This window comes from Pseudomonas sp. Pseusp10 (assembly GCF_059492225.1).
This window is the reverse complement of the sequence record NZ_CP168528.1, coordinates 3,460,745-3,576,087: the sequence shown is the minus strand read 5'-3', so window position 1 is coordinate 3,576,087 and position 115,343 is coordinate 3,460,745. Positions and strand designations below refer to the sequence as shown.

94 protein-coding genes, 3 tRNA genes and 4 pseudogenes (2 of these 101 running past the window's edge) are annotated in these 115,343 nt (G+C 59.8%); 54 read left to right on the top strand and 47 right to left on the bottom strand.

Going from position 1 to position 115,343, the window contains the following annotated elements:
* Nucleotides 1–250 carry the start of a helix-turn-helix domain-containing protein gene (locus ACEN8Z_RS16100; protein WP_495594837.1) on the bottom strand. The gene continues 614 nt to the left of window position 1, outside the view, so only the first 250 of its 864 coding nucleotides appear in the window; its start codon is at nucleotides 248–250; the stop codon falls past the left edge of the window.
* Between the two features lie 148 nt (nucleotides 251–398).
* Here ACEN8Z_RS16100 and ACEN8Z_RS16095 point away from each other — a divergent pair, with 148 nt between their 5' ends.
* The 10 genes from ACEN8Z_RS16095 (at nucleotide 399) to ACEN8Z_RS16050 (ending at nucleotide 12,201) form a co-directional block, all read left to right on the top strand.
* Entirely contained in the window at nucleotides 399–1,682 is a 1,284-nt protein-coding gene (locus tag ACEN8Z_RS16095; RefSeq protein ID WP_495594836.1) for an acyl-CoA dehydrogenase family protein, read from the top strand.
* Between the two features lie 48 nt (nucleotides 1,683–1,730).
* The gene (locus ACEN8Z_RS16090) at nucleotides 1,731–2,864 is read left to right on the top strand and encodes a saccharopine dehydrogenase family protein (RefSeq protein WP_495594835.1); all 1,134 of its coding nucleotides are present in this window, start codon (nucleotides 1,731–1,733) and stop codon (nucleotides 2,862–2,864) included.
* Between the two features lie 21 nt (nucleotides 2,865–2,885).
* Nucleotides 2,886–4,442, top strand: coding sequence for a class I adenylate-forming enzyme family protein (locus tag ACEN8Z_RS16085; protein ID WP_495594834.1), 1,557 nt, complete (start codon nucleotides 2,886–2,888; stop codon nucleotides 4,440–4,442).
* Between the two features lie 95 nt (nucleotides 4,443–4,537).
* Nucleotides 4,538–5,776: a thiolase family protein gene (locus ACEN8Z_RS16080; RefSeq protein ID WP_495594833.1), complete on the top strand. Its 1,239-nt coding sequence runs from the start codon at nucleotides 4,538–4,540 to the stop codon at nucleotides 5,774–5,776.
* Nucleotides 5,777–5,808: 32 nt separating this feature from the next.
* A complete protein-coding gene (locus tag ACEN8Z_RS16075) occupies nucleotides 5,809–6,603 on the top strand; it encodes an SDR family NAD(P)-dependent oxidoreductase (protein ID WP_495594832.1) in 795 nt (264 codons plus the stop codon).
* 30 nt (nucleotides 6,604–6,633) lie between these two features.
* On the top strand, nucleotides 6,634–7,035 hold the full coding sequence (locus ACEN8Z_RS16070; protein ID WP_495594831.1) for a hypothetical protein: 402 nt from the start codon (nucleotides 6,634–6,636) through the stop codon (nucleotides 7,033–7,035).
* A 120-nt stretch (nucleotides 7,036–7,155) separates the two neighbouring features.
* On the top strand, nucleotides 7,156–7,632 hold the full coding sequence (locus ACEN8Z_RS16065; protein ID WP_007998330.1) for a 2,4'-dihydroxyacetophenone dioxygenase family protein: 477 nt from the start codon (nucleotides 7,156–7,158) through the stop codon (nucleotides 7,630–7,632).
* A gap of 71 nt (nucleotides 7,633–7,703) precedes the next feature.
* A complete protein-coding gene (locus ACEN8Z_RS16060) occupies nucleotides 7,704–10,067 on the top strand; it encodes an arylsulfatase (RefSeq protein ID WP_495594830.1) in 2,364 nt (787 codons plus the stop codon).
* Nucleotides 10,068–10,093: 26 nt separating this feature from the next.
* Nucleotides 10,094–10,927 (top strand): SDR family NAD(P)-dependent oxidoreductase, encoded by an 834-nt coding sequence (locus tag ACEN8Z_RS16055; protein ID WP_495594829.1) that lies wholly within the window; start codon nucleotides 10,094–10,096, stop codon nucleotides 10,925–10,927.
* Entirely contained in the window at nucleotides 10,927–12,201 is a 1,275-nt protein-coding gene (locus tag ACEN8Z_RS16050; protein ID WP_495594828.1) for an anaerobic sulfatase maturase, read from the top strand. Before ACEN8Z_RS16055 ends, ACEN8Z_RS16050 begins: the two co-directional genes overlap by 1 nt.
* A 926-nt stretch (nucleotides 12,202–13,127) precedes the next feature.
* Here the strand turns inward: ACEN8Z_RS16050 and ACEN8Z_RS16045 are convergent.
* From ACEN8Z_RS16045 to ACEN8Z_RS16015, 7 genes are all read right to left on the bottom strand, one after another.
* Nucleotides 13,128–15,560 carry an efflux RND transporter permease subunit gene (locus ACEN8Z_RS16045; protein ID WP_495594827.1) on the bottom strand — a complete coding sequence of 811 codons (2,433 nt, stop codon included), beginning with the start codon at nucleotides 15,558–15,560 and terminating at the stop codon, nucleotides 13,128–13,130.
* Between the two features lie 36 nt (nucleotides 15,561–15,596).
* Nucleotides 15,597–16,673: a WD40/YVTN/BNR-like repeat-containing protein gene (locus ACEN8Z_RS16040; RefSeq protein WP_495594826.1), complete on the bottom strand. Its 1,077-nt coding sequence runs from the start codon at nucleotides 16,671–16,673 to the stop codon at nucleotides 15,597–15,599.
* 76 nt (nucleotides 16,674–16,749) lie between these two features.
* On the bottom strand, nucleotides 16,750–18,111 hold the full coding sequence (locus tag ACEN8Z_RS16035) for a DUF1329 domain-containing protein (protein WP_495594825.1): 1,362 nt from the start codon (nucleotides 18,109–18,111) through the stop codon (nucleotides 16,750–16,752).
* A 31-nt stretch (nucleotides 18,112–18,142) separates the two neighbouring features.
* Nucleotides 18,143–19,972 (bottom strand): DUF1302 domain-containing protein, encoded by a 1,830-nt coding sequence (locus ACEN8Z_RS16030; RefSeq protein ID WP_495594824.1) that lies wholly within the window; start codon nucleotides 19,970–19,972, stop codon nucleotides 18,143–18,145.
* A gap of 63 nt (nucleotides 19,973–20,035) precedes the next feature.
* Entirely contained in the window at nucleotides 20,036–21,199 is a 1,164-nt protein-coding gene (locus tag ACEN8Z_RS16025) for a thiolase C-terminal domain-containing protein (protein WP_495594823.1), read from the bottom strand.
* Between the two features lie 1,913 nt (nucleotides 21,200–23,112).
* On the bottom strand, nucleotides 23,113–25,773 hold the full coding sequence (locus ACEN8Z_RS16020) for a winged helix-turn-helix domain-containing protein (protein ID WP_495594822.1): 2,661 nt from the start codon (nucleotides 25,771–25,773) through the stop codon (nucleotides 23,113–23,115).
* 37 nt (nucleotides 25,774–25,810) lie between these two features.
* Nucleotides 25,811–27,439 carry a 3-(methylthio)propionyl-CoA ligase gene (locus tag ACEN8Z_RS16015; protein ID WP_495594821.1) on the bottom strand — a complete coding sequence of 543 codons (1,629 nt, stop codon included), beginning with the start codon at nucleotides 27,437–27,439 and terminating at the stop codon, nucleotides 25,811–25,813.
* A 126-nt stretch (nucleotides 27,440–27,565) separates the two neighbouring features.
* Between ACEN8Z_RS16015 and ACEN8Z_RS16010 the strand changes: the two genes are divergently transcribed.
* Together ACEN8Z_RS16010 and ACEN8Z_RS16005 are read left to right on the top strand one after the other, a co-directional pair.
* Nucleotides 27,566–28,579, top strand: a complete 1,014-nt coding sequence (locus ACEN8Z_RS16010) for an AraC family transcriptional regulator (RefSeq protein ID WP_495594820.1) — start codon at nucleotides 27,566–27,568, stop codon at nucleotides 28,577–28,579.
* 122 nt (nucleotides 28,580–28,701) lie between these two features.
* Complete coding sequence (locus tag ACEN8Z_RS16005; protein ID WP_008002543.1) at nucleotides 28,702–29,523, top strand: DeoR/GlpR family DNA-binding transcription regulator; 822 nt, start codon at nucleotides 28,702–28,704, stop codon at nucleotides 29,521–29,523.
* 143 nt (nucleotides 29,524–29,666) lie between these two features.
* Here the strand turns inward: ACEN8Z_RS16005 and otnI are convergent, their stop codons facing one another.
* The 6 genes from otnI to ACEN8Z_RS15975 all read right to left on the bottom strand — a co-directional run bounded on the left by otnI (nucleotide 29,667) and on the right by ACEN8Z_RS15975 (nucleotide 35,130).
* The gene (gene otnI, locus ACEN8Z_RS16000; protein ID WP_495594819.1) at nucleotides 29,667–30,449 is read right to left on the bottom strand and encodes a 2-oxo-tetronate isomerase; all 783 of its coding nucleotides are present in this window, start codon (nucleotides 30,447–30,449) and stop codon (nucleotides 29,667–29,669) included.
* A gap of 21 nt (nucleotides 30,450–30,470) precedes the next feature.
* Complete coding sequence (locus tag ACEN8Z_RS15995; protein WP_008002547.1) at nucleotides 30,471–31,931, bottom strand: GntP family transporter; 1,461 nt, start codon at nucleotides 31,929–31,931, stop codon at nucleotides 30,471–30,473.
* Between the two features lie 189 nt (nucleotides 31,932–32,120).
* Nucleotides 32,121–32,759: a 3-oxo-tetronate 4-phosphate decarboxylase gene (gene otnC / locus ACEN8Z_RS15990; RefSeq protein ID WP_495594818.1), complete on the bottom strand. Its 639-nt coding sequence runs from the start codon at nucleotides 32,757–32,759 to the stop codon at nucleotides 32,121–32,123.
* Nucleotides 32,756–34,054 carry a 3-oxo-tetronate kinase gene (otnK, locus tag ACEN8Z_RS15985; RefSeq protein ID WP_495594817.1) on the bottom strand — a complete coding sequence of 433 codons (1,299 nt, stop codon included), beginning with the start codon at nucleotides 34,052–34,054 and terminating at the stop codon, nucleotides 32,756–32,758. The genes otnC and otnK overlap by 4 nt, the downstream gene beginning before the upstream one ends.
* A 10-nt stretch (nucleotides 34,055–34,064) precedes the next feature.
* The gene (gene ltnD / locus ACEN8Z_RS15980) at nucleotides 34,065–34,970 is read right to left on the bottom strand and encodes an L-threonate dehydrogenase (protein WP_495594816.1); all 906 of its coding nucleotides are present in this window, start codon (nucleotides 34,968–34,970) and stop codon (nucleotides 34,065–34,067) included.
* Nucleotides 34,963–35,130, bottom strand: coding sequence for a hypothetical protein (locus ACEN8Z_RS15975; protein ID WP_178087132.1), 168 nt, complete (start codon nucleotides 35,128–35,130; stop codon nucleotides 34,963–34,965). Before ACEN8Z_RS15975 ends, ltnD begins: the two co-directional genes overlap by 8 nt.
* A 403-nt stretch (nucleotides 35,131–35,533) precedes the next feature.
* Here ACEN8Z_RS15975 and ACEN8Z_RS15970 point away from each other — a divergent pair, with 403 nt between their 5' ends.
* The 3 genes from ACEN8Z_RS15970 to ACEN8Z_RS15960 are packed head-to-tail and all read left to right on the top strand — an operon-like array spanning nucleotide 35,534 to nucleotide 38,569.
* Nucleotides 35,534–36,853 carry an MFS transporter gene (locus tag ACEN8Z_RS15970; protein WP_495594815.1) on the top strand — a complete coding sequence of 440 codons (1,320 nt, stop codon included), beginning with the start codon at nucleotides 35,534–35,536 and terminating at the stop codon, nucleotides 36,851–36,853.
* Between the two features lie 24 nt (nucleotides 36,854–36,877).
* Nucleotides 36,878–37,630 carry a maleate cis-trans isomerase family protein gene (locus ACEN8Z_RS15965; RefSeq protein WP_495594814.1) on the top strand — a complete coding sequence of 251 codons (753 nt, stop codon included), beginning with the start codon at nucleotides 36,878–36,880 and terminating at the stop codon, nucleotides 37,628–37,630.
* 21 nt (nucleotides 37,631–37,651) lie between these two features.
* A complete protein-coding gene (locus ACEN8Z_RS15960) occupies nucleotides 37,652–38,569 on the top strand; it encodes a LysR family transcriptional regulator (RefSeq protein ID WP_007994726.1) in 918 nt (305 codons plus the stop codon).
* 4 nt (nucleotides 38,570–38,573) lie between these two features.
* Here the strand turns inward: ACEN8Z_RS15960 and ACEN8Z_RS15955 are convergent, their stop codons facing one another.
* Nucleotides 38,574–39,458: a LysR family transcriptional regulator gene (locus tag ACEN8Z_RS15955; RefSeq protein WP_495594813.1), complete on the bottom strand. Its 885-nt coding sequence runs from the start codon at nucleotides 39,456–39,458 to the stop codon at nucleotides 38,574–38,576.
* Nucleotides 39,459–39,605: 147 nt separating this feature from the next.
* Between ACEN8Z_RS15955 and ACEN8Z_RS15950 the strand changes: the two genes are divergently transcribed.
* The 5 genes from ACEN8Z_RS15950 (at nucleotide 39,606) to ACEN8Z_RS15930 (ending at nucleotide 44,505) form a co-directional block, all read left to right on the top strand.
* On the top strand, nucleotides 39,606–40,706 hold the full coding sequence (locus ACEN8Z_RS15950) for an alkene reductase (RefSeq protein WP_495594812.1): 1,101 nt from the start codon (nucleotides 39,606–39,608) through the stop codon (nucleotides 40,704–40,706).
* A 140-nt stretch (nucleotides 40,707–40,846) separates the two neighbouring features.
* Nucleotides 40,847–41,758 (top strand): LysR family transcriptional regulator, encoded by a 912-nt coding sequence (locus ACEN8Z_RS15945; protein WP_495594811.1) that lies wholly within the window; start codon nucleotides 40,847–40,849, stop codon nucleotides 41,756–41,758.
* Nucleotides 41,759–41,895: 137 nt separating this feature from the next.
* Nucleotides 41,896–42,654 (top strand): SDR family oxidoreductase, encoded by a 759-nt coding sequence (locus ACEN8Z_RS15940; RefSeq protein WP_495594810.1) that lies wholly within the window; start codon nucleotides 41,896–41,898, stop codon nucleotides 42,652–42,654.
* Between the two features lie 68 nt (nucleotides 42,655–42,722).
* Entirely contained in the window at nucleotides 42,723–43,124 is a 402-nt protein-coding gene (locus ACEN8Z_RS15935) for a nuclear transport factor 2 family protein (RefSeq protein WP_495594809.1), read from the top strand.
* 208 nt (nucleotides 43,125–43,332) lie between these two features.
* Entirely contained in the window at nucleotides 43,333–44,505 is a 1,173-nt protein-coding gene (locus ACEN8Z_RS15930; RefSeq protein ID WP_495594808.1) for an acetyltransferase domain-containing protein, read from the top strand.
* A gap of 737 nt (nucleotides 44,506–45,242) precedes the next feature.
* Here the strand turns inward: ACEN8Z_RS15930 and ACEN8Z_RS15925 are convergent.
* The 7 genes from ACEN8Z_RS15925 to ACEN8Z_RS15895 all read right to left on the bottom strand — a co-directional run bounded on the left by ACEN8Z_RS15925 (nucleotide 45,243) and on the right by ACEN8Z_RS15895 (nucleotide 52,593).
* A complete protein-coding gene (locus ACEN8Z_RS15925) occupies nucleotides 45,243–46,625 on the bottom strand; it encodes an LLM class flavin-dependent oxidoreductase (RefSeq protein WP_495594807.1) in 1,383 nt (460 codons plus the stop codon).
* Nucleotides 46,626–46,659: 34 nt separating this feature from the next.
* Nucleotides 46,660–47,505: an amino acid ABC transporter permease gene (locus tag ACEN8Z_RS15920; protein ID WP_495594806.1), complete on the bottom strand. Its 846-nt coding sequence runs from the start codon at nucleotides 47,503–47,505 to the stop codon at nucleotides 46,660–46,662.
* Nucleotides 47,502–48,323: an ABC transporter substrate-binding protein gene (locus ACEN8Z_RS15915; protein WP_495598139.1), complete on the bottom strand. Its 822-nt coding sequence runs from the start codon at nucleotides 48,321–48,323 to the stop codon at nucleotides 47,502–47,504. The genes ACEN8Z_RS15920 and ACEN8Z_RS15915 overlap by 4 nt, the downstream gene beginning before the upstream one ends.
* Before the next feature lie 189 nt (nucleotides 48,324–48,512).
* A complete protein-coding gene (locus tag ACEN8Z_RS15910; RefSeq protein ID WP_495594805.1) occupies nucleotides 48,513–49,481 on the bottom strand; it encodes a DHH family phosphoesterase in 969 nt (322 codons plus the stop codon).
* 9 nt (nucleotides 49,482–49,490) lie between these two features.
* A complete protein-coding gene (locus ACEN8Z_RS15905; RefSeq protein WP_495594804.1) occupies nucleotides 49,491–50,279 on the bottom strand; it encodes an SDR family oxidoreductase in 789 nt (262 codons plus the stop codon).
* Between the two features lie 32 nt (nucleotides 50,280–50,311).
* Nucleotides 50,312–51,481, bottom strand: a complete 1,170-nt coding sequence (locus ACEN8Z_RS15900; RefSeq protein ID WP_495594803.1) for a sulfotransferase family protein — start codon at nucleotides 51,479–51,481, stop codon at nucleotides 50,312–50,314.
* A complete protein-coding gene (locus ACEN8Z_RS15895; RefSeq protein ID WP_442100735.1) occupies nucleotides 51,478–52,593 on the bottom strand; it encodes a DUF1214 domain-containing protein in 1,116 nt (371 codons plus the stop codon). The genes ACEN8Z_RS15900 and ACEN8Z_RS15895 overlap by 4 nt, the downstream gene beginning before the upstream one ends.
* A 209-nt stretch (nucleotides 52,594–52,802) precedes the next feature.
* On the opposite strand from ACEN8Z_RS15895, the gene ACEN8Z_RS15890 reads away from it, so the two are divergent.
* From ACEN8Z_RS15890 to ACEN8Z_RS15860, 7 genes are all read left to right on the top strand, one after another.
* Nucleotides 52,803–53,273 carry an SRPBCC domain-containing protein gene (locus tag ACEN8Z_RS15890; RefSeq protein ID WP_495594802.1) on the top strand — a complete coding sequence of 157 codons (471 nt, stop codon included), beginning with the start codon at nucleotides 52,803–52,805 and terminating at the stop codon, nucleotides 53,271–53,273.
* A complete protein-coding gene (gene cysD / locus ACEN8Z_RS15885; protein WP_495594801.1) occupies nucleotides 53,188–54,282 on the top strand; it encodes a sulfate adenylyltransferase subunit CysD in 1,095 nt (364 codons plus the stop codon). Before ACEN8Z_RS15890 ends, cysD begins: the two co-directional genes overlap by 86 nt.
* The gene (gene cysN, locus ACEN8Z_RS15880) at nucleotides 54,282–56,174 is read left to right on the top strand and encodes a sulfate adenylyltransferase subunit CysN (protein WP_495594800.1); all 1,893 of its coding nucleotides are present in this window, start codon (nucleotides 54,282–54,284) and stop codon (nucleotides 56,172–56,174) included. Before cysD ends, cysN begins: the two co-directional genes overlap by 1 nt.
* 155 nt (nucleotides 56,175–56,329) lie before the next feature.
* A complete protein-coding gene (locus ACEN8Z_RS15875; protein ID WP_495594799.1) occupies nucleotides 56,330–57,502 on the top strand; it encodes a helix-turn-helix transcriptional regulator in 1,173 nt (390 codons plus the stop codon).
* A 117-nt stretch (nucleotides 57,503–57,619) separates the two neighbouring features.
* Entirely contained in the window at nucleotides 57,620–58,075 is a 456-nt protein-coding gene (locus tag ACEN8Z_RS15870) for a glycine zipper 2TM domain-containing protein (RefSeq protein WP_442100726.1), read from the top strand.
* A 330-nt stretch (nucleotides 58,076–58,405) separates the two neighbouring features.
* Entirely contained in the window at nucleotides 58,406–59,323 is a 918-nt protein-coding gene (locus ACEN8Z_RS15865) for a LysR family transcriptional regulator (RefSeq protein WP_495594798.1), read from the top strand.
* A gap of 52 nt (nucleotides 59,324–59,375) precedes the next feature.
* Nucleotides 59,376–59,834: a metallophosphoesterase family protein gene (locus tag ACEN8Z_RS15860; RefSeq protein WP_495598138.1), complete on the top strand. Its 459-nt coding sequence runs from the start codon at nucleotides 59,376–59,378 to the stop codon at nucleotides 59,832–59,834.
* 20 nt (nucleotides 59,835–59,854) lie between these two features.
* Here ACEN8Z_RS15860 and ACEN8Z_RS15855 read toward each other — a convergent pair whose 3' ends face one another.
* Nucleotides 59,855–60,313: a winged helix-turn-helix transcriptional regulator gene (locus tag ACEN8Z_RS15855; protein ID WP_442100722.1), complete on the bottom strand. Its 459-nt coding sequence runs from the start codon at nucleotides 60,311–60,313 to the stop codon at nucleotides 59,855–59,857.
* Nucleotides 60,314–60,448: 135 nt separating this feature from the next.
* Between ACEN8Z_RS15855 and ACEN8Z_RS15850 the strand changes: the two genes are divergently transcribed.
* Complete coding sequence (locus tag ACEN8Z_RS15850; RefSeq protein ID WP_495594797.1) at nucleotides 60,449–61,681, top strand: MFS transporter; 1,233 nt, start codon at nucleotides 60,449–60,451, stop codon at nucleotides 61,679–61,681.
* 87 nt (nucleotides 61,682–61,768) lie between these two features.
* Here ACEN8Z_RS15850 and ACEN8Z_RS15845 read toward each other — a convergent pair whose 3' ends face one another.
* The 3 genes from ACEN8Z_RS15845 to ACEN8Z_RS15835 all read right to left on the bottom strand — a co-directional run bounded on the left by ACEN8Z_RS15845 (nucleotide 61,769) and on the right by ACEN8Z_RS15835 (nucleotide 66,185).
* On the bottom strand, nucleotides 61,769–62,347 hold the full coding sequence (locus ACEN8Z_RS15845) for an eCIS core domain-containing protein (RefSeq protein ID WP_495594796.1): 579 nt from the start codon (nucleotides 62,345–62,347) through the stop codon (nucleotides 61,769–61,771).
* A 34-nt stretch (nucleotides 62,348–62,381) separates the two neighbouring features.
* The gene (locus ACEN8Z_RS15840) at nucleotides 62,382–65,279 is read right to left on the bottom strand and encodes a sensor domain-containing phosphodiesterase (RefSeq protein WP_495594795.1); all 2,898 of its coding nucleotides are present in this window, start codon (nucleotides 65,277–65,279) and stop codon (nucleotides 62,382–62,384) included.
* Nucleotides 65,280–65,948: 669 nt separating this feature from the next.
* A complete protein-coding gene (locus ACEN8Z_RS15835) occupies nucleotides 65,949–66,185 on the bottom strand; it encodes a hypothetical protein (RefSeq protein WP_442101103.1) in 237 nt (78 codons plus the stop codon).
* A gap of 383 nt (nucleotides 66,186–66,568) precedes the next feature.
* Between ACEN8Z_RS15835 and ACEN8Z_RS15830 the strand changes: the two genes are divergently transcribed.
* On the top strand, nucleotides 66,569–67,891 hold the full coding sequence (locus ACEN8Z_RS15830; RefSeq protein ID WP_495594794.1) for a DUF1329 domain-containing protein: 1,323 nt from the start codon (nucleotides 66,569–66,571) through the stop codon (nucleotides 67,889–67,891).
* Nucleotides 67,892–68,206: 315 nt separating this feature from the next.
* Nucleotides 68,207–71,209: a multicopper oxidase domain-containing protein gene (locus ACEN8Z_RS15825; RefSeq protein WP_495594793.1), complete on the top strand. Its 3,003-nt coding sequence runs from the start codon at nucleotides 68,207–68,209 to the stop codon at nucleotides 71,207–71,209.
* 210 nt (nucleotides 71,210–71,419) lie between these two features.
* On the opposite strand, the gene ACEN8Z_RS15820 is transcribed toward ACEN8Z_RS15825, so the two are convergent.
* Together ACEN8Z_RS15820 and ACEN8Z_RS15815 are read right to left on the bottom strand one after the other, a co-directional pair.
* Entirely contained in the window at nucleotides 71,420–72,199 is a 780-nt protein-coding gene (locus ACEN8Z_RS15820) for an SDR family oxidoreductase (RefSeq protein ID WP_495594792.1), read from the bottom strand.
* On the bottom strand, nucleotides 72,199–72,525 hold the full coding sequence (locus tag ACEN8Z_RS15815) for a nuclear transport factor 2 family protein (protein ID WP_495594791.1): 327 nt from the start codon (nucleotides 72,523–72,525) through the stop codon (nucleotides 72,199–72,201). The genes ACEN8Z_RS15820 and ACEN8Z_RS15815 overlap by 1 nt, the downstream gene beginning before the upstream one ends.
* 222 nt (nucleotides 72,526–72,747) lie before the next feature.
* On the opposite strand from ACEN8Z_RS15815, the gene ACEN8Z_RS15810 reads away from it, so the two are divergent.
* From ACEN8Z_RS15810 to ACEN8Z_RS15795, 4 genes are all read left to right on the top strand, one after another.
* Nucleotides 72,748–72,927 (top strand): hypothetical protein, encoded by a 180-nt coding sequence (locus ACEN8Z_RS15810; protein WP_495594790.1) that lies wholly within the window; start codon nucleotides 72,748–72,750, stop codon nucleotides 72,925–72,927.
* A 339-nt stretch (nucleotides 72,928–73,266) separates the two neighbouring features.
* Nucleotides 73,267–73,794 (top strand): GNAT family N-acetyltransferase, encoded by a 528-nt coding sequence (locus ACEN8Z_RS15805; protein ID WP_495594789.1) that lies wholly within the window; start codon nucleotides 73,267–73,269, stop codon nucleotides 73,792–73,794.
* 694 nt (nucleotides 73,795–74,488) lie between these two features.
* Nucleotides 74,489–75,142, top strand: coding sequence for a hypothetical protein (locus ACEN8Z_RS15800; protein WP_495594788.1), 654 nt, complete (start codon nucleotides 74,489–74,491; stop codon nucleotides 75,140–75,142).
* Nucleotides 75,143–75,223: 81 nt separating this feature from the next.
* On the top strand, nucleotides 75,224–75,430 hold the full coding sequence (locus ACEN8Z_RS15795; protein ID WP_007996679.1) for a co-regulatory protein PtrA N-terminal domain-containing protein: 207 nt from the start codon (nucleotides 75,224–75,226) through the stop codon (nucleotides 75,428–75,430).
* 241 nt (nucleotides 75,431–75,671) lie between these two features.
* Here the strand turns inward: ACEN8Z_RS15795 and ACEN8Z_RS15790 are convergent, their stop codons facing one another.
* A complete protein-coding gene (locus tag ACEN8Z_RS15790; protein ID WP_495594787.1) occupies nucleotides 75,672–76,238 on the bottom strand; it encodes a nucleotidyltransferase family protein in 567 nt (188 codons plus the stop codon).
* A 259-nt stretch (nucleotides 76,239–76,497) separates the two neighbouring features.
* Between ACEN8Z_RS15790 and ACEN8Z_RS15785 the strand changes: the two genes are divergently transcribed.
* The 3 genes and pseudogenes from ACEN8Z_RS15785 to ACEN8Z_RS15775 all read left to right on the top strand — a co-directional run bounded on the left by ACEN8Z_RS15785 (nucleotide 76,498) and on the right by ACEN8Z_RS15775 (nucleotide 79,733).
* The gene (locus tag ACEN8Z_RS15785; protein ID WP_495594786.1) at nucleotides 76,498–77,835 is read left to right on the top strand and encodes an MFS transporter; all 1,338 of its coding nucleotides are present in this window, start codon (nucleotides 76,498–76,500) and stop codon (nucleotides 77,833–77,835) included.
* 332 nt (nucleotides 77,836–78,167) lie between these two features.
* Nucleotides 78,168–78,446: pseudogene (locus ACEN8Z_RS15780) on the top strand (PAS domain-containing protein); the annotation flags it as partial.
* 255 nt (nucleotides 78,447–78,701) lie between these two features.
* Complete coding sequence (locus ACEN8Z_RS15775) at nucleotides 78,702–79,733, top strand: methyl-accepting chemotaxis protein (protein ID WP_495598137.1); 1,032 nt, start codon at nucleotides 78,702–78,704, stop codon at nucleotides 79,731–79,733.
* A 217-nt stretch (nucleotides 79,734–79,950) separates the two neighbouring features.
* Here ACEN8Z_RS15775 and ACEN8Z_RS15770 read toward each other — a convergent pair whose 3' ends face one another.
* The 5 genes from ACEN8Z_RS15770 to ACEN8Z_RS15750 form a co-directional block, all read right to left on the bottom strand.
* Complete coding sequence (locus ACEN8Z_RS15770; RefSeq protein ID WP_495594785.1) at nucleotides 79,951–80,856, bottom strand: amino acid ABC transporter substrate-binding protein; 906 nt, start codon at nucleotides 80,854–80,856, stop codon at nucleotides 79,951–79,953.
* A 48-nt stretch (nucleotides 80,857–80,904) separates the two neighbouring features.
* Entirely contained in the window at nucleotides 80,905–82,245 is a 1,341-nt protein-coding gene (potE, locus tag ACEN8Z_RS15765; protein WP_442100570.1) for a putrescine-ornithine antiporter, read from the bottom strand.
* 132 nt (nucleotides 82,246–82,377) lie between these two features.
* On the bottom strand, nucleotides 82,378–84,561 hold the full coding sequence (gene speF, locus ACEN8Z_RS15760) for an ornithine decarboxylase SpeF (protein WP_495594784.1): 2,184 nt from the start codon (nucleotides 84,559–84,561) through the stop codon (nucleotides 82,378–82,380).
* Nucleotides 84,562–84,811: 250 nt separating this feature from the next.
* Nucleotides 84,812–85,684 carry a DNA/RNA non-specific endonuclease gene (locus ACEN8Z_RS15755; protein WP_495594783.1) on the bottom strand — a complete coding sequence of 291 codons (873 nt, stop codon included), beginning with the start codon at nucleotides 85,682–85,684 and terminating at the stop codon, nucleotides 84,812–84,814.
* 224 nt (nucleotides 85,685–85,908) lie between these two features.
* Nucleotides 85,909–86,346: a GFA family protein gene (locus tag ACEN8Z_RS15750; RefSeq protein ID WP_495598136.1), complete on the bottom strand. Its 438-nt coding sequence runs from the start codon at nucleotides 86,344–86,346 to the stop codon at nucleotides 85,909–85,911.
* A 300-nt stretch (nucleotides 86,347–86,646) separates the two neighbouring features.
* Between ACEN8Z_RS15750 and pdxR the strand changes: the two genes are divergently transcribed.
* The 4 genes from pdxR to ACEN8Z_RS15730 all read left to right on the top strand — a co-directional run bounded on the left by pdxR (nucleotide 86,647) and on the right by ACEN8Z_RS15730 (nucleotide 92,399).
* On the top strand, nucleotides 86,647–88,155 hold the full coding sequence (pdxR, locus tag ACEN8Z_RS15745; protein WP_495594782.1) for a MocR-like pyridoxine biosynthesis transcription factor PdxR: 1,509 nt from the start codon (nucleotides 86,647–86,649) through the stop codon (nucleotides 88,153–88,155).
* A gap of 112 nt (nucleotides 88,156–88,267) precedes the next feature.
* Nucleotides 88,268–89,338, top strand: coding sequence for a sugar phosphate isomerase/epimerase family protein (locus ACEN8Z_RS15740; protein WP_495594781.1), 1,071 nt, complete (start codon nucleotides 88,268–88,270; stop codon nucleotides 89,336–89,338).
* 51 nt (nucleotides 89,339–89,389) lie between these two features.
* Complete coding sequence (locus ACEN8Z_RS15735) at nucleotides 89,390–90,655, top strand: MFS transporter (RefSeq protein ID WP_495594780.1); 1,266 nt, start codon at nucleotides 89,390–89,392, stop codon at nucleotides 90,653–90,655.
* A gap of 256 nt (nucleotides 90,656–90,911) precedes the next feature.
* Nucleotides 90,912–92,399, top strand: a complete 1,488-nt coding sequence (locus ACEN8Z_RS15730) for a sensor histidine kinase (protein ID WP_495598135.1) — start codon at nucleotides 90,912–90,914, stop codon at nucleotides 92,397–92,399.
* A gap of 233 nt (nucleotides 92,400–92,632) precedes the next feature.
* Here ACEN8Z_RS15730 and ACEN8Z_RS15725 read toward each other — a convergent pair whose 3' ends face one another.
* Nucleotides 92,633–93,328 carry a response regulator gene (locus ACEN8Z_RS15725; protein ID WP_442100557.1) on the bottom strand — a complete coding sequence of 232 codons (696 nt, stop codon included), beginning with the start codon at nucleotides 93,326–93,328 and terminating at the stop codon, nucleotides 92,633–92,635.
* Nucleotides 93,329–93,906: 578 nt separating this feature from the next.
* Between ACEN8Z_RS15725 and ACEN8Z_RS15720 the strand changes: the two genes are divergently transcribed.
* Nucleotides 93,907–94,185 carry a DUF2790 domain-containing protein gene (locus ACEN8Z_RS15720; RefSeq protein WP_008001371.1) on the top strand — a complete coding sequence of 93 codons (279 nt, stop codon included), beginning with the start codon at nucleotides 93,907–93,909 and terminating at the stop codon, nucleotides 94,183–94,185.
* A 195-nt stretch (nucleotides 94,186–94,380) separates the two neighbouring features.
* Here ACEN8Z_RS15720 and ACEN8Z_RS15715 read toward each other — a convergent pair whose 3' ends face one another.
* From ACEN8Z_RS15715 to ACEN8Z_RS15705, 3 genes are all read right to left on the bottom strand, one after another.
* The gene (locus ACEN8Z_RS15715) at nucleotides 94,381–95,832 is read right to left on the bottom strand and encodes a multiheme c-type cytochrome (RefSeq protein ID WP_495594779.1); all 1,452 of its coding nucleotides are present in this window, start codon (nucleotides 95,830–95,832) and stop codon (nucleotides 94,381–94,383) included.
* 400 nt (nucleotides 95,833–96,232) lie between these two features.
* Complete coding sequence (locus tag ACEN8Z_RS15710) at nucleotides 96,233–96,691, bottom strand: MarR family winged helix-turn-helix transcriptional regulator (RefSeq protein WP_007997888.1); 459 nt, start codon at nucleotides 96,689–96,691, stop codon at nucleotides 96,233–96,235.
* A 127-nt stretch (nucleotides 96,692–96,818) separates the two neighbouring features.
* Entirely contained in the window at nucleotides 96,819–97,259 is a 441-nt protein-coding gene (locus tag ACEN8Z_RS15705; RefSeq protein ID WP_495594778.1) for an Ohr family peroxiredoxin, read from the bottom strand.
* 536 nt (nucleotides 97,260–97,795) lie between these two features.
* Here ACEN8Z_RS15705 and ACEN8Z_RS15700 point away from each other — a divergent pair.
* The 5 genes and pseudogenes from ACEN8Z_RS15700 to ACEN8Z_RS15680 form a co-directional block, all read left to right on the top strand.
* A pseudogene (locus tag ACEN8Z_RS15700) lies at nucleotides 97,796–98,184 on the top strand (IS3 family transposase); the annotation flags it as partial.
* Nucleotides 98,185–98,263: 79 nt separating this feature from the next.
* Nucleotides 98,264–98,359, top strand: a pseudogene (locus ACEN8Z_RS15695) (DUF4406 domain-containing protein); the annotation flags it as partial.
* Nucleotides 98,360–98,454: 95 nt separating this feature from the next.
* Nucleotides 98,455–98,811, top strand: a complete 357-nt coding sequence (locus ACEN8Z_RS15690) for a hypothetical protein (RefSeq protein WP_495594777.1) — start codon at nucleotides 98,455–98,457, stop codon at nucleotides 98,809–98,811.
* Between the two features lie 763 nt (nucleotides 98,812–99,574).
* The gene (locus ACEN8Z_RS15685; RefSeq protein WP_495594776.1) at nucleotides 99,575–99,781 is read left to right on the top strand and encodes a DUF4224 domain-containing protein; all 207 of its coding nucleotides are present in this window, start codon (nucleotides 99,575–99,577) and stop codon (nucleotides 99,779–99,781) included.
* A gap of 1 nt (nucleotide 99,782) precedes the next feature.
* Nucleotides 99,783–100,809, top strand: a pseudogene (locus tag ACEN8Z_RS15680) (tyrosine-type recombinase/integrase); the annotation flags it as partial.
* Between the two features lie 83 nt (nucleotides 100,810–100,892).
* Here the strand turns inward: ACEN8Z_RS15680 and ACEN8Z_RS15675 are convergent.
* From ACEN8Z_RS15675 to ACEN8Z_RS15640, 8 genes are all read right to left on the bottom strand, one after another.
* A tRNA-Leu gene (locus ACEN8Z_RS15675) sits at nucleotides 100,893–100,979 on the bottom strand.
* 194 nt (nucleotides 100,980–101,173) lie between these two features.
* Nucleotides 101,174–101,247 (bottom strand) — tRNA-Cys (locus ACEN8Z_RS15670).
* Between the two features lie 47 nt (nucleotides 101,248–101,294).
* A tRNA-Gly gene (locus ACEN8Z_RS15665) sits at nucleotides 101,295–101,370 on the bottom strand.
* Between the two features lie 63 nt (nucleotides 101,371–101,433).
* Complete coding sequence (gene pgsA, locus ACEN8Z_RS15660) at nucleotides 101,434–101,994, bottom strand: CDP-diacylglycerol--glycerol-3-phosphate 3-phosphatidyltransferase (RefSeq protein ID WP_007992985.1); 561 nt, start codon at nucleotides 101,992–101,994, stop codon at nucleotides 101,434–101,436.
* Nucleotides 101,995–102,026: 32 nt separating this feature from the next.
* Entirely contained in the window at nucleotides 102,027–103,850 is a 1,824-nt protein-coding gene (gene uvrC, locus ACEN8Z_RS15655; RefSeq protein ID WP_495594775.1) for an excinuclease ABC subunit UvrC, read from the bottom strand.
* A 2-nt stretch (nucleotides 103,851–103,852) separates the two neighbouring features.
* Nucleotides 103,853–104,494 (bottom strand): response regulator transcription factor GacA, encoded by a 642-nt coding sequence (gacA, locus tag ACEN8Z_RS15650; RefSeq protein WP_008015884.1) that lies wholly within the window; start codon nucleotides 104,492–104,494, stop codon nucleotides 103,853–103,855.
* 97 nt (nucleotides 104,495–104,591) lie between these two features.
* Nucleotides 104,592–105,065, bottom strand: coding sequence for a GNAT family N-acetyltransferase (locus ACEN8Z_RS15645; RefSeq protein WP_495594774.1), 474 nt, complete (start codon nucleotides 105,063–105,065; stop codon nucleotides 104,592–104,594).
* The gene (locus tag ACEN8Z_RS15640) at nucleotides 105,065–105,823 is read right to left on the bottom strand and encodes a carbon-nitrogen hydrolase family protein (protein ID WP_495594773.1); all 759 of its coding nucleotides are present in this window, start codon (nucleotides 105,821–105,823) and stop codon (nucleotides 105,065–105,067) included. The genes ACEN8Z_RS15645 and ACEN8Z_RS15640 overlap by 1 nt, the downstream gene beginning before the upstream one ends.
* Nucleotides 105,824–106,451: 628 nt before the next feature.
* Here ACEN8Z_RS15640 and ACEN8Z_RS15635 point away from each other — a divergent pair.
* Nucleotides 106,452–107,531, top strand: coding sequence for a 3-deoxy-7-phosphoheptulonate synthase (locus ACEN8Z_RS15635; protein ID WP_495594772.1), 1,080 nt, complete (start codon nucleotides 106,452–106,454; stop codon nucleotides 107,529–107,531).
* A gap of 57 nt (nucleotides 107,532–107,588) precedes the next feature.
* On the opposite strand, the gene ACEN8Z_RS15630 is transcribed toward ACEN8Z_RS15635, so the two are convergent.
* Nucleotides 107,589–108,653, bottom strand: a complete 1,065-nt coding sequence (locus ACEN8Z_RS15630; protein ID WP_495594771.1) for a hypothetical protein — start codon at nucleotides 108,651–108,653, stop codon at nucleotides 107,589–107,591.
* 334 nt (nucleotides 108,654–108,987) lie between these two features.
* Here ACEN8Z_RS15630 and ACEN8Z_RS15625 point away from each other — a divergent pair, with 334 nt between their 5' ends.
* The 6 genes from ACEN8Z_RS15625 to ACEN8Z_RS15600 form a co-directional block, all read left to right on the top strand.
* The gene (locus ACEN8Z_RS15625) at nucleotides 108,988–109,869 is read left to right on the top strand and encodes an esterase/lipase family protein (RefSeq protein ID WP_007997918.1); all 882 of its coding nucleotides are present in this window, start codon (nucleotides 108,988–108,990) and stop codon (nucleotides 109,867–109,869) included.
* Between the two features lie 107 nt (nucleotides 109,870–109,976).
* Nucleotides 109,977–110,258, top strand: a complete 282-nt coding sequence (locus tag ACEN8Z_RS15620) for a peptidylprolyl isomerase (RefSeq protein WP_007984657.1) — start codon at nucleotides 109,977–109,979, stop codon at nucleotides 110,256–110,258.
* A 135-nt stretch (nucleotides 110,259–110,393) separates the two neighbouring features.
* Nucleotides 110,394–112,262 carry an extracellular solute-binding protein gene (locus tag ACEN8Z_RS15615; protein ID WP_495594770.1) on the top strand — a complete coding sequence of 623 codons (1,869 nt, stop codon included), beginning with the start codon at nucleotides 110,394–110,396 and terminating at the stop codon, nucleotides 112,260–112,262.
* Nucleotides 112,262–113,323 carry a microcin C ABC transporter permease YejB gene (locus ACEN8Z_RS15610; RefSeq protein ID WP_108228194.1) on the top strand — a complete coding sequence of 354 codons (1,062 nt, stop codon included), beginning with the start codon at nucleotides 112,262–112,264 and terminating at the stop codon, nucleotides 113,321–113,323. The genes ACEN8Z_RS15615 and ACEN8Z_RS15610 overlap by 1 nt, the downstream gene beginning before the upstream one ends.
* Complete coding sequence (locus tag ACEN8Z_RS15605; RefSeq protein ID WP_008000138.1) at nucleotides 113,323–114,345, top strand: ABC transporter permease; 1,023 nt, start codon at nucleotides 113,323–113,325, stop codon at nucleotides 114,343–114,345. Before ACEN8Z_RS15610 ends, ACEN8Z_RS15605 begins: the two co-directional genes overlap by 1 nt.
* 14 nt (nucleotides 114,346–114,359) lie before the next feature.
* Nucleotides 114,360–115,343 carry the 5' portion of an ABC transporter ATP-binding protein gene (locus tag ACEN8Z_RS15600; protein WP_495594769.1) on the top strand. Its footprint extends 594 nt past the window's final position, so 984 of the gene's 1,578 nt are visible here — the first part of the coding sequence; the start codon lies at nucleotides 114,360–114,362; its stop codon lies beyond the right edge, outside the window.

Genomic DNA, 115,343 nt, shown 5'->3' with positions numbered 1-115,343 from the left:
GGGTTGCGCAGTGGGCCGGCATCAGCATCGACATGCTAGGCAATGTGCTCAGGCGCGACGTCTCGTCCGTGCCCTCTTCCACCCGCGAACCACCGAATTGAGTGAGCAAGGTCATGACCCCCACCGGGGCCATGTCGAGGTCTGTCTCGTGCAGAAAATAGCGCTCGGCATACAGCGGCATCTGGTTGCACACCGGGCCACCGACCATGGGCAGTCCCAACACTTCATGGACTTTCTGTTGTGGCGTCACTGGTGCTCCTCGATGAGCATATTTTGACAAATATGCCCCCTTTTCCAGTGAGTTGTCGATCCCGGGAAGAACAATCATGGCGTCCATGTTCCAGCCCCCACGCGGTCGATTGCGTGGGTTCGTTCCTTCCCCGGATGAGCAAGCGCCAATGATCACATTACATGACACCTTGCAGTTGCCCGCCGTTGGCCTGACTGGTTTTGAAACGCCATTGAGCGAAGACGAAGCGGCCATCCAGCAATCGGTGCATCAGTTCGCCAGGAATGTGTTGCGCCCGGTCGGCCAGGCCCTCGACAAGATGGAAGCGGCCGATGTCTGCGCGCCCGGCTCGCCCTTCTGGTCGGTGTTTGCCCAAGCGTCACAGTTGGGTCTGGACCCTGAACTGCTGACGCAGTTTCCCGCCGAAACCGCCGTGCGCCTGGAGTCGCTGATTGGCGAGGAAATGGGCTGGGGCGATGCCGGCCTGGCCGTTTCCCTGGCGGTAGCCGGCTTCCCGCTGCGCATGGCAAAGGCCGTGGGCAATCAGGAGCTGGTGGAACTTTGCCAGGGCAAGATCGGCTGCTGGATGATCACTCATCCGGACAAGGGCAGCGACATCATGGTCTATGACATGAAGCGCGAATGGCCCCACGGCCAGTCCGGCAACAAGGGCACCCTCACGGCCAGAGTCGGCAAGGACGAGATCGTCCTCAACGGCCAGTGCTCGGCCTGGGTCTCCAACGGGGCCGTGGCGCAGGTGGCGCTGGCCTACATCACCGCCGACTATGGCGACGGCTTTTTCGACGCCGACGGCCGCCCCAACGGCGTCGCCGTGATCGTGCCCCTGGACCTGCCCGGCGTATCGCGCGGCAAGCCGCTGGACAAGATCGGCCAGCGCTCGCTGCCCCAGGGCGAAGTCTATTTCGACAACGTGAAAATACCGGCGCGCTTCGCCATCGCCGGCAAGGATCAATACTACGGCAACCAGTCCTCGGCCTGGTCCTACGCCGGTACGCACATGTCCCAGGTGTTCACCGGTGTGGCGCGCGCGGCGTTCGAAATGGCCCTGCAGTACTGCCATGAACGCAAACAGGGCGGTCAGTTGCTGATCGACCATCAGCTCACGCGCTATCGACTGGGTGACATGCTGCGTCAGGTCGAACTGGCACGCGCGGTGGCCCGACGCTCCCTGGCGTTCGCCCGCCTGTCGCCGCATAGCCATCCCTACGCCACGGCGTCGGCCAAGGTGACCGTCACTGAAGCCTGCATGAAGGTCGCCAATGAAGCGCTGCAGCTGTTCGGCGGTGCCGGTACTTCCCGTGAATACCCGATCGAAAAGATTTTCCGCGATTCCCGCGCCGCCCTGATCGAAGACGGCGAGAACTCCATCATCACGATGCGTGTTGGCCTGCTGTGCCAACAGCTTTATGCCGAAGGCTGGTCGCAGTACTGACCCCGGCTATCACCCCCCCAACCTTTCAAAAACAAGAGAGACACGAAAATGGCTAAATATCCCGTCGTCGTTTATGGCGCCAGCGGCTACACCGGCATGCTCACCATGGACTGGCTGATCGACCAGAACATCCCTTTCACCGCCGTGGCACGCAATGCCGGACGCGTGCACGAGATGATGGCCCAGCGCGTGGTGCGCCTGGAGTCGGCCACCTATGAAGTCATCGAAGCCGAACACACGGTCGAGGCGCTGACCGAGGCGTTCCGTGGCGCCAAGGTGGTCTGCAACACCGTCGGCCCGTTCGTCAAATTCGGCCTGACCACCGTCGAAGCCGCGCTCAAGGCCGGCTGCCATCACCTGGATACCACCGGTGAGCAAAGCTACATGCGCGAAGTGCGGGAGAAGTTCGGCCATCTCTATGCCCAGGCCGGCCTGCTGGTCTCGCCGTCGCTGTCCTACATGTTCACCTACGCGGAAATTGCCGCCGAACTGGCCCTGGAAACACCGGGCATCGACGCCCTGGAAACCTCGACCCTGTGCCGTGGCCCGCGTGGAGTCGGTGCCGGTGTGACCGTGGGCTCGACCGCCTCCATCTTCGAGATGTATCGCGCCGAGCAATGCTACCTGTGGGAGAAGAAACTGGTCCCGCACGCCGTCGGCACCTCCTTCAGCATTCCTTCGCCCGAGTTCCTGCAGCCGGTCTTCGCCCTGCCATGGGGCGGCACCTCATTGCCGGTGTATTTCGAGAACGACCCGCGCGTGCGCTCCTGTGTTTCCTGCGTCGGCTTCTACGACAACGACGTGATGAAGATGGTGCATGGCCTGGGGCAGAAGTGGGACGCCGAATACAAACACCTGCCGGCAGAGCATCAGGATGAAGTTCTCAAGCAGATCGTTCAGTCGACCACGCCGAGCATGCCACCGCGCGAGCGCACCACCACCGTGCGCATGGTCGACACCGCCATCGGCCGGGGCCAGCTGTCGGCCGTGCGTGCCACCGTGCATGGCACCACCGCCTACATCGCCACCGGAGCCTTGCAGGTTGCCGCCGCGATCAAGTTGATCGATGGCGAAACCGACAAGGTCGGCTTCGCTTCCGGCTCCAAGGCGTTTGGGCATCGCTACCTGCTGGGCTTCCTGGAAGAGCGCGGCCTGGCACGAGCCACGGTCACCAAGCTCTGATCGACGGCACGGGAGCCCTTCATGGCCATCATTGATTTCTACGACCGCGGCTGGGGTTTGAACCCGGACGGCATCGCCTATATCCAGGGCGCGCGGTCCTACACCTTCGACGAAGTCGGTGCGTTGTCCTGTCGCATCGCCAACACCCTGCTGGCCCTGGGCTTGCCCAAGGAAACCAAGGGCGCGGTTTGGTCGGCCAACGACGTCACCGCCTGGGCCTGCACCCTGGGCCTGTGGCGCGCCAACATGACCTGGATACCGGTCAATGCGCGCAACTCGGCACAAGAGAACCACTACATCCTCGATGCCTTCGATTGCGAGGTGATGTTCTACCAGGACGAGTTCGCCGCGATCATCGACGACTTGCGTCCGTCGCTGCCTAAGGTCCGGCACTGGGTCTGCATCGATGCCGAAGGTCGCGATGCGCCGTCGCTGCAACGCTGGAGCGCGGAGCAACCCTCGACTCGTCCTGAAGTCGGCTACGACATGGACGACGTGATCATGCTCTCGCCCACGGGCGGCACCACTGGCATGCCCAAGGGGGTGATGAATACGCACCGCAGTACGCAAACCTTCATCGCCCACTTCATGCTGGCTTGCGCCTACCGCAATGGCGAGACACCGGTGAACCTGGCCGCCGCGCCCATGACCCACACCGCAGGACTGCTGGCCGTGCCGTGCACCGCTCAGGGCGGCACCGTGGTGGTGGTGACCAGGCCCGACCCGGCGGTGATGCTCGGCGCCATCGCGCAGCACAAGGTCACCGAGTTTTTCCTGCCGCCGACGGTGATCTACAAGCTGCTGGAAATGCCCGGCATCGAGACGATCGATCTGTCCTCGGTCAAGTACCTGATGTACGGCGCTGCCCCCATGTCGGTGCAGAAACTGAAAAAGGCCATCGAGGTGTTCGGCCCGATCATGGCCGGCGGTTACGGCCAGACCGAAGCGCCGGCCAGCATCGCCTTCCTGCGCCCCGACGAGCACCTTGTCGACGGCAAACTGGCCGGCGACGAGCGCCTGTCATCGGTCGGCCGTCCCTACCCGCTGATCCGCGTGGAGGTGATGGACGATGAGCACCGGATCCTGTCACGCGGTGCCACCGGCGAGATCTGCGTGCGCGGCGACCTGGTCATGAAGGGCTACTACAAGCAGCCGGACAAGACCGCCGAAACCCTCATCGACGGCTGGCTGCACACCGGCGACATCGGCCACATCGACACCGAAGGCTACCTGCACCTGACCGACCGCAAGAAGGACATGATCATTTCCGGCGGCTTCAACGTGTACCCCAGCGAAGTCGAGCAAGTGCTGTGGAGCCATCCGGCGGTACAGGACTGCGCGGTGATCGGCGTTCCGGACGAGAAATGGGGTGAAGCGGTCAAGGCTGTGATCGAGCTTAATCCCGGTCAGAGCGTCAGCGCCCAGGCACTGATCGATTTGTGCAAGGAACGGCTGGGCCACGTCATGGCGCCCAAGTCGGTCGACTTCGTCGACAGCCTGCCGCGCAGCCCGGTAGGCAAGGTGTTGAAGAAAGACCTGCGCCAGCCTTATTGGCAAAACCTGGATCGAAAGATCTAACGCCTGTAACCGGCCCTGGCCTGCGTTGGCGACTTCGTCCGGCGCAGGGCCCGGGTCCCCCGATTGCTTCGCCTGACTAATCACAAGGAATTTTCATGAGCACCGTCTATATCGCCGGCATCGCCATGACCGTCTTCGGCCGACACCTCGAACGCAGCCTCGATGACCTGGCGCGCGAAGCGCTCAATGGCGCATTGCAGGATGCCGGGTGCCGCACCGAAGACCTGGGCATCGCCTTTTATGCCGGCATGACCAATGGCCCGCTGCAAGGCCAGATCGCCATTCCCGGCCAGGTCGTACTGAGCAAGGTCGGCATCGAAGGCATCCCCATCTACAACATCGAAAACGCCTGTGCCTCGGGCAGTGCCGCCTTCAATCTGGCCGTGCAGAGCCTCAAGGCCGGCACCACCGACGTGGCGCTGGCGATCGGTGCCGAGAAGATGAACATCGCCGACAAGCTCAAGGCCCTCTCGATTTTCGAGGCCGGCTGGGACATCTCCCGCGCCGAGCAGAACTACCAGACCCTGGTGCAAATGGGCGAAGGGGTCGAAGTGCCCGAAGGCAGTGAGTCGGACAAACCCTACAGCAAGTTCATGGCCATCTACGCTGCGATGTGTCGACACCACATGAGTACCTATGGCACCACGCAACGGCAGATTGCCGCAGTGTCGGCGAAGAACCATACGCACTCGGTGCACAACCCTTACTCGCAGTTCCGGCGGCCTTTCAGCATCGAAGAGATCCTGGCGGCGCCACCCATCACCTATCCGATCACCCTGCCGATGTGCGCCCCACTGTCCGACGGCGCTGCCGCCGCCATTCTCTGTACCGAGGAAGGCCTCAAGCGCATCGGCGCCGACAAGACCCGTTGCATCAAGGTCGCGGCCAGCGTCATCCGCAGCTTCAGCAACCGCCGCCTCGACCAGCCCGAACTCCACGTCGGGCGCCTGGCCGCCAACCTGGCCTATGAACAGGCCGGCCTCGGCCCCCGGGACATGCACGTGGCCGAAGTGCACGACGCCTCGGCCATGGGTGAAATCATCCAGGTGGAGAACCTCGGCTTCGTCGCCCCCGGCGAAGGCGGCCCGGCCGCCGAACGTGGCGAGTTCACCCTGGGCGGGCGGCTTGCGGTCAACACCTCCGGCGGTCTCGAATCCAAGGGCCATCCGCTGGGCGCCACCGGCATCGGTCAGCTCTATGAACTGGTGACCCAGTTGCGCGGCGAAGCCGGCAAGCGCCAGGTCGAAGGTGCGCGGCATGCCATTCAGGAAAACGGCGGCGGCCTGCAGGGCGTCGAAGAAGCGGCGGTGGCGATTCACATCCTGAGCAAGTAGCCGCCCCCCCTGCCAAGAAAGAGGTAGCCAAGATGTTCAATAACAAAGTGGTGGTGATCAGCGGCGCCGGCTCCGGTATCGGCCGCGAACTGGCTGTGCAACTGGCCCGGGAGGGAGCGCTGCTGGCGCTCTCGGACATCGACCGTTCGAGCCTCGATGCCACCCTGGGCCTGCTCCCTGAAGCGAGCCAGGCCCGGGGCTACACGCTGGATGTTTCGTCCTGGTCGGCATTCCAGAACCACGCCGAAGACGTCATGCGCGATTTCGGCACGGTTCACTACGTCATCAACAATGCCGGCGCCACGGTGATCGGCACCGTGGCCAACACCAGCATCGAAGAATTCGAGTGGCAACTGGGCATCAACCTGTGGGGCGTGCTGTACGGCACCAAGGCCTTCCTGCCGAAGATGCTGGCCCAGCGTGAAGGTTGCATCGTCAACATTTCCAGCGTGTTCGGCCTGCTCAGCTTCCCCACGCAAAGCGCCTACAACATGTCGAAGTTCGCCGTGCGCGGCCTGACCGAATGCCTCTGGGCGGAACTCAGGGGCAGCGGTGTGCGCGCCATCTGCGTCCACCCTGGCGGCATCAAGACCAACATCGAACGGGCCGGCCGGCGCTGCAAGGCCGCAGGCGCGGAGGAAGCGAAGTTCGCCCGCCTGGCCGACAAGATGCTGCAGACCCCGCCCGCCGACTGCGCCGCCGACATCATCCATGGCATGCGCAACGGCAGCCGCCGGGTCATCACCGGCAACAAATCCAGCACCCTGTTCTGGCTGAGCCGATTGTTCCCCAACAGCTACCCCGCCCTGCTCAGGCTGCTGGGCTGATCCTTGTCTGACCCTATTGAGGAGTACTCCATGTCCAACGCTTACGCCCGCAACCTGTTCAGTATCGCCGCCGGCTTCAACATCCTGGCGGGCCTGCCCTTGCTGGTGGCCACGCAGCCGGTGGCCCAACTGATGGGCTTGCAGATGACCCCGACCGCAGGCCTGTTCATCCAGATCACCATGATCGTGGTGCTGATGTTCGGCTGGGCCTACTGGATGATCAGCCGCGACCCGGTGCGCTATCGCCCCTACATCGTGCTGGGGATCGCGCTGAAGATCCTCGTGGTCGCGGTCATCTCCAGCCACTGGCTGGCGGGTACCATTGCCTGGCCGCTGCCGGCACTGGCGGCGAGCGACATCATCTTTGCCCTGCTGTTCTGGCGCTACCTGAGCAGCACCCGTTCGGCGCAAGCCCTCACGCAATTGCACTGATTCAACACCACGCGCATCGCCCACCCCCCTCGTCGCCGGGGGGGTAATTTCTGCCCGCTCCCGCACGATGCCACTCAGAACATCCACCTGCCGCCAACGGCCCATCCGAGGAGCACCACCATGCTGTATGAAAGCATCGATACCGCCGCCATCAACGCCGACGACCTGCCCTGGGTGCCTTTCGCGCCTTACAACGACGAGGTGTTCATCAAGTACATCAAGTGCGATCCGGTGCGCGGCGAGGTCATTACCCTGCTCAAGGCACCCGCCAGCATGACCCTGCCCAAGCACCACCACTCCGGCACCGTGATCGTCTACACCATCAAGGGTGGCTGGAAGTACCTCGAGCACGACTGGATCTCCACCGAAGGTGGCGTGGTGTTCGAGACGGCCGCCACCAGCCATACGCCCATCGGCCTGCCCGAGCACGGCGACGAGGTGATCACGTTCAACGTCACCCTGGGCGATCTCATGTACATGGACGAAAACGACAACATCGTTGCCATCGAGAACTGGAAGACCAGCGTGCAGCGCTACCTGGCCTACTGCGAGGCCAACGATATCCAGCCCAAGGACATCACCAGTTTCTCGGTCTGACCGACGCCCGGCGCCCCTCCCCGAGAGGGGCGCCCCACTCACTCCGCCAACAACAAGAACAGGAGTCTTCCATGATTCAGAAGTTTGCGCGCTCCGGGCATTTCACGCTGAAGGTGAGCATGCTGCTGGCAAGCTCCGTCGCCTGCGCCCAGGACACCCTGCCCTTCACGCCGACGCCTTCGGCCAGTACCGCCGGGCCGACCTTGCAGGATTCCCATCATCAGAAACGCCAGGCTCAGTCCCACGTGCCGGCCGATGCCCCGAATATCCTGGTGATCATGCTCGATGACGCCGGCTTCGCCCAGGCCGACACCGTTGGCGGCGCTATCCACACCCCGACCCTGAGCCGGGTGGCCGACAGCGGCGTGCGCTACAACGCCTTCCATACCACCGCCATCAGCTCGGCCACCCGCGCCGCCCTGTTGACCGGACGCAATCACCACCGGGTCGGCAATGGCGTGATCGCCGAACTGGCCACCGATTGGGATGGCTACACCGGCAAGATTCCCAAGAGTTCGGCGACCATGGCCGAAGTGCTCAAGCAATACGGCTACAGCACCGCTGCCTTCGGCAAATGGCACAACACGCCAACCTCGGAAACCACCGCCACCGGACCTTTCGACAGCTGGCCGACCGGCTATGGCTTTGAACACTTCTATGGCTTCATGGCCGGGGAAACCTCCCAGTACGAGCCGCGCCTGTACCGCAACACCACACCGATCGAACCGCCTCGCGACCCCAAGTACCACCTCAGCGAAGACCTGGCCAACCGCGCGGTGAACTGGCTGCAGGACCACAAGACTTACGCCCCGGACAAACCCTTTTTCATGTACTGGGCTCCGGGTGCCGTGCACGGCCCGCACCAGGTCAACGCCCAATGGGCCGACAAGTACAAGGGCAAGTTCGACGGTGGCTGGGATGCGTATCGCGAGCAGACCTTCGCCCGCCAGAAAGCCATGGGCTTCATTCCCAAGGATGCCAAGCTGACCCCGCGTCCCGCCGAACTGCCGGCCTGGGACAGCCTCGACGCCGGGCAAAAGCAATATCAGGCGCGTCTGATGGAGGTTTACGCAGGCTTCCTCGAGCATGCCGATACCCAGGCCGGGAAGATCCTCGACGAACTGGAACTCGAAGGTAAACGCGACAACACCCTGATCTTCTACGTCCTCGGTGACAACGGTGCCTCGGCCGAAGGCATGGAGGGCACCATCAACGAACTGCTGGCGCAGAACGGCATTCCGGTGCCCAAGGAGCAGCAGCTCAAGGTGCTCAATGGCAGCTACGGCGGCCTGTCGGCCCTCGGCGGCCCGAAACTCGAGAGCATGTACAACGCCGCCTGGGCCTGGGCGGGTTCAGGACCCTTTATCGGGACCAAACTGGTGGCGGGCTACTTCGGCGGCACGCGCACGCCGATGGCGGTCTCCTGGCCCAAACAGATCAAGGCCGATGCCAAGGTCCGCGGACAGTTTCACCACGTCAACGACATTGTCCCGACGGTCTACGACATCCTCGATATCAACGCCCCCAAGGTGGTCAACGGCGTCGAGCAGGACCCGATGGACGGTGTCAGCCTGCGCTACACCTTTGCCGATGCCGATGCGAAATCGCGCAAGCCCCCACAGTACTTCGAAGTGCTCGGCAGCCGGGGCATCTACAAGGACGGCTGGATCGCCTCGGTATTCGGCCCGCGCAAACCTTGGGTGCAAGGGTTTGCCCAGTTCATGGGCTGGAACCCGGACAACGACCAGTGGGCGCTGTATGACCTTGGCAACGACTACTCGCAAGCCACGGACGTGGCTGCCAGCCACCCGGAAAAACTCGCTGAGCTGAAGGCCGAGTTCGATACCCAGGCCAAGGCCAACCATGTCTACCCGATCGGCGCCGGTCTGTTTCCCTTCATGAACCCGGATGTACGCCCGGGTACCGACAAACGTGAATGGAATTTCAGCGATCGCACCCAACGCTTCCCGGAGTTCACCGCACCCAACCTGCGCAACCGCAACAACCGGGTACTGGTGACGGCCGAAGTGCCGGCCAATGCCAGTGGCGTGCTGTATGCAATGGGCGGGATCGGTGGCGGTGTCAGCCTGTACCTGGACGATGGTTTTCTGGTCTACGAGTACAACGCACTGGCTATTGCCCGGGTCAAGCTGCGCTCGAGCGAACGCGTACCGGCCGGTAAAGCCAGCATCGAAGTGTTGACCCAAATGAGTACGACCAAACTGGGCGCGCCGGCCAACCTCAGCCTGCGCCTGGGGGGGCAAGAAGTCGCCAGCGGAGTGACGCCGTTCACCCCGGCGTTCACCTTCACCGCCAGCGAAACCTTTGACGTGGCCCAGGACCTCGGCTCGCCGGTTGCCCTGGATTACTTCGACCGCGCGCCGTTCGCTTTCAACGGCAAGGTCGACGACGTGCATGTCGCTTACTTGCCCTGAACCATTGCCCTGCCCAGGAGATACCCATGGCCACCACCGAACTTAAAAACAAGAAAGTCCTGATCACTGGCGCCGCTTCCGGCATCGGTCGCGCGGCGGCCCTGGCATTCGCCCGCCGAGGCGCCCGGATCATTGCCACCGACATCAATCTCGTTGCGCTCAGGCAGGTGCAAATGGACGTCGAAGCCCTCGGTTCCCGCTGCACCATCCATCAGCTCGATGTCTCCAGCAGCGAAGCCGTGAGGGAACTGGCCGAGAAGCTCCATGCCTCGTTCGGGGCGCTCGACGTGCTGATCAACAACGCCGGCATCGGTTACCTGGGCCAGTTCCTGCAAAGCGACCTGGCCCACTGGCAGCGGGTGCTGGACATCAACGTGATGGGGGTGGTGCATGGCTGCTATCACTTCATCCCGCAGATGCTCAAGGCCGGCGGAGCGCGGCATGTGCTCAACGTCGCGTCGGCGGCCGGCCTCTATCCGTCGCCGACGATGGCGGCCTATGCCGCCTCCAAGCATGCGGTGTTCGGGTTCAATGAAGTGCTGAAGATGGAATTGGCCGACAGCGATATCTGCGTGACCACGGTCTGTCCCGGCATCATCAATACGCCGATCACCCATGCACGCAACAACGTCTCTCCCTCGGTCGACGAAGCCCAGCTCACGCGACTGCATAAGTACTATCAGACCAAGGGCTGCGGGCCTGAGGTGGTCGCCGAAGGCATGGTCCGCGCCGTGCAAAAGAGCCAGGACCTGTTGCTGGTCGGCCCCTTTGCGAAGGTACTGTTCCACCTCCGTCGCCTGTCCCTGGGCATGTTGCGCCGCTTCGTGCTGAACGATGCGCGCAAGGTCGGGTTTCTCTGATGGCGAGCGCTTCTCCCGTCGTGCAAGGGTTGCACTTGATGGCCAAGCCGGTCGGCCCTATCTGCAACCTAGATTGCAGCTACTGCTTCTACCTGGAAAAGGAGCAGTTGTACCCGCCCAGAGAACGCTTTCGCATGTCCGACGAGGTGTTGCGCGCGTACATCCAGGGTTACATCGCCGCGCAACCCAGCCCCGAAGTGGAGTTCACCTGGCAAGGCGGCGAGCCGACCTTGCTGGGCCTGGATTTTTTCCAGCGGGCGGTGACCTGCCAACACGAGTTTGGCGCTGGCAAGGTCATCCGCAATACCCTGCAAACCAACGGCACCCTGCTCGATGACGAGTGGTGTGCCTTTCTCGCCCGCGAGGGTTTCATGGTCGGCCTGAGCCTCGACGGGCCGCGTGAGGTCCACGACCTCTACCGGCCGGACAAGCGTGGTCGCTCCAGTTTCGATGCGGTCATGGCTGGCCTGAACCTGATGAAGAAACACGGGGTGCAGTTCAACGTGCTGGTCACCGTGGCCCGCGACGTGGCGAACCACCCGCTCGAAATCTATGGTTTTCTCAAGGCCCAGGGTGTGCGGCATATCCAGTTCAACCCGGTGGTCGAACGCCTTCCGGGTGCGGCGGACGTCAAGCAGGGCCTGAGTTTCGCCACGCCGCCGGAGCTGCGCCTGCATGCCGTGGACGAACCCGGGGTGGTCACGGCGCAAAGTGTCGAACCCGAGCGCTATGGCGATTTTCTCATCGCCATCTTCAACGAATGGGTACGCCATGACGTCGGCGACATCCATGTGATGAACTTCGAATGGGCCCTGGCGGCCTGGTGTCAGCTGGCACCTTCGGTCTGCCTGTTCAGCCCGCGCTGCGGCAAGGCAGCGATCGTCGAACATGACGGCAGCGTCTATTCCTGCGACCACTTCATGTACCCGGAATATCGGTTGGGCAATCTCAATGAAGATGACCCGGCCACCCTGCTCGCCTCCCCGGCCCAGCAGGCGTTCGGCGCGGCCAAGGAAACGACGTTGCCGACCTTGTGCCGACAATGCGACTACCGTTTCGCCTGCCACGGCGAATGCCCGAAAAACCGGTTCATGACCGCGCCCAACGGCGAGCCCGGGCTGAACTACCTGTGCCCCGCCTACAAGAAATACTTTCGCCACCTGACGCCCTACATGAACGCCATGGCCCAGCTGATCAGCCATGGCCAGCCCGCTTCGCTGATCATGCAGGCCTTCGACGGGCCGCTGATCGTGCCGCTCAAGCCCGCGCGATAATGGGTTGGTGTTCTGTGGGAGCGGGCTTGCCCGCGAAGGCGACCTGACAGGCGACCCGGGAATTATTGACTGAGTACATATCCATTTCTACGGTAATAGCCACCGGCGGTTACCGCAGGAATGGATATGTACACCCTCAAAATTTACATCGCCTGACACTCAACCTTCGCAGGCAAGCCAGCTCCCACAGGGGCCAGGTACATGCGCCAAAATCAGGTCGACTGGCGGGCCGCCTTCGCGAGCAAGCCCGCTCCCACAGGGGATCAGGGGCACCCGCGAAATAACCTCAACAGTTCAATCGCATTCGCGAGCAGGCTCGCTCCTACATTGGGTTCGCAGACAGTCCCCGCAATCAGGTCGGCTATCAGGCCGCCTCGTTTTGGCTTTGGCTTTTGATCTTCTTGCCCCCTCGAGAGGCCATCCATGGCCGGCGGCGGGCTCTGTAGGAGCGAGCTTGCTCGCGAAAAACCTGAGAGCACCGCGGGGTGTCAGGCTCCCCGCATCATCGTTGACCTCCATCACGACACTCAACCTTCGCAGGCAAGCCAGCTCCCACAGGGGCCTGGTACATCCGCCAAAATCAGGTCGACTGGCAGGCCGCCTTCGCGGGCAAGCCCGCTCCCACAGGGGCTCAGGGGCACCCGCGAAATCACCTCAACCGTTAAATCGCCTTCGCGAGCAGGCTCGCTCCTACATTGCGATCGCAGACAGGCTCCGCAATCAGGTCGGCTATCAGGCCGCCTCGTTTTGGCTTTGGCTTCTGATCTTCTTGCCCCCTCGTGAGGCCATCCATGGCCGGCGGCGGGCTCTGTAGGAGCGAGCTTGCTCGCGAAAAACCTGAGAACACCGCGGGGTGTCAGGCTCCCCGCATCATCGTTGACCTCCATCGCGAGCAAGCCCGCTCCCACAGTGGGTACGCAGACAGGTCAGCGAGCCTTCCTGAGCAAGAAGTGCGACAACGCCGGTATCAGCACCAGCGCACCGATCATGTTCCAGATGAACATGAAGGTCAGCAAGATGCCCATATCCGCCTGGAACTTGATCGGCGACCAGGCCCAGGTGATGACGCCCGCCGCCAGGGTGATGCCCACCAGAGCGACCACCTTGCCGGTGAACGCCACCGAGTTCTTGTAAGCCTCGGTCAACGACAGGCCGGCACGCTGCTGAGCCAACTGCACGCTGAGCAGGTACAGCGCGTAATCCACGCCGATCCCCACGCCCAGGGCGATCACCGGCAAGGTGGCCACTTTCACGCCCATGCCAAGAAAAACCATCAATGCCTCGCAGAGCACTGAAGTCAGCATCAACGGCACCACCGCCACCACGACCGCACGCCAGCTACGGAAGGTAATGAAACACAGCACGATCACCGCGCCATACACGTACAACAGCATGGTGCGATTGGCCTCGCGGACCACGATGTTGGTCGCAGCTTCGATCCCCGCGCTACCGGCCGCGAGCATGAACTGGCGTTCATCGTTGCTGTGCTTGCGAGCGAAGGCCTCGGCGATACTGACCACATGTTCGAGGGTTTGCGCCTTGTGGTCGGCGAGGTAGGCCACCACCGGCATCATCGAGCAGTCGCTGTTGAACAGTTCAGGGTTGTTCACCGAGGCCTGCTGCGCGCCATAGTTGAGTACGTCCTGATTGCGCGCGATGGTCAGCATCTTCGGGTTGCCTTCATAGGAACCCGCGGTGATTTGCCGTACGGCGTTGACCAGCGACACGGTGGTCTGCACCCCCGGCTGCTGTTGCAGCAACCAGCCGAGACGGTCGGCCTCGACCAGGGTCTCGTACTTCAGGCAACCCTCGCTCGCGGTCTTGACCATCACGGCGAACTGGTCGCTGGACAGCGAGTAGTTGTCGGTGATGTAGGCGTTGTCGCGATTGTAGCGGGAGTCTGCGCGCAGCTCGGGCGCACCCGGGTCAAGGTCGCCGATCTGCAGCTGGGTACTGACCATGAAACCGCCCGCCGCCAGCAACCCGGCGACGATCAACGCGACGGTGGCCCAGCGGCGCTCGGTGAAGCGGTCGAGCAGGCTCCACAGATTGCCCAACCCCTTGCCGCGCAATTCCTTGTGCTCCTGACGCAGGCTGCGCGCCGCCTTGCGGCTGACACCGCAATACGACAGCAGCACCGGCAACAGCACCAGATTGGTAAAAATCAACACCGCCACACCGATGCTGGCGGTGACGGCCAGGTCCTGGATCACCGGGATGTCGATCAGCATCAGCACGGCAAAGCCGACCGCATCGGCGAGCAAGGCCGTGAGCCCCGCCAGGAACAGGCGGCGAAAGGTGTAGCGCGCCGCGACCAGTTGGTGTGTGCCGCGCCCCACATCCTGCATGATGCCGTTCATCTTCTGCGCGCCATGGGACACGCCGATGGCGAACACCAGGAACGGCACCAGGATCGAGAATGGGTCGAGCGCATAGCCCAACAGCGCGACCAGTCCCAACTGCCAGGCCACGGCGATCACCGAGCAGAGAATCACCAGTGTCGTGCTACGCACGCAGCGGGTGAAGACATAGATGATCGACGTGGCGATCAGCGCAGCAGCGCCGAAGTACATCATCACCAACACCAGGCCGTCGATCAGGTCGCCAACCAGCTTGGCGAAACCGATCACGCGGACTTTGATCGGGCCCTTGCCCTCTTCGCCCCGGGCATGGGCATCGCTGGCGCCTGCGAACTCGTACTTGTTACGCAATTGCTCTTCGAGCACCCGCGAGAAAGCGTGGTAGTCGATGGCCTGGCCGGTGACCGGATCGTTCTCCAGCAGGGGCACGAAAATCATGCTCGATTTGAAGTTGTTGCCCACCAGGCTACCGACGATGCCGGATCGGGCAATGTTCAAGCGCAGCTGTTCGACGCCCTTCGCCGAGCCGTCGTAGGCATCGGGCATCACCGGCCCGCCGCGAAACCCCTCTTCGGTCACTTCGGTCCAGCGCACCGCCGGGGTCCACAGCGACTTGACCCAGGCGCGGTCCACGCCCGGGGTCACGAACAGGGTGTCGTTGATCTGCTTGAGCACATCGAGGTATTGCGGGTCGAAGATATCGCCTTCGGTGTTTTCCACCACCACCCGCACCGCATTGCCGAGCCCGCGCAAGGACTGGCGGTTTTCCAGGTAGTTCTGAATGAACGGCTGGCTTTGCGGCAGCATTTTTTCGAAGCTGGCAGTCAGGCTCAGGCGAGTGGCCGCGAAGTAGCCGAGCAGCACGGTGATCACCAGGCAACTCAGTACCACCAGCAGGCGGTTGTTGAAGATCAAGCGTTCGAGCAGGTTGCCGGAGCGGGCGTCGAAGCCCTTGAGCTCCCGCACCACCGGCATCGTATCGAGTTCGTAGGTACCCATATCGTGTCTTGTCTCTTTTGTTGTACGCAGGTGGGCTTATTCGAGGGGGAGCTGGCGAAGACCGCGGGTGCCGGCCAGTACCAGTGCACCGGCCGTTGACACTTGCGCCGCGGCCACCGGCGCCAGGCCGTTATTCACTTGCAGGTTGAAGCTTGCGCCATCGTCGTTGCTGACCAGTACATGGCCGGCCTGGCTCAACAGGATGATCCGGCCGTCAGTAGTGACCGTACCGGCGGTGATGCTCAGGGGCAGCCCAAGCTCGACCTTGTTCCAGTTGGCACCGCCATCGACGCTGCGATAGGCGTTGCCGCGCAGGCCGAACACCAGCACCGCGCCTGGCTTGCCGACAATGCCGAAAAAACTGCCGTTGTAGGGCGTGGGGGTGGCCTTGAAACGCTCGCTGGCCGGGTCGAACTTGAGCACCAGGCCCTGCTCGCCGACAACGAACAGTTCGTTGCCGGCCGGGCGCAAGGCGTACAGGTTCAAGGCACCGGGGTTGTCGGTCCGGTCCAGCCATGGCGTCCAGCTGCGGCCACCATTGTCGGTACGGAAAATCAGGTTGAAGGCGCCGACGATGTAACCGACCTGGTCATTCTCGAACCACACATCGAGGAATGGCTTGTCGGCGCCCTCTTCGAACATGCGCTGGGCATCGGCCAACGAGGTGACGACCGCCTCGTCGTCCGGCCGAGCCGCGGCCTGCTTGCGGTAATACGCGAGCAGGGTCGAGCCGACGTCGCGGCCGTCGAATTGACGGCTCCAGCTTTCGCCCGCGTCGCTGCTGTGCAACACCACGCCGTCATGGCCGACGGCCCAGCCCTGGGACGGACTGGGGAAATGCACGGCCACCAGGTCAGAGCTGACTGGTACCTTGGCTTGATGCCATTGCAGGCCTGCATCGTCCGAATAGAAAATGTGGCCACGCTGGCCGACCGCAACCAGGCGTCGGCCGGCGCTGGCCAGTCCCGTGAAAGTGCCATGCAGCGCCTTGTCGGTCTGCAACGCCGGCCGGTCGAGAGTATCGGCGAAATCCGCCGCCACCACGGCACGGGTAAAAGGCAAGGCCAGCACTGCACCCAGTGCAATGAGCACTATCCATCTGAATTTGTTCATCGCTGTTTTCCGGATAAAAAAAGCCACCGGAAGGCGTGTGGCCTCCTCCCGATGGCAAATACCACATGGAGTTCTGTCAGCGGATCCCGGCACCGGCCAGCGATTCCGGAGCCCACTGGGCCTTGGAGAGTGGCTCGATGTACTTCACACCACCGTACGGCCCGTACATCCCGGTAATGTTGTAGCTACCGGTGACGAAGTCGTAGAACAGGTGGTTGTCCGAGTTCGGTGCCTGCACGTCATAGCTGTAGGCCATGTGGGCGAAGGCGCCGCGGTACAGCTTGCCGCTGGCGTCGTATTCGTCCGAAGCCAGGGCAATCCAGCTGTCCTCATCGAGGTAGAAGGTGCGCTTGCTATAGATGTGGCGCTTGCCCGGCTTCAGGGTCGCTTCCACGACCCACACGCGGTGCAGTTCCCAGCGCATCAGGTCAGGGTTGACGTGGTTGGGGGTGGTCACGTCCGCCGCCACCTTGTGGTAGTTCAACTTGTAGGTGTTGTACGGAACGTACATTTCCTTCTTGCCCACCAGCTTGAAGTCGTAGCGGTCCAGGGCGCCGTTGAACACCCAGGAATCGTCATAGGTCGAGCTGCCGGCCGACCCCGGGTTCGGCGTGTCGTAGGCGATATCCGGCGCCAGTTTCACCCGGCGTTGTCCCGGCAGGTACTGCCAGCCACGGCGGCCTTGCTTGAGCGGGTTGACTGCATCGACCACCAGAATGGCTTCACCGGCGCGGCGGGCCGGGCCCTGGTAATACAGCTTGGTCTTGAAGAACACGTCGCTCTCGTTGGCCGCGCTGGTACGGGCCGGGTCGTACAGCGGGTACTCGATGTAGGCGTTGCCGGTGGTGGCCAGGGTCGCCCTGCCCGAGGAGTCGACGTTCCAGGAATCGTACTTGGAGTTCAGCGCAAAGCCCTGATAGCGCAGCAAGTGGTTCCACATGGCTTCATAGCCATCGGCGGGGATCGGGAACGGCACGCCGGGCAGCGCATTGTCCAGGGCTACCCCACCCTCGGTGGTTTTGGTCCCGACGGCGTTTTTCGCCGTGTTGTCCAGCAGTCGCTGAGGCAAGGCAACGGTACGGTGGGTCGGGTAGACATCGACGCGAAACGACGGGAAGCGCTTGAGCAGTTCCTGGGTCGAGGCGGTCATCTTGCCGGCGTACTGGGCAGCATTGCCGGCGTTGATCACCGTCACCGGTTTTTCGTTTTCGAAGGGGTCGGGGCGAAACGAGCTGCCCGCCTGGTAGCTGGCCGGAGCCTGGGTCAGGCCACCGGTATAGGCCGGGATGCTGCCGTCGGCATTGCCGGCTTTTTCGGCGCCGACGCCGGTCAATGTGCTGCCAAGCCGGGCGGCCTGGTCGGATGATACGGCCGCGTGGGCGGCACCGGTCACCGCCAGTGCAAGGGCCGCGGCCAATACAGATTGGGCAAATTTCATGGGGTCTCTCCTGTTGCCTGGCAACGTTCGATCAGATAGTCGTTTTGAAGGTGAAGGTGACCATGCCGCGATCCTTGAGCTGGGCCGATGTACCGCCAAAGGCTGTGGCCTGCCCCGGGGTGCAGTTGTACTGGCCGTTGGCGCCGGGTGCGGCACCGTCTCCCTGGCTGCCGGCGTTGCCGGCGCGATCACAGGTATCGAACGGACCGAAGTTGTCCACGTACTTCAGGTCGAAGCGATACTGGTTGTGCACGTCCATGCCAACGCCGATCGAATAGCTTCCGGAGTCTTCGTTGCCCCCCATCTGGACGGCGGAGTTGCCATTGAGGCCGACGTTGTAGGTGGCCGGCATGTAGAAATCGATGCCGGGAAAAACCTGATACCAGGTCGGGTTGAAGTTGACGCCGATGACGTAGTTGTCCTTGCTGACCTTGTCCACGCCGCGGTACCAGTCCCCGCCCTTGAACAGCTGCTTGTTATCGGTGACGTCCAGCCAGCGACTGTAGCCAAGCTCCACCAGCAGCGAGGCGCTGTCCCACACCGGCGTGTCGGCGAAGGTGGTCAGGCCGTTGAGCACCGCATGCACGGTGTTGCCTCGGGCCACGCCGTTGTTGCCATCGAAACTGCCGATGAATCCGGGCAGACCGGCTGCAGCCGCGGCCGGGCTGACGGTGGCGGCGACACTGGCCAGCGGCATGTTCTCGCGGTAGTTGAGATCGAAACCGACGCTGACCCCGGCGATGCTCTTGGACAGGCTGATGCCGTAGATATCGATATCGTCGACGTAGAACTGGTTGTAGCTGCCGATGTTGCCCGAGATCAGTTGCGCCGGGCCGACAGCCGTCGGCTGCAGGACCAGGTTGGGCAGGATGTCCGAGGTGTTGCGGTAGTAGAAGCCCAGGGTCCCGTCCAGCCATTCCGGGCTCCACTTGGCCATCAGGCCGAAGTCGCCGTGATTGTCCGGGGTGAAGGTGTGGCCGTTTTTCAGGCGCAGGAACTCATTGGCGCCGATGGGGCCCGGGGCACCGAAGAGTGGGTTGCGTCCACCGATCAGCGACAGGTTGTGCCCGCCACTCTGGATACCGTCGTTGAACCCCAGGTAAGTACCCGATTCAGGCAGTCGCGAGGCATCCCAACCGAGGAAGTATTGGGCGCCCAGTGTCAGCTCCGGGCCCAGGGTCAAGCTGGTGGACAACTGGTTGCGCGGGATGAACAGTTCCTTGGCCTCGGTGCCCGGCACTGTCAGCCCCTTGGTGATGTCCAGGCCCGACTGGCCATAGCTGTTGCCATGGGCGAAGGCCAGGATGCTTTCGCCCCAGTACTGGGTATGGCTGCCCAGCTTGGCGCTGAGCAGGGTTTCGTCACCGATCTCGGTGCTGCCAAACACGAAGGCATCGAGGATTTCCGAAGACGGCCCGTTGTAATAACGGTCGGCATAACCACTGATATGGCGCGAGTCCGGTACGCCACTGTTTAGCTGGTTGGTCGAGGCATTGGCACTGCCGACATTGTCATAGGCATGGTCGTACCAGCTATTGGCACTGACGCGAAAGCCGGCCTTCTGCTTGTAGACCACGTCCAGTTCCGAGAGCACGTCCAGGCGCTGGGACACCGCACTGCCCGACGAGAAATTGCGGTCACCATCATTGTTGTTCCAGCTGTTGGCCAGCTTGTTGTTGGCGGTTTCCACGCGCTGGCCGTAGTTGAGTTTGAACGTGTTGTCGAAACGCACTGACAGGTCTTCGTTGCCCGTATCGATTTCCAGGGCTTGCGCGGGCGCGATGCCCATCCCGACCAGGATTGCTGTAGCCAAAAGCCCTCGACGCAGGTTTGCATGGCAGATCTTATTGTTGTTGTTCATCTAACGGGCTCACCTTCTCTGTGGTTCATGAAAACGCATTGAAACGGCACTGCGACGCTGTCCTTAGGTGCGCTGCAGGATGGTTACCGATACCGAACGACCCAGCGCCGCATTGTGCGCAAGTGCCGTCCGGACACCGTTGTCGTGCCTGGACGGCGCCGTGCCGCGCAGTTGCCAGACCAGTTCAGTGATTTGCGCCAGCCCCGTTGCTCCCGGGGCATGGCCGCGACCGAGCAGTCCGCCGGAGGCGCAGACATCGACCGGGGCGCCGCGACTGTTGCGCCGTTCTCGCACGAAGCCGTCTATACCTTCCTCCCGGCACAAACCCAGGGCGGCGCTGTACACCATGAAGTCGCCGACGCTCTGGTCATGCAGCTCCACGGCCTCAATCTCGTCGGCACCAATGCCGGCGTGCTCATACGCCAGTTGCGCAACGCGCCGGGTCGTGGCGCGCCCCAGCACATCGAGCACACAGCCGGCCTCCTGCTCGGAGGCCAGGTCGCTACCGCGCACACAGGCCCTTACTGCCACACCACCGCGGGCGCCGTAACGGGCCAGAAAACCCGGGGTACACAGCAGCACCGCCGCTGCTCCGCACGCGGGCGGGCAAAGGTAGCGAGCCCGCCAGCCATCGAGTGCCGTGCAGCGGTTCAGTACGGCCATGGGGTTGGCCATGGCTTGGGCCCGGGCCTGGCTGAGTACCTGCTCGAAACTGGTTTGGGCCACACCCATGCGGGTCAGCAACCAACTGGTCTGGGCCGCGAACAGCGCGGCCGGATGCTCGCGCCGGGCAAAATGAGCCTGGCAGGCATCGGGCTGGCCGAGGCCGTCCCAGGCCTGCGGCGCGCTATCGTCCAGACCAAAGAAGGCGCGGTGGGTAACGTTCGCCGGCATACACTCGAAGCCCAGTGCCAGTGCGCATTCGGCCTGGCCGGACAACACGCTGTGGCGCGCCAGCTGCAAGGCACTGCTGGCTGCCGTGCAGCCGTCCGCGAGGGAAAACACCGGGACACCGGTAAGGCCGATCTGGGCCAGGACCTGCTCACTGCAGCCGACCGCGCCGCTGACGCTGGCGCTGAACACCTGGTCGACCAGGTCATAGTCAATGCGCGCATCGTCAAGCGCCTGGCGGATCGCCCGGCCCGCCAACGCAGCAACACTGTCGCCAGCGCCCAGCGGGACGAACGGAGACATGCCCACCCCCGCAATCAGCACGCTTTGACTCATACGCCTTACCTCGATAGTCGGCTGGTGCCGATCCTCTCTTGTCTTCGAGCAACGCTCGGCAAGCGGCAAATCCGCCCGGCCGGGTTGGTTCAAGTGAGGTCCAGACTATCGGTCAGGCGCGATCCAGCCCCCCCAGCGTCAGGGGGGGTGGAAGAACAAGGGGGGTAAAAAAGGGTTCTTCACGCATTTCCGGAGAACTGTAGGAGCCAGCCTGCTGGCGATGGACTCCAGTGCGCCGCGTTAATCCAGTTCACACGCGTAATCGTTAACGACCATCGCTGGCAAGCCAGCTCCCACAAAGGACCGAGCCCACGCTGAAACTGTAGGAGCCAGCCTGCTGGCGATGGACTCAAGTGCGCCGCGTTCATCCAGTTCACACGCGTAATCGTTAACGACCATCGCTGGCAAGCCAGCTCCTACAAGTGACCATGCCCACGCTGAAACTGTAGGAGCCAGCTTGCTGGCGATGGACTCCAGTGCGCCGCGTTCATCCAGTTCACACGCGTAATCGTTAACGACCATCGCTGGCAAGCCAGCTCCCACAAGTGACCATGCCCACGCTGAAACTGTAGGAGCCAGCTTGCTGGCGATAGACTCAAGTGCGCCGCGTTTATCCAGTCCACACGCGTTATCGTTAACGACCATCGCTGGCAAGCCAGCTCCTACAAGTGACCATGCCCACGCTGAAACTGTAGGAGCCAGCTTGCTGGCGATAGACTCCAGTGCGCCGCGTTTATCCAGTTCACACTGCGTTATCGTTAACGACCATCGCCGGCAAGCCAGCTCCTACACGGGAGCGTGCCCACGCTGAAACTGTAGGAGCCAGCTTGCTGGCGATAGACTCAAGTGCGCCGCGTTTATCCAGTCCACACGCGTTATCGTTGACGACCATCGCTGGCAAGCCAGCTCCTACAAGTGACCATGCCCACGCTGAAACTGTAGGAGCCAGCCTGCTGGCGATGGACTCCAGTGCGCCGCGTTTATCCAGTTCACACGCGTAATCGTTAACGACCATCGCTGGCAAGCCAGCTCCCACAAAGGACCGAGCCCACGCTGAAACTGTAGGAGCCAGCCTGCTGGCGATGGACTCCAGTGCGCCGCGTTTATCCAGTTCACACGCGTTATCGTTGACGACCATCGCTGGCAAGCCAGCTCCCACAGGGGACCGCGTCCACGCTGGAAAACTGTAGGAGCCAGCCTGCTGGCGATGGACTCCAGTGCGCCGCGCTCATCCAGTTCACACGCGTTATCGTTAACGACCATCGCTGGCAAGCCAGCTCCTACAAGGGACCGCGTCCACGCTGAAACTGTAGGAGCCAGCTTGCTGGCGATGGACTCCAGTGCGCCGCGTTTATCCAGTTCACACGCGTTATCGTTGACGACCATCGCTGGCAAGCCAGCTCCTACAGGGGACCGCGTCCACGCTGAAACTGTAGGAGCCAGCTTGCTGGCGATGGACTCCAGTGCGCCGCGTTTATCCAGTTCACACGCGTTATCGTTGACGACCATCGCTGGCAAGCCAGCTCCTACAGGGGGGACCGCGTCCACGCTGAAACTGTAGGAGCCAGCTTGCTGGCGATGGACTCCAGTGCGCCGCGTTTATCCAGTTCACACGCGTTATCGTTGACGACCATCGCTGGCAAGCCAGCTCCCACAGGGGAACGTGCCCACGCTGAAAAACTGTAGGAGCCAGCCTGCTGGCGATGGACTCCAGTGCGCCGCGTTTATCCAGTTCACACGCGTTATCGTTGACGATCATCGCTGGCAAGCCAGCTCCTACAGGGGACCGCGTCCGGGTCCAAACCAGTGAAAGCCAAAAAAAGCGGCCTCGCCACAGGTTGCTTTCTGTTCGATCTATCTCTTAAGTGAGGCGCCGCGGCTCGGAAATAATGCGCGAGTAGAAGGACCAGGTTTCAGTTGGCAGGATCGAGGATGCCAAGCATGTAAGCACGATCCACCACATGCTTGCGGGTACCGGCCTGGAACTTGCCGAACAGGTTCTTCAGGTGCCATTTCACGGTTTCTTCGCCGACATTCAGCGCCAGGGCGATCTGTTTGTTCGACAGGTTACGTGCGAGCAATTGCAAGACTTCACGCTCCTTGGGTGTCAGCAATCGGCTGGGCGACACCGTGCTGGTCGCCAATGGCACCGGCGCGGGTGGTGGCGTGCCTTGCGCAGCGGTCCTGGGTGCCTCGTGCTGGAGTTTGCGCATCCATTTGAGCAATTCCGGATGGGTGTCTTCGACAATCCGCCGCAGGCCGTTTTCCTCGGCCAGGCTGATCGCTTCACGCAGGCAGGCCAGGCCGTTGCCGCCCGACTCCTGGAGCGCCAATGCCTTGAGCAGTTTGATCTGCACAATTTCACGGCCGCGACGAATGCGCTCGGCTATTTCGTTGGCACGCTCCAACAGCTCCAGCATCCCTTGCCAGTCACGTTGCACATGGGCGATATAGGCCTTGGCCAGCATCACCATCAAGGCCAGTTCTGGCCCGAGCAAGCCCGTTTGTTCGCGTGCGACTTGCGGCACCTGGGCATCGAGCCGGCGCCCCAATGCAAGACAGGTATCGGCCCGGCCTTGCAGCGCGTGCAGGCGAATCTGCTCGGCCAGGGCGGCAATGCAGAAACGCGCAATGCCGCGCTCTTCGCCGAGTACAAACAGCGCCTCGAGCAGGTCGTAACCACGATGGCCCTGGCCCTGCAGCACCGCCAGGCGAGCGGCGGTGAGAAAGCCCAATACAATCGCATCCGGAGAAGCCAGACGCTCGACCACGTCCAGGCGGTTGGCCAGGACCGTGGCGGCTTCTTGCAACTGATCGCGCTCGAGCAACACTGTAGCCAGTCCGCTGGCCAACATCACCGCCACTGGACTGCGTCGGCCAATGTCCTGTTCGGCGCGAGCCAGGCTGTCGCGCAGCGCTCTTTCGGCCGGCACGAGGCGACCTTCGCTGACATAGCTGAGGCCCACCACCCATTCGCCAAAACCGCGGATGGCGTCCAGGCCTGAGCTCCAGGCATACAACGGTGCCCGCTGAAAGATCCGCCGAGCTTTTTCCGGTTGGCCCTGAAACAGGGTCAGGCGCGCGATCTGGTTGGCAAAGACCGCCTGCAACTTGATCTCGCCGGTCGGCAAGGCGTTCATCCAAGGCGTCACCAGCGTCAGCGATTCGTCCGGCCGGTCGGCAAAATAGGCGGCGGTGGCTACAATCATCGCCGCCTCGCAGCGCGTGCTGTCATCGGTCGCCGGGTCCTGTCGGAGACCGGCGACCAGCCGTACCGCTTCCTCGTGCCGATCGCTCATGGCCAGGGACCAGGCGGCCGCCAGGCACATGCGCGACCGCGATTCGACCTCCTGCGCCGGCAGTTCCTCGACCCACTCCAGGACGCGGCTGAACTGCCCGCGCAACATGATTTCGTACAGGCATTGCTCGATCATCTGATACGCCTGGCGGGGGCGCCCGGCCAACAGATAATGACGAGCCGCCTGCTCGGAGAATTCATGGGCTTCAAGCCAGCTTGCCGCCCGCTCATGCAGGTCCAGGCGTCGTGTCTCGGGCAGACTGGCAAAGCGCCCCAGCAGGAACTCCCGGGCCAGCGGGTGGATACGCACCCACTCACTGTCCACGCTTTCGACAAAGATCGGCGTCGCCACGCATAGCTCCTGCAAGCGCAAACCGGCCTGCTCGTCGCCGGTCAAGGCGATGCACAGGGACGGATGCAACATCTCCAGCAGTGCAATGCTGATCAGAAATTCAATCTGTCCGGCGGGCAGGTGGGCAATCAGGGTGTCGACGAAGTAGCGCCGTATATCACCGGTCCCTGTCGACAGCTCTTCGACCGCCGCGACCACGCTCGGGCTTTTTTCGATGGAAGCGATCGCCAGTTGCAGGCCCAGTGACCAACCCTCGGTGGCTTCGTGCAAGCGCACGCACAGGTCCGGATCGATACGATGACCGAAGCGGCTGCCGAGGATCGCCACGGTTTCCTCCACCCGCAGGCGCAAGGCGTCCGCACCGATGGCGACATAAAAGCCGCGGGCTTGCAGGTCGGCCACCTGCAGGTTCAAGCGCCCACGGGAGGCCATGATGATGCGCAGGTTGGCCGGGGCATTGTGCAGCAGGTAGGCCAGGCAATGCCGCGCGGTGGCTTCGGGCAGTCTTTCGGCTTCGTCGAGCATCAGCACGATTTCGCCACCAAGGTCCGCGACCTCGGCCAGCCAGTCGGTCAGCCCTTCCAGTTCGTCGCGCCCGCGCCCGGGCATGCGCTCCAGGAATCCGGCAAACGTTGCCCGGCCGCTGCCAACGGCCATGGCGGCGGCCAGCCCCTGGGCGAATCGAACGCCATCGTCATGTTCATCGAGCATCAACCAGGCCACCACCGCCCCACGGGAAAGAAGCTCCCGGCGCCATTGGGCCAGCAGAAACGTCTTGCCGAACCCCGCCGGGCCTTGCACGGCAATGGCCATCTTGTCCGCCAGGGCCGCGGAGTCGATGCTCAGCCGCTCACGCATGTGAGCGGTTTTCTGACTTCGCGGTGGCGTGGTCTTGAGGACCAGTTCCGGTGCAATGCGATCCATGGGGGGCCCTTTGGACTTGGGTACAAAGTATCGCTGGTTATAAACCATAGTCCCGGAACTGTTCGCGCAATTTCATTTTTTGCACTTTACCCGTTGCGGTATAGGGCAGTGCCTCGACGAAAGCGACCGCGTCGGGCAGCCACCACTTGGCCACGCGGCTCTGTAAAAAACCGAGCAACTCGTCCCGCGTCGCCAACATGCCCTGTTTGAGCACCACCACCAGCAACGGCCGTTCCTGCCATTTGGGGTGGGGTACGCCGATGACCGCTGCTTCTGCCACCGCCGGGTGACCGCAGGCGGCGTTCTCCAGGTCAATGGAGGAAATCCATTCGCCGCCGGACTTGATCACATCCTTGGCCCGATCGGTGATCTGCATGTAGCCATCCGGGTCGATGGTTGCGATATCGCCAGTCATCAGCCAGCCCTGTTCATCGAGCAGGTCCCCGCCCTCGCCCCGGTAATACTGACTGGCGATCCACGGTCCCTTGACCCGCAAATGGCCGGACGCCTTGCCGTCACGGGGCAGTTCGGCACCGTCTGCATCGACGATTTTGATCCTTACTCCGAACAACACCCGGCCTTGCTTGGCCTGCAGGTCGATACGCTCGTCGAGCGAGGCGTCACGGTGCTTGGGCAAGACATTGCAAACCGTGCCCAATGGCGACATCTCGGTCATACCCCAGGCTTGTAGCACCCGGGCGTCAAAGCGAGTCTCGAAAGTTTCCACCAGGCTGCGCGGTGCCGCTGCCCCGCCCATCACGACCCGGTTCAGGCACAGGTCCGCGGTCGGCATCAGCCCGGCGTTCTGCACATACTGTTGCAGGGTCATCCACACCGTGGGCACACCCAGGGCCAGGGTTACTCTTTCGCGTTGCATCAAGTCATACAGGCTGGCCCCGTCGAGGTCCGCACCGGGCAGGACCAGGCGCGCGCCGCACATCGCTGCCGCATAGGGCATGCCCCAGGCGTTGACGTGGAACATGGGCACCACCAGCAGCGCCGTATCGGCCGAGGACAGGTTGAACCCGTCCGGGGTGCAGGTGGCCATCGAATGCAGCAAGGTCGAGCGATGGGAGTACAACACCCCTTTCGGATTTCCGGTGGTGCCCGAGGTGTAGCACAGGGAGGCCGCCACGCGTTCATCCAGGCAGGGCCAGGCGAAGGTCTCGGGTTCATCGCCGATCAGGTCTTCGTAGCACAGCAGATTGGGCACAACGATGGGCGGCATCTGGCTGCGCTCGGCCAGGGCGATGAACGCCTTGACCGTGGTCAGTCGTGGAGCAAGCTGCTCGATCAGGGCAGCGAACGACAGGTCGAAAAACAGGTACTGGTCTTCGGCATGGTTGGCGATGAACTCGATCTGCTCGGCAAACAGCCGTGGGTTGATGGTGTGCAGCACCGCGCCCATGCCCGAGACGCCATAGAACATTTCCATGTGCCGGTAGCCATTCCAGGCCAGGGTGCCGATCCGCTCGCCGGGCTGCACGCCGAGGTTTGTGAGGGCATTGGCCAATTGTTTGGCACGCTGGCCGATGTCGGCATACGTGCAGTGATGCACCGTGCCGTCCTGCAAGCGCGAGGCGATCTCGACCTGGGGGTGCGAGCACAGCGCGTGCTCCAGTACCGAAGAAATGAGTAAGGGGTGATCCTGCATCAGACCCAGCATGGCAACCGCTCCGTTGTGATTTTTGTAAGGTTCGGGCGGTCGTATTTTGCGCAGACGCCGGGCATTTATTTGATAAAACATGCCAATTATTTGATACTTCGCGCCATTAATCGCCAAAGGCGCGCCATGGATACTCATCTCATTCGCAGCATGTGCCTGTACGGCGCCCGGGAGCTGATCGCCGATCTGCACGGCGATCCCTGGCGAGTGGCCCATGGGGCATCGATTGCCTCGCAGTCGCTGGATCAGTTGGACGTCCTTCTGCCGGTGCCAAAGGTGGTGCATTTTCTCGAACTGGCCGCCCGGGAAACCGGTCGCGAGGACTTCGGGTTGCTGCTGGCACAAAAGCAAGGGATGGGCGTATTGGGCAGTGCGCTGCTCGACATCGTCAGCGAAGCGACCACAGTGGGCGATTGGCTCGAACGCCTGTCACGTTACTTCCACGTGCTGATGTCCGGTGCCCTGGTGCACCTGGAGCAACACGAACTGGGAATGACCGTGCACTACGAGGTGACCGCGACGGCCGGAATCGACGAAACCCAGTCCGTCCACCTGGGCCTGGCCCTGCTCGCGCGCAAACTGCGCAGCGCGCTGTACCCGCAGTGGTCGCCCGAACGCGTGATGCTGCGCTGCCGGGAACCGCATAGTCGCGCCAGCTACACACGGATGTTCGGCCAGAACGTGTTTTTCAATCAGGAGTGCAATGGCATGCTGCTCAGCCACCACGTGCTGACGCATCCACTGAACGAGAAACAGCCCTTCTCCCGCCCCGCCCTGCTTGACTACATGCGGGAAAACCAACAGCGACGCAACCGAAGCCCGGCCTCGGCAACCGAGGACTCGGTGCGCAAACTGCTTTCCAGCAGCGGTGCGCCCCTGGACGCCGTCGCCCTCAATCAACTGCAGAGCCGCCGAACCCTGCAACGCAGGCTGGCCGGCAGCGGCACCACCTTCCAGGCCATCAAGCAGCAGACCAAGCTGGACCTGGCCCGAAAATACCTGAGCCAGACCGACTTGAAGCTTTCACAGATCGCCGAGGCGCTGGGTTTTTCCAGCCTGAGTGCCTTCAGCCGCTTTTTCCACAAAGCCCAGGGCTGTGCGCCCAAGGCCTATCGGGCGCAGGCTGCAGTGAACAGGTAGAAACAAGCGTTTTACGCAGGGACATGGGCTCGACGCCTCATCACGCTACTGATCCGGCTGCAGATTCGCTACTATGTTTGCCCGCCCTCCTTGTCTGCGGATTTCTTCATTTTGGAGCCCGAATGCCTAGTCAAAAGGACATCGCCGCCGACAGCGGCGCACCGATGATTCCTGAACAGCGCCGTGAATTGATGCTGCGACAGTTGCGCAAGCATCAGGTGCTGAGCGTTCATCAGTTGATGGAAATGTTCGACTGTTCGCACATGACCATACGCCGCGACATTGCGTTGCTGGAGCAGGAAGGTCGTGCTTACTCGGTAACGGGTGGGGTGCGGATCGCCAGCCAGCTGCACAGTGAGCCCAGCCATCAGATCAAGGCGGTGGTCGAGTTGCCGCAGAAGCAGGCCATGGCCAGGCTCGCCGCCCGGCTACTGCATGCCGACATGACGATTTACCTGGACGCGGGAACCAGCACGCTGGAAATCGTCCCCTACATCAAGGCACTGTCCGGCATGACCGTGGTGACCAACGACTTTGGTATTGTCCAGGCACTGATCGAAGCCCCCCATGTCACGGTGATTCACACCGGTGGGCAGCTGGATCACTCCAATCAATCGTGCGTGGGCGGTCTGGCGGTTGCCACCTTGCGTCAGGTGGTCACCGATATCGCGTTCATATCGACCAGTTCATGGGATTTGCGTCGCGGCCTCACCACGCCTTCGGCGCTGAAGGTTGAGGTCAAGCAAGCCGCGATGCAATCGGCTTCGCAGGTGGTGCTGGTGGCCAGCAGTTCGAAATACGGCACCTTCAGTATGTACAAGATTGCCGGGCTCGAGCAGTTCGACATTATCCTCAGCGATGACGCTTTGACCCCTGCGGCGGCCGATGGCATCCGCAAGCAAGGTGTCGAACTGTTGCTGCCGGCTGACAATACACCGGCCTGAAACGACGCGCTCCTGGCCTGACTTGTAGGAGCGAGCTTGCTCCGGGCGGCGTTCCGACGATGGAGCTGAGGGCGACGTGTTTATTCAGCAAACACGCGGTATCGTTAACGTCCATCGCGAGCAAGCTCGCTCCTACAAGTTTCTTAACGCGCTTTCCAGTCGCGCAGCCACTGCAAGCCGGCAGACGTGTTGCCTCGTGGCCGGTATTCGCACCCTACCCAGCCGTCATAACCCAACTGGTCGATCAGCTCGAACAGATAGGGATAGTTGACTTCCCCCAGGTCCGGTTCATGTCGGTCTGGCACACCAGCGATCTGGATATGGCCAATTCCGTCGAAGTCCCGACGCAGTTTGGTCGCCAGGTCGCCCTCGACGATTTGGCAGTGGTAGCAGTCGAACTGCACCTTCAGGTTACTGGCGCCCACTTCCTTGCAGATGGCCTGGGCCTGATCCTGGCGGTTGAGGAAAAAGCCTGGCATGTCTCGCGTATTGATCGGTTCGAGCAATACTGTGACGCCTGCCTTGGCCGCCCGGGTAGCGGCGTAGGCCAGGTTCTCCAGGTACACGCCGTGATGCCGTGGGCGATCGCTTTCCGACGGCAGCAGCCCGGCCATGACATGGATGCGTGAATTGCCCAATACGCAGGCGTATTCCAGGGCACGATCAAACCCGCTACGAAATTCACTCTCCCGACCCGGCAACGACACGGCGCCCCGCTCGCCCTTCGCCCAATCGCCGGGCGGCGCGTTGAACAGTGCCTGCACCAGGCCATTGTCGCTCAAGCGTTGCTTGAGTTCTTCAGCGCTGTAGTCGTAGGGGAACAGATACTCCACCGCTTCGAAACCGTCGGCAGCCGCGGCGGCGAAGCGATCCAGAAACTCATGTTCCGGGTAAAGCATGCTGAGATTGGCAGCGAAACGAGGCATGGTAGCTCCTGAGATAAAGGGTTAGACAAAGGGCCAGATCAGCAGGGTAATACAGAAACCCAGGGTGCCGAGCAATGTGGTCAGCACCGTCCAGGTGCGCAAGCCGTCGGCCACGTTCAGCCCGGACAGTTTGGTGAAGATCCAGTAACCGGCATCATTGATGTGGGACATGGCCAACCCGCCACCGCCCATGGCCAGACACAACAGTGCCATGTGGTTCGGGGTGAGATTGAGGGTCGCAATCAACGGGCTGATGATGCCGGCAGTGGTCACCAGCGCCACCGTGGTCGAACCCTGCACCGCGCGCAACAGCATGGTCAGCAGAAAGCCCAGGGCCAGCACCGGCAGACCGGTGGTGCGCAGCATGTCGGAGACCACGGCACCGATTCCGGTGTCCACCAGCACCTTGCCGAACACACCGCCGGCACCGGCAATCAGGATCACCATGGCCACACCGGGCAAGGCCGAGCCGATCACGTCGGACACTTGAGTGCGGCTCCAGCCCCGACGCGACCCCAGCAGCCAGGCGCACAGCAAGGTATCGATCAGCAACGCCACCAGCGGCGCGCCGAGTACGGTCATGATACCGCGCAGGACCGATTCGGCAGGCAGCAACGAGGTGGACAGCGTCCCTAGCAGAATCAGAATGATCGGCAACACAATCAGGCCGACGATCAGACCAAAACCCGGTGGTGGAGCCGGCGGCAACTTCGAGACGATGCTGCTGGTGGCCTCTTCCAGGCCCATGTGCGACACGGCCACAGCCGCTCGCTCAGGGCTCTTGTCGTTACCATTGGACCAGGCGGCCAGATCCTCGTTGGTGACATGCGGGCCATAGACCTCGGCACGAATATCGTCAGTCATCGGATACGCCCGACGGGTCATGCGCCCCGCCACGCGGTAGCCGACATAGCAAAGCAGCGCGGTAATCGGCAAACCGAACATCAGCACACGGCCCAGGTCCGCGCCCAATTGACTGGCAGCAGCCACCGCACCCGGGTGTGGCGGCAGGAAGGCGTGTACGGTCAACAACGCTGCGCACATTGGCAACGCGAACACCAACAGCGGCTTACGTGCACTGCGGGCAACACCATAGGCCAGCGGCATCAGGATGATCACGCCGACCTCGAAGAACACCGGTACCCCGACCATGAAGCCGGCAATCGTCAACGCCAGGGGTGTACGCCGATTGCCGAAACGGGTAATCAACGTCTTGGCCAGCGCCTCGGCACCGCCTGAGAGTTCGATGATCCGCCCGATCATCGCGCCCAGGGCAATGATGATCGCGATATGGCCCAAGGTCTTGCCCATGCCGCCTTCGATGGTGGCGACCAGATCGGCCGGCTTCACGCCGGCCACCAGCGCCACCAGAATGCTCACCAGCATCAAGGCCACGAAGGGCTGGAATTTGTACTTGAGCACCAGGAACAACAACAGCGCGATGCCCACCCCGGCGGTCATCATCAGGATTAACGGGCTCATTTCACAAACCCTCCACGCCGGGTAAATGAAACGGTACTGCCACTGGATCTGAACATGCCGCAGTGAAAGTGAGTCATGCTTGGGTTTCCTGTTGTTATTGTTTTTTCAGGCAAGCCGGGGCCGTCGAAAGTCGCTGGGCTTCTCCCGGGCAGGGCCTGCGTTATCGAGCTGTCGTGTCAAGCCTGTGCGTTACCAGTGCGCACCGAAGGTGTCTCGCAATTCATCCAGCGCCGTCTGATCGAGCGGTTCAGGCTTGGGATTGCTCATCAGCCAGAGCCGTGCGGTTTCCTCGAGCTCTTCCAGGGCGTAGCTGGCCCTGGATACCGAACTCTCCCAGACCACCGGGCCCAGCCGTTCGAGCATCACGCCGCGAACACTGTTGGCCAGCCGGGCGACTTGCTCGGCAACCTTTGGCGAACCGGGCCGCTGGTAGCCGATCAACGGGATATGCCCGACTTTCATGACCTGATACGGCGTCAGCGGCGGCAGGATGTCGTCCGCCTGCCAGACACCGGCCAGCGTCAACGCCACCAGATGGGTGGAGTGCGTGTGCACCACGCCGCCGACATTCGGATTACGGTCGTAGACCTGGCGGTGCAGCGCCAGGGTCTTTGAAGGCTTGCCACCGGACACCCATTCGCCGGCCAGGTTGACCTTGGCGATGGTCGCCGGATCAAGACGCCCGAGGCACACATCCGTCGGCGTGATCAACCAGCCGTCGTCCAGTCGCGCGCTGATATTGCCGGCGCTGCCGACGGTGTATCCGCGCTGGTAAAGGCTGCGGCCAACTTCACAGATTTCTTCGCGCTGGGCGTTCTCGTTGCTCATTGCACATCTCCGGCCTGGGCGAGTTGGTTCAAGGCTTTACTGAAGAAATCCCGGCCACCGAAGTTGCCCGATTTGAGTGCCAGCGCCAAAGGCTTGTCAGTACTGCTGACGGTCGCCGGTACACCCGGATCAATCTGCGCGCCAATCTGTAGCAATTGCACCCCCAATGCCTGGACCACAGCACCCGAGGTTTCTCCGCCGGCGATCACGAAGCGGCGCACACCACTCTGGAGCAAGCCTTGGGCAATTTCGCCAAAGGCGTTTTCCACCAGGCTACCGGCCTGCTCGACGCCCAGTTGCTGTTGCACCGACTTGACCTCATCCGGTGAGCTGGTGGCGTAGATCAATACGGTTTGTGGGTTATCACGGGCGAAGGCCAAGGCTTGCGCCACCACCGGCTCCCCTGCCGCCAAGGCCAACGGATCAATCCGCAAGGCTGGCCGACCGGCTTCTAGCCAGGCGGCTACTTGTCCATTGGTGGCGATCGAAGCACTGCCAGCCAACACCACTTCCCCGCCGGACACCGCTGGAAGTTTCGAGGCATCGAGGTCGCGCAGTTTGCCGGCGCGACGGAAGTTTTCCGGAAGCCCCAGCGCCAGCCCCGAACCACCCGTCAACAACGGCAAATCAGCACAGGCCGTACCGAGTGTGTACAGATCGCTGTCCGACAAGGCATCAGCGATGGCCATGCCGACACCCTGAGCCCTCAGCTCGGCAATTCGCGCCCGCACCTGCTCAGCGCCACGGGCAATCGTGTCGTAGCGCAACAGGCCGACATTCAGGTGGGTCTGTGACTGCAGCACTCGAACCAGGTTGGCATCGGTCATCGGCGTTAACGGGTGGTTCTGCATGCCCGACTCACTGAGCAACTGATCCTGCACAAACAGGTGGCCGCGAAAGATCGTCCGGCCATTCTCCGGGAATGCCGGGCAGGCAAGGGTAAAGTCGCTACCCAGTGCCGCCAGCAGTGCTTCGCTGACCTGGCCGATATTGCCGGCCGCGGTGGAGTCGAAGGTCGAGCAATACTTGAAAAAAATCTGCTCGCAGCCTTGCTCGCGCAGCCAGGCCAGCGCGGCGAGAGACTGCTCGACTGCTTCGGCGGCCGGGGTGGTACGCGATTTCAGCGCAATGACGATCGCATCGGCATCAAGCCCGGCGGCAACTTCCGCGCTCGGGATGCCAATGCTTTGCACGGTGCGCATACCGCCGCGCACCAGCATGTTGGCCAGGTCCGTGGCACCGGTGAAATCGTCGGCGATGCAGCCCAGCAGCGGACGTGCGGTGGAAGTAGTCATGGGGTGTTCCTCAAACAGGCTCAGGCTTGGCAGTCGGCAATTCGATGCCCGGGAAAATCTTGATCACCGCCGAGTCGTCCTCACGGCCGAATCCGGCACTGGAGGCCTGCATGAACATCTGGTGGGCGGTGGCCGACAGCGGCAGCGGGAATTTGCTGGCCCGGGCGGTATCCAGCACCAGGCCCAGGTCCTTGACGAAAATATCCACCGCGGACAACGGCGTGTAGTCAGCCTTGAGAATGTGCGGCACACGGTTTTCGAACATCCAGGAGTTACCGGCGCTGTGGGTGATCACCTCATACAGCGCATCGGCATCGACCCCTTCACGCAGGCCCAGCGCCATGGCTTCGGCAGAAGCGGCAATATGTACACCAGCCAGAAGCTGGTTGATGATCTTGACCTTCGACCCCAGGCCATGGACGTCACCCAGGCGATACACCTTGCCGGCCATGCCAGCCAGGATCGACTCGGCCTTGACATAGGCGTCGGCCGGGCCCGAGGTCATCATGGTCATCTCGCCAGCGGCAGCCTTGGCGGCGCCACCGGAAATCGGTGCATCCAGATACAGCAGGCCCAACGCGGCCAGGCGCTGGCCCAGGTCCACCGCGTAGGTCGGAGCGACTGTGGCGCAGCCGATCACCAGGCTGCCCGGCCGCAGAGAGGCCACGGCCCCACCCTCACCAAACAATACGGTCTCGGTCTGCTCGGCGTTGACCACCACGGTAATGATCACGTCACACTCAGCGGCCATGTGCGACGGTGACAGGCAAGCCACACCGCCCTCCCCGGCGAACTGTTCTGTCACGGCGGAACGCACATCACAGGCATGCACATTAAAACCGCTGCGCAACAACGAGCGGGCAATGCCCAGCCCCATCGCGCCCAAACCGACCACACCGACATTCTTGTTATTCATGGGGTACTCCAGAGGAAAGCAGCGACGGCTTCCACGCCTGCAAGGTGCAGACGTTGGCCGCGTTGTAGATAAGGCCACGGCAGACAGGATCAGCACCGAGCGGATTAACCCGCTGAGGGGCGCTGTCATTCAGGACGGGGGTCGGGTTCTCATTGAACATCAAGACCATCCTGTTTTTGTCGTGTTATCAGGTTGTCATACCGGCTGGCGTAAATCATCTACCAATGATCAGATTATGTGAAGTATTTTCTGCGCATAACATTTTTTAACACCGCTTTCGCCACGCGAAAAGAAGAAGTAGTGAAATGCCCACAAAAGCACTGCCGGTGCGAAGGCAAAGCAGGTCTTTGATAAGGAAAGAGATCAACCAGCCCTCCTCTACTGACTGCAAATCGTTCCTGCCCCCCCACTGCCATCGTCACCCGCGATGGCAGGCTCGTGAATGGCTGATATACGAACTGCTTTTACCTCTCCTAACATCGGGCTCACAGACCACTCGGGTGCCGATCACCTTTCGGCACACGGGCTCCAAGAATAAAAACGCAAACCCGCGAGGTTGAACCATGAAAACCCTAACCGCCAGTTCCACGGCGCAAGCTGCTGTCGTCGACGGAGTCGGTCAACTGACCGCCAACCAGCGTTACGTGACGCTGGGGGGCTCCTGGGCCGCCTGGCTGTTTGATGCCCTGGATGCCACTGTCTTTGGCTTTGTGCTTTTGGCGGTCGCCAAGACCTTCGCCGTCGGCCTGGGCGATGTGGTCTCCACGGTTGCCTGGTTTCTGCTGGCCACCGGTATCGGTGGTTTCTTCCTCGGCAATATTTCCGACAAGATCGGCCGCAAGAAAACCATGATGCTGTCGGTGTTCGTCTATGGCACCGGCACCTTGCTCTGTGCTTTTGCCGACAGCCTGTGGCAGCTCAACGTGTTCCGCTTCTGCGTGGGGATCGCCGTGGGTGGCTTGTGGTCCGCCGCGGCGGCACTGGTGTCGGAGATCTGGCCTGCGGCCGGTCGCGCCAAGGCCTTTGCGGTGATGCAGACTGGCTGGTCGGGTGGTGGTCTGCTGGCAGCGATTTTCGCCTGGAGTTTCCTCGATGGCGGGAATCCTGAATCCTGGAGGAACCTGTTCATCTATGCCTCGATCCCGGCCTATTTCACCCTGGTGTTCATCTGGTTGTTCGTCAAGGAATCGCCGGTCTGGCTGGCCAACCGCGAGTTCATGCGTCGTAACGCGGACAAGGGCCGACTGATGGAAATCTTCCGTCCGCAATATCTGAAAGTGACCTTGCTGGGCCTGAGCATTTCGGTACTGGGCATGTACGGCTACTGGATCATCACCACCTTCATGCCGGCTTACCTGCAGAGCATTCTCAACGTGCGTATCGATCAGGCTCCGGTGTTTGTCATCTGGATCGGCATCGGCGCCACCATCGGTTACCTGGCCTACGGCTACCTGGCTGAAAGCATCGGTCGTCGCTTGTCGTTCGCGGTGTTTTTTGGCGGTATGGCAATCATGGTGCCGGTGTTTGCCTACTCGGCGACCCTGATGCCATTGACGGACGGCAAGCTGCTGTTCACCACCCAGAACGTCATCGCCCTCGGTTCGCTGGCCGCACTGCTGGGCTTCTTCACCGGTTATTTCAGCGGGTTCGGCGCCTGGTACTCGGAGTTGTTCCCGACCAGCATCCGTTCTACCGCATCGGGTTTCTGTTTCAACTTCGGCCGGGTCGGCGCCATCGCCGGCATCAAGCTGGTCCCGGTGCTGATCCCGCTCATCGGCTTCACCGCCACCATTTCCCTTGCCTCCGTTTCCTACGTCATCGCCGCTGTCATGGTGTTCACGCTGCAGGAAACCAAAGGCGTTCAACTCACCAGCGGCAACTGACCCGACCGTTCAAAGGAAAAACCCATGAAAAATTTTCGCATCGGCCAAATCGTACCTAGCTCCAACACCACGATGGAAACCGAAATCCCGGCCATGCTGACTTCGCGCTACGAACTGTTCCCCGAAGAGCATTTCACCTTTCACTCCTCGCGCATGCGCATGATGCACGTCAGCCCTGAAGAGCTGAAAAAGATGGACATCGACAGTGACCGCTGCGCGCTGGAACTGAGCGATGCACGGGTTGATGTCATGGCCTATGCCTGCCTGGTGGCGATCATGTGCCAAGGGCCTGGCTATCACACAGTCTCGCAAGAGCGCCTGAGCAAAACCGTGATTTCCAACCGGTCGAACGCTCCGGTACTCAGCTCCGCCGGTGCGCTGATCGACAGCCTGCACATGCTCGACTACAAGAAAATCTCGATCATTACGCCGTACATGAAACCGCTGACCCGGCAGGTCATCGACTATGTCGAGGCGGCGGGCATCGAAGTGGTCGATTCCATCAGCCTGGAGGTTTCCGACAACCTCGAAGTCGGTCGTCTGGACCCGATGAACCTGGTGGCCCACGCCGACCGACTGAACATCGGACAGGCTGACGGGGTGGTGCTGTCGTGCTGCGTGCAAATGCCGTCGTTGCCAGCGATCCAGACCGTGCAGGATCGCCTCGACAAACCGGTGCTGTCGGCGTCGGTCGCCACCGTGTACCAAATGCTGAAAACCCTCGGCCTCGAGGCCAAAGTACCGAACGCAGGCCACCTGTTGTCCGGGGCGTTCTGAGCCAATGCCCAAGGAGGTACTATGCTGGCCATTCAGGCCAAACCGGTACTTCCCATGAAACTCGATCCGGTCTCGTTGCGACTCTTTGTCAGCGTCGTTGAAGAAGGCACCATTGCTGCCGCCGCCAAACGCGAACACATCGCCGCGGCGGCGGTCAGCAAACGGCTGAGCGAACTGGAAGAGCTGCTCGACTCGAAACTGCTCAACCGCACCAACAAAGGCATCACCCCGACCGACGCGGGTCTGTCGCTGCTGTTCATGGCTCGCAGTGCATTGAACAACCTCAATGAAATCGTCGTGCAGATGCGTGACTACTCCCACGGTCGCCGTGGCTCGGTGCATGTCCTGGCCAATATTTCCGCCATCACCCAATTCCTCCCGGGCATGATCAAGTCGTTCACGGAACTGTACCCACTGATCAACATCAGCCTCGAAGAAAAGCAAAGCCTGGCCATCACCAAGGCGGTGTCCGAAAATCGCACCGACATTGGCATCTTCACCCGTCTTCCGCACGGTGCCGATATCGAGGTCTTCCCGTTTCGTACCGATCGCCTGGTGTTACTGGTTCCCCTTGGGCATCCGCTGGCGACACGCCGCTCCGTCAAATTCAGCGACACCCTGGATCACGAATACATCGCCTTGCGCAGCGGTACTCATCTCAATTTTCAGTTGATCAAGGCGGCCAACGACCTGGGGCGTTCGCTGAAAATCCGCATGGAAGTCTCCAGCTACGACGCCCTGTGCCTGATGGTTCAGGCCGGCCTGGGCATTGGCATCATGCCCGAGGGGAGCGCGGCGATTTACAAAATGGACGGTGCGAAGGCGATCAGGCTGGATGAGCCATGGGCCTCCCGCGAACTCAGCGTGTGCGTGAGGTCGCGAGCGGCGTTGTCGGTCGCCGCGGGATTGTTCCTGGAACACTTGCTAGAAAGGGCGTAAGCGATCAGATGCGCAAGTGTGCACTCATGTAGTCAATGAAAACGCGCAACTTGGGCGAGGCATAACGGCTGGCTGGCCACAGCATCCAGAAGACGACCTGGCGGTCAATGTAATCGTCCAGCACTGTGACCAGCCGGCCGCTTTCCAGCGCGTTGCGCACCAGGAAAGTCGGCAGAAAGGCAATCCCCCTGCCCTGGATTGCGGCGTAGGCAAGAGGCTCGATTGTGTTCGACGTCATTGTGGCGGGCAGCACCAGTTCAGCCTCGGAGGGTTCGAGCCGCAGCGGCCAACGTTCCAGCTTTCCCGTTGCGGGGAATTTGTGCTGCAGGCATGAATGGCGTTCCAGTTCACGCGGATACGTGGGTACACCATGCCGCTTGAGATACGTCGGCGATGCCACCAGCACATGTGCGCAGGAACCCAGGCGGCGCGCGGCCAAGCGAGAATCGGTTTGCTCGCCGGTCCGAATCACCGCGTCGAACCCCTCCTCGATCACATCGACCATGCGGTCGCAAAAATCGATGTCCAGTTCGACTTCCGGATACCGCTCCATGAACCCGTCAAAGGCCGGCATCATCAGGTCGCCCAGTAGTGGAGAGCCCACGCGAAGTCGCCCGCGTGGACTGCCAGCCAGGCCTGACAACTCGGACTCGGCAGCGGTGACCTCGCTGAGGATGCGGCGGCAGCGCTCAAGGAACAGGGTCCCCTCGGCCGTCAGCGTGATGCTGCGTGTGCTGCGATGAAACAGCCGCACATGCAAGCGCTCCTCCATCCGGGCAATGGTTTTGCCCACGGTCGAGGACGATACCCCCAACTGGCGGGCGGCCTCGGTAAAGCTGCGCGTTTCGGCAACCTGCACGAACATCGAGATGCCATTCAGACTTTCCATCACTTTTCCTGCTTGCTCCGGCAGAACTCCACCAACCAGGCGGGATTACGGAAAAAACATCCGAAATGTTCGGCATCGCGGGATATTTTTCTCCGCGAATTTTACGCCTACATTGCGCCCATCCCACCACTGATAGGTATCGATGTCATGTCCAAACTGCATACGAGCATCCAGATAGGCCCATACCAGATTTCCCATCGCGTCGTTCTGGCGCCACTGACCCGTATGCGTGCCGAGCCGGGCGCCATCCCTGGCCAGTTGATGGCCGAGTACTACGCCCAGCGTACCACCGCCGGTGGCTTGCTGATCGGCGAAGCCACTATCGCCGCAGCCAATGGTAATGGCTACCTCGGTGCTCCCGGTCTGTATGACGACAGCCAGATCGCCGGCTGGAAGCTCGTGACCGACGCCGTTCATGCCAAGGGCGGCAAAATCTTTCTGCAGCTCTATCATGCGGGGCGCCAGTCCAACAGCCTCCTGCAGCCGGACGGCGCCCAGCCGGTGGCCCCTTCCGTCGTTGACCACGGCGGCCTCGCCTTCACCGAGACTGGCTGGACCCCCGCCAGCCCGGCGCGAGAATTGACCATCGCGGGAATCCACGGGCTGGTGGAAAGCTTCCGCGCCGCCGCCGTACGCGGTATCGCAGCCGGGTTCGATGGCGTGGAGTTGCACTCGGCCAACGGCTACCTGTTCGATCAATTCCTGCAGGACGGCAGCAACAAACGTACGGATATCTACGGTGGCTCGTTCGAGAACCGCAGCCGGTTCCTGCTGGAAGCGGTAGAGGCAGTGATCTCCGTCTGGGGCAGCAATCGGGTGGCGGTACGCCTGGGGCCGAGCGGCAACTTCGGCGATATGTCCGACAGCGACCCCATTGGCCTGTTCACCTATGTCGCGCGCGCGCTGAACAAGCTGGACCTCGCCTATCTGCACCTGATCGAGCCACGCATCCTGGGTCTCATCGAAGACGAGCGCCGCGACCAGAATCCGGTGGCGTCCCAACTCATCCGCCAGCACTACAAGGGCACCCTTATCGCGGCGGGCGGCTTCTCCGGTGAATCGGCCAACGCGATCCTCGAGGCCGGCGATGCAGATCTGGTCGCGTTCGGCCGCCACTTCATCGCCAACCCTGACTTGCCGGAGCGCCTGCGCAACGGCTGGCCACTGAACCCGTACGACCGCGAGTCGTTCTTCGGTGGCACGGAAGCGGGTTACACGGACTATCCTTTCCACACTGAAGTTGCGTGATAATTTGCACCACTGGTAACTGGGGCCATAGTGCCCCAGCTGCCTCCCCGCAAAAAATCACTCACCCAAACTGCCGCGTTTCACCGTAGCTTCTGCCAGCGGCCTCAAGGTGCATGCTGGCTGTTGGATGGAGCTAACGCATGAAAGACCTTTTCTCCTACAGGCTTTTCACAAGGGTGGCGCGACTGGGCAGCTTTTCGGCCGCGGCACGCGAAGTGGGCCTTTCTCAATCCCAGGTCTCCAGGATTGTGGCCGAGCTCGAAGCCGATCTCGGCACCCTGCTGCTGGCTAGATCGACACGTGCCGTCGTACCGACTGAGGCAGGGGCGGATTTTCTCTCGCGCATGGAACCCATCCTCGCTGCGGTGGAAGAAGCCGAGCAAAGCGTTCGCGGTGGCCTGGAATTGCGTGGGGTCGTGCGGATCAGCATGCCAACGAGCATCGGCGTACGGGAAATCATTCCGCGTATAGCGCCGTTCGCAGCGATACACCCCAACCTGCATATCCAGGTGCTGCTCGCCGATCATTGGCAGGATCTGGTGCGCGAAAATATCGATGTAGCGATAAGGCTGGGACGGCTGGTGGACTCCAGTGCTACGAGCCGTCAGATCATGACAATCTCCAGATTCATTCTCGCCTCACCGTCCTACTTGCGCGCCGCTGGGGAGCCGACTCTGCCTGAGGACCTGCAATCGCATCGAATCATCGCCGGTCCAGCCTCGACGGTCCCGAGCGGGTGGATGTTCAAACGCAATGGCGAGACCAGGACGATTCAGCTCGAAGCGCACTTCTCGACCGACGAAAACGAAGGCGCTGTCGCGGCGGCAACTGCCGGTTTAGGGATTACATCGACAACAGCATGGGCGTGTCGGCGGGAGCTTGAAAGCGGTGAACTCGTCGCGCTGCTCACCGATTGGGAAACCGAATCCGTACCGGTGCATGCCTACTTCCCCCACGGCTCGCGAACCCGCAGGGCCGGCCGCGCCCTGATCGAACATCTTGTCGCCAGCCTGCTTGACGATGCCGGCGGTGCTTATGCATCCGACGCATAGAAGATAGCCAGCCACAGCGTCTACTCCAATCCCGCCGAAGCTGCCAGTTTAGCGCCATACCCCGCGACGCAGCGGTCGAGCTGAACGGCCTGGCAGCGTGGCGGACGCCCTGACTTTTTCGTTCAAGGAAATCCCTCATGCGCATGACTGGCAACACGATCTTCATCACTGGCGGCGGCTCCGGCATCGGCCGTGGTCTGGCAGAAGCCTTCCACAAACTCGGCAATCAAGTGATCATCTCCGGTCGTCGCAAGGCGCGGCTGCAAGAGACGCTCGACGCCAACCCCGGCATGGCCGCACTTGAACTCGACATCAACGACACGGCCAGCATCCAGGCGGCCGCGCAGCACCTCATCGACCATTACCCCGAGGTCAATGTGCTGATCAACAATGCCGGCATCATGCTGCTCGATCATGCCGAAGGTCCGGTGGACGATGAGCTTGCCCTGTCGACCGTCACCACCAACCTGCTGGGTCCGATCCGCATGACCTCGGCGCTGGTCGAGCATCTTAAGGCCAAGCCGGATGCGGTCATCGTCAACGTCTCCTCGGTGCTCGGCTTCGTGCCAATGGCCGTGACGGCGGTCTATTCGGCGACCAAGGCCGCGCTGCACTCCTACACCCTGTCGCAGCGCTACCTGCTGCGCGAATACGGTGTCCAGGTGGTAGAGATCGCACCGCCTTGGGTACGCACCGAATTGCTCGACAGCAGCGAGGAAGAACGCGCCATTCCCCTCGACCAGTTCATTGCCGGAGCCATGGCGCAGTTCGAGAGCGGCGTGGACGAAATCCTTGTCGCGCCCGCCGAGGCGATGCGTGCCAACCCTGGCCCGAACGAGCACGCGTGGGTCAATCAGTTCAACGACATGATTGCAAGCGGACCGGCTTTCGGCTGAGACCACAAAGCGATATTGGGCGGCCCTACAGTCGCCCTCCCCTTTACATTGTTAGCAGGAAACCGACCATGACTTCACATACCCCCGCCGAGAACAAGGCCATCGTCCTCGAAGGTTTCGCAACCCTGTTCAATCGCAAGGATCTGGCTTCAGCCGAACGCTTCTGGTCACCCTCCTATATCCAGCACAGTGCTCATGTGCCCCCTGGTCGCGAGGGTCTGTTCGAGTTGGTCGCCGCAGGATCGTCCGATATGCGTTACGAATGTCAGTTGGCAGTCGCTGAAGGCGACTTCGTCATGTTGCATGGTCGCTTCACTGGCCTCGGACAGCCGGCGAACTGGGTCGTGGTCGATATCCTGCGCCTTGAGAATGGCGTGATGGTCGAACACTGGGATGTGATTCAGGACGAGGCGACGCGCGAAGGTTCCGCCGGCGGGTACCCAATGTTTGGGGATCAGTTCCCGGGCTAATGCTCCATTAAACAGTTTAAGGAATTCAGGCCGAACTCAGGCGACGCTCGATTGCGGGACGCATTCCTTGAGTTGAAAGAGTCTCGGTAGACAGCTATCAACGCAATCAGGCGGTCGCTTTTGATGAACATGTTATGTTATATCTTTTACAAACATGCACTGTCAGTCACCACTGACAGAGCCATCCACTCCCTGCTTGCGACATTCGATGACAACTTCTACTCACATCCCGCCCATCACAAGCTTGAACCAACGTCTGCTGTCCATTGATGCACTAAGGGGATTGGTAATCCTCCTTATGCTGCTGGATCACGTGCGCGAAACGTTCTTTTTGCACCGTCAAGTAGCAGACCCGATGGACATCGAATCCACTGAGCCGGCGCTATTCTTCAGCCGCACACTTGCCCATTTGTGTGCGCCAGTATTCATACTGCTCACTGGACTTTCCGCTTACCTGTATGGCCAAAAGCACCAGGGCAAGGGCGATGTGTCAGCCTTTTTATTCAAGCGCGGTCTGTTCCTGGTACTGCTGGAGTTCACCCTGGTGAATTTCGCCTGGACATTTCAGTTCCCGCCTGCGGCAATTTACATGCAAGTGATCTGGGCCATTGGCATATGCATGATTGCCCTGGCCGGACTGGTTTGGTTACCCAAGCCCATTCTGTGCTGGCTGGGTCTGGTGATCGTGGCTGGGCACAACCTGCTGGATAATGTGCACTTCGCGACAGGCTCGCCAATGCATATACCCTGGGCGATTCTGCATGATCGCGGCTGGATCGATTTCTCCGACAGCTTGCGTCTGCGTACCTCTTATCCTGTGCTTCCCTGGATCGCTGTGATCGCCCTTGGATACTGTATCGGCCCTTGGTTTGCTGGCCAGGTTTTGACCGCAGAGCGTCAACGCAATCTGCTGCTTGCAGGGGCCGGGACATTGATCGGTTTTGTCGCACTGCGAGCTGTCAATGGTTATGGCGAGGTGCATTGGGTCGCCCATGAAGGCCTCACACAAACCCTCATGAGTTTCTTCAACATTACAAAATACCCACCTTCCCTGCTGTTCCTTTCGCTGACGTTGGGAGTGGGGCTGTTACTGCTTCGTGCCCTGGAACGGGCTCAACAACGCAAGTGGGTCAATGCATTGGCCGTATTTGGCGCAGCGCCGATGTTCTTCTACTTGCTCCACCTTTACGTACTCAAGGCGCTGTATCTGTTCAGCGTGGCGTTGTTCGGATTGAACCAGGGAGCTTTTTTCGGTTTCGACAGCATTTGGGCTGTTTGGCTTACGGCAGTGCTCTTGGCTTTATCCCTGTATTTACCCGTGCGCTGGTTCGCGGCATTGAAGGCACGCCGTCGCGATATCAGATGGCTCAAATACTTCTGATCAAGACGCTTGCTCACAAAAGGGGCCCCTGGAGAACCTGATGCCAGTCAGTTAAGCGGTAATGCGATCCGTAGCAGCTGCCGAGCCTGCGAGGCGGCGTTCGGCTGCATAGCAGCCGTGAGCCCTGCTGACGCGGTCTGCCTGACGTAGCGCGATTACTGGTTTTACGACTGCTCCGCAGCCGAACGCCGCCTCGCGGGCTCGGCAGCTGCTACAAAGGATGTCGCGGCTGAAACTGAATGGCATTACGCCCGAAGGCGGTGTACACGTAATGCAAAATCCCCCCGCCTTGAAGTACTCCACTTCATTGAGCGTATCAGTTAAGCGCTAATGCGATCTGTAGCAGCTGCCGAGCCCGCGAGGCTGCGTTCGGCTGCATGGCAGCCGTGAGCCCTGCTGACGCGGTCTGCCTGACGTAGCGCGATTACTGATTTTACGACTGCTTCGCAGCCGAACGCCGCCTCGCGGGCTCGGCAGCTGCTACAAAGGCGGTCACGCCCGAAGGCGGTGTTGTTGTCAGCGGTCGGTCAATGAGCGTATCAGTCAAGCGCTAATGCGATCTGTAGCAGCTGCCGAGCCCGCGAGGCGGCGTTCGGCTGCATAGCAGCCGTGAGCCCTGCTGACGCGGTCTGCCTGACGTAGCGCGATTACTGGTTTTACGACTGCTTCGCAGCCGAACGCCGCCTCGCGGGCTCGGCAGCTGCTACAAAGGGTGTTGCGGCTGAAACTGCCCCGTCCTAAAAACCTTTATCAAAACGGAATGAGGCGCCGTAAGCCGAATCCGGTAAATGGTTAGCGCCATCGTCCCGTAACCGCGAACGGAAAGTACCGCTCTGTGGCCGGGTACGATACAAGCCACGTTTTTGCAGTTCAGGAATGACCAGCTCAACGAAGTCCTCAAGGCTGCCCGGACTGATCAGCGGGTTGAGCATGTAGCCGCTGGTGCCGGAAATACGGGCGTGCTCTTCGATCCGATCGGCCACTTGTTGCGGCGTTCCCACCAGAATCAGATCACTGCCCCGAGTGATGTTAGCAAAGCGCTGTTTGACATCACCGGCGGTCAAGGGCTTGCCACTGCCATCGGGACGCATCACATAGGAGGTCATGCCTTCGGTGTGAGTAGACAACGCGTCGCCGTCCGCGTAGCGGCTGATGTCGATACCGGTATCGCCGGCATAACTCACCAGTTGCGCCTGCAAGTGATAGTTGCTTTGCAGTTCGTCATATTTGCGCTGGGCTTCGAGCTCGGTCCTGGCCGTGACGATGCGAAGTACCGTCAGTGATTTAACATCCCCGGCGTGACGCCCCCGTGCCCTGGCCTGCGTCCATATATCTTCCAGTCCCTGGCGAATCTCCAGCGGGTTGGACTTGGCGATGAAAATCAGTTCGGCGTGCTTGGCCGCAAACTCGCGACCACGGCCCGACCAACCGGCCTGGATCAGCAACGGTGTGCGTTGCGGTGACGGGGACGTCAAATGCGGCCCGGCCACCCGGTAATGCTCGCCAACATGATTGATCGGTCGCACGCGATCGCCCTTGGCATAGACTTGGCGAGACTTGTCGGCAACCACAGCGTCATTTGCCCAGCTGCCTTCCCAGAGTTTGTAAACGACATCGAGAAACTCTTCTGCGCGTTCATAGCGATCATCGTGCTTGATCATCTGTTCCAGGCCGAAGTTGCGAGCGGCACTGCTCAGGTAGGAGGTAACGATGTTCCACCCGACCCGGCCATTGGTCAGGTGATCCAGCGTGCTGAAGCGCCGGGCGTGGGTGAAAGGATGTTCATAACTGGTGGTGACAGTGACGCCGAAGGCCAGGTTTTCCGTCACCGCGGCCAATGCCGGGATGATCATCAACGGATCGTTGGCCGGTGCTTCCACCGCCCACTTCATCGCCGCGTCGGCATTAGCGCCAAACACATCGTAGAAACCCAGCACATCACCAAAAAACAGCATGTCGAGATGGGCCTGGTCGGCGATGCGTGCCAGGTTCGACCAGTAGCCCAGCGAGTTGATGGTCAGTCGCTCGTCAGCCGGGTGCGTCCAGAGGCTTGGTGCGCCGCCACAGCCAACACTGGCCTGCTCGTATAACGCAAACAACAGAGGTTTTGGATCGGACATCGTAGTACCTGTAAGAAGTCATTGAACGGGCGGGTCAGCGCTGATTCTTGAAACCTTTGCCGTAGTGGCGTTCAAGGCGGTTCTGTATCAACTCCAGTCCAATGGAAAGGAGCCAATAGATAACGGCTGCGGTGGTGAGCATTTCGATGTAGCGGTAGGACGAGCGACCGTACGACTGCGCCAGAAACATCACTTCCCAAACGCCCATCACCGATATCAACGATGAGTCCTTGAGCATTGAAATGAACTGACTGGTTGTCGGGGGAATGATCGTGCGCATGGCCTGCGGCAGGACGATGTGCAGAAACGTTGCCGCAGGCCTCAGACCCAGCGCCATCGCCGCTTCGCGCTGTCCGGGTGCTACAGCCATGATGCCGGCACGAAAAATCTCGCTGAGGTAGGCACCATAATTGAGCGAGAGCGCAATGATCCCCGCACTGATGGCGCCAGGAACTACCCCCAACTGCGGCAGCCCCAGGTAGATCAGCAGAATTTGAATCAGCAGTGGAGTACCGCGAAAAAAGGACGCATAGAAACTGGCAATGCCGAAAGCCACTGCACTGCGGGACAGGCGCGCCAGTGCCGTCACGAAGCCAAGGAGCAACGAAAGCCAGATCGAACAGAAGCACAAGAACAGCGTTAGTGCGGCGCCTTGCAAGAAACCGTCAGGCCCCGGATGCAGACCGATCAGATTGGGCAATTTCTCCAGAATGATCGAGAACTTCAGATCGAAGCTCATGAAAAACATGACGCACAGGCCGAACAACACTGTCCAGGTCAAATACAGGCGAGTGCGAAAACCAGGTAGCTGGCTGAAACGACGCGTCTTGGTTTCGGGGGCGACAGCCGCCTTGGCCGGGTGTGGATTGAGGGCTGTCATTGGCTGATATCGGCACCGATCCACTTCTGTGAAATCCTGCTTAATGTGCCGTCGGCCTTGAGCTGGGTGACGACCTCAGTGACTTTGGCATTCCATTGCGGATCGCCCTTTTCGATCGCTACCACGTTGGGTTCTGCATACAGCGTGTCGCCAGCAATTTTAAAGCGAGGATCCTGGGCGATGCGTTCGCGGGCAGTGATGAGGTTGGTGACCATGGCATCCAGGCGCACGCCCGTGCCCAGGGCCAGATCCTGGAAGGCTACCGTTTCGTTGTCGTATGGCGCGACCTGGACGCTTTCGAATGGATAACTCAACGGCTTGTCCTCGGCGCCCTCAATCACCAGATCCTTGTTCAAATAGGCTTCATAGGTCGACGCACTGATCACACCGACTTTTTTACCTGACAGATCCTTGCCCGTGACAATGTTCTTGTCTTTGGCATTCACCACAATCACGGCCGGGGACTGGTAATACTCCACCGGGAAGTCGAACACTTCGGCCCGTGCCTTGCTCGGGGTCATCGAGCAGACGCAGATGTCATATCGTCCGTTCCAGTGTCCGGCAGCGATGACATCCCAAGACGGTGTTTGCAGCTTCAGCTTCACCCCGAGCCGTTGCGCAACGGCCTTGGCGACATCGACGTCAAAGCCGTCCAGTTGGTTCTGTTCATTGAGAAAGGAGAATGGCGGATAGCTTTCCATCAGAACGCCGGTCAGCTCCCCGCTCCTGGTTACGCGATCCAGAGTGGAGCCCGCGAAAGCCGTCGAGCATGTAGCCAGCAATGCCAAGCCAAAAGGTAAAAGCGCCTTAGTTTTCACAGACAAGTGCTCCAATCGATTCAAAATACTGAATAGATTAAAACGCACTATAAAAATAGTTTGTACTTCATTTATGGAATATACGACTGCATTCAAGCTATATTGGATCGAGCGTTTCAGGCGCTTGCACCGCTGAATCCTGGTGGTAAGCAACGCCCCGACCGAACAGGTCCGGGCGTTGCTCTTTGCTCAGCGATAGCAATCGAGCAGGCGTGCGGCGACTTCCTTCAATTGCGCGTCGGCCAGACGGTTGATCCCGGCAGCACGCTTGCGCCCTCCCCCCGTTGGAAACTGCCGGCAGAAGGCATCCGCCGCCAATCCGGCCTCTTCCGGTACCCGCAGGCTAAACGACCAGTCACCGTCCGCCCTGGCGCTGAGCAAGCCGATCGCCTTGCGCGGTGAGCCGGCCGCCAGCTGATTGGCCAACACGCCACTGACCCGCCGCGCCCAGGGTTGCGCGGGCAGGCGGTACAGCCGCGCACCCCGGCCTTCGTGCCAGGGTTCAAGTCCGGCGGCAGCGGCCATGTCGGCGGCGTGGCCGATGCGCAGGGTGTTGAAACTTGTGCTGTGGCGGATGAAATCCCGCGGGTCGTGGTAAGGCAACAGCTCGGCGGCCAGCGCCAGCGGCTCGAAATGCAAGTCCGACAGGCTGTCGCCATAGGCGTTGTAGTTGAGCAGCAGTCCCAGTTCCTCCAGGGCCTTCACCTCATCGTTGGCCAGACCATGCTGCACCGCCAGCGCCCGCGCCGGGCCAGCCAGGCCGTCACCAAAGGCGGCGGCCACCGCCCAGCGATGATGACGCCCGTCCAACCAGGTGTTGACCAGCAGGCTGGTACACACCTGGGCGGCAGTGTCGATGAAGGACTCGAATGCCGGGTGCCGCGGCAGTTCGCCGGCAAAGTGGTGGTCGAAGTAGCGTACCCGGGCGCCGGCGTCGAGCAGGCGCAGGGTGGCCTCGCGGTTCTGCTCGTGGGCCACGTCCAGCACCGTGACCCGCTCGCCGGGCCCGGCCTGGACCCGGCGCAACAGTTCGATGTCGCGCTTGACCCCGCTGACCAGGCGCACCTGCGGATCCAGTTCGCCGGCCAGGCGCAACTGCTGCAGGGCGCAGAGACCGTCGGCATCGCCGTTGAAGGCGCAGTGATCGATTGTGTTCATCTGCCCTCCTCAGTACATGACTTCGCCGCCGTTGGCATCGAGTTGCGCGCCATTGATTGCACTGGCGTAGTCCGAAGCCAGAAACAACGCAGCGCGAGCGCACTCCTCGTCACTGCGCATGCGCCCGCCAGGGATGCCGGCACTGAACTCGGCACGCACCTGTTCTTCGCTGACACCACGGGCGGCAGCACTCTGGCGTACCAGGGCCTGCACCGGCTCGCCCCACATCCAGCCACAGGCCAGACCGTTGACCCGCAAACCGTGGGCCGCCTGCTCGCTGGCCAGGTAGCGCACGCTGGCCGCCAGGGCGCTTTTCGACGCGGCATAGGCCGCCCCACCCTGATACGGCTTGCGCACTCCCAGGGTGTTGATCATGACGATCGCCCCCGCGCCCTGCGCGCGCATCTGCGCCAGCACCGCGCGGCTCATGTTCAGCGAGCCCAGCAGGTTGACCTCCAGCGCCTCGCGCAGCGGGTCGTTGTCCGCCTCGTCCACCGCCCGGAAACCGCCATGGGAAAAGGCGCTGTTGATCAACGCATCGATACGACCGAATTGCTTGAGAGTGGCGTCGGCGAAACGATTGCAGGCCTGCACATCGGTGATGTCGGTGGCCACGCACAGCACTTCGCAATGTCCTGCGACCGCCTTGATGCGCTGTTGCGCCTCAAGCAGGCGGCCCTTGTCCCGTGCCCCGATGGCCACGGCCCTCGCCCCTTCGCGCGCGGCCTCAAGGGCCAGTTTGATACCCAGCCCGGGGCCGACGCCCGAGACCATCACGACTTTGTCTTCAAGCAGCATGGGATGAATCCTCTTATTGTTAAGGGACAGGCTCAGGCGCCCAGATGCCGGGCGCGGTACTCGGCGTAGTCACGTTGCAACAGTGCGTCACTGAGGCCGAACTGGTCAGGGCTGTAGTGATGGGCCGCGCGTTTTTCCCGGCCGTTGGCGGACAGCCATTGCCCCATGGCCGCCTGAACCTTTGGCGTGCATTCAAGGCCGGCGAAGCGATAGATGCGCTCGACCACTGCCTGGGGCGCGGCCAGGGTGTCTTCGAACCGCACATCGAGAAAGCGTTCGGCCGGCATGCCTTCGCGCACCGCCATGGCATGGCGCAAGGCCCGAGCCATGCGCCGGTTCCACTGCTCGCCGACGGCTTCGGCATCGGCCTCGTCGCTGTACAGCTGCCACAGGGTATGGATGAAGCTGGCCAGCGAGGGAATGGTCCTGGCCGGTTCGCGATGGGTGAGCACCACCTGCGCCCCGGGGAACACTTCGAACAACAGCTCAAGGGTATGCAGGTGCTGCGGGCTCTTGAGCAACCAGCGCCGGCCAGGGGCGATGCCACGGCGTGCCTGCTGCCATTGCAGGAACTGCAAGGTACGCTTGAGGTAACGGTAGACCTGGGTCTGGTCCTGACGGTCGAGCCAGGCGGTGTAGCCGGGGACGTTGACGTAGGAGTCCATGGCGCAGAGGAACGAGTGCTCCATCAACATGAACTCTTCGTCGGGCTGCTCGGCGTCCAGTGGGTGGATGGCCAGCAACTGCGGAAGGAACTCGATCATCGCCGCCACTTCGCTGCGTGCCCGGCCGAGGCGCTGCAACGGCTGCTCCAGGGTCTCCCCGCTAAGCGGCGCCGGGTAACGGGTTTCCCACCACTGTGCCTTGCTGAACTGCGGGTCCACCGCCAGGGTGCGTTGCAACAGTGTGGTGCCGGTGCGTGGCAGGCCGACGATCACCAACGGGTCGTTGATTTCCAGTTCGAGGATTTCCGGGAAACGTCGACAGTGATCTTCGATCACCAGGCGGTTGACCAGTTGCGCCAGCAGCTTCTCGCGCAACAGCGCACGCCCCCGGGACGATAACCGCGCTTCCTGTTCCAGGGCCTGCGCCAGTACCTGCAGGCCCTGGCGGAAATCACCCGGGCCGAAATCGTCAAGGCCACCTGCGCGAGCGCTGGCCTCGGCCAGCAGCAGGTCCGGAGAAAAATCGTTGCCGCTCATACTGCCAGCTCCTTGAGGTCATTGAGTTTGACCACGCGGGTGGTCGGGTGAACCGGTTGCCTGGCGCCGACCCAGCGCAGGCACAGGGTGCCGTGGGGATGGCCGGCGGTTTCCAGCCAGTTGGCCAGGCCCGGGTCACGGTGGCTGAGGACCATGCGCAGGCTGCCGTCCGCCGCAAGCTGCGCCGAATGCTTGTTAAGGCAGATGCGGTGGTAGCGGTAGTCGAGCGACTCCATCCAGTAGTTGTTGATCTGCAGGTTCCAGAAGTCGCAGGCCGGCACTTGGGCAACCTCGATCAGCAGCGCTTCGTCGTCAGCCAGTGCCCAGCAGGAGTGGTAGTAGAAGATGTTGGGGTCGCCACCCACGGCCTGGCACAGCGCCTGGTCGGCAGGCGGCAGCTGGTTGCTGTGCTGCTGGTAACCCTGAGCCCAATCGGCGAACAAGCGCGCAGTGTTCTCGACGAAACTGCCGACCCGCTGCAGGCTTTGCTGCAGACGCGCGGCATCCAGCGGCGCGGGTGCCTGGCTGGCCAGCAGGCGCTCGATGCGCAGCTGCGCCGGCTGTTCGCTGCTGCGATCGAGAAAGGTCTGGCGCACGATCAGCGCGTTGCTCTGCGGCTCAAGAGGCAGCCAGTTGCCGCTGGCCGGCGGGCGCTGGCTGAGGATGATCTCGAAATTGCCCTCGGCATCCAGCTGCAGTTGCCCGGCGTCGATAAAACCGGTCTGGATCATCTTGCCGTCAGTCTCGTAACCCCCCTTCTGCGAGCCGAAGCTCAGGTAGGCGACACTGCCGCGCTGCCCACTGACCCGGTATTCGTGCTCGCCGTTCAGTCGCGCATAGCGGTACAGGTTGTCGGGGTTGTCGGCGCCGATCTTGGCGGTTTCGTGGGAGGGGGTGATGAAGCCGGGGAAGTCGGGGTCGGCGAATTCCAGGTGCATATCCAGGGCGATGCGCAACAAGCGGGTGAGGTAGCGAAAGCCTTCGGCGCGGGTCTGCTCGTCGGCCGGGGCTTCGGCACGCAGTATCTGATTGCCGCTGCGGCGCAACTGCTCGCAAAACCGGGTCCAGGTCTCACCGCTGATGACTTCCTGTTGGGGGGTGTCTGTAGCCATGTCAGTCTCCTCTGCCGGCGGAGGGCCCGCCGCTGTACACGACCTTAGGGAGAAGCCCGGCAACGGTTCTTCGTCCGTGCGGACTAAGCGCCCGATCTAGTCCAGGCGGACGAGGAGCCGCCGGGTACAAGCGGTGAGGATCGCGCCTGAGCCCAGGGCTCACTGGCGCCACGGCCCGTGGCGCGCAGTCATCCTCACAGGAGCCAACCATGAGCGCAGAAAAAAACCTGGTCCGTTCGCTGACCGTAGACATCGCCGCCCCGGCCGAACTGGTCTGGGCGATCCTCATCGACCTGCCCGCCTACCCGCAGTGGAACCCCTACACGGTCAGGGTCGAGTCGAGCCTGGTGCTCGGCGAGCCGGTCAACCTGTTCCTGCCCAATCCGGGGCGGCCAGGTGAACTGCTGCACGTGATCGAGTACCTGGCGGACTTCGAACCCCACCGGTTACTCGCCTGGGAGATGTATGCCAACGCCGACAATCCCGACGCTGCCCGTCGTGAGCAGCACATCGAGCGCACCGGCACGGCCAGTTGCCGCTACCACACCACCGACCAGTTCCTTGGCGCCACCGCCGACCAGGTCATGACCGATCATGGCGTCTGGGTGCAACAGGGATTCGATGCCGTTGCCCGCGCGCTCAAGATCCGTGCCGAGACGCTGTACGTGTCCGCCGCGTGACCTTCATCTGCCGGCGCATCCTCGTCCGAGCAGACGAAGATGCGCCGGTGGTGCTTTACCTACCGTGGCGTTCAGCCGGAGCCGAACCCGGCAGAACTCGAGGAGGTATTCGATGTTGACTCATCTGCAATGGCTGGAAGCGGAAAGCATTCAGATCATCCGTGAAGTGATAGCCGAGTGTGAAAACCCTGTGATGCTGTACTCCATCGGCAAGGACAGTGCCGTCATGCTGCACCTGGCGATGAAAGCGTTCGCCCCGGGCAAACCGCCCTTCCCCTTGCTGCACGTGGACACCACCTGGAAGTTTCGCGAAATGATCGCTTTCCGCGACCAGACCGTGGAACGCCTGGGGCTTGAACTGCTGGTGCACATCAACCCCGAAGGCGTGGAAAAGGCCATCGATCCTTTCACCCACGGCTCGGCCCTGCACACTGATGTATGGAAGACTCAAGGCCTGAAGCAGGCCCTGGACCACTATGGTTTCGACGCAGCTTTCGGCGGTGCTCGTCGTGACGAAGAGAAGTCGCGGGCCAAGGAGCGGGTGTTCTCGTTGCGCTCCGGGCAACATCGCTGGGACCCCAAACAGCAGCGCCCCGAACTCTGGCGTTTGTACAACACTCGCAAGCGCAAGGGCGAAAGCCTGCGGGTATTCCCGTTGTCGAACTGGACCGAGCTGGATATCTGGCAATACATCTACCTCGAACAGATCCCCATCGTGCCGCTGTACTTCGCCAAGGAGCGTCCAGTGGTGAGCCGTGAAGGCACGCTGATCATGGTCGACGACGAGCGCTTGCCGCTGCTGCCGGGAGAAACCCCGCAAATGCGCAAGGTGCGCTTCCGCACGCTTGGCTGCTATCCGCTGACCGGCGCCATCGAAAGCGACGCCGACAATCTGCCGGCGATCATCAGCGAAATGCTGGTAAGCCGCACCTCGGAACGCCAGGGCCGGCTGATCGACAGCGACTCGGCCGGTTCCATGGAGAAAAAAAAGCAAGAGGGGTATTTCTGATGAACGTTCTGACCGACACCTTCAATGGCGACCTGACGCCTTACCTGGAACAGCAACAGAACAAGCAACTGCTGCGCTTCATCACCTGTGGCAGCGTCGACGATGGCAAAAGCACACTGATCGGTCGCCTGCTTTATGAGTCCAAGGCACTGTTCGAGGACCAACTGGGTCAGCTCGAAGTCGACTCGAAAAAACTCGGCACTCAAGGCGACGAACTGGATTTCGCCCTGCTGGTCGACGGTTTGAGCGCAGAGCGCGAGCAAGGCATCACTATCGATGTGGCCTATCGTTTCTTCGCCACCGACAAGCGCAAGTTCATTGTCGCCGACACCCCCGGCCACGAACAGTACACGCGCAACATGGTCACTGGCGCCTCGACCGCGGACCTTGCGGTGATCCTCATCGATGCTCGCCAGGGCCTGTTGACCCAGACCCGTCGGCACAGTTATCTGGTGTCCCTGCTGGGCATTCGCAAGGTCGTTGTCGCCATCAACAAGCTGGACCTGGTGGGCTTTTCACAAGCGGTGTTCGAACGCATTGAAACCGACTATCGCGCGTTCGCTGCGCAGATCGGCCTGCATGACATTCAGTGCATTCCGCTCTCTGCGCTACGTGGCGACAATATGCTCGAGGCCAGTGCGAACACCCCCTGGTATCAGGGGCCAACCCTGCTCCAGCATCTGGAGAACGTCCCTCTGGAGCAGGCTCGGCAAGTCGAGGCGGCGTTTCGCCTGCCCGTACAGTGGGTAAACCGGCCCAATCTGGATTTTCGTGGCTACTGCGGCAACGTAGTCGCAGGCAGCGTCAACGTGGGTGATCGCATTCGGGTGCTGCCATCGGGGCAACAGAGTGAGGTCACCGGGATCTTCGGTAGCGCCGGGGAACAGCAACAAGCCCTGTGCAATCAGGCTGTCACCCTTGTTCTAAAGGATGACATCGATATCAGCCGTGGCGACTTGATTGCTCTGGCCGACGCACCACCGGCAGTGGCCGACCAGTTCGAGGCGACTCTGGTGTGGATGGACGAAGAACCGATGCTGCCCGGGCGTCCTTACTTGATGAAGATCGGTTGCCGGACCGTCAGCATGAGCTGTGCCAACCTCAAGCACCGGATTGATGTGAACAGCCTGGAGCATCTCGCGGCCAAAACCCTGGAACTGAACGGTATCGGCGTGTGTAACCTGCACCTGGACCGGCCGATCGCCTTCGATGCCTATACCGACAACCGCGATACGGGCGGCTTCATCGTCATCGACCGTTTAAGCAACCGTACGGTGGGCGCCGGCATGCTGCACTTTGCCTTGCGCCGCGCGCAGAACGTGCACTGGCAGGCCATCGACGTCAACCGTGAAGCCCATGCGACGCTAAAGGGCCAGTCGCCGCGTATCCTGTGGTTCACCGGGTTGTCCGGTGCAGGCAAGTCGACCATCGCCAATCTGGTGGAGCGCAAGCTGCATGCCCTTGGGCGACATACTTACCTGCTCGATGGCGACAATGTGCGCCATGGCCTGAATCGCGACCTGGGCTTCACTGAAGTCGATCGGGTAGAGAATATCCGCCGGGTTTCGGAAGTGGCAAAACTGATGTTCGATGCCGGCTTGATCACTTTGGTGTCGTTCATTTCGCCTTTCCGTGCCGAGCGTGACATGGCACGTGGCCTGGCGGGTGACGGCAACTTCCTTGAAATATTCGTTGATGCGCCACTGGCCCTGGCCGAACAGCGCGACCCCAAAGGCCTCTACCAGAAAGCCCGGCGCGGTGAGTTGAAAAACTTCACCGGGATCGACTCACCTTATGAGGTACCCGTAGCGCCGGATATTCATATCGACACCCGGAGCGAGTCGGCCGAGGCCGCCGCCGAACGTATCGTCGAGGCGCTGCTGGCACTGTAACGGCCAATGGGCGCAGCGCTGCACCGGCTGGCGTCGGTGTATCCGCTGCGCCTATCACACCCCGCATCAACCCGCCTGAGCCAAACGGACGATTTTCCCTGTATGGGTGCGATCGATACTCCAGCGACAAAAACAAGCAGTAGCGAGGCGCATACATGACCGTTCCTTTTCCGGTCTGCAAGGACCTCCCCCCCGACACGGACATTTCATCCGCAGAGCTCAGCAGCTTGCTTGCGCTCGTCTACCACGGTCCGCTGGAGTCCGCCCCCTGGTCCGGCCTGCTGGGAACCTTGCGTCAACGTTTCGAGGCCAGTTTCTTCACCCTGGTACTGCGCAATCCCGACCATGAACGACCAGGGCTGATCGTCAACGCCTCGATTCATGGCCCCTTGCTGCCGGGAGAACCGTCCTATAGCGAGAACTACTTCTCGATCTGCCCCTTCATCGACTGGCCTGTCGAGCAGGTGGCCACGGCCGACCAAGTGCTGGGGACCGATGTCTGGCTGGCCCATGACTTCTACCGCAACTACCTGCAACCGCTTGACCTGCGCCATGTTCTGGTCGCCAACATGCGCACTTCCACGGGCATGCACTGCGCCCTGTTCGTCTGCCGCAATCACGCCAGTCGAGACTTCGATACCGCGGAGATCGCCCTGATTCGCCTGCTCCTGCCACACCTGCAACAAGCGGTGGATCTGCATTCTGCCGTAGAGCAACTCGAATCCGAGCGCCAACTCTATGCTGCCACCATCGACCGTCTCATGGTGGGCACGGCGATTCTCGACGAAAGTGGAAGAATGATGCGATGCAACCGCGCCGCCCAGCGCCTGTTCGACAGTCGTGACGGCCTGGAGTGTAAAAACGACAAGCTCTGTGCCTTTGCCAACCATGAAAACCGCAGTATTCAGCAAGCCATCCAGGCGGTACTGAAACAGCGTCAGCGTGGCCTCGATGATATCGAGGTGCTGACCTTGTCCAGGCCCAGTGGGGCAATGCCACTGAATTTACTGCTGCGCCCCATCCCCGTGAGCTATCAATCCCGCAGCGGCGCACGGCGTCCTGCCGTAGCGGTGTTCATTCGCGACCCGGCGGACTCACCCCAGGCATCGCACAACCTGCTGCGCAGCCTGTTCCAGTTGACACCGACAGAAGCCGAAGTGGCCATGCTGGTAATGGACGGGCAAACGCTCGATGAAACTGCCGAGGCGCTTGGCGTTTCACGCAACACCGTGCGGGCCCATTTGCGCGGTGTCTTCGCGAAGACCGGGGCTACCCGCCAGGCCCAACTGGTCAAGACCCTGCTAAACAGTGTTGCGTCACTGGGATAATGACTCACGAACCTGAAGCGCTTTGCGCAGCCAAACAACCGCGCGAATCAGGCTTTTTCGTCTAACGTGAATGGATGCGCTTGCAAGATCCACTTCCTCTGAAAATGGAGTTTGACGATGAAAACTTTCGCTTCCTGGCTGACGGTTACGCTTCTTGGTCTGGTGCTTGGCGGCTGTGCCGCGGTTGGCGCCGGGGGCGGAGGCGCTGGCGAGATGGAGATTCGTTCGGGGAAAATCGAGCAGATTACACAGACCCAGATGCAGACCAATCACGATAGCGGCGTCGGCGCGATATTGGGCGGTATTGGCGGCCTGGGCCTTGGAAGCCTGATCGGCAAGGGTACCGGCCGGGATGTGGCGATGGTCGCCGGTGCCCTCGCTGGTGCGGCAGGCGGCAACTACGTTGAAAAGAAAAAATATGATCAGCCCGTGGACGCACAACAGATCATCGTTCGAACCCACAGCGGTGTACTGGTTCAGGTGACTCAGCCGATCAACCCGGTGCTGAAAAAAGGCATGAACGTTTATGTCGAGGGTGCCGGAAACGAAGCGCGGGTGGTGCCACAAAGTTAGGGGCGGATATGGACGTTGCGCACCAGACTAAATTGCTGCGCAACATCATCATGGCGAGCGTCGAGGCTTGGGTCACGTCGGAACGGCTCTGTTCAGAGGTGGCGCAATGAGCGATGTGTGCAGAAGTCGTCATGGGGTATTTCCTTCACTCGGGTGCGATTGGACTTGAACCGCCCGGGTGAGGAAATGTTGCGCTTGGTCAACTAACCTGAATAATTGACTAATTCAGATCCTTAAATTCGATAATCTGGAAAAGCAAGCCCGCATAACCGGTAGTGGAGAGATCAACAGTGCAATGTTCCGAGCGACGTCTGGTTCAAGGAAACAGGCATGATCTCTGACCCGGGAACACCGACACTGGACCAACTACGGGTGTTCCTGACGGTCGTGGAAGTCGGCAGTTTTGCTGCGGCCGCCAGAAAACTGCACCGCGCCACCTCAGTCATCAGCTACTCGATCGCCAACCTGGAAATGCAGCTCGGCGTGTCGCTGTTTGACCGCCAGACCACCCGCAAACCCCGGCTCACCGATGCCGGCCGCACCGTGCTGGCCGAAGCCAGGACCATCGCCAACGGTATTCATGGATTACGCGCCAAGGTCAAAGGCCTGCTCCAGGGACTCGAAGCCGAAGTTCACGTGGTGCTCGATGTCATGCTGCCCCCCGAGCGCGTGGTGGACGCGCTCAAATCCTTTCGCGAAGAGTTCCCTACCGTTGCCCTGCACCTGCATATGGAAGCGCTCGGCGCCGTTACTGAACTGGTGATCAACCGCGGCGCAATCGTTGGCGTCAGTGGCCCCATGAACGAGGGCATCGACGGTATCGAAAGAATAGGCGTCGGCAGTGTCGAGTTGATTCCGGTGGCGGCCCCGAATCATCCACTGGCCTCAAGCGATTCGAACGCTCCGGGCGCCGGGCGAGAGTTCACTCAACTGGTGCTGTCCGATCGTTCGCTGCTGACCAAGGACAAGGATTTCGCCGTGCTCAGCAACCGCACCTGGCGGCTGGCGGACCTGGGCGCCAAGCACATGCTGCTGCGTGAAGGCATCGGTTGGGGGAACATGCCAGCCCCGATGGTCCAGGAAGATCTGCAGAGCGGTCGACTCGTGCAACTGAACATTCCGGAATACAAAAGCGGAAAATATGCCTTCGACGTCATCTACCGCACGGATTTGCCACCGGGGCCCGCCGCGCGGTGGTTGATTGACCGTTTCGTCCAACAAAGCGCGGCGCAGGAGGCATCCGCTTGAGCGCGTTACTTGTCGATTGTCTGGAACCAGAATGCCACTCGAGCCGCCCGCGATGAAAGTCGGCGTCATCTCCGACACCCACGGCTTGCTCCGCCCGCAAGCCATTGCCGCCCTGCAAGGCTGTGATCGCATCATTCACGCGGGCGACATCGGTAGCGCGCAGATCCTCGACCAATTGGCCGCTATCGCACCGGTGGATGCGGTGCGCGGCAACAATGACCTGGATGCACCCTGGGCGCAGGAGTTACCCGACTGTCTGCACCTGGAACTCAACGGCTGGACGGTTTTGCTGGTGCATGACATCGCCGATGTAGCGGCCGATCTTGATAACCGTATCCAGCTGGTGATCTGCGGACACTCGCACAAGCCGTGCATCGACTGGCGCGGTGAGCGGTTGTTCCTGAATCCCGGTAGTGCCGGACGTCGACGCTTCAAGTTGCCTGTCACGCTGGCGTTGCTTGACGTGCAGGCTCAGTCAATCGAACCACGGCTGGTATCACTGCTCGACTGATTCGCCTTCAACCGATCGATTCACGACTCGTCGGCAACCACTCTCACTCTGTGGCAGTCGGACGGACCAAGTTTTCGACCGCTCGACGAGCGAACTTCGATCGGCATCAGGGACTGGCCCAACTCATTGTCCAGCAACACGGAACGCGTCTCTTCCCGCGCGAACAGGAACCGCTCGCCCCACTGCCTCATGCTGACCACCACCGGAAAGATCTCCCGTCCCTTGTCCGTCAGGACGTACTCCTTGTAGGCACTTCCATCCGACGCAGGTTGAACGACGAATACACCGACCTCAACCAACGTTTTCAGGCGCGATGCCAGAATGTTTTTGGCCACCCCCAGGCTTTTTTGAAATTCGCTGAATCGGCGAATGTCGTCAAAAGCGTCGCGAATGATCATGAGTGACCATCGATCCCCAATGGCTTCCAGTGTTCGTGCCACCGGGCATTCGCTGCTTTGCGATGCAGGGTCTACGACCATCGTATTTTCCTTTTGGATAAGGACTGCCAAGTCTGTCGTCCCGTCTTGAGTAATATGGTTGCAATTTGAAACCAGATTCAGCAACAATTGAATCAAGTTTTTAATTGAAACCAGTTTAACGCCACGGAGGCTCACGTGACAGCAGATGCCGATTCAGCCACCCACCCTTTCGTCACGCAGGCTTCGGGGCTTTCCCCATCACTCACGTTGTTATTTTCTGTCACCTGCGCGCTGGCAGTCGCCAACGTTTACTTCGCACAACCCTTACTCGATTCAATGGCGCAGAGCCTGGGTGTTGCCTCATCAATGATCGGATTTGTGGTGACGGCTACCCAGGTTGGTTACGCGCTGGGGTTGCTGTTCATCGTCCCGCTGGGCGACTTGGTAAACCGTAAAGGGCTGATTCTGACGCAAGTGCTGCTGTCTGCGATTGCGCTGGCGGGGGTCGGCGCCGCACAGCAGTGGTTGACCCTGTTGGGCGCCATGATCGCTGTGGGTTTGCTGGCAGTGATGGTTCAAGTACTGGTGGCCTACACCGCCGTGCTGGCAACGCCGTCACAACGTGGCCAGGCCGTGGGAACCGTCACCAGCGGCATTGTCCTGGGCATACTTCTGGCGCGGTTTACTTCTGGGCTGATCGCAGATCTGGCGGGCTGGCGCGCCGTGTATTTCGTTTCCTCGGGATTGATGCTGACCCTCGCGGCAGTGTTCTGGAAAGTCCTGCCTTCGGCAGTGACTCCACGCAGTCGATACACCTACCCGGCACTCATCCGCTCGCTCTTCACGCTGTTCATGACCGAACCGGTCTTGCGCATCAGGGGCCTGCTGGCCTTACTGATCTTTGCCGCTTTTTCCGTACTTTGGACATCCATGGTGTTGCCGTTGAGCGCCCCTCCGTTGTCGCTTTCACACACGGTCATTGGCATGTTTGGTCTGGCGGGCGTCGCCGGTGCCCTTGCTGCCAGGAGAGCCGGTTACTGGGCCGACCAGGGGCTGGGGCAACGAGTGACCGGCATTTCGCTGGTAATCCTGACGCTTTCCTGGTTGCCCATCAGTTTTGCCGAGACGTCGCTGATCGCGCTGGTATGCGCAGTGGTCTTGCTCGACTTCGCCGTGCAAGCCGTACACGTCACCAACCAGAGCCTGATTTTTGCGGCACGACCCGACGCCCAAAGTCGCATGGTCGGTGCCTACATGTGCTTTTACTCAGTGGGCAGCGCACTGGGAGCCGCCGCCGCGACGCAGGTCTATGCGTTATGGGGCTGGATGGCCGTCAGCCTGCTGGGCGCCTTGATCAGCGCGACAGCCCTGGTGCTGTGGTTTCTCACGTTTCATTTCTCAACGACCCATCAAGGAAGATCCGTATGAAAACCCGGTACCTCTTGCCAGGCCACATGTTCTTGCTGGAAAGCGAAACCGGATTGGTCGCTGAGAGAAAGGCAGCTCCACTGCCCGTCAGTAAGTCCCTGCGCGCACCGCCCGCCTGACCTCAGCCTGTATGGCATAAGCCGGCGCCTCCACGGCATTGAAATCCTGTGTATACCGCTGGGCAAATCCCGCCACCCCCCACTCCTGATATTGCTGCACGTGTTTGAGTTCGTGAGCCCAGAGCGCGATGTCCTGTTCTGCTGCTTGTGCGTCCCGGAAGAGGATGATGTCAATCAGCGTCACCGCACCGACATCGGGGTTTTGCAGCATGGCCGTGGCGGCGCTGAACTGGCTGTTGTCGCTGATTCTGTAGCGTGCGCTATCGAGGACGCCGGGGTCGTACCAGTGCAGTAGCTGCTCGCGGATGTGCGCTGGAATGGGTTGGGTGCCTGCGTTGGCTGCTTCAGCACGGGCCTGGGTCAGCCACAGCGCCAGGGCCGGCGCCGCGATCTGGTAGATGCCATCAGGCACCACGTCCGGCAGGCAGATGCAGCCGTCGAGGCACACAGGTTTCTCGCCGGCCGGGCAGTCGTTGGTCTGGGCCGGCACTTCAAGCGTCAGGCAAAGCACCAGCAGCGCCACCAGGCGCGTAGTGATGGGCAGCATTGGACGCTCCAGGTAGCGGACCGTGGTGAACCCCCTAGCGACCGAGCAGTGAACTCGCCAGCAGCGCCTTCAAGCTCATCGGCTTGGCAAAATGGTAACCCTGCGCCTGCCCTGCGCCCATTTCGCGCAACAAATCCAGTGTCGCTTCATCCTCGACGCCTTCGGCCACCACGCTCAAATCCAGCGATTCGGCCATGCGCACAATCGCCCGGACGATCGCGCGACTGCGGGAACTGGTGGTCAGCTCGAGGATGAACGATTTGTCGATTTTCAAACCGCTGAAACGGTATTGATGCACATAGCTCAGGGAAGAAAACCCTGCACCGAAGTCATCGAGCACCACCGACATGCCGTTGTCCGCCAGTTGCTGCATGGTCTGTCGGGCAATCGCCGGCTCGGCTACCAGCGCCCCTTCGGTCAGTTCCAGGCAGATCCGTGACGGCGAGACCCGGTGCTGCGCCAACAGTGCCAGCACCTCACTGGCGAAGTCCGGACGCGTCATGCTGTAGCTGGAGCAATTGACGTGCACCGCAGGCCAATTGGCGTGCCCGGGCTGTGCGAGGATCGTTGCAACGCTGGTCAGCATGTACAGGTCCAGTCGACCGATCAGGCGCAAACCCTCGACATCCGGCAAAAACTCGCCCGGCGCAATCACCCGGCCGCCCGGCTGATGCCAGCGGATCAGCGCTTCAAGGGCCAACAGTTCGCCGGTTTCGACGCTGACTATCGGCTGGAAATATGGCAGCAGTTCGTCAGTACGTTTGAGCGCGTTGCGCAAGGCCCCTTCTCGCTCGACCTGGTCCGAGACTTCACGGCGCACTTCCTGGTTGAACACCGCGTAACTGTCGCGCCCGGCACTCTTGACCCGGTACATCGCCGCATCGGCATCGCGCAGCAAGTCGGCGGGCTCGTGATGGAACTGACTGTCGGCGCTGACAATACCGATACTGCAGGACGAAAAAACTTCATGGCCATTGATGAAAAACGGCAGGTCAAACGCCACCAGGATCCGCTCGGCGATTTCGATCACCACGTCCAGCGACGCCTCGGGAGCGAGCACCGAAAACTCGTCGCCCCCCAGGCGCGCCAGCATGTCGGTTTCACGCAGGCAACCGCGTAAACGGTGAGCCGCCTGCATCAACAGCAGATCGCCAAAATGGTGGCCGAGGCTGTCGTTGACCATCTTGAAGCGGTCGAGATCGATGAACATCACCGCCAGGTGCCCTCCTTCGCTGCCGAACCGCGACCAGGCCAGATTGAGGCGCTGTTGCAGGTAGGTGCGATTCGGTAGCCCGGTCAGCGCATCGTGGGAGTTTTCGTGCTGCAACTTGGCATTGGCGTGATCGAGCTCACGGGTGCGGCTATGCACCCGGGCTTCGAGCATGAGGTTGGCGGCATGGATCGCTTCGGCGGCCGTGCGTCGCGACAACGCGGTGTCAATGTGCCGCGACACGAACGTCAGCAGTTCCTGGTGACGCAGGGTGTACTGCACCTGCGAGGTATAGCTTTGCACCGCCAGCACGCCACGCACCACATCGCCATCGAACAATGGAATGCCCAGCCAGGAGTAGGACCGGACAGACTCATCGGCCAGTTCAATCTCACCGTGCGCAGACAATCGTTCAGCCTCGTCGGCGTCAATCAGGCACGGTCGACGCTGACGGATAACGTACTCGGTCAGGCCCCGGCACCCACGCCGCGCCACCGGCTGGGTCGTCTGCCGCTCATCGACATAATAGGGAAAGGTCACTTCACCGGTCCCGTCGTCGAACAGTGCAATGTAGAAGTTCTGCGCGAACAGCAGATCACCGACGATGCCATGCAGGGTTTGGAACAATTCGGCCATGTCACCTGGCTGGCTCGACAGTTCGGCAATCTGGAACAGCGCGCTTTGCAGATGTTCGGCGCGCTCTCGGTCAGCCACTTCCTGCCTCAAGGCGTCGTTGAGTGCCGAAAGCTCCAGGGTGCGACGCATCACCGTTTTTTCCAGGTCCTCCCGATGCAGAATCCGGTCCAGCGCCATGGCCACGTGGCGGGCCACCACCAGAAACAGCGCACGGTCTTCAGCACTGTAGATGCGAGAAACGTCGTAGACCTGCATCGCCAGCATGCCAAACACGTCATCCGAGGCGTTTTTCAAGGGCGCGCCCATCCAGAACTCGGGACGCTGGCCCACGCAGTAGAAATGACCCTCGGCTTGCGCCGCGAGAATGCCGGCGGCGTCGATCAGCAACGGCTGGCCAGAGGTCAACACCTGGCCAGTCAACGACAGATGCGAAGGGTCAAGGTATTCGTAGTTCTCGGCCTCCAGGGCTTGCGGGTCAATGATGTCGACGTAATACGGGTAGTCGATCTTGCCGGTGTGCGGGTTATACAGCGCGAGATAGAAGTTCTCGGCGTCGATCAGGCTGGCCAGCAGCCGGTGAACACCCACCAGAAACACTGACCGGTCACGGGTCGAACTGGCCAGGTAGGTAATGTCATACAGCACACGCTGAGTGATCTGCGCACGGGCCAGGGTATTGGTCTGTAGCTGAATGCCCAGGCGCTGGGCAAATTCAGCGAGCGCCGGCTCTGCAGCATCTTTGACTGGCGCCAGTAGCCAACCCAGCACACTTTCGCCTCGACCGGTCGGCCAACGGTGCATGTTCGAGGCCAGGCAAAAGGCTTCAAAATTTTCATTCGCAACGCTTGAAGGCCATTGCACCCGCCGGTCGCCTTGCCCGACCCAATGCATTTGTTCACCGGCGCGGTAAAACACCCAGGCGGTGGTATGGGTCCAGTTGCGCGCTGAATCCAGCAAGTGTTCGATCGTGTCGTCGTTGTCAGCGTAGGCCTTGCCGACAGTATCCGGCTTGCCTATCGGTTGAAGTGCGGCAACTTCGCCCTTGCTCGATTGCCGCGGGGAGCCGGTCAATGTACGAAAACTCATCAGCGCTCCCTGAGCCAAAAACTGCCGAAACTCACTGACTGATTGCTAGCAATGTGCCATTGAGCTTCCCGTTTAAAGCTTATAGCGTTTTTTTTCAATGATTTTTTGCACTTTAGTGTCAGGTATGAGACGGGCCACAAATTATTCGCTGCCTGTTGTCCGCAAAAGAGCTTCTACGGTGATGTGTTTGTTCGCCCTGAATGACACAAAATGCCAGTCAGTTAAGCGCTAATGCGATCTGTAGCAGCTGCCGAGCCTGCGAGGCTGCGTTCGGCTGCGAAGCAGTCGTGAGTCCGGCTGACGCGGTCTGCCTGACGTACCGCGATTACCGGTTTTACGACTGCTTCGCAGCCGAACGCAGCCTCGCGGGCTCGGCAGCTGCTACAAAGGGTGTCGCGTCCGAAGGCTGTGTTGTTGTCAGTGGTCGGTCAGGACGCGATCAATTGCCGCAACACGTAATTCAGAATCCCTCCCGACTTGAAGTACTCCACTTCATTGAGCGTGTCTGTAGCAGCTGCCGAGCCTGCGAGGCTGCGTTCGGCTGCGAAGCAGTCGTGAGTCCGGCTGACGCGGTCTGCCTGACGTACCGCGATTACCGGTTTTACGACTGCTTCGCAGCCGAACGCCGCCTCGCGGGCTCGGCAGCTGCTACAAATGACGTTGAACGTATCAGTCGTCGTTGTCATCGCGATCGCGGTAGCGGCGGTGATCGCGATCGCGATCGTAGTCACGACGATCATATTGACGGTCATAACCTTGATCATCGTCCCCTCTTTGGTCGTAACCACGTCGATGATCATGATCGTGATATCGACCGTACCTTTCTCCGTCATCCCAGTGCGGGCCGCAGCCTCCCAACAAGATGGCGCTGGAAATGGCCACGATCAAGATTACTGCGCGATTCATATGAACGTCCTAAGCGTCGGAGGTTTGGAATGGTTACAGCTATGACCATTGGGTAACTCAATGATTCCTCGGTGAAATACAAACAAGTGATGGTCACTCTCAGCTACCGCGCCATCGATTGCATCAGCCTGGTTCCAGGCAGGAGAAATGGCACGTGGTGCAGGTGTGCACAGCCTGCCTGAGGCAACCACAGCCACCTTGCCCGAGGAGGCAGCCTGGGCCTGTCATGAATAGCCAAGGGACTGTCGTCAAATGAAAAGCGCCCCTGATACGGGGGCTATTTAATGGCAGTACTGAAAAAGCCTCTGGCGATGGAGCCGACGTAAGCGACTGCTCCGCCTGAGTCACGAGTTGCCTGGTATGCCAGGCAGGAGAATAACAATATGAAATTCGTGAAAAGTGTTCTGGCTGCTGTACCCCTCATGGCGCTGGCCATCGATGCCCAAGCCTATGTATCGAGCCAGGAAGCCGCCCGGCTGGGCACCAGCCTGACGTGGGTGGGTGCCGAAAAGGCCGGTAATGCCGATGGTTCCATTCCGCCCTACAACGGTGGCCTGACCACTGCCCCCTCCAGCTTCAAGACCGGCGACAGCATGCGCCCGGACCCCTTTGCGCACGAAAAACCACTGCTGGTGATCAACGGCAAGAATGTCGATAAGTACAGCGGCATGCTGACCGCCACCACCGTAGCGTTGGCCAGGCGCTACCCGGGCTTTCGCATCGATGTGTATCCGACCCACCGCACGGCATCGCTGCCGCAGGCGGTTCTGGACAATAGCCGCAAGAATGCCACTGCCGCCAGGTCCCTCAACGGCGGGATCGCCATCGACAATGTGATGCCCGGGGTGCCGTTCCCGATCCCGCAATCAGGCGCCGAAGCGATGTGGAACTTCCTGCTGCGCTACCAGGGTGTCAACATCCATTCCAAGTACGACTCCTGGAGCGTCGACACGGCGGGCGTACCGAGCCTGGCAGTCACCGGCGAAGCATTCGTCTCCTTCCCGATTTACGAGAACATGTCCAAGCCCTTCAACAGCTCCGACATTTACTATCAGTTGAAACTTTCCTACACCGGACCTGCGCGCCGGGCCGGCGAGTCGATCATGCTCAAGAACGCCACCAACCCGACGCAGTTTCCTGGCAGGGCCTGGCAGTACATGCCTGCCCAGCGCCGCGTCAAACAGATTTCGATCCTGGCCTACGACACACCCAACCCCGGTACTGCCCGTGCGCTCGAACTGTATGACTGGACTCTGGTGGGCAAGCAGGAAATGATCGTGCCCTACAACACCTACAAACTGACCTACGCTCGCGATGCCAAATCGCTGACCACGCCAAACTTCATTGCGCCGGATTTCGTACGCTGGGAAAAACACCGGGTCTACATTGTGGAGGGCAACCTCAAGGCCGGTGCAAAGCACATCTACCAGAAGCGCCGCTTTTACCTGGATGAAGACACCTGGGCCGCGGTGGCCTCCGATCAGTACGACACCAGTGGCCAGCTATACCGTGGCTCCTTCGCGTTCTTCAGCCAGAGCTATGACCAGCAGGTCCCGGACGCCACCCCTTTCATGACGTACGACCTGTCGAAAGGCACCTATAACATCAATGGCGTGGTGGGCCCTCATGGCGGCATCCGCTACATTGAGCCGCTTTCGACAGCGCAGTGGGTGCCAGAGTCCATGGCGGGCACCGGTATTCGCTAGGTCCGCGGCGATACAATGCCCGATCGGAAAGTGTCCACTTTTCTTAACCCAGATACCCCGCACAATCGCACCCGGTATTGGGGGATATTCCCCGTCATCGGGGTTTTTATCCTGGCTACACATACGTCTGCTTAAGGCCGGCGGACGCGGGCGCGTGGCGTAGAGCCATTATTCACCTCCTGTCACTTTCGGCGGGAAATATGCATCGTTCCCATCCCGGCTCGAAATCAAACGTTTCGCCAGCCCGGCCAGGAGCAGCGGCTCGTTGCCCATGAATTGCCACGCGCTCCGAGAACCCCGTCAGAGGTGTTTGCGATGAAACTGGATACCGCAAGGTTGAAACCTAGTCCATTGTTCAAAACCAGACTGGCGCTGAGTATCTCTGCTGCCGTGATCATGTTGGGGTTGGGCTTGTCCCGGACCCAGGCAGTCCCCCTCGACAACACCGATCCACCGCCTCCTACCGACCCATCGGCGTTCACCAATCCGCCCGCCGACCCCGATGCCGCATTGCGGGACTTGCTCAAGCTGCCTCCCGCAAACGTCGGCGCCTTCGACTTACCCAATGGGGTGACCGGTAACCGCCAGACCCCCTTGGTCGACAATGTGCTGCCACCCGATCAGCAAACCAGCTTCAATATCCCCACTAACGGTAATCCCAGCCCATTGTTCGGCGCTCAACCGTTCACCCAGAAGCTTGAACTTTTCGAGGAATTCGGCTCGAACAAACTGGATGCGACCGACCCGCCATCACCGGTTCCGTTTCCGGTTCCGACGGTGGGGCCCGCACCCGCGCAAGATCCATTGAACGTGGCGCGTAGCGGCCCGTCGCCGGATGCGCTGGATGCCTTTCTCAGGCAGCCGGCATTGACGCCCTTCCCGACAGAGTTCTCCAATGTACTGGACCGCAACCCCTGGAAGGCGCAGATCGAGCTTTTCCTCAATCGCCGAGTCGATTCGCCCGCAGAAGGCCGGCCACCGGGAAAAGGCTGGTCGCACCAGCGTTTCAATGAGTTTTTCCCGCGCGACGCCTTCAAGACGGTGCAAGCCGGCGCGCACGTCAACAGCGGCTTACGTGATCGCATGCAACGGCATAACTACGCCGTGGGGGAATTTGCGCCAGGCGGGCTCTATCACAACACCAACGGCGACCCGGCCAACGAGGGCACCACCAAGGGCATTCAAGTGCAGTTTCACCCCAATCTCCCTGTCCAGGACCACAATGCGCTGTGGACATTCGACGGCACCTTTCCGCCCAAACTGCTCCAGGTGCGCTATGGCCAAGCGATGCTGATGCGTCATTACGATGCCTTGCCCATTGACCCATCGGCCAACCGGGGCTTTGGCCTGCACACCCTCACCACCCATGAACATAACGGCCACTCGCCCGCGGAAAGCGACGGCTTTACCAACGCGTTCTTCTTCCCGGGCCAGTACTACGACTATCGCTGGCCAATCCAGTTGGCCGGTTACGACACCATCAACACCACTGCGCAGGACCCACGGGCAGCGTTCCCCTGCGACCCCGGTGAAATCCTGTTCGTCAACGACGCCACCCCCGGCTTCAAGACCTGCGACCACGGCACCATCAAGATCCGTGGCGACTGGCGCGAAACCATGAGCACCCACTGGTTCCACGACCACATGCTCGATTTCACCGCGCAGAATGTCTACAAGGGCAACGCGACGATGATGAACTACTACAGCGCCGTGGACCGTGGCAACGAGTCGGTCGACGACGGGGTCAACCTGCGCTTGCCCAGCGGTTCGGCGTTGGGCTGGGGTAACCGTGACTACGACGTCGACTTGACGATCGCCGACAAGGCCTGGGACCAGGCCGGCCAGTTGTGGTTCAACCCCTTCAACACCGACGGTTTTCTCGGTGACCAGGTGCTGACCAACTGGGAGTTCAAACCCTTCCTGGACGTACGTGCCCGTCGCTACCGTTTCCGCATTCTCAACGGATCGGTTTCTCGCTACTTCAAGCTGGCGGTGGTGCGACAGGTCAATGGTAATGGTGGCGAGTTTCCTGGCCCGAACAACTCCGGGGTTTCCTATAACCGGGTACCGTTCCACATGATTGCCAACGACGGCAATATCATGGAGCACGCAGTGCCGTTCGATGGCAGCCTGGACCTCGATGGCGACGGCGACACACAGAACCACAATGCCATTCTGCCGATACAGGGCATTGGCGAACGCTATGACATCGTCATCGACTTCGCGACAAACGGCATCAACCTGGGCGACAAGATTTTCTTCGTCAACATCGAGGAGCATGAAAACGGCAGGCGTCCAAAACGTGACATTCCATTGGCGGATGTACTCTCCGGGAAGTACCTCCCCGTTGTCAGGCAAACCAGCAACGGACCACAGTGGGTCAACGGTGACCCGGGCGTGGGCCTGTTCCTGCAACTGAACGTCCAGCCTTACACCGGCCAGGATGTCAGCATGAATCCGGTCGACTTCGAGCCCGCCAAGCCTGGCAAGCCCGAGGGAAGGTTCATGATCCCCCTGCCCTTGCACCGTGATGACCCTGCCGATATCGCCCGGCTTGCCCAGGCGCGGCACCGCACCTTTATCTTTGGCCGCTCCAACGGCACAGATTTTGCGCCCTGGACGATCAAGACCGATGGCGGCGAAGGCTTCAACATGGACCCGCGGCGGATTTCAGCCGCGCCACAACTGGCCACTGGCCCGACACCGGCAGGGTTCAAGGGTGAAGGCACGCTGGAAATCTGGAAGATCCAGAACGGCGGCAATGGCTGGAGTCACCCGGTGCATGTGCACTTCGAGGAAGGGATCATTCTCACTCGAGGTGGCAAATCACCACCAGAATGGGAAAAAGGGGCGCGCAAAGATACCTACAATATAGGCCGCCATCCTGAGAGCCTCGACAATGTCGAAATGGCCATACACATCCGTGAGTTTGCCGGCACCTACATGGAGCACTGCCACAACACCCAGCATGAGGACACGTCGATGCTGCTGCGCTGGGACTCTGAGCACCCTGGCCAATTCCAGTTGATGCCCACACCCTTGCCGAGCTGGGACGGCGTGAAATTCGTGGACTCGGTGGCGTTACCGACATTCCGTACGGGAGATGGCGTCGGGCCTCAGGTCAAGTTCAACAATAACCAAGGAAGTAGTAGCGGTAGCGGCAGTGGCAGTGGCAGTGGCAGTGGCAGCGGCAGCGGCAGTGGCAGTGGCAGTGGCAGTGGCAGTGGCAGCGGCAGCGGCAGTGGCAGTTGCAGTGGCAGTGGCAGTGGCAGTGGCAGTGGCAGCGGCAGTGGCAGTGGCAACAGGGGCAAAGGCTAGCGTTGTCTACCAAACGGCGGGGTATGTCGCCAGCAAACGCAAAAAACCGCCTGCATGACCGTTTCAAACCCAAAGCCGCCTATCACTACAGACGGCTTTGGGTCGATTCTGTTGAAAAAGCAGGTCTGCCCAAACGGCCTGATCATTGACTGGTGAAAACGCTTTTTTTGCCCGCTGCTACGTGAAACTCATGCTGACTAAAGGAAGGCATCACACCGTGGGAACCGTTCCACCATCGATGACGTATTCAGTACCAGTAATGGAGCTTGCAAGCGGCGAGACGAGGAATGCGATGAGATCGGCTACTTCCCTTGGTTTAGCGGGACGTCCGATCGGGATGCCTCCCAGTGAGCCCATTACGACTTGGCGGCCACCCTCATAATCTGTGCCGCTCTGCCTTGCAATCTCCTCTACAAAGGCGACTGATGCCTGCGTCTCCACCCATCCCGGTGAAACCCTGACTACGCGCACTCCCTTGGGGCTGACCTCTTTGGAAAGACCCTTGCTGTAGTTCGAGAGCGCGGCCTTGGCGGCGGCATACGCAAGCGTGGACTCAGGTAGCGGTAGCTGGCGCTGGATAGAGGTGACATGGATGATGACACCCGAGCCTTGCTTGAGCAGCATGGGCAATAGCGCTCGGTCGAGGCGAACTGCCGAGAGCAGGTTCAGGTCCAGAGCCCGTTGCCATTCCTGGTCGTCGAGCACCGCATAGCCACCGGCTGGAGCCGATGAGCCGCCAGCGACATGAACGATGATATCGAGCCCGCCGAGACGATCATGGACGGCATCGAAGACGCTGGCACAACCCTCGGTGGTGGTGATGTCCGCCGCGACGAAGAGGTCCTCGGGAAGGTGCTCGGGACGCGAGCGCGCAGCTGTCAGGACTTTTGCGCCAGCCTCGCGAAGTCGGGATACGACGGCTTCTCCAATGCCTTTGGTTCCGCCGGTGACCAGCGCCCGGAGACCTTCGAGTTCCAGTGCGATGCTCATCAGCGAATCTCCAGGGATGCGATCTTGTCGTCGACGAGTACAACGGTGTAAGTGAGCTCGACAGGGCTGCCAGGGAAGTTCCCCGTAAGCCGAGCGAGCAGGGTCACGGTCTGTCCTTCCTGCGAGCTGCTCAATGGTTCGATGCTGTATTGGTACTTGGCCTGCGAGGCTTGCTTCCAGGACTTGATGGCCTCCAACCCCTTGTACGTCTGGCCTTCGTCGCGCACGGTGGCATCTTTGGCGAAGCAGCGCTCCAACACCTCGGTGTCAGTAATCTTTTCGGCCGCAAGGTAGCTGGCGAGCGGTTCAGGCAATTCGATGTTCATGGCGATTTCACCTCACGGATGTAAGGATTTCTTCATCCACATGTTCGCTTTCGGCCATACCCGATGGCAAGAACCCACGAAAAAGTAAGCTAGGGAAATATGAGAAAAATCTATGCTCCCTCTACTGCGGCTAGCGAAGTAGAAGCAGTGTTCAAGCAACTCGAAGGACGTTGGAAGCTGGCGATCCTGTTCCACCTCTTTGGTGGCCATTGAGGATTCGCGATGCCAAACTCTGACCTGCCCCCTTCCCTGCTGTTCAAGCTCCACGAAAACCAACTTGCCCTTGTAGCCGCCATCCTGGAGATTTCGAACTGGGTCGAGCAGCGCGGATCGGCCGATGTCGCCGACAACGTGCGCGGCGCCCTTGAAGCTATCGACAAAAACGAAGAGTTCATCAAATGATGGCGCCGGAGTGACGGCAATCGGCCAGAAGCGGTCAGTCAACTGATTGAATTAGGGCTCCCAAGGGCCGCCTGCGTAGGAGTAATCGCTTTCATCCAACATCCGGAAACCTTGAGTTCCATCCACTTAGTAATCAAAATCACCTGGTCCCGAGACTGCTAGGAACGCGAACTGATTCAAGCCAACACTCCTGTGGTTGAACTCATGCTGCGGGTCGCTGGTGTGAACGAAAACCAGATAGGTATCCACTAGCCTATAGCTGCAAACTGCCTCCCACTGCTGATGTTCTTAAACCATACATCGATGGATGTGGCTCCAACTAGGAAGGAGATATGAACTATGGAGTTACACAGCGAGCGGCTTTACATGAGGCAAATAACCAGAGGTGACTGGCCGCTGTTCCTCGCCCTGCACGCCGACCAGCGAGTCATCCAGTATGTCTGCGACGCTCCTACCGAATCCCAAATCCGTGAAAAATTCGAATCCCGGCTGCCGCAGTGGCTGCCCAGTTCCACGCACTGGTTATGCCTTGTTATGTTCGACATTCATATCCGTCGTCCTGTCGGGGTGACAGGATTGAAGCTGACGTCCGCTACTAGCTCAACCGCCGAAGTCGGTTATCTGTTACTCGCGCAATATCAAGGCAAAGGGTATGGTTCTGAATCGCTGCAAACAGTGATGACCTACGCCCGCGACGTGCTCGGCCTCCGTGCACTTACGGGCGTCGTGACCGATGGGAATAGTGCATCTTGTCATGTGCTCGAAAAATGCGGCTTTGTGCTTGAGCAACGACAATCCGACTCCTGCTGTATCAATGGGCAGCTGTTTGATGACCTCATCTATTGGTGTCGCATAGGTGAGCACTGAGGATCGCCAAGCGAAATGATGCGGTGACTGCCATCGCCAACCAACCGCTTTGGGTCGATTACTGCCGGTCACAATCTAAAATCTTCAGCTTTCTCGGTGATGGCCTGGAACAGAAAACGCACTTGGCCAAGTCTTTTTCGTGGAGAAAATGGCAGTGCTTTGACCCGTTTCGTTAACCCGGCCAAGGGCTTTTTTATGGCTGACTCGCCTACATTTCCCGATTTCCCCCATGGAATCTGGAAAAAAAGACGAAAAAATCTGCTGGGCTTTCATCTGCCTTCCGACTCGCCGAAAACCCAGTAATAGTGCGGGCTGCGCGGTCACAGCCATTAATATGCCACTATCCAGAGACACTGCCGTTGGTCAGCAAAATTGATCAAAAAATGAACGGTCTCGGGTTTTTTCGTTCAGAATACGCAACAGGTGGCACGGGCACTGATCCTCACCTGACCCCAGAAGCGGAAGTTAAACCTCATATGCACCAAGTGCGAAAATGAGGTTTTTTATTACCTGAAAATGGACATGATCGAATGATTAAAAGTTCATTCGAGAAGCTCGCTTTTATCTTGCCAGCGTGATGCCGCAAGATAATTCAATTGAAACTGCTGGATCATAACTTCAGTGAGCAACGGCAAACTCTAATCAAGCCGTCCTGAAAGTCAGGTTGATTCACTGTTTGAACAAAGAGGTAGTCATGTTACTTAGTATTCTTTCTTCACCAGCCGGGGAATATTTGCGCTTGGGCGTTGTATATTTCCATCTTATCGCCTGCTGTGTGGCAATCGGGCTGGTTTTGACCAGTGACATTGCAATGGTCAAGCAACTCCTGAAGGGAGATGCATCAGGTCACCATGATGACGCGCACATGGAAAGTCTTCAGAAAACCGTATCGCTTGCACTTGTAGCTCTTTGGATCACGGGCATTGGTATTGTCGGGATCGATTATGCCGGCAAGGGGATGGAGTATTTCCTCAATCCAAAATTGCAAGCCAAAATCGGCATCGTTGTGCTGTTGACCTTTAACGGTTTCCTGTTGCATAGCGCTGTATTGCCGGCGCTGAAAAAAGCCGGTTCGTTACTCAAACTTTCTTTCAACCTGCGCATGCTGGCGCTGTTCTCCGGTGCGCTCTCTGGCGTGTCGTGGTTCTATGCCGCCATGCTGGGTGTTGGTCGTCCGCTGGCCTGGAAGTACTCGCTGGTGGAGTTGCTGGCAGCCTATCCGGTTCTCATCGTCGGTGGATTCGCAATGATGGTACTGCTCACCACCTGGGCAAAAAACAGAGACGCCGAAGCGCGCATGGAACAAGGCACCTGGAAAACAGGAAACGCCGCCCTGGCTGGCTGGTGAATCCAGGTTGAACAAGGAAGTTCAGCTCTAGCAAAAGAATTCCGCTTTAACTGTTAACAAATCTCACTTGAGGATACCCAAATGAAATCCATGAAAGTTCTCTTCGTAGTCGCCACTCTGACCGCTTCTTCTCTGGCGATGGCCACAGGTGGCGGTGACCGGACCTTCGCACGCATGGAGTCGGCCCGGAAAGTCTCGATGGAAACCTACCAGGTTGCACAGAAACAGAAGGCTGAAGCTGCTGTCGCTCAAAGCAAAGCCAAGGCAGCCGATCGCACCAACGGCTGATCGGTGTAGCGCGTCCCCAGGCCGGCAGAAATATGCGGCCTCAAGCCTCAAATGCAGCACCCACGGTGCTGCTGGCGCCGGTCTGACCGAGATGCCGCTTACACGCAATCCAGTCTGTTGAATCCAAATTCGTAAGCAGCCTTTCGCGAAGGGCTGCTTCGTTTGCAGCCCTTCGTTACGAGCAGAAATCGGCTTTCATCTGCAAAAAATCGCTCCATCGGTAAACTCCCCTCGCTCCAATTCAACTTTGGAGCTCTACGATCCTGAGCCAAGGCCAGCGAGCCTGATAACTTTTCGCCTTCTGACCGAACAAGTCCGGCCTGGGATTCTTTGGATTGATTCGAAGTAACCCGTGCTCTGTGTCGGCCAGGCCGTTGGGCGCATAGACCTCGCCCGTTTCAACATCCAATCCCATGCAGGTACCGGCAACCAGGTAGCGATCGATCCCGTCTCTGGCCGACTGAAGCTGAGGATAATCCCCGCCGAACCGCTGGCTGTACCACAGGTGAACGCGAGCCTGATTCTTGATCTCGACGTTCACATCGAGGTCGTTGAACAGACGCTGACCTGACTGGATGACCTCATTCTCTGTTTCCCAGGACAGATCATCATCGAAGTAAAAGACGTCGTAATCCTTCACTCCCCAACCGGCCGGTCGCTGTGACTGGTGATTCCACACGGCCTGGAACAAGCAACCGGCCGTGAGCATGCATTGGTTCAAACCGAGCTCAGGCAAGCGAGTGGAAATTTCTGCGTTTACTGGATTGGTCATTGCGATCCTGACCAGGCTTTCGACAGTCAATGTCATCTTCATCCCTTCTGATTGATCTAATCCTGGCGACCAACAATACGCCCCAACGCTTTATACATTGGCGCCCCCCCCCTTTGATCACCCTCAGTCAATAGCGCCCTTCGCAACCCGCGACTATCGGCGAATCTGGCGCAAATCATGCGTCATTCAACGACATGAAGTCGGTCCTGACTATATGGATGACACTTTTGAAGTGAGCCGCCTCAGTGCCTGCCCCGATAATCGATAGCTTACTGACGAATTGTCGAGGTCAAGCATGACGAGCGCAACTATGGAACAAGTCAGCCCAAGAACGCTGAGAAGAGTGATTGTGGCCGCCGGCATCGGCAATTTCGTCGAGTGGTTCGACTTCGCCGTCTATGGCTTTTTGGCCACGACCATCGCCCAGCAATTTTTCCCCAGTGGCGATGCCAGTGCAGCTTTGCTCAAGACCTTTGCGGTATTCGCCGTAGCCTTTGCGTTTCGGCCCCTTGGCGGAATTTTCTTCGGCATGCTGGGCGACAGGATCGGCCGCAAGCGAACCCTGGCGATGACGATTCTGCTGATGGCCGGTGCGACGACCTTGATCGGTCTGCTGCCCACTTATGCGGCGATCGGGGTCATGGCGCCGATTCTTCTGTCCTTGATCCGTTGCGCCCAGGGCTTTTCCGCCGGGGGAGAATATGCAGGTGCCTGTGCCTACCTGATGGAGCATGCACCGAGTGACAAACGTGCCTGGTACGGAAGCTTTATTCCGGTGTCGACATTTTCCGCCTTCGCCGCAGCAGCCGTGGTGGCCTACGCACTCGAGGCGTCATTGTCGGCCGAAGCGATGGGCACTTGGGGTTGGCGCCTGCCGTTCCTGATTGCCGCGCCCCTGGGCCTGGTGGGTCTTTACTTGCGCTGGAAGCTCGATGAGACGCCGGCATTCCAGGCAGTGACTCAGGAACATGCAGTCGCACACTCCCCACTCAAGGAAACCTTGCGCAACCATGGTGCGGCTATCTGTTGTCTGGGTGCCTTTGTGTCACTCACGGCACTCTCGTTTTATATGTTCACCACTTACTTCGCTACCTACCTGCAAGTCGCGGGTGGCCTGAGTCGCGCCACAGCGTTGCTGGTGTCGCTGATTGCATTGCTGTTCGCTGCGGCGATCTGCCCGCTGGCCGGCCTGTATTCGGACCGGGTCGGGCGTCGAATGACGGTGATGACGGCTTGCGCATTGTTGATTGTGACCGTGTATCCATCGTTCCTGATGGCCAGCTCCGGCTCGTTCGCAGCGTCCATCGTCGGCGTCATGCTCCTGGCGATTGGCGCGGTGCTGTGTGGCGTGGTGACGGCGGCCTTGCTCTCGGAAACCTTCCCTACCCGTACTCGCTACACCGCCTCGGCGATCACCTACAACATGGCGTATACCCTTTTCGGCGGCACCGCGCCGCTGGTGGCGACGTGGCTGATCAGCACCACCGGCAGCAACTTGTCGCCAGCGTTCTATCTGATCGCGATTGCATTGCTCGCGCTGGCGGGTGGCCTGGCATTACCGGAGACTTCGAGGATTTCCCTGCATGAGGTTGCGTCACAGGAGAAAGGCGCAAGAGTGAACGCTGCCGTGTGAAACACCAAACGGTCTCAAGCCCGCAGCCCGGCGCTCCACCGGGCTTGCCGCCCGATGTCCTGCACCTTTTCTTCGGCGCGGCCTGCTGCACAACGCCACCCGCGCTTTCGCGCCCCGGAACTCACTCAATTCGACGTCACGCATGATTCCACACCCATATCGTGGACTTGTCATGAAGTGAAAAGAAATTGTCGTCGAATGAATGGCCGTCAGCCTCCCCCCTCCATAAATTCCTCTTCGGGCCCGCACGCGTTGAATCCTGTGATCTGACGGCGGGCCCGTTCTGGTTCATAGGCTCAACATCATAATAATAATCCGAGGGGTCGCATCGTATGCGCGTGAATTTGCCCGTAACCGAGCATGAAAGAGTATTTCCCGCCGAACAACGATTGATCTCCACGACCGATCTCGATAGCCGGATCACCTACTGCAATGACGCCTTTGTTGCCATCAGTGGTTTCACCTACGACGAATTGGTGGGCCAGCCCCATAACCTGGTTCGACACCCCGACATGCCTCCCGGGGTATTCATTCACATGTGGCACACCATCAAGCAAGGCAAACCCTGGATGGGCATTGTGAAAAACCGCGCGAAAAATGGTGATTTCTATTGGGTCAGTGCCTACGTCACACCCATCTATGAAAACGGACGCCTGAGTGGTTACGAGTCGGTTCGTTCGCTGCCCAGCCGCAACCAGGTTCGCCGGGCAGCAGCACTCTATGCACGGATGCGGGCCGGCAAGCCCATCGTTTCGCTGAGCACACGGATTTCCCGGCCGCTGCAACACGGGTGGCCGTTGCTGATCACTGGCGCAGTTTCATTGTTCGCCGAGCAGTGGCTGCCCAGCGCGGCGGCACAGGGGCTGATGGTGGCGAGCCTGTGTCTTGCCTGGTACCTGATCGAGTCACGGCATCGCAGGGCCATCGAGCGTACCTTGGCCGATCATCCGAAAGCCTTTTCCGATCCATTGGTCGCGCTCACCTACAGCGACAACCATGGCCCCCAGGGTCGCCTGGACATGGCCATGGTCAGTGAGGAAGCACGCTTGCAGACTGCCCTGAGCCGACTTGTCGATGCCGGGGTCAATGTCAAGGCCAAGGCGGCGCAGTCATCCGAACTCTCCGGTTCGCAGGCGCAGTCGCTTGATCGTCAGCGCAGTGAAACCGATCAGTCTGCCGCCGCCATTTCACAGATGGCCGCCACCATCCAGCAAGTCACCCAGAACGTCATCAGCACCGCGCATGCCGCGTCGCAGGCTGATCAGTTGACGCGTGAGGGCAGTGAGCTGGCCCGGCAGAGCCTGAGCGCCATGGAAACCATGCATGAGGCGGTCAACGAGATCGGCAAGGCGGTCAACGCATTGGCCAGTGAAACGCAATCGATCGGCAGTGTCGTGGATGTCATCACCTCCATCGCCGAACAGACCAACCTGCTGGCGCTGAACGCGGCGATCGAGGCGGCCCGGGCCGGTGAGCAAGGTCGCGGTTTTGCCGTGGTTGCCGACGAGGTGCGCTCCCTTGCACAACGCACTCGCACTTCCACCGAACAGATCCACGGCATCATTGCGTCTCTGTACGACGGTGCCGATCGCGCTGTGTCAACGGCCAGCCGTGGCGAGCAGATTTCCCGCGAAAGCATGCAGCGTGTCGAGGCGGTGCAGTCGGCGCTGGTCGGTATCAGCGAGGCCGTCACCCGGATTACCGGAATGAGCCAGCAGATGGCCTCGGCGTCAGAAGAGCAAAGTCACGTGGCTGAAGACATCAATCAGCAGATCACGCGTATTGCCCAACTCTGTGATCACAGCGCCGGGCAGGCCAAACAAGGCGCCGCGATCAGCCAGGACCTTGAAGTCATGGCCGATTACCTGCACAGCCTGGCCGAGCGTTTTAACCGTTAGTAGCGACAGGGCGATTCCAGCACTGGGTACTCCTCGGCTACTTCGCCATGATCCTCGCCATTTGATGCTGATCATCTGTAGGAGCGAGCTTGCTCGCGAAGGTCATCAACGATAACGCGTGCTCACTGGCTGAACACGGCGCTCTTGAGTCCATCGCGAGCGAGCTCGCTCCTACAGTAGCAATACGTCGGCGGGCGGCCCGTTGCCAACGATTTCACTAAGGCAATGCATAGACCCTGAACAATCTCTTCACGGTAAGGTTGCTCCCGCCCAGATACTGGTCGTAGGCCTTTTCCACAAAGCCCGAGTAATAGGCTTCACTGAGGGCCGTATCGACCAGCAGGCGGAAGTCTTCGTCGTTGCGATCCACGATCATCGCCACCGGCGAGTACTCGAAGATGCGGTCCAGGAGCATCAGGTTCCTGGCCGCGCCTTCCTTGGCGATTTCGTTTCGCAGCAGCATGCGTTCGGAGAAGAAGGCATCGGCCTTGCCCTCGGCGACCAGCTTGACGCCCTCGTCGATGTTGGCCACGGTCACCAGCGAGGCGATCACGTTGAGCAGGCGCATCCGTTCGCGAATCCAGTCTTCGGTCACGCCCCCCTCGAGGGTCGCGTAGGTGTGGTTGGCCAGACCATTGTTGATGCTGGCACGCCAGGTCGGTCCGGTATTGGCAACCTTGCCATTGAGCACATTGAGCAACGGTTCGGCCGCATCGTTGCGCACCACGACCGAAAGTCCGGCAGTGTAGATCGGTATGGAGTAGCTGATCATCTTGCGCCGTTCCAGGGTGGGCGGTGTCGGCGTGCAGAGGATATCGACTTTACCCTGGCTCACGGCGTTGACCTCGTCCGAAATCTTGACAGGCAGGTAGTGCACTTGCAGGTCGGGCAGGCCCAGCTCGCTCTTGAGCTTGTCGGCGACTTTCAGGCACAGGTCGATGGCGTAACCGCTGGCCTTGTCGCCTTCCTGCTTGCTGAAGGGCGCCAGGTCTGGCAAGTAGCCCAGGGTAAAGGTGTGGCTGCTGCGCACCCGCTCAAGGGTGTTGGCGCCGGCCACTAGCGGCAGCGTCAAGAGTGCGAAGGCCAGCAGCAGTCTGGTGGTTGTGGCAAATGGTACGTTCATGTCCGGTTTCCCCGTATGCAGATGTCTGTGCAGTCCTGGTGGCCACGCCTAAGGATTACCGGCCCTGGCCTGGTTGGCGGGTGGCGCTTCGGTGAAGCGTTTGGCGAGGAATCCATAGAGCAGGTAGCCGACAGCGAGCACCAGGGTGCCGCCCATCACTGCATCCTTGCCGCAGGCATACAGGGCATACAAGGAGTACGTTACGGCAATCAGCAATACCACCACGTTACGCGTGCGAATCGCTGAAGAGACCCCGGCCTTGTGCATGATCACCAGCAGACCGGTCAGCGCAGTGATATAGGGAATCAGGTTGGTGACCGCGGCCAGGCTGACCAACTTGCTGAACTGCGCGGCGGCGTCGGGCGAGATGGTCGACAGGGCCATGAGGGTTTGCAGAACGCCACAGACGATCATGCCAACGACGGGCGCATTCATCGAGTTGACCTTGCTGAACAGCTTGAGGAACAGGTCCTGATCAGCCGTCATCTTCGCGGTTTGCGCCAGGGTGAATTGCCAGCCCAGCAGCGAGCCGACACAGGCCATGACCGCCAGGGCCATGACGATATTGCCCACCATCGGACTGAATATCGTGGCGTAGACCAGCGCGAAAGGCGCCGAGGACTTGGCCAGCTCGGCGTTAGGAATGATGCCCTGGATGACGGTAGTCGACAGCACATAGACCACCGCTGCCCCGAGGGTACCGAACAGGCAGGCTAGCGGCACATTGCGCTTGGGGTCTTCCACGGCATCGGTGGCCTGGGCGGCCGATTCCATGCCCAGGAACGCCCACAGGGTCAGGGGGATGGCTTTGCCAATGGCTTCGGAAATCGCCAGGCTATTAGGGTTCCAGGCGGCGGCCAGCACATCCGGCTTGAACCAGAACCAGCCGATGATGCTCAGCCCGGCTACCGGAATGATCACCCCCCACACCGTGAACGCGCCAATCTTGCCGGTGATGCCAGGGCCACCGAAGTTGGCGAAGGTGGTCAGCCAGATCAGCGCGATCGTGCCAATGCACAGCGGAATGGCACCCGTGCCCAGCCAGGGCACGAAGGCCGTCATGTAGCCCACCGCCGAGATAGCCACGGCCACGTTGGCGATGGCCAGGGACAGGAAGTACAGGTACGAGCAGAGGAAAAAACCCGACTTCGCATGGGCTTCTTCGGTGTAGGCGGACAAGCCGCCAGAACGCGAGCAGAAGACCCCGCACTGGGCAAAGCAGTAAGCGATGGCCATCGAACCGATCGCGGTGAAGATCCATGACAGCAGCGAGACGGCACCCAGTTGAGCCATATTGGTGGGCAACATGATGATGCCCGAGCCCATCATGTTGACCGTTACCAGCGTCGTGAGCCCCATCAGGCCCATTTTCTTGCTTGAATCAGCCATCGCAAACTCCTTGCCTTTTGCAGAGTTTTGAACCTGGACCTGGCGACGTGCAGCACGCGACCGGACAGGGGCTAATGCTTACTGCTTGACCACGTAGACTTCCTGGGTTGGGCGCTTCTAACCAGTGCAGCATCAGGCCTTGAGCACGTACCCATACGCCCGGGTGCGACCGCCTTCCTGCTTCAGGTACACGCCCTGCAGTTCCGGCGTGAACCCGGGCAAGCGGTTGATGCCCTCCTCCAGTGCCAGGAAATACTTGAGCACAGCGCCACCCCAGATCTCCCCGGGCACCACGCACAACACACCCGGCGGGTATGGCAACGCACCTTCGGCTGCAATGCGACCATCGGCGTCGGCCAACGGCACCAGTTCGACATTGCCTCGGATGTACTCGATTTGCGCTTGCTGCGGGTTCATGGCCTTTTTCGGGAAGTGTTCCTTGCGGAACATGTCCTTCTGCAATTGCTGCACGTTATGGCTGCGATACAGGTCGTGCATTTCCTGGCAGAGCCTGCGGATGGTGTAGTCGCGGTAGCGTTCCTCGTACTGGTTGTAGATCGCCGGCAGCACCCGGCTCATCGGTGCGTCGTCCTGAACGAAGCGTTCGAAACGGGCGATCTGGGCCGCCAGGTGACTCATCTTTGCCCAGTCTTCGGCCGGGGTGAGCAGGAACAGAATGGAGTTGAGGTCACACTTTTCCGGAACGATACCGTTCTGGCGCAGGAAGTTGGCCAGGATGCCAGCGTGAATACCGAAGTCGGTGTAGCTGCCGTCCACCGGGTCGATGCCTGGCGTGGTGAACAGCAACTTGCAGGGGTCGATGAAGTACTGTTTGTCGGCATAACCGGGAAAGGCATGCCAGCGATCCTTTGGATGGAATTCAAAGAAACGGATGTCGCTGGCAATGGCGTCGGTCGAATGATCCTGCCATGGGCGTCCGTCGATGGTATCCGGCACGAAGGGGCGGACCATGGTGCAGGCTTCCAGAATCAGCTTGCGCGCATTGATGCCGAACTTCACACAGTCGTCCCACAGGCGCAGGCCACTGCGGCCGGAGTGAATGCGCGCGTTGACATCCAGCGAGGCGAACAGCGGGTAGAACGGGCTCGTTGAGGCCTGTGCCATGAAGGCATTGTTGAGCCGGTGATGGTTGCAATAGCGGGCCTGGCCCTTGATGTGGCGGTCCTTCTTGTGGATTTGGGAGGCCTGGGAAAAGCCGGCCTGTTGTTTGTGTACCGATTGAGTGACGAAGATGCCGGGGTCGTTCTCGTCCAGATCGAGCAACATCGGCGAGCAGTCTTTCATCATCGGAATGAACTGCTCGTAGCCGACCCACGCCGAGTCGAACAGGATGTAGTCACACAGTTTGCCGATGCGGTCGACCACTTGCCGGGCGTTGTAGATGGTGCCGTCATAGGTGCCCAGTTGAATGATCGCCAGGCGAAACGGTCGTGGCAGTTGCGCCTTGTCCGGGGCGACCTCGGCAATCAGATCACGCAGGTAGTCCTCTTCGAAACAGTGGGCGTCGATCCCGCCGATGAAGCCGTAAGGGTTGCGCGCGGTTTCCAGATACACCGGCGTCGCCCCGGCCTGCAACAGTGCGCCCTGGTGATTGGACTTGTGATTGTTGCGGTCGAACAGCACCAGATCGCCCGGGGTCAACAGGGCGTTGGTCACTACCTTGTTCGACGCCGAGGTGCCATTGAGCACGAAGTAGGTCTTGTCGGCGTTGAACACTTGCGCGGCGTGTTTTTGCGCCAGCAGCGCCGGACCTTCGTGGATCAGCAGGTCGCCGAGTTTGACGTCGGCGTTGCACATGTCGGCGCGAAACAGCGTCTCGCCGAAGAAGTCGAAAAACTGCCGCCCTGCCGGGTGTTTGCGAAAGAACTGGCCACCCTGGTGGCCGGGGCAGGCGAAGGTCGCGTTGGCCGCTTCGGTGTAGTGTTTGAGCGAATCGAAGAACGGCGGCAACAAGCTTTCTTCATAGGCATTGGCCGCTGTTTCCAACTGGTTGCCGTAGTACTCGGCATTATTGCCGGACAAGTCGAAGACACCATTGACCTGCAGGATGACATCCTGCAGTTGCTTGTAGACCTCCAGGGAGCGATTACTGCGACCCTGAGAGGCCACCAGGAAAATCGGGATGTCGAACCCCGTCCGCTTGATGGAGTCCAGCGCCCCTGCTGCCAAGTCCTCTACCGAGAGCACGGCAACCGCGACATCGGTAAAGTCAGTCTGATCGAGCCGGACGATTTCACGGGAATTACGAAAGCAAGTTCTAACCGCATCGCTGGCAGCGATTTTCAAGGCATTCATAACCAGAATCTCTCAGTCTGCATGACGTTGAAGTTCCTGGGACGCGTTTCGTTAGTGGCATCAAGTCCCGGGGTCAGGAGCGATTGCCTTATTGGGTATAGTTCATTTTTACAATTAGTTACTTCCTGCCGAATTTTTAATGCAGATTCATCCAAAGGCATTAATCCTCAACGATCACGCACAACGCTTAACTGTGGATGAAGCACCCCATCAGTTGCATCCAACCTTTGGGGTGCTGCTCATCCAGCCATCAGATGCGCCCTGCGGAACCTGTGACGGGCAGGTTCCCGAGCAAGTTGAGCCCGGTGCTCTTCACGAACGTCTCATAGTCCATCGGCTTCTCGATACGGGTTTGCGCGTTAGGCAGCACGTAGGCCCAGGCACGTTTGGACGATGCGTCGTACACCAGCTTGTACAGTCGCGTCGGCACCCAGACCTGGTTGTCGCCGATGGTGGAGTGACCCGGGTCAAAGAGCGGGCCGGTAAAGACAAACACGTTGCCACCGGCGCGCTTGGCAAACTTTCGGACATCAGACTCGACCTTGCTCCAGATCTTGCGGTTGTTGGTGGGGTCTTGCGGCACCATGTTCGACAGCGCAAAGGATTGGGCCATTGCATTGGGGTTCGGGGCATCGGCTGCCGGGGATTGATGGCCACGGTCCACGGCCGGGTGCTGGCTGCGGTAGTCGCTCAACTCAGCGCGCCCACTCTTGGGAATGCGTGGGTCCGGGTAGAACTGGTTGGTGCGCTCCTCCCCTTTGGCATCCTGCAACTGGGCCGCATTCAGGCGTTCGACCACCACCAGCGGGGTCTTGCTGGTTTGCGAGTACAGCACCGCGAAGTTGTCGGAACACAGCGCCAGGGGCTTCATGGTTGCCGGCACAGTAGCCGTGTTGATCGGTTTCGCTGCCGGGAACAGATCTGCACAGCCATCGAAGGATGCCTGTTTCTGTTTGCTTGAATAAAGTTCCAGGGCCGCGTTCTGGCTGATCGAGCCCGAGCGGGACGCTTGTTCGTGTTGCGCGGAAGGCGGTTTGAGGAGGTCCAGCAGACCACGGGCTTGCACCCCGGGCGAGAGCAAAACAAGGGCCGACAGCCCAACTGCAATTTTGCGTAGGTACATGGGTTAAATCTTCGAAAGGAATTAAGGGGTAAACGTACGGAGAGTCCCGATTCACGGAACCGGGTGGAGGCAGTTGCGGGTTATGTGGCGGCGAGCATGCTTTCGCTGTCCTTGATCAAATTACCGATGCGGAGCCGGTCGGTTCCAGGCAGTTCGACCGCCGAGGGTCGAACGCGGTTTATTGACCATGCCAGGACATGTAAGTGCCTGACAACTCTCAGATTCTATTCGCCAGTGTCGATCTGGAGCTCATGCAGAATAAACCCAAGTGAATCCGGGGCTGCGCAGTGACTTTTTTCCGAACGGTGTTCGTCCCATGGCATCGCGTCATCGGTGCAGAAATCGCCAACGCACTCCATGTCCAACTCGACATCGAGAAGTCCAAGCGGAATCCAGAAGTAAGGCGACTCGCGAAGAGGATTGGGCACGGTCGAGCCACACTGCGAGCAAAAGTCATTCCTGTAGCCGCTGGGCTTGCGCCAACTGGTGATCGCACCTTGCCCTTCGTCCCAGCGAAAGTCGCACGCCTTGACCAGCGTGGCGAGATTATGGCCAACCCCGGTTTGCTTGCGGCACAGGGTGCAATGGCAGCGATAAAAAAATCGTGGTTCAATCGCCAGGGAAAAACGTACAGCCCCGCAAAGACATTGTCCTGATGTCATGTGTCTCTCCATTGAAGAACGATTCACCGGGTTACTTGCCGGCTTGAATGCCGGTATCGGTAAAGAAGTGGTCGTCATGGTACTGGCCTTTCATTGCCATGGAAAATGCCGTCCCCGGCCGGCGTATCATGGTGGCGCCGGTCACGGAGGCAGGCACTGCCATCGCAGGGCCTGCCGGGTCTTTTGCGCTGTATCAATGCTTATGATGGATGACTTATCCAGCACCCCTCGATACCCTTTCGCACCCAGGTGCCTGACGGCAATTCAGGCCAGACCACACTCCATCCAGACGAACAAAAAATGAAATCCTCCGCTGGTTTGCTGTTGTCAGGTATCGAACTGGACCGTGCCAGTTCCATCCCCTTGTACCGCCAACTCTACTTGCAGATTCGCAAACAGATTCTCAGTGGCAGGATTCAGGGAGGCGTGCGTCTGCCGTCCACGCGGACCCTGAGCAAAGAACTGCAGCTTTCGCGAATCAGCATTCTCAATGCGTTCGATCAACTGATTGCCGAAGGATTTCTGACGTCGCGGACCGGGGCCGGGACGTATGTCGGTCATGAGTGGGAAAGCCGCGGTATTGAAGACGATGAGCACCAGCGCCAGCCACCTCGCCTGTCCGACCTGAGCCAGTCGATGCTGTCGTTGCGCAGCGATCATTTTCGAGGCGTTTCCTATGCCGACTGGGCCACCGGGAGCCCGACCTCGTTCCTGCCCAGCCACAGCGCTTACGATGCGTTCCCGCAATCGGTCTGGAAGCGGTTGATGAACCGCCACCTGCACAAGCCGACCAAGGCCATGCTCGGCTATGGCGAACTGCAAGGGTTGCTGGCCCTGCGCGAGGCGATTGCCGAATACGTCTTTGATGCCCGGGGCATCGACTGCAGTGCCGGGCAGGTGGTCATCGTTTCCGGCGCCCAACAAGCCTTTAACCTGCTGGGCATGCTTTTGCTCAATCCGCAGGACAGCTTCTGGATGGAAGATCCGGGGCATATCGCGGCGCGCATCGCGCTGCAGGCCCAGGGTGGTCTGGTCGTCCCGTTGCGTATCGACGAACAGGGAATCGATATCCAGCAAGGCCTGGCTCAGTGTCCTGACGCGCGTCTGGTGTTTACCACTCCTTCTCGTCAGCATCCCTTGGGCATCACCATGAGTTATGCGCGGCGCCAGGAACTCATCGATTGGGCCGCCCGCAATCAGAGCTGGATCATCGAGGACGACTGCGACAGTGAGTTTCGCTACAACGGGCGCCCCCTGCCGGCACTCTATGCCATGGACCAATGGGCCCGGGTCATCTACGCCGGAACATTCAGCAAGGTGCTCTTCCCCTCGCTACGACTGGGTTACGTGATACTGCCCAACGCCTTGATCGAACCCTTCTGCACCCTGCGGGCGGTCATGGATCGCAGCCCACCCACACTGCTACAGGCCGTCACGGCAGACTTCATGCGCGAAGGCCACTTTCTCGGCCATATTCGTCGAATGCGCGCGCTGTACCAGGCTCGCCAGCAGGCATTGGTCGAACACCTGCAGCAACGGTTGGGCACTTTCTTCAGGATCACGCCTGTGGAAGCCGGCATGCACCTGATCGCCTGGTTACCCGCGCATCTCGATGACGACGCCCTGGCCAGGGAACTCGGCCAGCATGGCATTCATACCTATCCCCTGAGTGACTATTGCCTGGAGCATGTCTTGCCGCCGGCGCTGCTGATCGGCTTTGCCAGCACTCCTGAGGACCAGGCCGAAGCGCGCGTCGAAGCACTTGCCCAGGCCTTGGGCAAAATGGGCTATCTGCAGCCGGCCACTTGACGCAAGGCAAGTGGTCTTATGATTTAACTGATAATGGATCTATCGAGAGTTCCTGACTGGCGCGATAAAGGCTGCGCCGGTAGACCCGGTGTCTGAACCAGGAACCACTCGAATGAACAATAAGATCCAGGAACGATTCAACGCCTTGCTCAGCCATAAGGCTGTCGAGGCCGGGACTCCCCCCGCATTGACTGAAGCACTGGCCCGCCAGTTGCTCGACCGACTTGGGCAACTGCGCCTGTTTGCCCATGCCTACCCCTTGCTGACCAACCTGACCCACGGCCGTGTCACACCTGGTGACCTGCTGGACTTCGCCTATCGCCACGAACTGCAGGGCCTGAGCCTGCATTTGCTCGACGGTGAGGAAAACAGCCTGAGTCAAATGACGCCCGCGCAGCTTCAGGCGTTTGCAGACAAGGCCAATGCACTCGGGCTGGACGTGCATCTGGAAATCAGCAGCACCCTGAAAAAAGATGTCGATCAAGTGATCGCCATTGCCAAGGCGCTGGGCACCCGCAACATCCGTGTCTACTCTCGCTACGAAGGGGCGCTGTCGCGGGTCATGGACCTGATCGAGTCAGACCTGCATTACCTCGCGCAGCAGGCAGACGAGCACGACCTGTTCTTCGACTTCGAGCAGCATGAGGAACTCAAGAGCGCCGAAATCGCGCAACTGCTGAACCGGCTGAACCACCCACGGCTGCATGCCCTGTTCGATTTCGGCAACATGATCAATGCCTGCGAACAGCCCCTTGCTGCGCTCCGCAACCTGGCGTCGCACATACGCCAGACCCACCTCAAGGGTGTGCGCATCGTCCCCGAGCAAAACGCATTCGGCCATTACGGCGTGCTGCAGGGCTGTGACGAAGACGACCTGCCCAATGCACGCATGTTGTTCGAACTGCTGATGCTCGGCGAATCAACCCCGCAAGTGATCGCCTTCATTCTTGAGCAGGAAAACCACTACGTCGCCCCGGCGTTCCGCCAGCTTGACGAAGCCGCCGACCCGTTCATTGCGTACCGGGAAATGAGTGAAACAGCGCTGCCGCAAGGCTTCTCGCTGGAGCGAATGCTGGCCGATGAACACCGTTGGGCAAACAACCAGGTCGCCTACGTACGAGGTCTGCTGGCCGAGTTTCGAACCCTGGCCGAGTTGACCCTGGCCCATTGCGCTAACGCCTGAACCTGACGTGCCGACCGGCACTGCCTACCCAATTACGCCTGGAGAACAATAATGACATCCCATGACAAGGCCAAATGGCTCAGATTCCTGATTCTCATCCTCGGTGGCGGCACCATCTACAAGCTGGCAAACCTCAAAGATGCCTTTTATATCCCCATGCAAGAATTCATGGGGTTGACTCACACTGAAATCGGCCTGCTTCTGAGCGCCAACGCCATTATCGCCACCGCGCTGTTCGTGGTGGGCGGCATGCTCGCCGATCGATACGACACGCGTAAGCTGATCCCCCTCGGCCTGATCGGTACCGGCAGCCTCGGGCTCTACCTGGCGACCTTTCCGCCCTTCAGCAATCTGCTGATTGTGTTCTGCCTGCTGGCTGTATGTGCCGACTGCATCTTTTGGCCCTCGCTGCTCAAAGCCATCCGCAACCTGGGTGATGATAAGGAACAGGGGCGCCTGTTCGGCCTTCTGGAAGGCGGGCGTGGCGTCATTGATACCCTGGTCGCCTTCTCTGCGCTGGGCGTCTTCGTCGCCATGGGCTCCGGTGAAAACGGTCTGAAGTCGGCGATCCTCTTCTACTCGGTCATCGACATTCTTGCCGGTACCCTGACCTGGCTGCTGCTCAAGAGCGGCAATACCCAGTCGACCGCCAAGCCGAAGAACGGATTGTCCAACCTGCTCGAGGCCATCAAGGTGCCGGGCATCTGGCTGGTCAGCCTCAACGTGTTCATGGTCTACATCGTGTACTGCGGCCTGACCTATTTCATTCCCTACCTCAAGGAAATGTACGAACTGCCCGTGGCCCTGGTGGGCGCCTACGGCATCATCAACCAGTATTTCCTCAAGATCCTGGGCGGCCCTGCTGGTGGCTTCATTGCCGACAAACAGTTCAAGAGTTCCAGCCGCTATCTGAAGTGGGCATTCCTGGCGTTGTTGCCGCTGGTGGGCGTCATCATGCTCATCCCGAAAAGCCCGGATTTCATCTACGCAGGCATGGCGGCCACCCTCTCCTTCGCGCTGATTGTCTTTTCCATGCGCGGAGTGTTCTGGGCACCCATGGGTGAAGTCGGCATTCCCCAGCACATCACTGGTTCAGCCTTCGGGATCGGTTGCCTGATCGGCTATGCGCCTGGCATGTTTGCCTACGTCATCTATGGCGCAATTCTTGACCACTTCCCGGGTCAACAAGGCTACAACTATGTCTTCTCGTTAATGAGTCTGCTGGCCATTGTCGGGTTCATGGTGTCCAGCCTGCTGTATCAAGCCGTCCGCAAGAATTCCACGATCACTGGCAAGGTCAGCGCCGCGCAAGCCTGAACATAAACCGGCTGTACGCGTAGGAACACAACGTCGTGCGGCCGGTTTGAGCTGACATCCGGAATAACGCCTTGGCTGAAATTGCACGATGGTCTGGCTGATCACCGGTGGTGTGTAGTTCACCTGTGAAGCTGTCGGATCGCTATACAGTGGACTACTGTCATTCATGGGCGTGGCGCCCACCGCCAATCTCCAGATATCCGTTGAGTTGCAGGGTTTCCAACCGACTTGTCACCATGATCAGGGAACCAAATCGATGGGAAAAGATGCAAAGGTCGAATCAAAAAACCAGACTTGTATCCCGCAGGAGACTGAGGTTCTGATCGAGCCAGCCCCTGTTTGCGATGCGGCTCGCAATGGAATCTGGCGCACACGGATCAGGGTCAAGGCGCGCAATCTGAGTCGCTCGACCCAGTTTGTCATTGCCGCTGCGGTGATCCTGGGACTGACCATGTTCTTCGTCGGCAAGCTGGTGAGCGCACGAATAGAAAGTGCCGCGGTAAATAGCGCCGCCGAAGCAGGCGCTCAGTACATGGATACGTTTCTGGAGCCCTTTGTGCAGGAGATGAGCCGGGACAACAAACTCTCGGCTGCAAGTGTCCAGTCCCTGGACCGCCTCACAGAAAGTCGTTCGCTCAAACATCACATTGTCTCGATCAAGATCTGGCGAGCGGATGGCACGGTGGTCTACAGCACAAATAAAGCCATCACCAACCACAAATTCCCAATGGATGAGATCACCGAGGCACTCAAGGGCAAAGTGGTTACCGACCTTGAAGAGCTGAGCCAGGATGAGAACGAGTTCGAGCGCAAGCTCAACCTGCCGCTCTATGAGATCTACGCGCCCCTGCGGGATTCAAGCACCAGGAAAATCATCGCGGTGGGCGAATTTTATGAAAAGGCCGATAGTGTCAAGCGCGAGATCAATCGGGTCCGACAGCAGGTATGGGCGGTCGTTGGTGCTGCGACGCTGGCAATGCTGACGCTGCTTTTTTTCATCGTGCGACGCGGTGACAAGATTATCCAGCGGCAACAAGTGGCACTGCGGTTGCGCCTGATGGAGCAAACCCGCTTGCACATCAGCAATACCGAACTCCAGCACAAGATGTCGACGGCTACCCAGGAGTTTTCCCGCATCAACGAACTCACCTTGAGGCGCATTGGTGCAGACCTGCACGATGGGCCGGCGCAGTTATTGACCTTGATTCTGATCCGGCTCGACGACTTGGCCGAAAACTGCTCCGCTGTCGATCAGGAGTCGCTGGAAACCATTCGTGGCGCCGCCACCGACGCATTGCGTGAGGTCCGCGATTTATCACGAGGCCTGGCACTTCCGGAAATCAACGACTTGAGCCTGGTGGAAGAGTTGCAACTGGTGGCGCAACGGCACGAGCAACGCACTGGCACCAAGGTCACATTAAACCTTGGGCCGCTGCCGGAGGCCGCGCCACTGCCGCTCAAACTCTGTTTGTACCGTTTTGTGCAAGAAGCCCTGAACAACGCGTACCGTCATGCCGACGGCGAGGGTCAGGTCATCCAGGCGCAATACATTGATGAGGTATTGAACATCAGTGTCAGGGACGGTGGTCCGGGCATGGCGGCGGACGCCATGCTGCTCGAGACATCCGGCAGAACCCGATTGGGGCTCGCCGGTTTGCGTTATCGCATTGAATCTCTGGGCGGGTTGTTCAGCATCGACTCCAGCGCCTCCGGTACGTCGGTAAATGCACAGTTCAAACTCTAGTCAGGAGCCGCTTCGGGCTAATGCCAGTCAGTTAAGCGCTAATGCGATCTGTAGCAGCTGCCGAGCCTGCGAGGCTGCGTTCGGCTGCGAAGCAGTCGTAAAATCAGTCATTGCGGTACGTCAGGCAGGTCGCGTCAGCTGGACTCACGACTGCTTCGCAGCCGAACGCCGCCTCGCGGGCTCGGCAGCTGCTACAAAGGGTGTCGCGGCTGAAATTGCTTAACTGACTGGCATTAGCCGCTTCGGGCATCCATTTGTGTTTTCCCTGCGCCGGTGTGCAGTCGCCCGACAGCTTCGCGCTCCCAATAACGCCGTATAGCCGTGACCGCTTCGACACGATTTCGGGCGTGCAGTTTCTGCATCACGCAACCCATGTGGTGCTTGACGGTTTTTTCGCTGATCAACAGCTTTGTCGCCACCTCCCTATTGGTCAGCCCCTTTGAAACTTCACGAATGACCTCCTCCTCGCGATGGGTCAGATCGAACGTGTGAATCTGCTCTCCGTGTTCCTTGCTGCTACTCAGCAGTTTGTTGGCAAACTCGGGGGTGATATACGTCTCCCCCTTGGCAACCGACCTGATCGCCAAGACCAGTTCCGGTCCGCTGACACCTTTCAACACATACCCGCGCGCGCCGGCCTCCAGTGCCAAAAAGGCGTCATCTTCAGATTCTGAAACCGTCAGCATCAGCACCTTCACATCCGACAGCTTTGTGGAAATGAACCGCACCGCGGCGAACACATCGCCCGGCATGTTGACATCCATCAACATCACGTCCGGACGCACCCGCTGGGCAATATCCATGGCATCCTGCGCATTGGCGCCCTGCTCCACGACCTGAAGATCCGCCCGCTTTCTCAATGTATTGGCAACACCCTCACGCAACATCGGATGATCGTCGGCTATGCCGATACGAATGAATGAACTCATGACGCGCTCCCGAAAGGAAAAGCACTCGAATACTCATTGATTAATAGCAGGAAACCGGGGATGACGCCGGTCACCAGTCGCACGTCCCAGGGTCCAGGTGTTCGAAAGTCAGACTTAGGTCGGATGAAGTCAGATCGTCAATAAGCAAACACTCCTACAAACCACTGAGCTTTCATACTCCAACCATTTGTTTTAAAACGCTGTTAAAGACGTCAATAAACAGAAAGTCTCATAAAACCCGGATCCGTCTTTCATCCGACCAACAGTCGGTCTCCTGCGCTCAGGTACATGCAGCTCCGGCTCGATAGCAGGCATTTTCGGCCCATGTACCGTCACAACCACCGCATGAATAATCCGTCATGACATGTCATGACCTCCTTCAGAAACGGACTTTGGCCAACAAATCCGGGGGTTTAAAGGACGAATGGTCGAGAGGCGTCAAGCGCGGGGAATTGCCGGGAGCTTGCAGCCACTACAGGCTTTGCAGGCAGGCGCGTTCGTCGCGGTGAAGTGAACTTCACTTTCATCGAGTGTCACATTAGGTCCTTGTCAAGCGAACTTAAGCAGAGGTAAGCCTTATGAGCATGGCCACAATTGTCAGTGCCGTAATTTCCAGTCTCGCACCCAGTGTGTTCGACCAGAACAGCCTGCAAGAACCCGGCGCGCATGTCTCAGCCGTCGAATACCACTACGGGATGGAAATCGATGTGAAGCGGGTACTGCAGCGCACCGATACATCCGACAAGACCGGCGTGGTACCGGTGACCCTGGTCTACGAAGACAGCGAGGGCGAGGTTCACAAGATCCGTTTCCTCGAATGGGGTGGAAGCCCCGCCGACCCCACCAGCATCGCCTGATCCGCTCGCCGATAGGGTTCTGGGCCTCGCCTGCGCGGTGTTGGCCGGAACCCCGACTCACTCCAGTCACAGCAACTCGTCCACCGTCGTGGCGCGGATGTACCGGGAGCAAGTCTGAAGGCGCTTCAACGCACCCCCCACGCCAGATCGAACATCATCCAGGGCCCCGGCTGCAGATCGCCTGGATAGACCTCGCTATGGTCGGGACGCAGTGATCGGGGACAGAGGTACGCTCTGCGTGACTTTGGCCATCTGGGTGATTTCCACCTGCACCTTATCCTTGCCGAGCAGGTAGTCGGCCAGCTTCTGCGAAAACGGCCAGTAGTTCAGTTCGGCAGTCAAGGTCAGCGGCCCGACAGCGTCGGCCGGCACCAGGAAGGAGAACTCCCCGATATCGTAGCCCTTGGGCAGAATGCGGTTGTCCGAGAGAATTTGCGTGGCATTCCAGACCTCGACATCCAACGGATTGCCGTCCTTGTCGCCTATGTGCACTTTGAAATTTCGCGTGTCGTGCTCGGTCTTGCCGTCCTTGATCGAACCCAGCCGATAGAGCTCCCGACCACCGGCATCCTGCACCCGGAAATCGATCCACATCTCCCGTCCCTCCGGAAAACCGGTCGGCAGTTTGTGCCCGGCGCCGACATTGGAAACCTTGACGGCTACCGAGGTGTATTGCCCGGGAATGATGGCTGCCGGCAGTTGCTGGAACGTTATTTCCGCCGCGCGCGCGAGCATGTCGCGCGCGCGTTGCGCGCCTTGTTCCTGACCGAGATGCTTGAGCATCATCGCGTTGGCGCCGCTGAACCAATGCGAGGCGACCTCCTCGCGGTCAGGCCCCATGATCGCGGCCTTACCCGCAAAACCCGGCATATGGCAGCTCTGGCAAGTTACATTGTTAAAGCTGTAGGCGCTCTCCTGCCATTCGTCATAGGTGCGCTCGACCGCCACACTGCTGAACGGGTGCGTGACGTTGTGGCAGGTGCCGCAAAAGTCCGAGCGCGTGTGCAGGGCGGAATACACGGTGTCGTGATAAGGCGAAACGGCATCTTTACGCGGGCCGAACTTGGTCGGTTTTCCGTGCGCCCGCGGGCTCAGGACATAGGCGCCGTTATCGAGGCCCGTGCGGGCACTGATGTTGTGGCAGGTCTCGCAATCGACCCCAGGCATCGGATGATTCTTCGCGCTGTCTTCAATCGAGGAGCGGTTGACTTGCGAATTGATCTGCCCGGTCGTGAGACCGATCGGGGTATGGCAGCCGGTGCAGAAGTTGTCGACCTTCCCCTCGGTGGCCGTACTCGCACGCTTGAGCAAAGCCCGATAGATGGGTTCATCCCAGGCCTGGGACATCATCGACGTGCGCCACTGCTTGTAAATCTCCGTATGGCAAGCGCCACAGACCTGAGCATTGTCGAAGTCTTTTGCATTCAAAACCAGGTTGCCGGGGGTATTGGCCCGATGCGGAAAGAACGGCATCCCGCCAATCACATGCATAAGCCTGGAGCGTGCCGGCTCCAGCCACTTGTCATTACTTTGATTGTCATTGCCCTGAGGTTCATCGCCCGCCACCAGCGTTACCGTAAGCAGGCAGGTTAGAAAGCACAACCGAAGCAGCGCTACCTGCGCACACGTATGTCTGGAGTGGCTCATAAGCATTTCCCCTGGACGGTTGCAGAGGATGACTGCAGTACTTCTATTGAGTAGCCCCAGGATTGAGTAACCCCAGTATCGAGTAGCCAAAGTTACTTCGTGATGCAGACCGATGGTTACAGGCAATCACTCAATGGAGTACTGACAGCTCCACAGCATCCCGACCCTGCACCTTGCATGAACGGGACAAGCTCACTCAGCAATTACTCTGCCAGCGTTGTATGAAATATGTGCGGTAACCTGAAAGACCCGCAAACATTGGCCAGCGATTGAAGTAACCGGCTAATGAAGAGGCGAATATTACTGAGCGATAGCGCCCATTAGTGGGGGGGAGTTCACTCCGAAATCGGGGGTGGTGTCAGACGGGAAATCCGGGGCCACTCACTTTACTCGATACGACTTACTCTCTGTCTTTCGTCGACCGGATGAGATTGCCCCGTAACTTCACAATGGCCTTCTGCATTTGCACGAAGTCGTCGGGGTCTAGACCGGTTTGCGGGAAGCCGTCTTCGCGGAGGCCCTCACGCAGTTTTCGCCCCTCTTTTGTCAGACTGATCCGCACCTGGCGTTCGTCTTCCGGGTCGCGCTGGCGCAGCAAATAACCCATCGCTTCCAGCTTCTTCAGGATCGGCGTGAGGGTATTGGATTCGAGAAACAGCTTTTCGCCGAGGCTGCCAACGGTCTGGTTGTCTTCCTCCCACAGCGCAACGAGAGTGATGTATTGCGTATAGGTCAGGCCGAGCCGTTCGAGCATCGGCTTGTAGGCCTTGCCGAAGGCCAGGTTGGTGGAGTAGACCGCAAAACACAGGAACTCGGAGAGTTTGAGATCCAGGGCGGATGTCTTGTCGGTGTTTTTCATGGACGTTCTCTTGGGTCAATCTGGCGAGGCTGAAACTATACGTCGTACGCGATGGTATCGGAAGTGCGCATAAACACCGACGGCCGGCTCACCGGGAAAATCCCCGGTGAGCCGGCCGTGCAGCGGGTTATGCAGTCAGGACGTTGATGTCGACATCAATGTTGCCGCGTGTGGCCTTGGAGTACGGGCAGATTGCATCGGCGTTGTGGGCCAGTTCAGTCGCCACTCCATGATCCAGCCCCGGCACGCGTAAAGTCAGTCGGGCCTGGAGGAAGTAAGCCGCGCCGGTCTGGCCCAGATCGACTTCAATGTCGACGGCCGTGTCAGTCGGCAGTGTCACCTTCATCTGTTGGGCGGCCAGCCCCACCGCTGCGATGTAGCAGGCCGACCACGCTCCGGCGAACAGTTGCTCGGCTTTCGGGTGCGGCTGAACGGCGGTGAGCACGTGTTCCGGCGTATCGCTGCCAGGGGACGACAGCACGATGTCGAGGTTGCCGTTGTGACCGCCGACAGCGCTGTGAGTGGTGTGGGTTTTGCCGGTTGCCAGTACTTTTTCGATCTTGCTCATGGGGATTTCCTCAGGATTAAAGTTTTGTACGATTTTGTCGTGTGCGATATTTTTGATATTGAAAGAGACAACGTTCATCAATTGGCGTGTGCAATGATCCAGTTGTTGCCGTTGTGACCATGGGTAGCTCGAGCGGTAGAGATAAACATGGTGCGGCGGCTTCCGGTATTCATGGCTGAATCTCCAAACGGCAGGGTTGTCGTTGCTTCTTATCGCTATCGATTAGATCGCATGCGATGTATGAATCCTCAACCAAAGCCCCAGTGATGTCAAAGTTATTTTATGCCTTGGCGATGAGCGGTAGACGCGAGGCCACCCTCGCCAAAAGGATGATCGGTTTCCACTATCCGGCCCTGCGGGGACCTCTGGTTGCGCGGTTCGGATCGCTTTCACGCATAACGATCATCTCTTTGGCGCTGAAATGAAATGGACGTCTTTCACTCGATAAAAAACCGGCCAATCGAGCCTAATGCCAGTCAGTCAAGCAATTTCAGCCGCGACACCCTTTGTAGCAGCTGCCGAGCCCGCGAGGCTGCGTTAATCGAGAGTTTGAAGTGCCGGCACCCAATCAGGTCTGGTGTGGCGACATCACCTACATCTGGGCACAGGGAAAATGGCACTACCTGGCTGTCGTCCTGGATCTCTGCGCACGTCGAATTGTTGGCTGGGCGTTGTCGAACAAGCCGAATGCGGATCTGGTCATCAAGGCGCTGGACATGGCTTACGAGCAGCGTGGCAGGCCGCAGGGACTGTTGTTTCACTCGGATCAGGGTTCGCCCAATATGGCAGCCGACAGTTTCGCCTACGACTTTGGCGTTACCGCATGCGCCAGAGCATGAGCCGTCGTGGAAACTGCTGGGATAATGCGCCGATGGAGCGCGTGTTTCGCAGCTTGAAAAATGAATGGATACCGACCGTGGGGTGGGCTGGCTCCAGCTCAGGCCGAGAAAAAACTTAACGTCGTGTCCGGAATTAGTTGACCACTACAGGCCACGCTCCCTGGCTGGGAGCATTCGAGAGGCGCCCATCTCGAAGTGTTGATCGCCGACCGCCTCGGCATGACGGTAGTGAATGCCCATGATCTGGTATCGATGGAGTGACCATCGGCCTCACCCTTTGTCGTAAGTCGATTGACTGAAAAGGACTATTGGAGCCCAGTAATCAGCTGGCTAAACCTGATCAGAAGAGAAACACCATGTCGAAGATAACGGTGATATCCGGTGACTTTCTGGAAGGTGATGCTGAATTTCAATCTGGACTGTTCATTTTAAAGTCCGCAGTAAAACCTTCTCTTGAAATAAAGATACCCATTTCAAAACTAGAAGTTTTAGAAACAGCAACCGAGGAAATAGTTAATAAGAAAGGGAGCGTTATTCGATGGAGTCTGGCTGGAGCATTGCTTTTAGGTCCGGTTGGACTAGTTGCGGGCTGGTGGCTATGTGATAAAGAAAAGGAAATCACTTTCTACGCGAAATTCAAAGATGGACGCAACCTTCTTGCCACAACTGATATCAATACTTATTCCAGACTCTCTGCCTATCCCCACAAGTAACAACCACTTTCCCCTTCAATGTCAGCCGCTATAGCGGCAAGGACGAAGTCATGCCTGAAAAAATCGTTTTGATCCAGCCAGCCCCCTGTCGTCCGCGATAAGGATTGCAAGCCCCGGCATAGGACGCCCCATGCCCACAGAAAACCAAACCTGTCGCGCCGCCATAGGATGAGCGCACGAGGGTGAAGCCGGTCATCACCGCCGTGCAGCACGCACTCCGCCAGATCGAAGCAAGAACTTCTATCTAATCTGAAGTTACCGACTTTCTAGAACGATTCCGCAGGCTGGTAGATCTCTCTTCTGCATCCCGATGCAGTAAGGAAACGCTGTAATCGTAGGTCGATATCAATGGCACAGGCTCCTCATTCCGGGACATATCAAGCCATCGCCTTGTGCGTTCAATGTCGAAGGATTCCTTCTTGAACTTCATCTTCGCAACAAGGTTCGCTGAAACCCTGAAGTGTCCACAACCAGCTGAGCATTTGACCTCTGAGCAGTCTCCAGGCGCTCCAACAATCCTGGCGGCAGCCTGACAGATTAAGCACTTCATATTCGATCTCCATATCAGTGCCCCATCAACTGTAGCCGATCACGGGCCAAGGACATCCCCATGCCTAAAGAAAACCGATTCACCCGGTTCCACCCGGACCCGCAAGTCGCTGATTAGCATCAGCGCGACAGTCTCCGACCTGGCACCTTCAGCAAACGAACTGCCACCTCCACTCACCCACCTTCTGCCGCCACGCGCGGCATGGAGACGCTCATGAACATCCAGTTTCTTTCCCACACGGAGGTCTGCGAGCTTACCGGCGCGCGGACCAAGGCAGGCCAGATTCTCAATCTGAAGAAGAACGGCGTCAGGCACACCATTAAGGTGAACGGCTGGCCAAGTGTTAGGGCGTTGGCTGTGACGGCGGTCGGTATGTTTGAGCCAGAGAAACCCGTATGGAAACCACGCAAGGCTAGCTGACATGGGACGACGACCAAGCAAACCCGGATCAATTGGCCGATTTAAAGAGCGCAAGAAAGCCAGCGGCCGGGTTTTCTATTATTACGACACCGGTGGAAAGGACCGCAAAGAGATCCCGCTCGGCAGCGATTACGGTCTGGCAATCATGGAGTACGCGAAACTTGAGCGTGATCGTACAGCCACCGCCTTAGTGGCCAAGGTGATCACCTTCCGTTACGTGGCCGAGAAGTACCTGGTCGACGTGGTGCCATCGAAGAAACCAGCAACGCAAAAGGACAACGTTAGAGAATTAAAAACCTGATGTCGTTCTTCGACGATCCTCCGGCCCCGCTCGAAACTATCCAACCGCTGCACGTCCGCCAGTACCTGACCTGGCGCAAGGCCGCGCCAGTGCGTGCTAACAGGGAGAAGGCTCTGCTCAGTGCAATCTGGAACTCCGTCCGGGATACGGGTTACACAGCACTCGCCAACCCCTGCGCAGGTATCAAGGGTAACAAGGAAACGGGGCGGGACACCTATATCGAGGATGCACTGTTCAAGCGTGTGTACGAGAAAGCAGATGTGGGCCTTCGAGATGCGATGGACCTTGCTTATTTGACTGGCCAACGGGTGACCGACACTCGATTGATGGATGAGCGAGACGTCCGCGAAGGGCAGATATGGGTGCTGCTGGGCAAGACAAACGCCAAGCGGCGGATTGAAATCACTGGAGAGCTGAAGGTTTTGATTGATCGGATCATGTTCCGAAAGTCAGAACACAAGGTCCATTCGACGCGGCTGATCGTTACAGAGGATGCACACCAATGTCGGTGGCGATGTTGCTGGGAAGATTTGACTTGGCCAGGGGAGCAGCCGGGGTAGCAAAGTCCGAGTTCCAGATACGCGACCTGCGTGCTAAAGCCGGCACGGACAAGGCCGAATCAAGCGGTGACATTTTGCAGGCCAGGGATCAACTTGGGCATACGACCGTTGTAATGACCGAGCAGTACATCCGCAACAGAAAAGGGAAAAAAGTCTCGCCAACCAAGAGAATTGCGGACCAATCCAATAATTACGGACCAGAAACAAACAAGGGCTTGCCCAGCTTTCGCTCGCAAACCCTTGATTTATATGGTGCCCGAAGCCGGAATCGAACCGGCACGCCCTTACGAGCGGGGGATTTTAAGTCCCATGCGTCTACCAGTTTCGCCATTCGGGCGGTAGCGCGGTGAAGCGTCCAAGTTTGCCAAATAACGATCTGGCAGTTCTGACGCCTGTGCAGCAGAGGTGGAAATATATACATCCTGCCCCGGTGAAGCAAGTTCGCAAATACCCTTTTCAAGACTAAATCTTGCAGGCTACTGCAAATAAAAAAGCTCCGTAAATCATAGATCTACGGAGCTTGTTTATTAGTGGAGGCCGAGGTCGGAATCGAACCGGCGTAGGCGGATTTGCAATCCGCTGCATAACCATTTTGCTACTCGGCCTCAAAACATTTGGTATCTAGTAGCGCGACATCAAATGCGTACAAACTTGGAGCGGGAAACGAGACTCGAACTCGCGACCCCGACCTTGGCAAGGTCGTGCTCTACCAACTGAGCTATTCCCGCGTCTTGGTGTGGCGCATTCTATAGAATCCAGAAGCCCCGTCAACCCTTTGATTCAAAAAAGTTTTATTTCTTTTCAACGTCGGTCTTCAGATGTGGCCAGGCAGCCCGCAAGTACTGGACCATCGACCACAAAGTCAGGCCAGCGGACACCATCAGCAAGGTGTAGCCGAGCAAGACCCAGAAACTGAAATCCTTGGGATTGGCCAGCAGGATCACCAACGCCAGCATTTGCGCGGCGGTTTTCCATTTGCCCAGGTTCGACACGGCAACGTGGGCACGAGCACCCAGTTCGGCCATCCATTCGCGCAGTGCCGAGACGACAATCTCGCGGCCGATGATCACGGCAGCTGGCAGCGTGAGCCACAGGTTTCCGTGTTCCTGAACCAACAACACCAATGCAACCGCAACCATCAGTTTGTCGGCAACCGGATCGAGAAAAGCCCCGAACGGTGTGCTTTGTTCCAGGCGGCGGGCCAGGTACCCGTCCAGCCAGTCGGTGGCGGCAGCGAATGCGAAGACCGAGGCGGATGCCAGGTAGCTCCACTGGTAAGGCAGGTAGAACAGTAAAATGAAGATCGGTATGAGCAGAACGCGTAGAACGGTAATCAGATTAGGGATATTCATCGGCACAACTGGCTACGAGGTGAGGGGGCATTCTACTCGCTGTGCAGATTTGCATAAATCAACTCTGCGAGCTTTTTACTGATCCCGGGGGCTTTGGCAATTTCTTCGATGCTTGCACGAGACAGCTCCTGCAATCCACCAAAATGTTTCAACAAATCCCGCCGACGTGTTGGTCCGACGCCGGCGACGCCTTCCAGTGTAGACGTCCGACGGGTTTTTCCACGCCGGGCGCGGTGCCCGGTGATGGCAAATCGGTGGGCTTCGTCGCGAATCTGCTGGATCAAGTGCAGCGCGGGAGAATCGCCGCGCAATGTGAACTCATGTGCGGCGTCGTTCAGGTACAGGGTTTCGAAACCGGCCTTGCGCGTCGCGCCTTTTGCCACACCGAGCAGAATCAGATCAGGCACGGCCAATTCATCGAGCACGTCGCGGGCCATGGACAACTGGCCTTTACCACCATCCACCAACAGGATATCCGGCAGCTTGCCCTCCCCGTCCTTCAGTTTGCTGAAGCGTCGGGTCAACGCCTGGTGCATCGCCGCATAGTCATCGCCAGCCGTAACGCCCTCGATGTTGTACCGACGGTAATCGGATTTGATCGGGCCTTCGGGGCCAAAGACCACGCAGGACGCCACCGTCGCCTCGCCACTGGAGTGACTGATGTCGTAGCACTCGAGTCGTTGTGGAGGCTCTTCCAGCTTCAGCACCTCGGCCAGCGCATCGAAGCGCGCCGTAATGTGCTGACGATTCGCCAGGCGCGCACTCAGTGCCTGCTCGGCATTGGTCACCGCCAATTGCTGCCAGCGCGCCCGCGTACCACGCACGCGATGGCTGATGGTCAGTTCACGACCGCGCAACTCGTCGATGGCGGCGATCAGTGTTGGAAAGTCATCGTGGACCACATTGACGATCAGCTCGCTCGGCAAGTCGCGCTCAGGACTGCTGATGAAGTACTGGCCGAGAAACGCGGCCATGACTTCAGAAACGTCTTCTTCAATTCCAACCTGAGGGAAGAAGTTCTTGCTTCCCAGTACCCGCCCGCCTCGCACGCTGATCAAGTGAACACAGGCACCGCCCGGGTTGACGAACGCGGCAATCACATCCACGTCTCCGGTCCCGCCTTCCATACTCTGTTGATCCTGAACCCTGCGCAGTAACGCAATCTGGTCCCGCAACTCGGCTGCTCGTTCGAACTCGAGATTGATCGCCGCTTCCTCCATCCCGGCGGACAACTCGTCTGTCAGCGCATTGCTGCGTCCTTCAAGAAACATCACCGAATGGCGTACATCTTCGGCATACACCTGGGGCTCCACCAGCCCGACGCAGGGCGCCTTGCAGCGCTTGATCTGGTATTGCAGGCAAGGACGTGTACGATTCTTGAAAAAACTGTCTTCGCATTGCCGAACGAAAAACGTCTTTTGCAGCAGGCTCAGGCTTTCGCGAATCGCGCCAGCGCTAGGGTAAGGACCGAAATATTTGCCCTTGGCCTTTTTTGCACCACGATGAATGCTCAGGCGCGGAAACTCTCCGTCGGAGAGAAAGACGTAGGGGTAGGATTTATCGTCGCGCAGCAGAATGTTATAGGGCGGGCGCCATTCCTTGATCAGCGTCTGCTCAAGCAGCAAGGCTTCGGTTTCGTTGGCCGTGATCGTTGTTTCGACCTGGGCGATACGCGCCACCAGCGCGGCGGTCTTGGGGGCAAGCCCGGTCTTGCGAAAGTAGCTCGACAGGCGATTCTTGAGATTTTTCGCCTTGCCGACGTAGAGCAACCGCGCTTCGCTGTCGAACATGCGGTACACGCCGGGGCGCCCGCTAACGGTCGACAGAAAGGCGCTCGGATCAAAGGTTTCGGTCATTTTCAGAGGCTGGCATCGACCATGCCGTGACGAACCGCCAACAGCGTCAACTCTACATCACTGCTGATCGAAAGCTTTTCGAAGATGCGGTAACGGTAGGTGTTCACGGTTTTCGGGGACAGGCACAATTTGTCGGAAATGATCTGTACTTTCTGGCAGCCGACGATCATCAGCGCGATCTGGATTTCCCGCTCCGACAAGGCATCGAAAGGAGAATCGTTGGTGGGCTGGAAGGACTTGATCGCCAGCTGCTGGGCAATTTGCGGGCTGATGTAGCGTTGACCGGCGAACACCAGGCGGATGGCCTGGACCATTTCCGGCAATCCTGCCCCCTTGGTCAGGTACCCTGCCGCACCGGCCTGTAACAGCCGCGTAGGAAACGGGTCCTCTTCACACACGGTCACCGCGACGACCTTGATATCCGGATGACTGCGCAATAATTTGCGAGTGGCTTCAAGACCGCCGATACCCGGCATCTTGACGTCCATCAACACCACATCGGGTTTCAGCTCTCGCGCCTTGAGCAGGGATTCCTCACCCGACTCGGCCTGGCCGACTACTTGCAGGCCATCGATGTCAGCCAGCATTCGTGTAATGCCTGTACGAACGAGATCATGGTCATCGACTACTAGCACCCTAATCAAGCAGACACCTCGCGATATGGTCTTATTCGGTTGCCAGACACCTTAGCAAAAAGCATCTGGCAGACCTAGCGGAAAGCGTCAGATTAAAAGTTTCAATTCATCTTGAAAGGCTTGTTGCAAGCGTGTTGCAGCAATCCCGATCGAAGATGTCCACCTGCATCCTCAGGAAACATTCGTCCTTGCCCACCACCCTCAGTCCCTTGCGCTCGTACAACGCTCGGGCCGGGTTGTTTTCGAAAACTGTCAGGCGCAACGCCGGGCGCCGCTCCTGGCGCGCCAGAGCCAGTACCTGATCGATCACCCAGGAACCATTGCCCTGACCACGAAACGCTTCGACGATATGCAATTCGCGGATGTACAAGGCGCTGGCATCACGGCTCAGACTGACATAACCCAGGACATTGTCGCCCCATGCAATCAATCGGTTGTCTCGCCCTGCCCAAGCCACGTCAAACGCCTCGTCCTGCCACAACAGATCATGCTGAATGTAGTAACGCAGCATGTTTTTGCAGGTCAGCTCGCGGGCGAACTCCAGGTCATCAGGCGTTGCCGGACGCCATTGGCGCTCCATCACGCTGGCTCCACCACCAACACCTCCCCGGTCCAGCCCGCGGGATTACGCCGGGCAATGACCATCCGGTTTCCGGTACCGGCGGCGGCCGCAATCAGCGAACCGTCCGACGCCCACACCGCGCTACGTCCTGCCGACTCCCAGCCACCCGTTGCACCGCCATGGTTGGCCATCAACACCACCATTGAATGGCCAGCGGCGTAGCCCTGTAACAATGCGGTATCCGGGTCGTAGCCTTTTGCAGTGATCAGCACACCAGCGGCATATATGCCAGCGCCGTTCTGTGCGGCCATAGCCGCATGATCGGCATGGGTGAAATCTGCGCACACGGCCAACGCAATGGTATCGGCGCCAATTATCAGAGACGCGCCTCCCGATCCCGGCGCAAACGCCACCTCCTCCCCCGGATGCAGATGCTGCTTGCTGTAGACCCCGAGAGAACCATCGGCACCCAATGTCAGCGCGCCAATCAGCACGGGCGATGTGTCCGACAGCCGAATGGGCATGCCGACGACAGCCGTCACGCCGACTTCCCGGGCAAAATCACGCAGCGGCTGCAGTACGGCCGCGTCCGGTGCAATAGCCAACTGTGCCGCGAGCCCCCGTTCGTAGCCGGTCAGCGATAGCTCCGGGAACACCAGCAATTGCACGCCCTGCTCCGCAGCCACATGGATGAAATGTTGATGCCTGGCGATATTGCCGGCGAGATCTCCAGCGATGGAAATCGACTGAGCGGCGGCGAAGGTAAGTGTCGTCATGGTGCGTCCTTGTGACGATGCGTTTTTCATAGAGGCGCAGAGTGTGTCACAACCTTCAGGGCACTCAAGCGATAGAAAGCGTTGTCCTTGCCTGATAGCATTTTCTGATTGAATCTGCGTACTGGCCTCTAGTAAGCTCGGTCCATCCATCGGAGACAGACCATGTTCAACACCCTTTTGCAGCTTCGTACCGCCAGCGCCTTGCGCTCGGTTGCGGCTGCCCGGGTGAACGACGGTTGTGCTCCGGTCAGCTTTTATTTTGGGTATTGGTTTAGCCACTGGCGCGCCTGATACCCACACGGCGCCCACTTTAAACGGGTCGCCACCAGAGAGTTCTCAACCCCCGGTCGGCCTCCCGACCGGGGGTTTTGTTTTTTCAGCCCCAACACTTTTAGCGACACACCAGACATTTAGAGGATTCAGAACATGAACTACGCCACTTATTACCGTTACGACAGTTTTACCGCCTGGCGATTTACCACCCTCCGCTCGGGACAGCCTGCCGCCTCCGATCGGTCACCCACAGGTGGCAAGCACACACACGCAGCCAATTTGGCCAATTGTCGAACACCCCAGTAGGGCCGAGCGCGCGGGCATGAACCCGCCACCAGCCCAGGAAGCCATGAATATGAACTCGTCCGTCTCTGCACTGCCGCTGTCCACCTTGAGCCCTGCCAATGAAGCGCTGACCCTGCGCCTGCCCAGCTCATTGCAACTCAAACAGCAATTGCCCCTCAGCAATGCCCTGTCCCGGCAAGTCACCGCCCACCGCCAGGCGGTTCGCGCGATCCTCAACGGTGAAGATTCCCGTCTGCTGGTCATCGTCGGCCCATGCTCGATACACGATCCGAAATCAGCCCTCGAATACGCCGACAACCTTGCCCGACTCGCCACCGAAGTCAGCGACCAACTGCTGCTGGTGATGCGCGCCTACGTCGAAAAACCCCGTACCACGGTTGGCTGGAAAGGCCTGGCTTACGACCCGCACCTGAATGGCAGCGATGACATGGCCGCCGGCCTGACGTTGTCCCGCGAACTGATGCGCGAAATGCTCCACCTGGGCCTGCCCGTTGCCACTGAACTGCTGCAACCGATGGCGGCCGGCTACTTCGACGATCTGTTGAGCTGGGTGGCGATTGGCGCCCGGACCACGGAGTCGCAGATCCATCGGGAAATGGCCAGCGGTTTGGGCATGCCTGTAGGGTTCAAGAACGGGACTGACGGTGGTGTCGCTGTCGCCAGCGACGCCATGCGTTCCGCCGCCCATCCCCATCGCCATTTCGGTGTCGATAGCCAGGGACATCCGGCGATCATTCAAACCCCGGGCAATGCGGACACTCACCTGGTATTGCGCGGTGGCCATCGCGGGCCGAACTACGACAGCGCCAGCGTCGCCCAGGTGAACAGCGACCTGACCAGGCTCAAAATTCCGGCTCGAATCATGGTCGATTGCAGTCACGCCAATAGCGGCAAAGACCCGTTGCACCAGCCAGCCGTGTTCAAGGATGTACTTGAACAGCGTCTGCAAGGTGATCGTTCGCTGATCGGCATGATGATCGAGAGCCATTTGTTCGAGGGCTGCCAGCCGTTGAGTTCGTCATTGCAGTACGGCGTGTCAGTGACCGATGGCTGCCTCGGCTGGGTCGGGACAGAACAACTGCTGCTTGAAGCGGCGGATCGGCTGCGAGCGCAAGACAACGCCCAATAGCCGGCATTATCCGTCCGCCCTCCGGCCTTCATACGAAGACTGGAGGGCAAATGGCAATCAATGCCCCATCAGGGACTGCACTTGAACCAGTGTCACCCCGGATTGCTGGCGGGTGCCGTCAAGGCGCTCGACCGAATAGGAAACTCGGATCGCGGTATTTCGATGCTCCCTCCAGAACCGGTACGGAACGATGAACACCAACGGCTCGCCCTCGGTGTCCCTGGTTATTTCGCGCTCGTCAGAGTGATTGAATCTCTCCCCATCGCATTTCAGGTAAATCAGCTCTCCTCTTTCCGCCCTGGCGTTTTCGATGACGACGGTCACGCCATCCTGCGCATCCTGCAGGTCCACCCAACCTTCGTCGGCTTCCAATACAGTGGGTGCAGACAGAGGTCTGCGCTCCAGGATGCCAATCATCAGTGCCGTTACTTCAGAGTAACGAGGACCATGCCCTGCTTGCTTGACGCAGTAATCGACGGAAACGGTGGAACCCAGATTGAGCGCAATGCACTCCGGGCTGACCCAAAACGACAGTTCGCCCCCCACCGCAAAGGACTCGACCTTGAGTGCATCACTGAAACTTGCTTCGACCGAAACGCCAGCCCAGGTCAGCAACACCCAGTCGCCCGCCGCCATGCGCGCATAGGGTTTGATCGTAACGATAGCCCCTTCTTTCACCCGATCCGGATCAAGCGTTCTACCCACCGCATCGTTTACCGTCGCAGGCAACAGGTCGGATTGCACATCACCTACACTCAGTTGCAAACGATGGGAGTGCACGGGCTTGGCAAAAAGGGTGCTCGTGAGTGAGTAACCGATTTCGAGTGAACCGCCCTCAAGCGCCGCGATATGTGCGCTACCCACGGCAAAGATGATGTCCGCGCCGACCCGGTCCTCACTGACAAAACGCGTCACTTGATGATTACAGGCGAGGCCATCGGTATCCAGCCCCGCCCAATTCAATAGCAATTTGTCACCGCAGGTCATGCCTGGATAAGGCTGGACCCTGATGACGGCTTTTTTGTCCGAGGGGTTCAGAACGCCGTTTTCCGCCTGCTCAAGTATGGGAGGTGGCAATGGTTGCTGCGCGAGATTCAAGATATCGGGTTCATGAACAGTCATTCATTCGCTCCAGTCCATGGAATAAACACCGAACAGATGCCGGCTTTGGACGGCTATTTAACCCCATGGCAAACAGACGTGATGTCGGCCACTCACTCCGGCTCGCTCGGAAAATCGATACATACGAAGTAGGTCTTTGGTCAGCAGGAATGTGATTGCCGTGAAAAGTCCTCAATCTATTCCGACTAAGGCCTCAACCGCTCTTGAACATTCGCACTTGTTCTATTCCGCTTTCCGCAAATTTCGGCGGACTTTTCATACATCGCGCCAACCTCGAGTGTTTTAGAGTGAAGCGCCATGCAGTCCCAACGAACATCTGCGAAAAGGTATGAACATGCAAAGGAATGCAAGCACCTGTTATCCAATCCTGCTGGTCCATGGGTTGTTCGGCTTCGAAAAAATCGGCAAGTTCGAGCTCTTTCACGACATCAGGCAGGCGCTAAGGAACGCCGGAACAAGAGTGTTCGTTCCCCACTTGTCGGCCATCCACGACAACGAAGTACGCGGCAACCAATTGCTCGCACAGATCGAGCGGGTACTGGAAGGAACCGGTGCACGCAAAGTCAACCTCATAGGCCATAGCCAGGGTGCACTGGCCGCACGTTATGCCGCAGCGGTTGCGCCACACAGTGTGGCATCGGTGACTTCTGTCAGCGGGCCGAACCATGGCTCGGAGCTCGCCGATTTCCTGCGCAAGGCATTGACACCGGACCGTCTGCCGGAACATGTGGCCGAGACGGTGGTGACCCTATTCGCCGACTTCCTCGCGACATTAAGCGACAATCAGTACCAGCCACAGAACGCCATTGCCGCCCTCAATGCACTGACCACCGAGGGCGTAGGCGCATTCAATGACAAATACCCGCAAGGGCTGCCCGCCACCTGGGGTGGCAAGGGGCGCGAACGGGTCAACGGTGTTCGTTACTACTCGTGGAGTGGCGTGCTGCAGTCAAATGTTCTCAAGGAAGGGCTCAATGCGCTCGATCCGCTCAACGCCTTCTGCCGGGCCCTTTCCGGTTATTTCGTCACGGAAAGCGAGCAGAACGACGGTTTGGTCGGTCGCTTCAGTTCCCATCTGGGCACGGTTATCCGTTCCGACTACGCACTGGATCATCTGGACACCATTGGCCAACCGACCGGCCAGTTGCGCACAGGTGTCGACCCGATTGAACTGTATGTCCAGCATGCCGAGCGCTTGAGGGGCGCCGGACTTTGAGGTGCCACCTGCCGTGGATCGCGCGCGGAACGGAACTTTGAGGAGAAATAGCTCACTGAATCCGGTAGGCTCAACACTTTACCGTATATTGAGAGGAGTATTTTCCCATGGCTAAAGCCACTGCCCGTCACATCCTTGTTGCTTCCGAAGCCAAGTGCAACGAACTCAAGGCCCAAATCGAGGCTGGCGCCGATTTCGCCGAAGTTGCCAAGGCAAACTCCACCTGCCCTTCGAGCCGCCAGGGCGGTGACCTGGGTTCGTTCGGTCCGGGCCAGATGGTCAAGGAATTCGACACCGTGGTCTTCAGCGCACCGATCAATGTGGTCCAGGGCCCGGTCAAGACCCAGTTCGGTTACCACCTGCTGGAAGTGACCAGTCGCCAGGACTGATTCACGCTTGAGCTATTCACACAACGGCCCGCCTTTTGGTGGGCCGTTGTGTTTGCGACGCGTAATACGGCTGGCGAGGGACGCGCCGCTAGCGTACAAATTGTCGTTAACGACCACCCGGCTCTAAGGCTGACAATGCGACCGGCTTTCTCTACCTTGTTGTTCACTGCCGTGGCCCTGCTGATGAGTGCCGCTGGTGTGAATGCTGAACCGCAGCATGCGTTGACCGTTTACGGTGAACCGGCGAAATACCCTGCCGGTTTCAGTCACTTCGCCTATACCAACCCGCAAGCCCCCAAGGGCGGCACCCTGCGTCGCTCGGCCATCGAAATAGGCCAGTTCGACCATGTCTTGCCGTATATCGACAAAGGTATCGGCGTCACGCAGATCGATGGCCTGCTTTATTCACCACTGGCCCAGCGCTCGCTGGACGAGCCGTACACCGTGTACGGTCTGGTGGCAGAGAAGATGGAGCGTTCCGAAGACGGTCTTTCCCTGCGCTTTTACCTCAACCCCAAGGCGCGCTTTGCCGATGGCAAACCGATTACCGCCGAAGACGTGCGTTATACCTTCAACCTTCTGATGACCCAGGGCAGCCTGCGTTACCGCACCCAGTTCGCCGACGTCAAAGACGTCGAAGTGGAATCGCCGCTGACTGTTCGCTTTGATTTCAAGAACAACGAAAATCGCACCCTGCCCCTGGATATCGCGACCTTGCCGGTGTTTCCCGAACACTGGTGGAAGAGCCGCGACTTCGCCAGTGGCGGCGGCTATGAAGCACCGCTGGGCAGTGGCCCCTATAAAGTCGGCAAGATCGATTCCGGGCGCAGCATCACTTTCGAGCGCAACCCCGACTGGTGGGGCAAGGACCTGCCGGTCAGCCGCGGCCTGTACAACTTCGATCATTTCAGCATCGAGTACTTTGGCGATACCGACGTCGCACGCCAGGTGTTGCGCGGCGGCGCCTATGACTACAACCGGGAGTTTTCCGCCACCGCTTACTCCATCGGCTACGAAAGCCCGGCCCTGAGCGACGGTCGCCTGCAAAAGGCCCACCTCGCCACCGAGGCACCGCAGCCGGCCCAGGGTTTTGTGTTCAATCTGCAAAAGCCCATGTTCCAGGATCGCCGCGTACGCCAGGCACTGGCGATGCTGTGGGATTTCGAGTGGAGCAACCGGCAGATGATGCGTGACATGTACATCCGCCAGCAGAGCTTTTTTTCCAACACTGGCCTCGCTGCCCGGCAATTGCCGGATGCTGGCGAGCTGGCGATTCTCGAACCGCTGCGCGGGCAGATTCCCGACGAAGTCTTCACCAAGGTGTTCGAAGCGCCGAAGACCGATGGCAGCGGCGTGATTCGCGACAAGCAGTTGCAGGCCCTGGAGTTGCTCGAACAGGCCGGCTGGAAACCCGAAGGCGATCAGTTGGTCAACGCCGAGGGCGAGCCGCTGAGTTTCACGTTCCTGGTCAGTCAGAACGGCATGGACCGTTTGCTGTTGCCCTATAAACGCACGTTGAAACAGATCGGCATCGACCTGAACATCCGCCGCATCGACCCGTCCCAGTACGTCAATCGCCTGATGAGCCGCGACTACGACATGATCGTCACCGGCTACCCGGTCACCACTTCTCCGGGAAACGAACTGCTCAATTATTTCGGCTCGGCGGCGGCCACCGACCCTGGTTCCAACAACTACATGGTGTTGAAGAACCCGGCTGTGGACACCCTGATTGCCGGGCTGGTACGCGCCAATACCCAGGCTGACATGCTGCATTACGCCCATGCCCTGGACCGTGTGCTGCAATGGAATTACTACTGGATTCCCAACTATTACCCGCCGGGCACTTCTACAGTGTGGTGGAACCGCTTCGGCATCCCGAACGTGCAAGCGAGCAATGACGAAGCCATCGAGAGCTGGTGGGAGATGAGCACCACGCCATTGACCAACCAACAGATGACGGCCGAGCGTATCAGCCGTGGCAAACCCGGAGGGCCGCATTGATGTGGGCTTACATATTACGGCGCCTGCTGCTGATCATTCCGACGCTGGTGATCATTCTTCTGGTCAACTTTGTCATCGTCCAGGCGGCGCCGGGCGGGCCGGTCGAACAGGCCATCGCGCACCTGCAAGGCATTGGCGGCGCCACAGTTGGCGGCGGCTCCGGCGAATCCATGAGCGGCAAGTCCCGGTCCAGTCGCGGGCTCGATCCGCAGCTGATCAAGGACATTGAAAAACAGTACGGCTTCGATAAACCGGCACACGAGCGCCTCTGGCTGATGCTCACCAGTTACGCGCGCCTGGACTTCGGCAAGAGCTTCTTCCGTGGTGCCACCGTCACCGACCTGATCCTCGAAAAAATGCCCGTGACCATTTCCCTCGGGCTCTGGGCGACACTGATCACCTATCTGGTGTCGATTCCCCTGGGCATCCGCAAGGCCGTGCACCATGGCAGCCATTTCGATATCTGGAGCAGTACCGCGATCATCATCGGCTATGCCATGCCGGCGTTCCTGTTTGCGATGTTCCTGATCGTGGTCTTTGCCGGTGGTACTTCGTTGAACTGGTTCCCGGTCCGCGGACTGGTTTCTGACAACTTCGAATCGCTGTCGACTATCGGCAAAGTGGCCGACTACTTCTGGCATCTGGTGTTGCCGGTGACCGCGCTGGTGATCGGCGGCTTCGCCACGCTGACCATCCTGACCAAAAACTCGTTCCTCAATGAAATCACCCGCCAGTACGTGGTCACTGCCCGGGCCAAGGGACTGAGTGAACGGCGGGTGCTGTATGGGCACGTGTTCCGCAACGCCATGCTGCTGGTGGTATCGGGCATCCCCCAGGCGTTCATCAGTGTGTTTTTTGCCGGCTCCCTGCTGATTGAAGTGATCTTCTCCCTCGACGGTCTGGGCCGCATGAGCTACGAAGCGGCGGTATCGCGGGACTATCCGGTGGTGTTCGGCTCGCTGTTCATCTTCACCCTGTTCGGCCTTCTGATAAAACTGGTCGGCGACCTCTGCTATACCCTGGTCGACCCGCGTATCGACTTCGCCGCGAGGAACGCCTGATGCTCAAGCTTTCACCGTTGGCACGCCGGCGCTTCGAGCGCTTCAAGAAAAACCGTCGGGGCTGGTGGTCGCTCTGGCTGTTTGTCGGCCTGTTCGCCTTGACCCTGGGCGGCGAGTTGATCGCCAACGACAAACCGCTGGTGGTCAGCTATCAAGGCCAGTGGTATTTCCCGGCCTTCAAGCGCCACACCGAGCAGGAGTTCGGCGGGCAACTGCCGTTCCAGGCCGACTACCGCAGCGACTACGTGCAGCAACTGATCAAGAAGGACGGCGGCTGGTTGCTGTTTCCGCCGATTCCGTTCAGTGACGACACGCCCAACTATGACCTGAACAAACCCGCACCCAGTCCACCCTCCAGCGTCAATTGGCTGGGCACCGACGACCAGGCGCGGGACGTACTGGCCCGGGTGATCTTCGGCGCCCGGGTTTCGATCCTGTTTGCCTTGATGCTGACGTTTGTCAGCGCGCTGATTGGCATCGCGGCCGGCGCCCTGCAAGGCTATTACGGCGGCTGGGTGGATTTGCTCGGCCAGCGGTTGCTGGAAGTGTGGTCCGGGTTGCCGGTGCTGTACCTGCTGATCATCCTGTCGGGCTTCGTCGAGCCGAACTTCTGGTGGCTGCTGGGGATCATGGCGCTGTTTTCATGGCTGGCCCTGGTGGACGTGGTGCGCGCCGAGTTCCTGCGCGGGCGCAATCTGGAATACGTCAAGGCCGCGCGCGCGCTGGGCCTGACCGACCGCAAAGTCATAGTCCGGCACATTTTGCCCAACGCTATGAACGCAACCTTGAGCTACTTGCCGTTCATTCTGACCGGGGCGATTTCCACCCTCACGGCACTGGACTTCCTCGGCTTCGGCATGCCGGCCGGCAGCGCTTCCCTGGGCGAGCTGATCGGCCAGGGCAAGCAAAACCTGCAAGCGCCGTGGCTGGGCCTGACGGCGTTTTTCACCCTGGCGCTGATTCTTTCGTTACTAGTGTTCATCGGCGAAGCCTTGCGCGACGCTTTTGATCCGCGCTCTTGATTCGGAATGTAGAGATGACCAACCTGATCGAAATCCGTGACCTCAGCGTGGCCTTCAGCGGCCAGACCGTGGTGCGCAATTTGTGCCTGGACATCCGCCCCGGCGAATGCCTGGCGCTGGTGGGTGAATCGGGTTCGGGCAAGTCGGTGACAGCCCACTCGATCCTGCAATTGCTGCCCCGGACCGATACCGAGACAACAGGCAGCATCCGCTATCGCGGCCAGGAACTGGTGGGCGCCGATACCGGCAAGTTGCGACAACTGCGCGGCAACCGCATCGCGATGATCTTCCAGGAACCGATGACGTCCCTAAACCCGCTGCACAGCATCGAAAAACAGATCGGTGAAACCTTGCTGGTGCACAAAGGCCTGGCGGGCAAAGCGGCACAAGAGCGGATCCTCGAATTGCTGCACCTGGTCGGCATCCAGAAACCCGAGGAACGCCTCAAGGCCTATCCCCATCAATTGTCCGGCGGGCAGCGCCAACGGGTGATGATCGCCATGGCCCTGGCGTGCGAACCGGAACTGCTGATCGCCGACGAACCGACCACCGCGCTGGATGTGACGGTGCAGCGCAAGATCCTGCTGCTACTCAAATCCCTGCAACAGCGGCTGGGCATGTCGCTGCTGCTGATCAGCCACGACCTCAATCTGGTACGCAGCATCGCCCAGCGCGTGTGCGTGATGAAGGCCGGGGAAATCGTCGAGCAGGCGCCTTGCGAAACCCTTTTCACCGAACCGAAGCACCCGTACAGCTGCGTATTGCTGCACGCCGAACCCGAGGGCGAAGCCTTGCCCCGGGACGAACGCGAAAACGTACTGGAGGTGGAGAACCTGCAGGTTCGGTTTCCCGTCGGTGGTGGCCTGTTCCAGCGCAAGACCTGGTTGCGTGCCGTCGATGGCATCAGCCTGAACATCCAGCGCGGCAAGACCCTGGGTATCGTCGGCGAGTCCGGTTCCGGCAAGTCCACCCTTGGCCAGGCGATCCTGCGTTTGCTC

Coding starts and splice junctions, on each gene's coding strand:
- ACEN8Z_RS16095 (WP_495594836.1), top strand. CDS start 399: ATGATCACATTACATGACACCTTGCAGTTGCCCGCCGTTGGCCTGACT.
- ACEN8Z_RS16090 (WP_495594835.1), top strand. CDS start 1,731: ATGGCTAAATATCCCGTCGTCGTTTATGGCGCCAGCGGCTACACCGGC.
- ACEN8Z_RS16085 (WP_495594834.1), top strand. CDS start 2,886: ATGGCCATCATTGATTTCTACGACCGCGGCTGGGGTTTGAACCCGGAC.
- ACEN8Z_RS16080 (WP_495594833.1), top strand. CDS start 4,538: ATGAGCACCGTCTATATCGCCGGCATCGCCATGACCGTCTTCGGCCGA.
- ACEN8Z_RS16075 (WP_495594832.1), top strand. CDS start 5,809: ATGTTCAATAACAAAGTGGTGGTGATCAGCGGCGCCGGCTCCGGTATC.
- ACEN8Z_RS16070 (WP_495594831.1), top strand. CDS start 6,634: ATGTCCAACGCTTACGCCCGCAACCTGTTCAGTATCGCCGCCGGCTTC.
- ACEN8Z_RS16065 (WP_007998330.1), top strand. CDS start 7,156: ATGCTGTATGAAAGCATCGATACCGCCGCCATCAACGCCGACGACCTG.
- ACEN8Z_RS16060 (WP_495594830.1), top strand. CDS start 7,704: ATGATTCAGAAGTTTGCGCGCTCCGGGCATTTCACGCTGAAGGTGAGC.
- ACEN8Z_RS16055 (WP_495594829.1), top strand. CDS start 10,094: ATGGCCACCACCGAACTTAAAAACAAGAAAGTCCTGATCACTGGCGCC.
- ACEN8Z_RS16050 (WP_495594828.1), top strand. CDS start 10,927: ATGGCGAGCGCTTCTCCCGTCGTGCAAGGGTTGCACTTGATGGCCAAG.
- ACEN8Z_RS16045 (WP_495594827.1), bottom strand. CDS start 15,560: ATGGGTACCTACGAACTCGATACGATGCCGGTGGTGCGGGAGCTCAAG.
- ACEN8Z_RS16040 (WP_495594826.1), bottom strand. CDS start 16,673: ATGAACAAATTCAGATGGATAGTGCTCATTGCACTGGGTGCAGTGCTG.
- ACEN8Z_RS16035 (WP_495594825.1), bottom strand. CDS start 18,111: ATGAAATTTGCCCAATCTGTATTGGCCGCGGCCCTTGCACTGGCGGTG.
- ACEN8Z_RS16030 (WP_495594824.1), bottom strand. CDS start 19,972: ATGAACAACAACAATAAGATCTGCCATGCAAACCTGCGTCGAGGGCTT.
- ACEN8Z_RS16025 (WP_495594823.1), bottom strand. CDS start 21,199: ATGAGTCAAAGCGTGCTGATTGCGGGGGTGGGCATGTCTCCGTTCGTC.
- ACEN8Z_RS16020 (WP_495594822.1), bottom strand. CDS start 25,773: ATGGATCGCATTGCACCGGAACTGGTCCTCAAGACCACGCCACCGCGA.
- ACEN8Z_RS16015 (WP_495594821.1), bottom strand. CDS start 27,439: ATGCTGGGTCTGATGCAGGATCACCCCTTACTCATTTCTTCGGTACTG.
- ACEN8Z_RS16010 (WP_495594820.1), top strand. CDS start 27,566: ATGGATACTCATCTCATTCGCAGCATGTGCCTGTACGGCGCCCGGGAG.
- ACEN8Z_RS16005 (WP_008002543.1), top strand. CDS start 28,702: ATGCCTAGTCAAAAGGACATCGCCGCCGACAGCGGCGCACCGATGATT.
- otnI (WP_495594819.1), bottom strand. CDS start 30,449: ATGCCTCGTTTCGCTGCCAATCTCAGCATGCTTTACCCGGAACATGAG.
- ACEN8Z_RS15995 (WP_008002547.1), bottom strand. CDS start 31,931: ATGAGCCCGTTAATCCTGATGATGACCGCCGGGGTGGGCATCGCGCTG.
- otnC (WP_495594818.1), bottom strand. CDS start 32,759: ATGAGCAACGAGAACGCCCAGCGCGAAGAAATCTGTGAAGTTGGCCGC.
- otnK (WP_495594817.1), bottom strand. CDS start 34,054: ATGACTACTTCCACCGCACGTCCGCTGCTGGGCTGCATCGCCGACGAT.
- ltnD (WP_495594816.1), bottom strand. CDS start 34,970: ATGAATAACAAGAATGTCGGTGTGGTCGGTTTGGGCGCGATGGGGCTG.
- ACEN8Z_RS15975 (WP_178087132.1), bottom strand. CDS start 35,130: ATGTTCAATGAGAACCCGACCCCCGTCCTGAATGACAGCGCCCCTCAG.
- ACEN8Z_RS15970 (WP_495594815.1), top strand. CDS start 35,534: ATGAAAACCCTAACCGCCAGTTCCACGGCGCAAGCTGCTGTCGTCGAC.
- ACEN8Z_RS15965 (WP_495594814.1), top strand. CDS start 36,878: ATGAAAAATTTTCGCATCGGCCAAATCGTACCTAGCTCCAACACCACG.
- ACEN8Z_RS15960 (WP_007994726.1), top strand. CDS start 37,652: ATGCTGGCCATTCAGGCCAAACCGGTACTTCCCATGAAACTCGATCCG.
- ACEN8Z_RS15955 (WP_495594813.1), bottom strand. CDS start 39,458: ATGGAAAGTCTGAATGGCATCTCGATGTTCGTGCAGGTTGCCGAAACG.
- ACEN8Z_RS15950 (WP_495594812.1), top strand. CDS start 39,606: ATGTCCAAACTGCATACGAGCATCCAGATAGGCCCATACCAGATTTCC.
- ACEN8Z_RS15945 (WP_495594811.1), top strand. CDS start 40,847: ATGAAAGACCTTTTCTCCTACAGGCTTTTCACAAGGGTGGCGCGACTG.
- ACEN8Z_RS15940 (WP_495594810.1), top strand. CDS start 41,896: ATGCGCATGACTGGCAACACGATCTTCATCACTGGCGGCGGCTCCGGC.
- ACEN8Z_RS15935 (WP_495594809.1), top strand. CDS start 42,723: ATGACTTCACATACCCCCGCCGAGAACAAGGCCATCGTCCTCGAAGGT.
- ACEN8Z_RS15930 (WP_495594808.1), top strand. CDS start 43,333: ATGACAACTTCTACTCACATCCCGCCCATCACAAGCTTGAACCAACGT.
- ACEN8Z_RS15925 (WP_495594807.1), bottom strand. CDS start 46,625: ATGTCCGATCCAAAACCTCTGTTGTTTGCGTTATACGAGCAGGCCAGT.
- ACEN8Z_RS15920 (WP_495594806.1), bottom strand. CDS start 47,505: ATGACAGCCCTCAATCCACACCCGGCCAAGGCGGCTGTCGCCCCCGAA.
- ACEN8Z_RS15910 (WP_495594805.1), bottom strand. CDS start 49,481: ATGAACACAATCGATCACTGCGCCTTCAACGGCGATGCCGACGGTCTC.
- ACEN8Z_RS15905 (WP_495594804.1), bottom strand. CDS start 50,279: ATGCTGCTTGAAGACAAAGTCGTGATGGTCTCGGGCGTCGGCCCCGGG.
- ACEN8Z_RS15900 (WP_495594803.1), bottom strand. CDS start 51,481: ATGAGCGGCAACGATTTTTCTCCGGACCTGCTGCTGGCCGAGGCCAGC.
- ACEN8Z_RS15895 (WP_442100735.1), bottom strand. CDS start 52,593: ATGGCTACAGACACCCCCCAACAGGAAGTCATCAGCGGTGAGACCTGG.
- ACEN8Z_RS15890 (WP_495594802.1), top strand. CDS start 52,803: ATGAGCGCAGAAAAAAACCTGGTCCGTTCGCTGACCGTAGACATCGCC.
- cysD (WP_495594801.1), top strand. CDS start 53,188: ATGGCGTCTGGGTGCAACAGGGATTCGATGCCGTTGCCCGCGCGCTCA.
- cysN (WP_495594800.1), top strand. CDS start 54,282: ATGAACGTTCTGACCGACACCTTCAATGGCGACCTGACGCCTTACCTG.
- ACEN8Z_RS15875 (WP_495594799.1), top strand. CDS start 56,330: ATGACCGTTCCTTTTCCGGTCTGCAAGGACCTCCCCCCCGACACGGAC.
- ACEN8Z_RS15870 (WP_442100726.1), top strand. CDS start 57,620: ATGAAAACTTTCGCTTCCTGGCTGACGGTTACGCTTCTTGGTCTGGTG.
- ACEN8Z_RS15865 (WP_495594798.1), top strand. CDS start 58,406: ATGATCTCTGACCCGGGAACACCGACACTGGACCAACTACGGGTGTTC.
- ACEN8Z_RS15860 (WP_495598138.1), top strand. CDS start 59,376: ATGAAAGTCGGCGTCATCTCCGACACCCACGGCTTGCTCCGCCCGCAA.
- ACEN8Z_RS15855 (WP_442100722.1), bottom strand. CDS start 60,313: ATGGTCGTAGACCCTGCATCGCAAAGCAGCGAATGCCCGGTGGCACGA.
- ACEN8Z_RS15845 (WP_495594796.1), bottom strand. CDS start 62,347: ATGCTGCCCATCACTACGCGCCTGGTGGCGCTGCTGGTGCTTTGCCTG.
- ACEN8Z_RS15840 (WP_495594795.1), bottom strand. CDS start 65,279: ATGAGTTTTCGTACATTGACCGGCTCCCCGCGGCAATCGAGCAAGGGC.
- ACEN8Z_RS15835 (WP_442101103.1), bottom strand. CDS start 66,185: ATGAATCGCGCAGTAATCTTGATCGTGGCCATTTCCAGCGCCATCTTG.
- ACEN8Z_RS15830 (WP_495594794.1), top strand. CDS start 66,569: ATGAAATTCGTGAAAAGTGTTCTGGCTGCTGTACCCCTCATGGCGCTG.
- ACEN8Z_RS15825 (WP_495594793.1), top strand. CDS start 68,207: ATGAAACTGGATACCGCAAGGTTGAAACCTAGTCCATTGTTCAAAACC.
- ACEN8Z_RS15820 (WP_495594792.1), bottom strand. CDS start 72,199: ATGAGCATCGCACTGGAACTCGAAGGTCTCCGGGCGCTGGTCACCGGC.
- ACEN8Z_RS15815 (WP_495594791.1), bottom strand. CDS start 72,525: ATGAACATCGAATTGCCTGAACCGCTCGCCAGCTACCTTGCGGCCGAA.
- ACEN8Z_RS15810 (WP_495594790.1), top strand. CDS start 72,748: ATGCCAAACTCTGACCTGCCCCCTTCCCTGCTGTTCAAGCTCCACGAA.
- ACEN8Z_RS15805 (WP_495594789.1), top strand. CDS start 73,267: ATGGAGTTACACAGCGAGCGGCTTTACATGAGGCAAATAACCAGAGGT.
- ACEN8Z_RS15800 (WP_495594788.1), top strand. CDS start 74,489: ATGTTACTTAGTATTCTTTCTTCACCAGCCGGGGAATATTTGCGCTTG.
- ACEN8Z_RS15795 (WP_007996679.1), top strand. CDS start 75,224: ATGAAATCCATGAAAGTTCTCTTCGTAGTCGCCACTCTGACCGCTTCT.
- ACEN8Z_RS15790 (WP_495594787.1), bottom strand. CDS start 76,238: ATGACATTGACTGTCGAAAGCCTGGTCAGGATCGCAATGACCAATCCA.
- ACEN8Z_RS15785 (WP_495594786.1), top strand. CDS start 76,498: ATGACGAGCGCAACTATGGAACAAGTCAGCCCAAGAACGCTGAGAAGA.
- ACEN8Z_RS15775 (WP_495598137.1), top strand. CDS start 78,702: ATGGTGGCGAGCCTGTGTCTTGCCTGGTACCTGATCGAGTCACGGCAT.
- ACEN8Z_RS15770 (WP_495594785.1), bottom strand. CDS start 80,856: ATGAACGTACCATTTGCCACAACCACCAGACTGCTGCTGGCCTTCGCA.
- potE (WP_442100570.1), bottom strand. CDS start 82,245: ATGGCTGATTCAAGCAAGAAAATGGGCCTGATGGGGCTCACGACGCTG.
- speF (WP_495594784.1), bottom strand. CDS start 84,561: ATGAATGCCTTGAAAATCGCTGCCAGCGATGCGGTTAGAACTTGCTTT.
- ACEN8Z_RS15755 (WP_495594783.1), bottom strand. CDS start 85,684: ATGTACCTACGCAAAATTGCAGTTGGGCTGTCGGCCCTTGTTTTGCTC.
- ACEN8Z_RS15750 (WP_495598136.1), bottom strand. CDS start 86,346: ATGACATCAGGACAATGTCTTTGCGGGGCTGTACGTTTTTCCCTGGCG.
- pdxR (WP_495594782.1), top strand. CDS start 86,647: ATGAAATCCTCCGCTGGTTTGCTGTTGTCAGGTATCGAACTGGACCGT.
- ACEN8Z_RS15740 (WP_495594781.1), top strand. CDS start 88,268: ATGAACAATAAGATCCAGGAACGATTCAACGCCTTGCTCAGCCATAAG.
- ACEN8Z_RS15735 (WP_495594780.1), top strand. CDS start 89,390: ATGACATCCCATGACAAGGCCAAATGGCTCAGATTCCTGATTCTCATC.
- ACEN8Z_RS15730 (WP_495598135.1), top strand. CDS start 90,912: ATGGGAAAAGATGCAAAGGTCGAATCAAAAAACCAGACTTGTATCCCG.
- ACEN8Z_RS15725 (WP_442100557.1), bottom strand. CDS start 93,328: ATGAGTTCATTCATTCGTATCGGCATAGCCGACGATCATCCGATGTTG.
- ACEN8Z_RS15720 (WP_008001371.1), top strand. CDS start 93,907: ATGAGCATGGCCACAATTGTCAGTGCCGTAATTTCCAGTCTCGCACCC.
- ACEN8Z_RS15715 (WP_495594779.1), bottom strand. CDS start 95,832: ATGAGCCACTCCAGACATACGTGTGCGCAGGTAGCGCTGCTTCGGTTG.
- ACEN8Z_RS15710 (WP_007997888.1), bottom strand. CDS start 96,691: ATGAAAAACACCGACAAGACATCCGCCCTGGATCTCAAACTCTCCGAG.
- ACEN8Z_RS15705 (WP_495594778.1), bottom strand. CDS start 97,259: ATGAGCAAGATCGAAAAAGTACTGGCAACCGGCAAAACCCACACCACT.
- ACEN8Z_RS15690 (WP_495594777.1), top strand. CDS start 98,455: ATGTCGAAGATAACGGTGATATCCGGTGACTTTCTGGAAGGTGATGCT.
- ACEN8Z_RS15685 (WP_495594776.1), top strand. CDS start 99,575: ATGAACATCCAGTTTCTTTCCCACACGGAGGTCTGCGAGCTTACCGGC.
- pgsA (WP_007992985.1), bottom strand. CDS start 101,994: ATGAATATCCCTAATCTGATTACCGTTCTACGCGTTCTGCTCATACCG.
- uvrC (WP_495594775.1), bottom strand. CDS start 103,850: ATGACCGAAACCTTTGATCCGAGCGCCTTTCTGTCGACCGTTAGCGGG.
- ACEN8Z_RS15645 (WP_495594774.1), bottom strand. CDS start 105,065: ATGGAGCGCCAATGGCGTCCGGCAACGCCTGATGACCTGGAGTTCGCC.
- ACEN8Z_RS15640 (WP_495594773.1), bottom strand. CDS start 105,823: ATGACGACACTTACCTTCGCCGCCGCTCAGTCGATTTCCATCGCTGGA.
- ACEN8Z_RS15635 (WP_495594772.1), top strand. CDS start 106,452: ATGAACTCGTCCGTCTCTGCACTGCCGCTGTCCACCTTGAGCCCTGCC.
- ACEN8Z_RS15630 (WP_495594771.1), bottom strand. CDS start 108,653: ATGACTGTTCATGAACCCGATATCTTGAATCTCGCGCAGCAACCATTG.
- ACEN8Z_RS15625 (WP_007997918.1), top strand. CDS start 108,988: ATGCAAAGGAATGCAAGCACCTGTTATCCAATCCTGCTGGTCCATGGG.
- ACEN8Z_RS15620 (WP_007984657.1), top strand. CDS start 109,977: ATGGCTAAAGCCACTGCCCGTCACATCCTTGTTGCTTCCGAAGCCAAG.
- ACEN8Z_RS15615 (WP_495594770.1), top strand. CDS start 110,394: ATGCGACCGGCTTTCTCTACCTTGTTGTTCACTGCCGTGGCCCTGCTG.
- ACEN8Z_RS15610 (WP_108228194.1), top strand. CDS start 112,262: ATGTGGGCTTACATATTACGGCGCCTGCTGCTGATCATTCCGACGCTG.
- ACEN8Z_RS15605 (WP_008000138.1), top strand. CDS start 113,323: ATGCTCAAGCTTTCACCGTTGGCACGCCGGCGCTTCGAGCGCTTCAAG.